At 64.4% G+C, this 113,296-nt stretch carries 99 protein-coding genes, 1 tRNA gene and 3 pseudogenes; 38 read left to right on the top strand and 65 right to left on the bottom strand.

Annotation, left to right across the window (positions count from 1 at the left end; all coding sequences use genetic code 11):
* Positions 1-315: 315 nt before the first annotated feature.
* Together ACERNI_RS00515 and ACERNI_RS00510 are read right to left on the bottom strand one after the other, a co-directional pair.
* On the bottom strand, positions 316-1,419 hold the full coding sequence (locus ACERNI_RS00515; RefSeq protein ID WP_448831322.1) for a glycosyltransferase family 4 protein: 1,104 nt from the start codon (positions 1,417-1,419) through the stop codon (positions 316-318).
* Positions 1,420-1,536: 117 nt separating this feature from the next.
* Positions 1,537-2,379 carry a UDP-2,3-diacylglucosamine diphosphatase gene (locus tag ACERNI_RS00510; RefSeq protein WP_448831321.1) on the bottom strand — a complete coding sequence of 281 codons (843 nt, stop codon included), beginning with the start codon at positions 2,377-2,379 and terminating at the stop codon, positions 1,537-1,539.
* A 316-nt stretch (positions 2,380-2,695) separates the two neighbouring features.
* On the opposite strand from ACERNI_RS00510, the gene ACERNI_RS00505 reads away from it, so the two are divergent.
* From ACERNI_RS00505 to thiD, 3 genes are all read left to right on the top strand, one after another.
* A complete protein-coding gene (locus ACERNI_RS00505; protein WP_448831320.1) occupies positions 2,696-3,472 on the top strand; it encodes an SDR family oxidoreductase in 777 nt (258 codons plus the stop codon).
* Between the two features lie 173 nt (positions 3,473-3,645).
* Positions 3,646-4,119 (top strand): VOC family protein, encoded by a 474-nt coding sequence (locus ACERNI_RS00500; RefSeq protein ID WP_448831319.1) that lies wholly within the window; start codon positions 3,646-3,648, stop codon positions 4,117-4,119.
* Positions 4,120-4,204: 85 nt separating this feature from the next.
* Positions 4,205-5,017, top strand: coding sequence for a bifunctional hydroxymethylpyrimidine kinase/phosphomethylpyrimidine kinase (thiD, locus tag ACERNI_RS00495; RefSeq protein WP_448831318.1), 813 nt, complete (start codon positions 4,205-4,207; stop codon positions 5,015-5,017).
* Positions 5,018-5,095: 78 nt separating this feature from the next.
* Here thiD and ACERNI_RS00490 read toward each other — a convergent pair whose 3' ends face one another.
* The 16 genes from ACERNI_RS00490 to ACERNI_RS00415 form a co-directional block, all read right to left on the bottom strand.
* Complete coding sequence (locus tag ACERNI_RS00490; protein ID WP_448831317.1) at positions 5,096-5,860, bottom strand: cytochrome b/b6 domain-containing protein; 765 nt, start codon at positions 5,858-5,860, stop codon at positions 5,096-5,098.
* A gap of 7 nt (positions 5,861-5,867) precedes the next feature.
* A complete protein-coding gene (locus ACERNI_RS00485; RefSeq protein WP_448831316.1) occupies positions 5,868-6,332 on the bottom strand; it encodes a c-type cytochrome in 465 nt (154 codons plus the stop codon).
* A 177-nt stretch (positions 6,333-6,509) separates the two neighbouring features.
* Entirely contained in the window at positions 6,510-9,695 is a 3,186-nt protein-coding gene (locus tag ACERNI_RS00480; RefSeq protein WP_448831315.1) for an efflux RND transporter permease subunit, read from the bottom strand.
* Positions 9,696-9,702: 7 nt separating this feature from the next.
* Positions 9,703-10,986 (bottom strand): efflux RND transporter periplasmic adaptor subunit, encoded by a 1,284-nt coding sequence (locus tag ACERNI_RS00475; RefSeq protein WP_448831314.1) that lies wholly within the window; start codon positions 10,984-10,986, stop codon positions 9,703-9,705.
* Positions 10,987-11,123: 137 nt separating this feature from the next.
* Positions 11,124-11,456 carry a rhodanese-like domain-containing protein gene (locus ACERNI_RS00470; protein WP_448831313.1) on the bottom strand — a complete coding sequence of 111 codons (333 nt, stop codon included), beginning with the start codon at positions 11,454-11,456 and terminating at the stop codon, positions 11,124-11,126.
* 525 nt (positions 11,457-11,981) lie between these two features.
* Entirely contained in the window at positions 11,982-12,440 is a 459-nt protein-coding gene (gene lysM / locus ACERNI_RS00465; RefSeq protein WP_448831312.1) for a peptidoglycan-binding protein LysM, read from the bottom strand.
* Between the two features lie 574 nt (positions 12,441-13,014).
* A complete protein-coding gene (gene cysN, locus ACERNI_RS00460) occupies positions 13,015-14,952 on the bottom strand; it encodes a sulfate adenylyltransferase subunit CysN (RefSeq protein ID WP_448831311.1) in 1,938 nt (645 codons plus the stop codon).
* Positions 14,952-15,947 (bottom strand): sulfate adenylyltransferase subunit CysD, encoded by a 996-nt coding sequence (gene cysD / locus ACERNI_RS00455; RefSeq protein ID WP_448831310.1) that lies wholly within the window; start codon positions 15,945-15,947, stop codon positions 14,952-14,954. The genes cysN and cysD overlap by 1 nt, the downstream gene beginning before the upstream one ends.
* A 133-nt stretch (positions 15,948-16,080) precedes the next feature.
* Positions 16,081-16,602, bottom strand: coding sequence for a DUF934 domain-containing protein (locus tag ACERNI_RS00450; RefSeq protein ID WP_448831309.1), 522 nt, complete (start codon positions 16,600-16,602; stop codon positions 16,081-16,083).
* Complete coding sequence (locus ACERNI_RS00445; protein ID WP_448831308.1) at positions 16,599-17,387, bottom strand: phosphoadenylyl-sulfate reductase; 789 nt, start codon at positions 17,385-17,387, stop codon at positions 16,599-16,601. The genes ACERNI_RS00450 and ACERNI_RS00445 overlap by 4 nt, the downstream gene beginning before the upstream one ends.
* On the bottom strand, positions 17,371-19,032 hold the full coding sequence (locus tag ACERNI_RS00440) for a nitrite/sulfite reductase (protein ID WP_448831307.1): 1,662 nt from the start codon (positions 19,030-19,032) through the stop codon (positions 17,371-17,373). Before ACERNI_RS00440 ends, ACERNI_RS00445 begins: the two co-directional genes overlap by 17 nt.
* Positions 19,033-19,161: 129 nt before the next feature.
* Positions 19,162-19,512, bottom strand: a complete 351-nt coding sequence (locus ACERNI_RS00435) for a DUF2849 domain-containing protein (protein WP_448831306.1) — start codon at positions 19,510-19,512, stop codon at positions 19,162-19,164.
* A gap of 144 nt (positions 19,513-19,656) precedes the next feature.
* Positions 19,657-20,709, bottom strand: coding sequence for a sulfate/molybdate ABC transporter ATP-binding protein (locus ACERNI_RS00430; protein WP_448831305.1), 1,053 nt, complete (start codon positions 20,707-20,709; stop codon positions 19,657-19,659).
* Between the two features lie 37 nt (positions 20,710-20,746).
* The gene (gene cysW / locus ACERNI_RS00425; RefSeq protein ID WP_448831304.1) at positions 20,747-21,622 is read right to left on the bottom strand and encodes a sulfate ABC transporter permease subunit CysW; all 876 of its coding nucleotides are present in this window, start codon (positions 21,620-21,622) and stop codon (positions 20,747-20,749) included.
* Entirely contained in the window at positions 21,615-22,481 is an 867-nt protein-coding gene (gene cysT, locus ACERNI_RS00420; protein ID WP_448831303.1) for a sulfate ABC transporter permease subunit CysT, read from the bottom strand. The genes cysW and cysT overlap by 8 nt, the downstream gene beginning before the upstream one ends.
* A 173-nt stretch (positions 22,482-22,654) precedes the next feature.
* Positions 22,655-23,662: a sulfate ABC transporter substrate-binding protein gene (locus ACERNI_RS00415; protein ID WP_448831343.1), complete on the bottom strand. Its 1,008-nt coding sequence runs from the start codon at positions 23,660-23,662 to the stop codon at positions 22,655-22,657.
* Between the two features lie 387 nt (positions 23,663-24,049).
* Between ACERNI_RS00415 and ACERNI_RS00410 the strand changes: the two genes are divergently transcribed.
* On the top strand, positions 24,050-25,081 hold the full coding sequence (locus ACERNI_RS00410; RefSeq protein WP_448831302.1) for a cysteine synthase A: 1,032 nt from the start codon (positions 24,050-24,052) through the stop codon (positions 25,079-25,081).
* A 121-nt stretch (positions 25,082-25,202) separates the two neighbouring features.
* Positions 25,203-25,559 (top strand): DUF883 family protein, encoded by a 357-nt coding sequence (locus ACERNI_RS00405; protein WP_448831301.1) that lies wholly within the window; start codon positions 25,203-25,205, stop codon positions 25,557-25,559.
* A 132-nt stretch (positions 25,560-25,691) separates the two neighbouring features.
* Here ACERNI_RS00405 and ACERNI_RS00400 read toward each other — a convergent pair whose 3' ends face one another.
* Positions 25,692-26,489, bottom strand: a complete 798-nt coding sequence (locus ACERNI_RS00400; RefSeq protein WP_448831300.1) for a response regulator — start codon at positions 26,487-26,489, stop codon at positions 25,692-25,694.
* Positions 26,490-26,985: 496 nt separating this feature from the next.
* On the opposite strand from ACERNI_RS00400, the gene ACERNI_RS00395 reads away from it, so the two are divergent.
* From ACERNI_RS00395 to ACERNI_RS00385, 3 genes are all read left to right on the top strand, one after another.
* Positions 26,986-27,228, top strand: a complete 243-nt coding sequence (locus ACERNI_RS00395) for a NepR family anti-sigma factor (protein ID WP_448831299.1) — start codon at positions 26,986-26,988, stop codon at positions 27,226-27,228.
* A complete protein-coding gene (locus ACERNI_RS00390) occupies positions 27,225-27,785 on the top strand; it encodes a sigma-70 family RNA polymerase sigma factor (protein ID WP_448831298.1) in 561 nt (186 codons plus the stop codon). The genes ACERNI_RS00395 and ACERNI_RS00390 overlap by 4 nt, the downstream gene beginning before the upstream one ends.
* 508 nt (positions 27,786-28,293) lie before the next feature.
* Positions 28,294-30,015, top strand: a complete 1,722-nt coding sequence (locus ACERNI_RS00385) for a sensor histidine kinase (RefSeq protein WP_448831297.1) — start codon at positions 28,294-28,296, stop codon at positions 30,013-30,015.
* A 249-nt stretch (positions 30,016-30,264) separates the two neighbouring features.
* Here the strand turns inward: ACERNI_RS00385 and ACERNI_RS00380 are convergent, their stop codons facing one another.
* The 4 genes from ACERNI_RS00380 to ACERNI_RS00365 form a co-directional block, all read right to left on the bottom strand.
* Positions 30,265-30,441, bottom strand: coding sequence for a DUF1328 domain-containing protein (locus ACERNI_RS00380; protein WP_448831296.1), 177 nt, complete (start codon positions 30,439-30,441; stop codon positions 30,265-30,267).
* Between the two features lie 367 nt (positions 30,442-30,808).
* Positions 30,809-34,357: an indolepyruvate ferredoxin oxidoreductase family protein gene (locus ACERNI_RS00375; protein WP_448831295.1), complete on the bottom strand. Its 3,549-nt coding sequence runs from the start codon at positions 34,355-34,357 to the stop codon at positions 30,809-30,811.
* A 197-nt stretch (positions 34,358-34,554) separates the two neighbouring features.
* On the bottom strand, positions 34,555-35,415 hold the full coding sequence (locus ACERNI_RS00370) for a fumarylacetoacetate hydrolase family protein (protein WP_448831294.1): 861 nt from the start codon (positions 35,413-35,415) through the stop codon (positions 34,555-34,557).
* 156 nt (positions 35,416-35,571) lie between these two features.
* Complete coding sequence (locus ACERNI_RS00365; RefSeq protein WP_448831293.1) at positions 35,572-36,603, bottom strand: asparaginase; 1,032 nt, start codon at positions 36,601-36,603, stop codon at positions 35,572-35,574.
* Between the two features lie 265 nt (positions 36,604-36,868).
* Between ACERNI_RS00365 and ACERNI_RS00360 the strand changes: the two genes are divergently transcribed.
* The 4 genes from ACERNI_RS00360 (at position 36,869) to ACERNI_RS00345 (ending at position 41,070) form a co-directional block, all read left to right on the top strand.
* On the top strand, positions 36,869-38,326 hold the full coding sequence (locus ACERNI_RS00360) for a circularly permuted type 2 ATP-grasp protein (protein ID WP_448831292.1): 1,458 nt from the start codon (positions 36,869-36,871) through the stop codon (positions 38,324-38,326).
* Between the two features lie 50 nt (positions 38,327-38,376).
* Positions 38,377-39,318, top strand: a complete 942-nt coding sequence (locus ACERNI_RS00355) for an alpha-E domain-containing protein (RefSeq protein ID WP_448831291.1) — start codon at positions 38,377-38,379, stop codon at positions 39,316-39,318.
* A gap of 20 nt (positions 39,319-39,338) precedes the next feature.
* On the top strand, positions 39,339-40,163 hold the full coding sequence (locus ACERNI_RS00350; protein WP_448831290.1) for a transglutaminase family protein: 825 nt from the start codon (positions 39,339-39,341) through the stop codon (positions 40,161-40,163).
* Positions 40,164-40,323: 160 nt separating this feature from the next.
* A complete protein-coding gene (locus tag ACERNI_RS00345) occupies positions 40,324-41,070 on the top strand; it encodes a peptidase (protein WP_448831342.1) in 747 nt (248 codons plus the stop codon).
* A gap of 372 nt (positions 41,071-41,442) precedes the next feature.
* Here the strand turns inward: ACERNI_RS00345 and ACERNI_RS00340 are convergent, their stop codons facing one another.
* Positions 41,443-42,303, bottom strand: coding sequence for a MaoC/PaaZ C-terminal domain-containing protein (locus ACERNI_RS00340; protein WP_448831289.1), 861 nt, complete (start codon positions 42,301-42,303; stop codon positions 41,443-41,445).
* Positions 42,304-42,525: 222 nt separating this feature from the next.
* Here ACERNI_RS00340 and ACERNI_RS00335 point away from each other — a divergent pair, with 222 nt between their 5' ends.
* Positions 42,526-43,449 carry an IclR family transcriptional regulator gene (locus ACERNI_RS00335; protein WP_448831288.1) on the top strand — a complete coding sequence of 308 codons (924 nt, stop codon included), beginning with the start codon at positions 42,526-42,528 and terminating at the stop codon, positions 43,447-43,449.
* 128 nt (positions 43,450-43,577) lie between these two features.
* Positions 43,578-45,188, top strand: coding sequence for an AMP-binding protein (locus ACERNI_RS00330; protein ID WP_448831287.1), 1,611 nt, complete (start codon positions 43,578-43,580; stop codon positions 45,186-45,188).
* A gap of 167 nt (positions 45,189-45,355) precedes the next feature.
* On the opposite strand, the gene ACERNI_RS00325 is transcribed toward ACERNI_RS00330, so the two are convergent.
* Positions 45,356-46,006, bottom strand: coding sequence for a cysteine peptidase family C39 domain-containing protein (locus tag ACERNI_RS00325; protein WP_448831286.1), 651 nt, complete (start codon positions 46,004-46,006; stop codon positions 45,356-45,358).
* 991 nt (positions 46,007-46,997) lie between these two features.
* Between ACERNI_RS00325 and ACERNI_RS00320 the strand changes: the two genes are divergently transcribed.
* From ACERNI_RS00320 to abc-f, 3 genes are all read left to right on the top strand, one after another.
* Complete coding sequence (locus ACERNI_RS00320; RefSeq protein ID WP_448831285.1) at positions 46,998-47,696, top strand: hypothetical protein; 699 nt, start codon at positions 46,998-47,000, stop codon at positions 47,694-47,696.
* 474 nt (positions 47,697-48,170) lie between these two features.
* Positions 48,171-49,337, top strand: a complete 1,167-nt coding sequence (locus ACERNI_RS00315) for a serine hydrolase domain-containing protein (RefSeq protein ID WP_448831284.1) — start codon at positions 48,171-48,173, stop codon at positions 49,335-49,337.
* A 314-nt stretch (positions 49,338-49,651) separates the two neighbouring features.
* Complete coding sequence (abc-f, locus tag ACERNI_RS00310) at positions 49,652-51,277, top strand: ribosomal protection-like ABC-F family protein (protein WP_448831283.1); 1,626 nt, start codon at positions 49,652-49,654, stop codon at positions 51,275-51,277.
* A 58-nt stretch (positions 51,278-51,335) separates the two neighbouring features.
* Here abc-f and ACERNI_RS00305 read toward each other — a convergent pair whose 3' ends face one another.
* Positions 51,336-52,571, bottom strand: coding sequence for an ABC transporter substrate-binding protein (locus ACERNI_RS00305; protein ID WP_448831282.1), 1,236 nt, complete (start codon positions 52,569-52,571; stop codon positions 51,336-51,338).
* 424 nt (positions 52,572-52,995) lie between these two features.
* Between ACERNI_RS00305 and ACERNI_RS00300 the strand changes: the two genes are divergently transcribed.
* Positions 52,996-53,844 (top strand): MetQ/NlpA family ABC transporter substrate-binding protein, encoded by an 849-nt coding sequence (locus ACERNI_RS00300; RefSeq protein WP_448831341.1) that lies wholly within the window; start codon positions 52,996-52,998, stop codon positions 53,842-53,844.
* Positions 53,845-53,940: 96 nt separating this feature from the next.
* On the opposite strand, the gene ACERNI_RS00295 is transcribed toward ACERNI_RS00300, so the two are convergent.
* From ACERNI_RS00295 to ACERNI_RS00275, 5 genes are all read right to left on the bottom strand, one after another.
* Positions 53,941-55,596, bottom strand: a complete 1,656-nt coding sequence (locus ACERNI_RS00295; RefSeq protein ID WP_448831281.1) for an FAD-dependent monooxygenase — start codon at positions 55,594-55,596, stop codon at positions 53,941-53,943.
* Between the two features lie 206 nt (positions 55,597-55,802).
* Positions 55,803-56,231, bottom strand: coding sequence for a cupin domain-containing protein (locus ACERNI_RS00290; protein WP_448831280.1), 429 nt, complete (start codon positions 56,229-56,231; stop codon positions 55,803-55,805).
* Between the two features lie 211 nt (positions 56,232-56,442).
* A complete protein-coding gene (locus ACERNI_RS00285; protein WP_448831279.1) occupies positions 56,443-57,648 on the bottom strand; it encodes an acetyl-CoA acetyltransferase in 1,206 nt (401 codons plus the stop codon).
* Between the two features lie 2 nt (positions 57,649-57,650).
* Entirely contained in the window at positions 57,651-59,099 is a 1,449-nt protein-coding gene (locus tag ACERNI_RS00280; protein WP_448831278.1) for a hydroxymethylglutaryl-CoA synthase family protein, read from the bottom strand.
* Positions 59,100-59,322: 223 nt separating this feature from the next.
* A complete protein-coding gene (locus ACERNI_RS00275; protein WP_191318689.1) occupies positions 59,323-60,237 on the bottom strand; it encodes an SDR family NAD(P)-dependent oxidoreductase in 915 nt (304 codons plus the stop codon).
* 334 nt (positions 60,238-60,571) lie between these two features.
* Between ACERNI_RS00275 and ACERNI_RS00270 the strand changes: the two genes are divergently transcribed.
* Positions 60,572-61,816 (top strand): NAD(P)/FAD-dependent oxidoreductase, encoded by a 1,245-nt coding sequence (locus ACERNI_RS00270; RefSeq protein ID WP_448831340.1) that lies wholly within the window; start codon positions 60,572-60,574, stop codon positions 61,814-61,816.
* A gap of 205 nt (positions 61,817-62,021) precedes the next feature.
* Here ACERNI_RS00270 and ACERNI_RS00265 read toward each other — a convergent pair whose 3' ends face one another.
* Positions 62,022-62,576: a hypothetical protein gene (locus ACERNI_RS00265; RefSeq protein WP_448831277.1), complete on the bottom strand. Its 555-nt coding sequence runs from the start codon at positions 62,574-62,576 to the stop codon at positions 62,022-62,024.
* A 386-nt stretch (positions 62,577-62,962) separates the two neighbouring features.
* Between ACERNI_RS00265 and ACERNI_RS00260 the strand changes: the two genes are divergently transcribed.
* Complete coding sequence (locus ACERNI_RS00260; protein ID WP_448831276.1) at positions 62,963-64,156, top strand: lytic murein transglycosylase; 1,194 nt, start codon at positions 62,963-62,965, stop codon at positions 64,154-64,156.
* A gap of 70 nt (positions 64,157-64,226) precedes the next feature.
* Here the strand turns inward: ACERNI_RS00260 and ACERNI_RS00255 are convergent, their stop codons facing one another.
* The 3 genes from ACERNI_RS00255 to ACERNI_RS00245 all read right to left on the bottom strand — a co-directional run bounded on the left by ACERNI_RS00255 (position 64,227) and on the right by ACERNI_RS00245 (position 66,809).
* Positions 64,227-64,829, bottom strand: a complete 603-nt coding sequence (locus ACERNI_RS00255; RefSeq protein WP_448831275.1) for a nucleotidyltransferase domain-containing protein — start codon at positions 64,827-64,829, stop codon at positions 64,227-64,229.
* A 15-nt stretch (positions 64,830-64,844) separates the two neighbouring features.
* Positions 64,845-65,207 (bottom strand): DUF4260 domain-containing protein, encoded by a 363-nt coding sequence (locus ACERNI_RS00250; RefSeq protein ID WP_448831274.1) that lies wholly within the window; start codon positions 65,205-65,207, stop codon positions 64,845-64,847.
* A gap of 63 nt (positions 65,208-65,270) precedes the next feature.
* Complete coding sequence (locus ACERNI_RS00245; RefSeq protein ID WP_448831273.1) at positions 65,271-66,809, bottom strand: acyl-CoA synthetase; 1,539 nt, start codon at positions 66,807-66,809, stop codon at positions 65,271-65,273.
* Positions 66,810-67,124: 315 nt separating this feature from the next.
* On the opposite strand from ACERNI_RS00245, the gene ACERNI_RS00240 reads away from it, so the two are divergent.
* The 6 genes from ACERNI_RS00240 (at position 67,125) to ACERNI_RS00215 (ending at position 74,056) form a co-directional block, all read left to right on the top strand.
* Positions 67,125-67,913, top strand: a complete 789-nt coding sequence (locus ACERNI_RS00240) for an enoyl-CoA hydratase/isomerase family protein (protein ID WP_448831272.1) — start codon at positions 67,125-67,127, stop codon at positions 67,911-67,913.
* Between the two features lie 62 nt (positions 67,914-67,975).
* Positions 67,976-69,142 (top strand): acyl-CoA dehydrogenase family protein, encoded by a 1,167-nt coding sequence (locus tag ACERNI_RS00235; protein ID WP_448831271.1) that lies wholly within the window; start codon positions 67,976-67,978, stop codon positions 69,140-69,142.
* A 113-nt stretch (positions 69,143-69,255) separates the two neighbouring features.
* Positions 69,256-69,888, top strand: coding sequence for a glutathione S-transferase family protein (locus tag ACERNI_RS00230; protein WP_448831270.1), 633 nt, complete (start codon positions 69,256-69,258; stop codon positions 69,886-69,888).
* A 156-nt stretch (positions 69,889-70,044) separates the two neighbouring features.
* Positions 70,045-71,328 (top strand): acetyl-CoA hydrolase/transferase family protein, encoded by a 1,284-nt coding sequence (locus ACERNI_RS00225; RefSeq protein WP_448831269.1) that lies wholly within the window; start codon positions 70,045-70,047, stop codon positions 71,326-71,328.
* 114 nt (positions 71,329-71,442) lie between these two features.
* The gene (locus ACERNI_RS00220) at positions 71,443-72,594 is read left to right on the top strand and encodes a CaiB/BaiF CoA transferase family protein (protein WP_448831268.1); all 1,152 of its coding nucleotides are present in this window, start codon (positions 71,443-71,445) and stop codon (positions 72,592-72,594) included.
* 463 nt (positions 72,595-73,057) lie between these two features.
* Positions 73,058-74,056 carry a glycosyltransferase family 2 protein gene (locus ACERNI_RS00215; protein WP_448831267.1) on the top strand — a complete coding sequence of 333 codons (999 nt, stop codon included), beginning with the start codon at positions 73,058-73,060 and terminating at the stop codon, positions 74,054-74,056.
* Positions 74,057-74,058: 2 nt separating this feature from the next.
* Here ACERNI_RS00215 and ACERNI_RS00210 read toward each other — a convergent pair whose 3' ends face one another.
* From ACERNI_RS00210 to ACERNI_RS00185, 6 genes are all read right to left on the bottom strand, one after another.
* On the bottom strand, positions 74,059-74,997 hold the full coding sequence (locus tag ACERNI_RS00210; protein ID WP_448831266.1) for a rhamnosyltransferase: 939 nt from the start codon (positions 74,995-74,997) through the stop codon (positions 74,059-74,061).
* 88 nt (positions 74,998-75,085) lie between these two features.
* Positions 75,086-75,481 carry a (R)-mandelonitrile lyase gene (locus ACERNI_RS00205; RefSeq protein WP_448831265.1) on the bottom strand — a complete coding sequence of 132 codons (396 nt, stop codon included), beginning with the start codon at positions 75,479-75,481 and terminating at the stop codon, positions 75,086-75,088.
* A gap of 656 nt (positions 75,482-76,137) precedes the next feature.
* Positions 76,138-76,437: an ArsR/SmtB family transcription factor gene (locus ACERNI_RS00200; protein ID WP_425486195.1), complete on the bottom strand. Its 300-nt coding sequence runs from the start codon at positions 76,435-76,437 to the stop codon at positions 76,138-76,140.
* Between the two features lie 127 nt (positions 76,438-76,564).
* Positions 76,565-77,206, bottom strand: coding sequence for an SDR family oxidoreductase (locus tag ACERNI_RS00195; RefSeq protein WP_448831264.1), 642 nt, complete (start codon positions 77,204-77,206; stop codon positions 76,565-76,567).
* Positions 77,207-77,295: 89 nt separating this feature from the next.
* Entirely contained in the window at positions 77,296-78,267 is a 972-nt protein-coding gene (locus ACERNI_RS00190) for an LLM class oxidoreductase (protein WP_196108358.1), read from the bottom strand.
* 287 nt (positions 78,268-78,554) lie between these two features.
* Positions 78,555-78,953, bottom strand: a complete 399-nt coding sequence (locus tag ACERNI_RS00185) for a RidA family protein (protein ID WP_058096421.1) — start codon at positions 78,951-78,953, stop codon at positions 78,555-78,557.
* A gap of 186 nt (positions 78,954-79,139) precedes the next feature.
* On the opposite strand from ACERNI_RS00185, the gene ACERNI_RS00180 reads away from it, so the two are divergent.
* A complete protein-coding gene (locus ACERNI_RS00180; protein WP_198427187.1) occupies positions 79,140-79,700 on the top strand; it encodes a TetR/AcrR family transcriptional regulator in 561 nt (186 codons plus the stop codon).
* Positions 79,701-79,729: 29 nt separating this feature from the next.
* Here ACERNI_RS00180 and ACERNI_RS00175 read toward each other — a convergent pair whose 3' ends face one another.
* From ACERNI_RS00175 to ACERNI_RS00145, 7 genes are all read right to left on the bottom strand, one after another.
* Entirely contained in the window at positions 79,730-80,269 is a 540-nt protein-coding gene (locus ACERNI_RS00175) for an RraA family protein (protein ID WP_318283168.1), read from the bottom strand.
* A gap of 142 nt (positions 80,270-80,411) precedes the next feature.
* Positions 80,412-81,365, bottom strand: a complete 954-nt coding sequence (locus tag ACERNI_RS00170) for a YeeE/YedE thiosulfate transporter family protein (protein ID WP_058096420.1) — start codon at positions 81,363-81,365, stop codon at positions 80,412-80,414.
* A gap of 77 nt (positions 81,366-81,442) precedes the next feature.
* The gene (gene acuI, locus ACERNI_RS00165; protein WP_196108356.1) at positions 81,443-82,429 is read right to left on the bottom strand and encodes an acrylyl-CoA reductase (NADPH); all 987 of its coding nucleotides are present in this window, start codon (positions 82,427-82,429) and stop codon (positions 81,443-81,445) included.
* A gap of 363 nt (positions 82,430-82,792) precedes the next feature.
* Complete coding sequence (locus ACERNI_RS00160; RefSeq protein ID WP_318283167.1) at positions 82,793-83,239, bottom strand: hypothetical protein; 447 nt, start codon at positions 83,237-83,239, stop codon at positions 82,793-82,795.
* 73 nt (positions 83,240-83,312) lie between these two features.
* Positions 83,313-83,885 (bottom strand): hypothetical protein, encoded by a 573-nt coding sequence (locus ACERNI_RS00155; protein ID WP_196108355.1) that lies wholly within the window; start codon positions 83,883-83,885, stop codon positions 83,313-83,315.
* Positions 83,886-84,415: 530 nt separating this feature from the next.
* A complete protein-coding gene (locus ACERNI_RS00150) occupies positions 84,416-85,156 on the bottom strand; it encodes a ferredoxin reductase (RefSeq protein WP_448831263.1) in 741 nt (246 codons plus the stop codon).
* Positions 85,149-85,754 carry a molybdopterin-dependent oxidoreductase gene (locus ACERNI_RS00145; protein ID WP_058096408.1) on the bottom strand — a complete coding sequence of 202 codons (606 nt, stop codon included), beginning with the start codon at positions 85,752-85,754 and terminating at the stop codon, positions 85,149-85,151. Before ACERNI_RS00145 ends, ACERNI_RS00150 begins: the two co-directional genes overlap by 8 nt.
* Before the next feature lie 141 nt (positions 85,755-85,895).
* On the opposite strand from ACERNI_RS00145, the gene ACERNI_RS00140 reads away from it, so the two are divergent.
* The 4 genes from ACERNI_RS00140 (at position 85,896) to msrA (ending at position 88,400) form a co-directional block, all read left to right on the top strand.
* Entirely contained in the window at positions 85,896-86,423 is a 528-nt protein-coding gene (locus ACERNI_RS00140) for a MarR family winged helix-turn-helix transcriptional regulator (protein ID WP_082657960.1), read from the top strand.
* Between the two features lie 17 nt (positions 86,424-86,440).
* On the top strand, positions 86,441-87,313 hold the full coding sequence (locus ACERNI_RS00135) for a LysR family transcriptional regulator (RefSeq protein ID WP_036749130.1): 873 nt from the start codon (positions 86,441-86,443) through the stop codon (positions 87,311-87,313).
* Positions 87,314-87,440: 127 nt separating this feature from the next.
* On the top strand, positions 87,441-87,887 hold the full coding sequence (msrB, locus tag ACERNI_RS00130; RefSeq protein ID WP_036749127.1) for a peptide-methionine (R)-S-oxide reductase MsrB: 447 nt from the start codon (positions 87,441-87,443) through the stop codon (positions 87,885-87,887).
* Positions 87,888-88,400 (top strand): peptide-methionine (S)-S-oxide reductase MsrA, encoded by a 513-nt coding sequence (gene msrA, locus ACERNI_RS00125; RefSeq protein WP_036749124.1) that lies wholly within the window; start codon positions 87,888-87,890, stop codon positions 88,398-88,400.
* Positions 88,401-88,628: 228 nt separating this feature from the next.
* Here the strand turns inward: msrA and ACERNI_RS00120 are convergent.
* The 10 genes and pseudogenes from ACERNI_RS00120 to ACERNI_RS00075 all read right to left on the bottom strand — a co-directional run.
* Positions 88,629-88,964: pseudogene (locus tag ACERNI_RS00120) on the bottom strand (conjugal transfer protein TrbE); the annotation flags it as partial.
* A gap of 10 nt (positions 88,965-88,974) precedes the next feature.
* Positions 88,975-89,256: a VirB3 family type IV secretion system protein gene (locus ACERNI_RS00115; protein ID WP_036749093.1), complete on the bottom strand. Its 282-nt coding sequence runs from the start codon at positions 89,254-89,256 to the stop codon at positions 88,975-88,977.
* A complete protein-coding gene (locus ACERNI_RS00110; RefSeq protein WP_196108350.1) occupies positions 89,256-89,585 on the bottom strand; it encodes a TrbC/VirB2 family protein in 330 nt (109 codons plus the stop codon). The genes ACERNI_RS00115 and ACERNI_RS00110 overlap by 1 nt, the downstream gene beginning before the upstream one ends.
* Positions 89,582-90,580, bottom strand: a complete 999-nt coding sequence (trbB, locus tag ACERNI_RS00105) for a P-type conjugative transfer ATPase TrbB (RefSeq protein ID WP_196108349.1) — start codon at positions 90,578-90,580, stop codon at positions 89,582-89,584. The genes ACERNI_RS00110 and trbB overlap by 4 nt, the downstream gene beginning before the upstream one ends.
* Before the next feature lie 429 nt (positions 90,581-91,009).
* The gene (locus ACERNI_RS00100; protein WP_058097340.1) at positions 91,010-92,527 is read right to left on the bottom strand and encodes an ATP-binding domain-containing protein; all 1,518 of its coding nucleotides are present in this window, start codon (positions 92,525-92,527) and stop codon (positions 91,010-91,012) included.
* On the bottom strand, positions 92,527-94,293 hold the full coding sequence (locus ACERNI_RS00095; RefSeq protein WP_058097339.1) for an ATP-dependent nuclease: 1,767 nt from the start codon (positions 94,291-94,293) through the stop codon (positions 92,527-92,529). Before ACERNI_RS00095 ends, ACERNI_RS00100 begins: the two co-directional genes overlap by 1 nt.
* 92 nt (positions 94,294-94,385) lie before the next feature.
* Complete coding sequence (locus ACERNI_RS00090; protein WP_082658052.1) at positions 94,386-95,552, bottom strand: reverse transcriptase family protein; 1,167 nt, start codon at positions 95,550-95,552, stop codon at positions 94,386-94,388.
* Positions 95,553-95,728: 176 nt separating this feature from the next.
* A complete protein-coding gene (locus ACERNI_RS00085) occupies positions 95,729-96,985 on the bottom strand; it encodes a phosphoribosyltransferase-like protein (RefSeq protein WP_058097337.1) in 1,257 nt (418 codons plus the stop codon).
* A gap of 275 nt (positions 96,986-97,260) precedes the next feature.
* Complete coding sequence (locus tag ACERNI_RS00080) at positions 97,261-97,704, bottom strand: hypothetical protein (protein WP_058097336.1); 444 nt, start codon at positions 97,702-97,704, stop codon at positions 97,261-97,263.
* 4 nt (positions 97,705-97,708) lie between these two features.
* Positions 97,709-98,245: pseudogene (locus tag ACERNI_RS00075) on the bottom strand (type IV secretory system conjugative DNA transfer family protein); the annotation flags it as partial.
* Positions 98,246-98,358: 113 nt separating this feature from the next.
* Here ACERNI_RS00075 and istA point away from each other — a divergent pair.
* Positions 98,359-99,891, top strand: a complete 1,533-nt coding sequence (istA, locus tag ACERNI_RS00070) for an IS21 family transposase (protein ID WP_448831262.1) — start codon at positions 98,359-98,361, stop codon at positions 99,889-99,891.
* A complete protein-coding gene (gene istB / locus ACERNI_RS00065) occupies positions 99,881-100,660 on the top strand; it encodes an IS21-like element helper ATPase IstB (RefSeq protein WP_448831261.1) in 780 nt (259 codons plus the stop codon). Before istA ends, istB begins: the two co-directional genes overlap by 11 nt.
* Before the next feature lie 83 nt (positions 100,661-100,743).
* Here the strand turns inward: istB and ACERNI_RS00060 are convergent.
* The 4 genes and pseudogenes from ACERNI_RS00060 to ACERNI_RS00045 form a co-directional block, all read right to left on the bottom strand.
* Positions 100,744-102,204 (bottom strand): annotated as a pseudogene (locus ACERNI_RS00060) (conjugal transfer protein TraG); the annotation flags it as partial.
* Between the two features lie 24 nt (positions 102,205-102,228).
* Positions 102,229-105,780 carry an error-prone DNA polymerase gene (locus ACERNI_RS00055; protein ID WP_448831260.1) on the bottom strand — a complete coding sequence of 1,184 codons (3,552 nt, stop codon included), beginning with the start codon at positions 105,778-105,780 and terminating at the stop codon, positions 102,229-102,231.
* A complete protein-coding gene (locus tag ACERNI_RS00050; RefSeq protein WP_183368547.1) occupies positions 105,777-107,300 on the bottom strand; it encodes a Y-family DNA polymerase in 1,524 nt (507 codons plus the stop codon). Before ACERNI_RS00050 ends, ACERNI_RS00055 begins: the two co-directional genes overlap by 4 nt.
* A complete protein-coding gene (locus ACERNI_RS00045) occupies positions 107,215-107,976 on the bottom strand; it encodes an ImuA family protein (protein WP_183368546.1) in 762 nt (253 codons plus the stop codon). Before ACERNI_RS00045 ends, ACERNI_RS00050 begins: the two co-directional genes overlap by 86 nt.
* A gap of 161 nt (positions 107,977-108,137) precedes the next feature.
* Here ACERNI_RS00045 and ACERNI_RS00040 point away from each other — a divergent pair, with 161 nt between their 5' ends.
* Genes ACERNI_RS00040 through ACERNI_RS00030 form a run of 3 tightly spaced genes read left to right on the top strand, consistent with a single transcriptional unit; the run spans position 108,138 to position 110,086 of the window.
* Positions 108,138-108,806, top strand: coding sequence for an SOS response-associated peptidase (locus tag ACERNI_RS00040; RefSeq protein ID WP_448831259.1), 669 nt, complete (start codon positions 108,138-108,140; stop codon positions 108,804-108,806).
* An 8-nt stretch (positions 108,807-108,814) separates the two neighbouring features.
* Complete coding sequence (gene dinB / locus ACERNI_RS00035; RefSeq protein ID WP_448831339.1) at positions 108,815-109,942, top strand: DNA polymerase IV; 1,128 nt, start codon at positions 108,815-108,817, stop codon at positions 109,940-109,942.
* A 21-nt stretch (positions 109,943-109,963) separates the two neighbouring features.
* Complete coding sequence (locus ACERNI_RS00030) at positions 109,964-110,086, top strand: hypothetical protein (protein WP_448831258.1); 123 nt, start codon at positions 109,964-109,966, stop codon at positions 110,084-110,086.
* A 229-nt stretch (positions 110,087-110,315) separates the two neighbouring features.
* Here the strand turns inward: ACERNI_RS00030 and ACERNI_RS00025 are convergent, their stop codons facing one another.
* Both ACERNI_RS00025 and ACERNI_RS00020 read right to left on the bottom strand, forming a co-directional pair.
* Positions 110,316-110,747 (bottom strand): PIN domain-containing protein, encoded by a 432-nt coding sequence (locus tag ACERNI_RS00025; RefSeq protein WP_448831257.1) that lies wholly within the window; start codon positions 110,745-110,747, stop codon positions 110,316-110,318.
* Complete coding sequence (locus ACERNI_RS00020; RefSeq protein ID WP_448831256.1) at positions 110,744-111,049, bottom strand: hypothetical protein; 306 nt, start codon at positions 111,047-111,049, stop codon at positions 110,744-110,746. The genes ACERNI_RS00025 and ACERNI_RS00020 overlap by 4 nt, the downstream gene beginning before the upstream one ends.
* A gap of 294 nt (positions 111,050-111,343) precedes the next feature.
* Between ACERNI_RS00020 and ACERNI_RS00015 the strand changes: the two genes are divergently transcribed.
* Both ACERNI_RS00015 and ACERNI_RS00010 read left to right on the top strand, forming a co-directional pair.
* Entirely contained in the window at positions 111,344-111,535 is a 192-nt protein-coding gene (locus tag ACERNI_RS00015) for a hypothetical protein (RefSeq protein WP_238986719.1), read from the top strand.
* 19 nt (positions 111,536-111,554) lie between these two features.
* Positions 111,555-113,210 (top strand): recombinase family protein, encoded by a 1,656-nt coding sequence (locus tag ACERNI_RS00010; protein ID WP_448831338.1) that lies wholly within the window; start codon positions 111,555-111,557, stop codon positions 113,208-113,210.
* Here the strand turns inward: ACERNI_RS00010 and ACERNI_RS00005 are convergent.
* Positions 113,167-113,243 (bottom strand) — tRNA-Met (locus ACERNI_RS00005). The two genes, ACERNI_RS00010 and ACERNI_RS00005, sit on opposite strands and share 44 nt — an antisense overlap.
* Positions 113,244-113,296 lie beyond the last annotated feature (53 nt).

Below are 113,296 nucleotides of genomic sequence, written 5' to 3'. Positions count from 1 at the left end.
GCCCGCTGCCAGCCTGATTCAACCCATGCGCTTATGTGGCCGCAGCAGAATCATTTTTTGACTTTGCCGGTTTTGACTTAGCTGGAACCTCTGGTTTCAGACCCGCATTGTAGCGGAGGGACCAGGGACTGGCCCCTCGGGGAAACTGATTCCAGAACCTGATCTATCATATTGATTTTAATAGCTTTACAGCAACCCTTCTCGCGCCAGGACAATGATTCAGGCAATGCCGGCAACGCCCTGGGTCGGCAAGCTTTTCTCAAGTCCACAACCCAACCCGCGCCGGCCAGCCTGGTCCTTCCAGAAACCGCCCGATCACGGCAACAGCGCCCTGCCGTCCTGGTCCGGGGCCATCACTGGCGGGAGCCGCGCCGGCCAGGCCGGAGAGCCTGTTTCAGTCTGGGAAACTGATTCAACGGAGGCGTGGGCGATGATGACATTATTGAAGAACTGGCCGGCGCTGGCGCGCCAGGTGAAGCGCTCGCCGTGGGCGCGGCAGGCGGCCGGATCGACTTCAAGGGCGCGCAGGGCCGCCGCCCGCAGGTCGTCGTCCAGCGCTCCGGCGCCGGAGTCACCGATGACGTCGAGGGGGCCGGTGACGGGAAACGCCGCGACCGGCAGGCCGGACGCCAAAGCTTCCAGCAGGACGATGCCGAAGGTGTCAGTGCGGCTCGGAAAGACGAAGACGTCGCAGGCGGCGTAAACCCTGGCCAGCGCCTCCCCGGTCAGAACGCCAAGGAAGCGGGCGTCTGGCCAGGCCTGCGCCAGTTCCGCCCTTGCCGGACCGTCGCCGACAATCACCTTGGTTCCCGGCAGATCGAGCGACAGGAACGCGGCGAGGTTCTTCTCCACCGCCACCCGGCCAACGTAGAGGAACAGCGGCCCGGTCAGGCCTGGCAGTCCCTTGCGGCGCGGCCGGAACAACGCGCCGTCGACGCCGCGCGACCAGCGCATGACATTGCGGAAGCCCCGCGCCTCCAGATCGCGCGCGAGGCTGGGCGTGCTGACCATGACCCCGGCGCCGGAGTTGTGAAAACGGCGCAACAGGCCGTAGACCAGCCCCTCGGGCGCCGGCATGCGGGCGGCGATATATTCAGGAAAACGCGTGTGGTAGCTGGTGGTGAACGGCCGGCCCGTCGCCAGGCAGGCGGCGCGAACGGCGCGGCCTAGCGGTCCTTCCGTGGCGATATGCACATAGTCCGGCTGCAATGCCGCCAGCCGGCGCGCCATGGCGCGCCCGGTTGTCAGGGCGAGACGAATTTCCGGATAGCCCGGCATCGGCAAGCTGCGGAACTGGTCGGGCGTGATGAAATCCACCCTGGCGCCGAAATCCGCGGCATGGGCCGCCATGTTCTCCAGGGAGCGGACGACGCCGTTGACCTGGGGGCGCCAGGCGTCGCTGGCGATGACAATGCGCATGAATTCCTGCCAGAGAAACAGAAGATGGATATCGCCGGACGCGGCGAGCCCTGGCGCCGCGGACGAAACAGGGAACGAGCGGCGCGCGCATGATCGACCGCCAGGCGCCAGCCGCCGTTACGCCGCCTTGCGCGCGGCGTCGCTGCTCACGGCGACAGCAGCCAGCGACGCGGCGGCGCGGGCTTCGCGCTCGCGCACCACGTCGGCCCAGCGCAGCAGTTCGTAGCGGCCGTCATAGTGCTCCACCAGGGCGGTGCAGCTTTCCACCCAGTCGCCGGTATTCATGTAGCGGACGCCGAAACGGTCGTGCATGGCGGCGTGGTGGATGTGGCCGCAGATGACGCCGTCCACCTCGTGGCGACGCGCCTCGCTGGCCAGCAACTCCTCGAAGCTGCCGATGAAATTGACCGCGTCCTTGACCTTCAGCTTGGCCCAGGCCGACAGCGACCAGTAGGTCAGGCCGAGCTTGCGGCGAGCCATATTGAGCCAGGTGTTGGCGATAAGCGCCGTCGAATAGGCGCCGTCGCCCAAAAAGGCGAGCCAGCGGGCGTGGCGCATGACGATATCGAACTGGTCGCCATGGATCACCAGCATGCGGGTTCCATCGGCGGATTCGTGCACCGCGCGATCGCAGATTTCGATGTCGCCGAAGTTGCTTCCCACATAGTCGCGCAGAAACTCATCGTGGTTGCCAGGCACATAGATCAGCCGCGCGCCCTTGCGCACCTTGCGCAGCAGCTTTTGCACCACGTCATTATGCAATTGCGGCCAGTACCAGCCGGAGCGCAGGCGCCAGCCGTCAATCATGTCGCCGACCAGATAGATCACGTCGGCGTCGTAGTGGCGCAGATAGTCCAGCAGCATGGCGGCCTGGCAGCCGCGCGTACCCAGATGGGCGTCTGAAATGAACATGGCCCGCACCCGGATAACGGCGTCATCGGGCCCTGCTGTCTGGTCCATGGTCAATGCTCTGCCTCCTGTCGCCCCCGGGCGCTTTCCGCATCCGCCAGATCGAAGATGGGCGTCGCGGATGGGATCAATCGCCCTCTGGCCTGTGCAGGGAGACGGGCGGGCCGTCCCGATGAGAGCGCTGGGGCGCCCCGCGCCGGCGGATGCGGCTCCAGAGTGCGCTCCGGCGTCTGGCAAGCCGCAAGCGGCGCCCTGCCGTCATCTGTGACAGGGGCTGTTGTCACTCTGATGACAGAACGGCCATTGACCGGCGGCCGGCCCGGGCGTCTGATCGCGACCAACGCACGGACGAGACCGGGAGAACGCCATGGATCTGGGCATTGCCGGCCGCAAGGCCATTGTTTGCGCCTCCAGCAAGGGGCTGGGGCGCGCCTGCGCCGAGGCGCTGGCGGCGGCGGGCTGCCAAATTGTCATCAACGGCCGCGACGCGGACACGCTGGCCGCAACGGCGGAGGCGATTCGCGGCGCAGGCGGCGCGGTGACGGCGATCGCGGCCGATGTGGCGACGGCGGAAGGCCAGCAGCGCCTGGTGGCCGCCTGCCCTGACGCCGACATTCTGGTCAACAACAACGCCGGGCCGCCGCCCGCCAACTATACGGCGCTGGACCGGGACAGGATCCTGCGCGGCGTCACCCAAAACATGGTGGCGCCCATCGAACTGGTGCAGGCGCTGGCGCCTGGCATGGCGGAGCGCGGCTTCGGGCGCATCGTCAACATTACCTCGGCATCGGTGCTGACGCCGATCGAGGGGCTGGACCTGTCGTCCGGCGCGCGCGCCGGCCTGACCGCCTTCCTGGCTGGCGTGGCCCGGCAACTGGCGCCGCACGGCGTAACGGTCAACCACATCCTGCCCGGCGCCTTCGCCACCGACCGGCTCACCGGCATCATGCGCGGCGCGGCCGAAGCCGCCGGGCGCGACGCCGACGTTGTGGCGCGCGAGCGGGCAACGGCCATTCCCGTCGGCCGCTTTGGCGATCCGGACGAGTTCGGCAAGCTGTGCGCCTTTTTGTGCAGCGCCCACGCCGGCTATATCACTGGCCAGAATTTTCTGATCGACGGCGGCGCCTTCCGGGCGGCGTTCTGAGGGCGTGAGCCGGGCGCGGTTATGGCCCCACCGGTTTTCTGGCAACATGGGAACCAGGGAGGGGGCCGGGACGCGTTCGGCGCCTGAGCCCCTTCCGCCCGTCCCTGCCCTGAGCCGGCGCCGCTCGCCGGGGCCTTGCGCCAGGGCCGCCCTGCTCCGCGAAAGGACACGCCATGAACAAGAACACCATCTGTCTCTGGTATGACAAAGACGCCGAGGCGGCGGCCCGGTTCTACGCCGCGACCTTTCCCGATAGCGCCGTCACCGCCGTGCATCGCGCGCCCGCTGATTTTCCATCCGGCAAGAAGGGCGACGTGCTGACCGTGGAATTCACGGTCGCCGGCATTCCCTGCATCGGCCTGAACGGCGGCCCGGCATTCAAACAGAGCGAAGCCTTCTCCTTCCAGATCGCCACTGACGATCAGGCGGAAACCGACCGCTACTGGAACGCCATTGTCGGCAATGGCGGGGAGGAAAGCGCCTGTGGCTGGTGTCGGGACAGATGGGGCGTGTCTTGGCAGATCACGCCGCGCGCGCTGACCGGGGCGCTGGCGGCGGGCGGCGATGAAGCCCGGCGCGCCTTCGAGGCAATGATGGGCATGACCAAAATCGATGTGGCGGCAATCGAGGCGGCGCGACGAGGTTGATGGCGATGCGATTGCGGTTTCGCCATTCTGCGGGCACAAGCGGAGCGCAGTTTCGCACACGGATTTCTTTTGCCGGGAGCAGGCCTTGACCGCCATCGCCGTCACCATTGCAGGATCGGATTCAGGCGGCGGCGCCGGAATCCAGGCGGATCTGAAGACGTTTTCAGCGCTCGGCGTCTATGGCGCGAGCGTCATCACGGCCCTCACCGCCCAGAACACCCTTGGCGTGCAGGGCGTGTGCGACACGCCGCCGGGCTTCGTCACCGCCCAGATCGACTCGGTATTCAGCGATCTCCCGGTCAATGCGGTGAAAATCGGCATGCTGTCGCACGCCGACACCATTCGCGCCGTGGCTGACGGCCTGCGCCGCCATGCGCCGCAGCACGGCATGCGGCCGGTGGTGCTTGATCCGGTGATGGTGGCGACCAGCGGCGACCGGTTGATCAATGAGGATGCGGTGGCAACGCTGCGGCAGGAGTTGCTGCCGCTCGCCACCCTGCTCACGCCCAACATGCCGGAGGCCGCCGCTTTGCTCGGCGAGGCTGTCGCGACCAGCGACGCGGAGCTGGAGCAGCAGGGCGCGCGCCTGCTGGCGCTTGGGTCACGGGCGGTGCTGGTGAAGGGCGGCCATGGGACCGGGCCGGAAAGCACCGACGTGCTGGTGAGCGCGCGCGGGGTCCAGCGCTTCCGCGCCCCGCGCATCCACACCCGCAATACCCACGGCACCGGCTGCACGCTGTCATCCGCCATCGCCGCCCTGATGGCGAAAGGCGCGAAGCTGGAAGAGGCCGTGGCGGGCGGCAAGGCCTATCTCACCGAGGCGCTGGCGGCTGCCGACCAGTTGCAGATCGGCGGCGGCCACGGGCCGGTGCACCATTTCGCCGGCATCTGGCGCTAAACAAACTGACGCCCGCGATGCGCGCGGATCAGCGCGGACAGGCGTGGATGCTCGCGGCGAGGGCCAGCATGGCGCGCCTCAGAGCTTGCCGCCGCCGAGGAGCAGCCCGCCGAAGACGATGATGATCGCCGCCGCGAGGCAGAGTATGGCGCGCAGCGGCGTGGCCCTGGCCGGTGTTTGCGCAACGGCATGGTCAGCGTATTCGCCGGCGGGTTTGACGCCAGTGACCATGGCCGTCACCAGCCGGTCGCGCCGGACGAACTGGTAGAACAGATTGACCAGGACATGGATGGCGACAAGCGCCAGCAGCAGGTTGGCGCCCGTGTGGTGCCAGCGCTGCAGCCTGGCCTTCCACGCCGGCGATTCCTCCATCATGTCGAAGTGACCGAACGGCCCGCCGAAAATGCCGTTGGAATCAGCCGTGAACAGGCCGGAGACGGCCTGACACGCCAGCGCCAGCAACAGCGCCGACACCATGAGGGCGCCAAGGGGATTGTGCCCCAGAAACTTCGGCGCGCGGCCGCCGGCCATTTGCCCGACATAACGCAGCGCGGCGCGCGGCGATGGCAGAAAATTGACGAAGCGCACGGTGGGGCTGCCGGCGAAGCCCCAGAGCAGCCGGAAAACCAGCAGAACCAGCACGCCATAGCCGCACCAGCGGTGCCAGCGCATGGTGGGATCCGCCGACGGGCTCATCGCCCACTGGGTGTAGTAGGCGCCGGTTACCAGAACCAGCTGCACCCAGTGATAGATCCGTGTCGGCCCATCCCATACGGCGACCTGGGAGGCCTGCGCCGGACGCGCCGCCTCCCCGCCGCCGGCAGGCCATGTCCCCCCCGTCATGAACGCCTCAGGTCGGCTTGCGGTAAATCTTGTGGCAGGCGCCGCAATTGCCCAGCACCTTGGGCATGGCGGCGCGGAAACTGTCCATATCCTTGATGGAGACGATGGCCGCGGCTGCATCCTTGCCCAGCGTGTCGAACCGCCCGGTGAAATCGGCCTTGTCTTCCCAGATCTTCGGCAGGGCTCCCGTGTCCCCTGTCTTCGAGCTTTCAGGGAACAGGCTGCCCAGCTTCGCCGAATTGGCGGCAACAACGGCAAGACCTTCCTTGACCTTGGCCAGATCAAGCGGCGCTTCGCCCTTCAGCATCTGCCCAGGCGCCTTCAGGGCGCCAGCCATCTGCTTGAACAGCGCCTTGCGAGCCGCGATGGGATCCTCCTGGGCGACAACCGCCGAGGCCCCGGCGCCAACCAGCATGGCGAGCGCAAGGCCGCAGAGCATGCGTTTGCCAGACAGGATATGTGTTCTCATCATCTGCTGTCGCCTCCCGTATCAACCGTGATCAAGCCCCGTGGCGCTCACCGGCGCGGCCGCAACCGCCAGACAGCTTGTAATCATTCCAATTCGATACTGGCGATCTGACGTCGTCAAGACAGACGCCGCCGCTTTTAACAGGCGGCGGCGTCAAATTTTCCGGAAACGCGAAGCGTCTCAGTGGGCTGGCGGCGGCGGCGCCGGACGGCGTCTGAACAGGCCAGACAACCCGTCCGACAGCTTGCGGATCACCACGTAAAACACTGGCGTGAGGAACAGGCCGAAGATGGTGACGCCGATCATGCCGAAGAACACCGCCGTGCCAAGCGCCTGACGCATCTCCGCGCCAGGGCCGCGCGCCACCACCAGCGGCGCGACGCCGAGGATGAAGGCGAAGGAGGTCATCAGGATGGGGCGCAGGCGCAGCCGCACGGCTTCCACCACCGCATCGACGATGCCCTTGCCCTCATCCTCAAGCTGGCGCGCGAACTCGACGATCAGGATGGCGTTCTTGGCGGCGAGGCCAATCAGCACCACAAGACCGATCTGGGTCAGGATGTTGTTGTCCATGCCGCGCAACACCACCCCGGTGAGCGCCGCCAGCACCGCCAGCGGCACGATCAGGATGATCGCCAGCGGCAGGGACCAGCTCTCGTACTGCGCCGCCAGCACCAGGAAGACGAACAGCACCGACAGGGCGAAGATGTACACTGCCGTGTTGCCCGCCAGCTTTTCCTGGTAGGCCAGATCCGTCCACTCATAACCAAGGTCCGACGGCAACGCCCGCGCCGCCACCTTCTCCATGGCGTTGAGGCCTGTGCCCGAGGCAATGTTGGGCGGGGTTTCGCCCTGCACCGGGATCGAGGTGTACATATTGTAGCGCTGCACCAGGTCCGGACCAGCCACGTCGCGGATATTCACCAGGGTGCCAAGCGGCACCTGGGCGCCGTCCGCCGTGCGCACGTTCAGACGCAGGATGCGCTCCCGTTCGGCGCGGAACTGCGAGTCGGCCTGGGCGCGCACCTGATAGACGCGCTCAAACGCGTTGAAGTCGTTGACGTAGGCGCCGCCCAGGTTCACCTGCAGGGTCGAGAACACATTCGACAGGGGAACATTGAGCATCCGCGCCCTGGTGCGGTCGATATCCAGATAGATCTGCGGCGTATTGATGCCGAACGTGGTGTAGACGCGGGTGAGGTTGGGGTCCTTGTTGGCTTCCGCGATCAGGCCGCGCGTCGCCGTCAGCAGGGATTCCAGACCGGCGCCGGAGCGGTCCTGCACCATCATCTTGAAACCGCCCGAGGTGCCAAGGCCACGCACGGGCGGCGGTGGCACGGCGATGGTGAACGCTTCCTGGATGGCGCCAAGCCGCTTGATCACCTCGGCGGCGATCTCGAAGTCCTTCATCCCCGGCCCGGTGCGCTCATCGAACGGCTTGAGCGGCGCGAACATGATGCCCTGGCTTGACGAGGGGGTGAAGGTGGAGCCGGAAATGCCAACGATGCCAATGGCGTCAGCAACGCCAGGCGTACCCTTGACGATATCCGAGGCGCGCCGCATCACCTCGTCGGTGCGGGTGAGCGTGGAGCCGTCCGGCAATTGCACGATGGCGATCAGATAGCCCTGGTCCTGACGCGGAATGAAGCCGGTCGGCACCTTGTTACCCAGATAGCCCGCGCCGAACAGCAGGCCGCAATAGACCACAAGCGCGCCGATCAGCGGGATCTTGTGGGCGACGATGCCGCGCACCGTGCGGGCGTAGCCCGCCGACGTGCTGTCGAACCCCCGGTTGAAGCCATTGGCGAAACCACGACCGACCCGGGCAACGATGTTGCGCGGCGGCGCATGGGCGGCTTCATGTCCCTTCAGGAACAGGGCGCACAATGCGGGCGAAAGCGTCAGCGAGTTGAAGGCGGAGATGACCGTCGCCACGGCGATGGTCAACGCAAACTGGCGGTAGAACTGGCCAGTGATGCCGGAGATGAACGCCGTCGGCACGAACACGGCCGACAACACGAGGGCGATGGCGATCAGCGCGCCGCCCACCTCGTCCATGGTGCGGTGCGCCGCCTCGCTGGGCGAATAGCCGTCAGCGATGTTGCGCTCCACGTTCTCCACCACCACGATGGCGTCGTCGACAACAATGCCGATGGCGAGCACCAGGCCAAACAGCGTGAGGTTGTTGAGCGAAAAGCCAAAGGCCGCCATCGCGGCGAATGTGCCGATCAGCGACACCGGGATGGCGATGACCGGAATGATCGCCGTGCGCCAGGATTGCAGGAACACCAGCACGACGATGACGACGAGGATGATCGCCTCGAACAGGGTCTTGTAGACCTCATGCACCGACTCGGAAATGAAGATGGTCGGATTGTAGGCGATGCGATAATCGAGCCCCACCGGGAACGACTTCTTCAGCTCGTCCATCTTGGCCTGCACGGCGGCGGAGGCCTGCAGCGCATTGGTGCCAGGGCGCTGGTAGACGCCAATGCCGATGGCCGGCTTGCCATTCAGGTACGAGTTGCTGGTGTAATCGCGGCCGGCAAGCTCAATGCGCGACACGTCTTTCAGGAACACCAGACGTCCGCCAACGCCTGACTTGATGATGATGTCCTCGAACTGCTTCACGTCCTGGAAGCGGCCCTGGGCCTGCACTGTCAGCTGGAACGCCGAGCCTTCCGGCACTGGCGGCCCGCCAAGGGCGCCGCCAGCGATCTGCACGTTCTGCTCCTGCAGGGCCGACATCACGTCAGTGGTGGTGAGGCCATAGAACGTCAGCCGGTCAGGATTCAGCCAGACGCGCAGCGAATACTCGCGCACGCCGAACAGGGTGATATCGCCAACGCCCTCAAGACGCAGCAACTGGTCGCGCACCCGGATCAGCGAATAATTGGAGATGTACAGGTCGTCGAAGCTGGCGTCCGGCGAGAACATGTGCACGACCATCATCAGGTCGGGCGAGCTCTTGCGCGTGGTGACGCCAAGATTGCGCACCTCCACCGGCAGGCGGGGCAGCGCCACGGCGACGCGGTTCTGCACCAGCACGTTGGCGGTGTCGAGGTCAGTGCCAAGCTTGAAGGTGATCGTCAGCTGCATCGAGCCGTCGCTCGATGAGTTCGAGGTCATGTAAAGCATGTCCTCGACGCCATTGACCTCCTGCTCGAGCGGCGTGGCAACGGTCGCCGCGACGGTCTGCGCGTTGGCGCCCGGGTAGGACGCGCGCACGACGATGGTTGGCGGCGCGATCTCCGGATACTGGGCCACCGGCAGCGCCAGATAGGAAATGTAGCCGACCAGGACCACGACGATCGACAGCACCGATGCGAAGATGGGCCTGTCGACAAAGAAGTGAGCGAACTTCATGATCTGGTCACTTCTTTTCGGGCGTCTTGCCGGCGGGCGCCTTGTCGTCGCCCCCCTTGCCATCGCTGCCCTGGCCCGCTGCCGGCGGTTTTGCGCCAGCCCTGGTCTCATCCGGTTTTGCTGAGGGCGCAGCGGCGGCGGCGCCGGCTGGCGCGGCCTTCGGCGGCAACTCCACCACCTTGGCGGCGAGCTTCAGCCCGGGCCGCACGCGGACCATGCCGTTGATGACGATGGTCTCGTCGCCCTTCAGACCTGAGCGGACCAGCCGGTAGCCGTCGATGCGCGGGCCGGGCCGGACCACCTGGGCGCGCGCGGCGCCCCCCTCATCCACCACCCAGACGAAACGGCGGTTCTGGTCGGTCATGATCGCGACGTCGGGGACCAGAACGCCCTGGTAGGGCGCGGAGCCTGGCACGCGGATCCGCCCAAACATGCCGGCCTTCAGCAGGCCGCCCGGATTGGGCAGCACGGCGCGGGCGCGCAGGGTGCCGGTGCCGGGATCGAGCCTGTTGCTCAAAAAGTCGAGCTTGCCGCGCAGCGACGGCTCGTCCTCGTCGGACAGCGCGACCAGGACCTCCGTGCCGGGCTTTTCGCCGCCGGCCTGGAGCAGGCGCGTATAGGCGAGCAGCGAACGCTCATCAATGTCGAAGTAGAAGTAGATCGGATCGACGGAGACGATGTTGGTGAGCAGGGTGGTGTTGGCGACGACGAGGTTGCCCTCGGTCAGTTCCCTGCGCCCGATGCGGCCGCTGATCGGCGAGCGGATTTCGGTGAAGCTGAGATTAAGCCGGGCGGCCTCCAGATTGGCCTCGGCGGCTGCTACGTCGGCCTGGGCCACTTGCGCAGTCTGGCGGCGCGTTTCAAGAATCTGCTCGGAAATATTGCCCGTTCTGCTGAGATTTCTGGCGCGATCCAGGTCGCCAACCGCGAAGTCAACCCGGGCTTTCGCCGATTTGACGGCGGCCAGGGCCTGATCGACGACCGCCTGATAGGGGCGCCGGTCAATGACAAACAGCAGGTCCCCCTGCTTGACCATACCGCCCTCGCGGAAGAGCACCGATTCCAGCACGCCGGAGACGCGCGCCCGCACCTCGACGGCTTCCACCGCCTCAAACCGGCCGGTGAAATCATCGTGCTCGACCACCTGCCTCACGACGGGCCTGGCGGCGGTGACCTGGGGCGGCGGCGGCGCGGCGGCCTTGCCGCCTGAATTGTCACTGCATCCCGCCAGGGTGAGCGCAGCGCCAAACACGGTCAAAAGGCTGAGAAGCGGGAGACGCTTGCTGTTCATGATCAACGACCGGAATAATACGGGAAGCGACGCGATGGGACCCGGCCTGCCAGGCCAGCGCTCCGCCCTCTGTGTCTGGTTTGTTTGCTGACGCGCGACGACCCTCGCCGCGTCTGGCGCCATGGCGCCGGCAATGGTCAGTCTTTCACGACCGGCTCGCCAGCCCCGATCCAGTCGAGGATGCCGCCCGCATAATGCTCGCGCCACGGCAGGCCGGCCGCGGCGGCGTGCGCGATCGCCGTCTGCGAGCGCTTGCCGGAACGGCAGGAAAACACCAGCCGCCTGCCCTGCGGATCAGGCAGATCGTCGGCGACAAAGGTCGAAAGCGGAAACAGCACGGCGCCGGCAATATGCCCGGCCTCAAACTCATCTGGCTCACGCACGTCGACCAGCAGGATGCTGCCATCGGCCAGACCGCGTTTGACCGTCTCGCGGTCAAGATGAACGACTTCAGGCGTAGTGGCCGACATGACTGAACTCCCCTGCCGCGACAGAACGCGGCGCAACTGGAAATGCGAAACCCGGCCTTGTGGCCGGTTGATGCTTCGCGATATTTTTATGGGCCGACGCGTGGAGGCGACAAATGCGGGCGATATTTCACGTTAAAAAACGTGAATAGCCCCCTGCGTCAGGCGAGGGCCAACTCTGCTATGAGCGGGGGCGGCGCTCAAGCACGAAAACCACGCATTTTACGAAACTGAAGTATGCAGCCCATGCGCCACGCGCAGACGCCGCCGAGCGGGGCGTGCGCGCGATGGCCTTTTTTCAGGCGTATGTCTGAACGCCCGGCCTGTTCGCGCGATCCGCCGCGCAACGGCTGGCCAACCGCGCCATGGGTCGGCGGCGACCGGCGCGACGCTTTGCGGGGGAGCCGGCGTGCGCCGCCGGGGCGCGCTCCGGCCATGAAAGTCTGTGCTTCCGGTAACCGGGCGCTCCTGAAACCGGCCAATTCTGAAACCCGGACGGAGTTGAACGCCCCGTCCGGCCAGATGCGGTCAGGACAGCGGCGGAATGCGCAGCACCCAGCCTGGCTGAATAAGGTCCGGGTTTTTCACCGGCGGCGTGTTGGCCTTGACGATCTCCGGATATTTGTCGCCATGGCCCTTGCCGTAGAACTGCTCGGCGATCTTCCAGAGGGTGTCGCCCTTCTGCACCGTATAGGTCTGGGAATCGCCGGAAGGGGCCGCCACGGCCAGCTTGTTGTCGACCGAGGCCACGCCCTGGCTGTTGCCAACCGTCAGCACGATCTTCTCGGCGTTTTCCGTGGTTGGGGCGTTGCCGGTGATCGTCACCTTGTCGCCGTCAACGGCAAATTCAACGCCGTCGGCGCTGAGGCCCGCGTCTGTCACGTGTTTCTTAAGCACCTCGGGCGTCAGTCCGCCCTCGGCGGCCTGGGCTTCGCCCGAACCGAAGATCTTCGCGCCGGCTTCCTTGATAAAGCTGAACAAACCCATCTGGTGCTCCTGTCGCTGGGATCAGTTGTTGCTGGCCAGGGCCTTTTCCGAACAGAATGGATCGGAAAAGGCCCTGGCATCCTTTGTTTTGAGCGAATACTGGCCGAACAGACGATTCCGTCTGACCCGAAAGCGCTCAGGAGCGTGAACCGCTCCGCCTGAAAATACATCGACACGACAACGTCCGCCGACGGGCCCAGGTTCCACCGGACCTGCGAGCCGCTACCGGGAGTTGAAAACAATAACCGATCTGGCGCAAGCCGGCCATGCACACATTCAAGAGAGGGTAAATTCAGGCCCGACAGGGAAATCCCGGACCAGAGCGAGTAAACTTGGCAAAACGAAACTGGATTTGGGGTTTTTAACCTGTTGGCCAGCGTATTTTTGCGTTGCCCAACGTCATTCGTCCCTGCGCAATATGCTTCCCGCCGCCGGCCAGGCCTGCGCTTCAACGCAAAAAGGACGCCCGCGGGCGCCCTTTCCGGTTTCCTGCAGATTGCAGGGGCCCTGGTCATGAACGAATTCTGGTCGACCGGACGTTTCCGTCTGATCGGAAAGCGCTCTGATCCCCACCTTACAGGGCGGCGGAATCTTCAGACGTCTGGCCGTCGCCGGCGATGCGCGGCTCGATCGCCGCCAGCACCATGTCGGCGAGGCGTTCAGCGCCGCCGTCGCCGGGGCGCAGGGTGATTTCGGCGGCCAGCGGCGCCTCATAGTCCTGGCCGATGCCGGTGAAATCGGAGATGCCGCCGGCCTTCGCCCGGGCGTACAGGCCCTTGGGGTCACGCTCGGCGCACACGTCCACCGGCGTATCGACGAAGACCTCCACGAAAGCCCCGTCGCCGACGGCCTCGCGCAGCCGGTCGCGGTCGGCGCGGAATGGCGAAACGAAGGCGCACAGCACCACCAGGCCCGCCTCCATCATCAACCGCGCCACCTCCCCGGCCCGGCGGATGTTCTCGGCGCGGCTGGCCGCGTCGAAGCCGAGGTCGGAATTCAGGCCGATGCGCAGGCTGTCGCCATCCAGCAGCATGGTGTGGCGGCCGGCGGCGACCAGACGGCGCTCGACCAGATTGGCGATCGTCGATTTGCCCGAGCCCGGCAGGCCGGTGAACCACACCACCAGCGGCCGCTGGTTTTTCTGGGCAGAACGCACGGCGCGGTCCACGTCGAACCCATGCAGATGGACGTTGGGGCCGCCCAGCGGCTCGGTGACCATGCCTGCGGCGACCGTGCCATTGGTGAAGCGGTCGATGAGAATGAAGGCGCCGGTGACGCGGTTTTCCCCGTAAGGGTCGATGGCGACCTGTGCGGAGGTCTGCACCTCCACCAGGCCAATGCCGTTCAGCGGCAGGGCCCCGGCGGCGGCATCCTCGTAACGGTCGACGTCAAGGGCGCTGGCCAGGCGGGTGACCGTGGCCGGAACGGTGCGGGCGCCGGTCTTTAGCAGGAAGCTGCGGCCGGGTTTCAGCGCGTCTTCCGCCATCCACACCAGGCGGGCCATGAAGCGGGTGGAAAGCGCCGGCCGCGCCTTCGGCGGCGCCAGCATCTCGCCGCGCGGCGCGTCGATCTCGTCAGCCAGCACGATGGTCACGGCGTCGCCGGCGGCGGCTTCCGGCAGGTCGCCATCGAAGGTGACGATGCGCGCCACCCGGCTGCCATGGCCGGACGAAGCGACAATCACCTCATCGCCCACGCCGATGCGGCCGCTGGCGATCGTGCCCGACAGCCCGCGGAAGTCCAGATTGGGCCGATTGACCCATTGCACCGGCATGCGGAACGGCGCGGCGGTGCGGTCGGCGTCGACCTCAACGGTTTCGAGGTGCTCAACGAGGGTCGGACCAGAATACCAGGGCATGGCCGGGCTTGGCGCGGCGACATTGTCGCCAAAGCGGGCCGACAGCGGAATCGCCGTGACGTCGACGAAGCCGAGCGGCGCCGCGAAGGCCTGGAAATCGGCGACGATGCTGTCGAAAATGCCCTGGTCGAAACCGACCAGGTCGATTTTGTTCACCGCCAGCGTCACGTGCCGGATGCCGAGCAGCGAGGCGATCACCGCGTGGCGGCGGGTCTGGGTCAGCAGGCCCTTGCGGGCGTCGACCAGCAGGATGGCCAGGTCCGAATTGGAGGCGCCGGTGGCCATGTTGCGGGTGTACTGCTCGTGGCCGGGGGTGTCGGCGACGATGAACGAGCGGCGCGGCGTGGCGAAGAAGCGGTAAGCCACGTCGATGGTGATGCCCTGCTCGCGCTCGGCTTCCAGGCCATCGACCAGCAGCGCCAGATCGAGGTCCTCGCCCGTGGTGCCGTGCCGGCGCGAATCCTTTTGCAGCGCCGAGAGCTGATCCTCCAGGATCGACTTGGTCTCGTGCAGAAGGCGGCCGATCAGCGTGGACTTGCCATCATCGACGGAGCCGCAGGTGAGAAACCGCAGCAGGCCCCGGTCGGCCGGGCGATTTTGCGGGAACGGCGCCAGGCTGGCCAGATTGTCGCCCGGATTGTTGGGAGCGTTCATCAGAAATAGCCCTCGCGCTTCTTGCGCTCCATGGAGGCCTGGTCGTCATGGTCAATGACGCGGCCCTGGCGCTCGGAGGCGCGCGAGGCCATCAGTTCGGCGATGATGTCCTGCAGCGACGTGGCGGCGGACTCCACCGCGCCGGTGAGCGGGTAGCAGCCGAGGGTGCGGAAGCGGACCAGCCGCATCTGCGGCGTCTCGCCGGGGAGCAGCGGCATGCGCTCGTCGTCGACCATGATCAGGGCGCCGTCGCGCTCCACCACCGGCCTCTCCTTGGCGAAGTACAACGGCACCACCGGAATGTCCTCGGCCAGGATGTATTGCCAGACGTCCAGCTCGGTCCAGTTGGAGAGTGGGAACACGCGCATGGACTCGCCTTTGGCGATGCGGGTGTTGAACAGGCTCCACAGCTCCGGCCGCTGGTTGCGCGGCTCCCAGGCGTGGGCGCCGGTGCGGTGCGAGAAAATCCGCTCCTTGGCGCGGCTCTTCTCCTCATCGCGGCGGGCGCCGCCGAAGGCCGCGTCGAATTTCCACTTCTCCAGCGCCTGCTTCAGCCCCTCGGTCTTCATCACCTGGGTGTGCAGGGCCGAGCCGGAGGTGAACGGATCGATCCCCCGCGCCGCCCCTTCCGGGTTGACGTGGGTGAGCAGCTCCAGGCCATAGCGCGCGGCGATGGCGTCGCGGAACGTGATCATCTCACGGAACTTCCAGCGCGTGTCCACGTGCAGCAGCGGGAACGGCAGCGGCCCGGGGAAGAACGCCTTCCGCGCCAGGTGCAGCATCACCGCTGAATCCTTGCCGATGGAATACAGCATCACCGGATTGGCGAACTCGGCCGCGACCTCACGGATGATGTAGATCGATTCCGCCTCCAGGCGGGCCAGATGCGGCGACAGGGCAGGACGCGGAGCGGCGCCGGAGGGCGCGATGCCTTCGAGTGCGGGCGCGACGCCTTGCGCGGCCCCGGATGACACAGCTTGCAACTGAGCGGACATGAGCGAATTCCCGCGGCGGCCCGACAACCGGCCGTCGCCCTTTTCCAACATGCGACGCCGCCACAGGCGGCGTCCTCGATCCTGATGCGCAGCAGTCTGCGCGGGCGCGCCGTTTTTCAGGCGCCAGTCTTCGTTACGCGCCGGGCTCCAGCCGCAGCCATGGACGGGCGCCCGGCGGCTGGATTTCCACGTCATCGCGACCCGCCGGCTGGTAGTGCACCGGCACGTCATGGATGCGGCCCTCGACCAAAGCGTTCAGCACCCGGTCGTCGCGGATAGCGAACTCATCGAAGCCGCAGCGCTTCATCAGCGGAATCTGGTCCCACAGCACGTCGCCTTCGGCGCGCAGATCGCCGGTATAGCCGTGCCGCTCGCGCAGCAGGCGGGCCAGAGAATAGGCGCGCCCGTCGGTGTAAGCGGGGAAATCCAGGGCGATCAGGGCGAAACGGTTCAGGTCGGCTTCCAGCCCATCAAGCGTGTCGCCGGCGCGCAGGCTGAGGCCGAGCGGCGCGTTGCGACCGCGCAGATCGCTGGCGTCGGCGAGAAAGCGGGCCTTCGACACCACCACCGGACCATCGGTCGGCAGCGCCATATCGTCGGCCGGACGGGCCCAGATGTCGGCGATCACCGCACCATTCTTCACGAGACCGCTCATGCCTTGTTCCTTGTTATCGTTCCCGCCGGGCTCACGTGAATGCCGCACTCGGTCTTGTCCTGGCCGCGCCAGCGGCCGGCGCGGGGGTCCTCCCCTTCCGCCACCGGCGAGGTGCAGGGGGCGCAGCCGATGGAGGGGTAGCCCTTGGCGACCAGCGGATGGGCCGGCAGCGCATGGGCGCGCATGTATTGGGCAATGTCGGCCATCGACCAGGAGGCCAGCGGATTGACCTTGATGTGGGTCGCCGTGGCCTCGAAGGCCGGAATGTCGTGGCGGCTGCTGGCCTGGTAGCGCTTGCGGCCGCTGATCCAGGCGCTGAACGGCTTCAGCGCCGCGTCCAGCGGCTCCACCTTGCGGAAACCGCAGCAGGCGTCGGTATCGCGGGCGAACAGCGCGCCGATCGGATCGAGCCGCTGTTCGGTCGTCGCGTCGGGGCCGACGCTGCGCACGTCGGTGAGGCCGAGCATGGCGACGAGGCGGTCGCGATAGGCCAGGGTCTCGGGGAACAGCCGGCCCGTGTCGACGAATATCACTGGAACCGCCGGATCAATCTGCGCCGCCAGATGCAGCAGCGCCGCCGATTCAGCGCCGAAGCTGGAGACCAGCGCCGCCGCCCCGGCGACGCGCTCGCGCAGGGCGAGGCGCAGCAACTCCTCCGCCGTCGCGCCGGCATAACGGGCGTCGAGCGCCGCCGCCGCGCTGGTCAATTCCCCGGCGCGGGCGACTGCGTTGGCGGACGTGGCGGCTGGGGTCGCCGCCACGGCGGGATCAGGCAGCCTCGGCATAGAGCGCCTCGCGGAACGGGGCCTCGCCCACCCGCCGGAATGCTTCTAGGAAGCTTTCGGACGGGCTGACGCGCAAGGCGATATAGGTGTCGACGATCTTCTCGATGGCGTCGACAATCTCGTCAGACGAGAAGCCCTTGCCAACGATGCCGCCGATGGAGCAGTTCTCGTCGCCGGAGCCGCCCAGGGTGATCTGGTAGAATTCCTCGCCCTTGCGGTCGACGCCCAGAATGCCAATGTGGCCGACGTGGTGGTGGCCGCAGGCGTTGATGCAGCCAGAGATCTTCAGCTTGAGATCGCCAATGTCGCGCTGGCGCTTCAGGTCGGCGAAACGCTCGGTGATGCGCTGGGCCACCGGGATCGACCGGGCGTTGGCCAGCGAGCAGTAATCGAGGCCCGGGCAGGAGATGATGTCGGTGATCAGGCCGGCGTGCGGCGAGGCCAGCCCCGCCTGCTGCAGGATGGCGAACACCTGCGGCAGGTCGTCCTTGCGCAGGTGCGGCAGCACCAGGTTCTGCTCGTGGCTGACGCGCACCTCGTCGTGGCCGTAACGCTCGGCGATGTCGGCCACCACGCGCATCTGGTCGGCGGAGATGTCGCCGGGCACCTCGCCCACCGCTTTCAGGGCGATGGTGGCGATGGCGTGGCCGGGCTGGCGATGCGGCGCGACGTTGCGCTCCACCCAGTCGGCGTAGGCGCGATCGCCAGCCAGGGCCTGTTCGTGCGCCTGCGACCGCTCCGGCAGCGCGGCGAAATCCGGCGCTGCGAAATAGGCGGCGATGCGGTCAAGCTCGGCCTTCGGCAGCGTCAGGCGGCTGCCGCGGATCTGTTCGTACTCCTCCTCCACCTGGCGGCGGATTTCATCGACGCCCGCCTCGTGGATCAGGATCTTGATGCGCGCCTTGTACTTGTTATCGCGGCGGCCAAACATGTTGTAGACGCGCAGGATCGCCTCGCAATAGCTCAGCAGCTCCGCCTCGGGCAGGAAGTCGCGCACCTTCTTGCCGATGAACGGGCTGCGGCCGAGCCCGCCGCCGACATAGACGGTGAAGCCGGTTTCGCCAGCTTCGTTGCGGACGATCTGCAGGCCGATGTCATGCACCTGGATGGCGGCGCGGTCATGCGCCGAGCCGCTCACCGCCAGCTTGAACTTGCGCGGCAGGTAGGTGAACTCGGGGTGGAGCGACGACCACTGGCGCAGGATTTCGGCGTAGGGGCGCGGATCGGCGATCTCGTCGACGGCGGCGCCGGCGAAATGATCGGCCGAGACGTTGCGAATGCAATTGCCCGAGGTCTGGATGGCGTGCATCTCGACCTCGGCGAGGTCTGAGAGAATTTGCGGCACGTCCTTCAGTTCGATCCAGTGGAACTGCAGATTCTGGCGCGTGGTGAAGTGCCCGAAGCCGCGGTCATACTTCATGGCGATGTCGGCCAGCTTGCGCAGGCGCGCGGCGTTGAGCCCGCCATAGGGAATGGCGATGCGCAGCATGTAAGCGTGCAACTGAAGATAGACGCCGTTCATCAGCCGCAATGGCTTGAACTGGTCTTCGGTCAGTTCGCCGGACAGGCGGCGCAGCACCTGATCGCGAAACTGGTCGACGCGGCCCGTCACGAAGCGGCGGTCGAATTCGTCATAACGGTACATGGCTTCGTGTCCTGAATGGCTGGCCCCGCTCCCGCCTGAATGCAGGCTTTCAGAGCGCTCCCAGTCCCAAAGTTCCGGTTTCTGGCGTCTGCATCATGCGGAGCGACAGCCGCTCCGCCGGAAGACGCGTCAACAGGCCGCCTTCAACAGGCCGTCCCCAGCGGGCGCCGGCGGCAGCGTGCGGTTCTCGGTGATGGTCGGGCCGCGCAGGGCGCGGATGCGCTCGCGCAACAGCAGCGGGCGCGGCCCCTCCGCGAGGCGCTCGACATCCACCAGATAGGCCTCGACAACCATATCGGCCGCCACGTCCTGCGCGGCGGCTGCCAGCAGGATCTCGCCAGCCTCAGCGGTTTCGGCGATCGCCGCATCCGCAATATCCAGGGACCAGTCGCCCTGCGCCGTCCGGAACACCACCGAGCCGCTCCTGAGCGCATTGGCGGTGACCACCTGCAACGCGTGCCCCTTGGCCGCCCTCTTCATGTCTTCAATCCCCTGACGCTCCGGCGCCTGTCTACACTGGACAGGTTTCAATCTGGACCCGCCAATACCCCATGACAAGGGGGATAGCAAAATATTTTACGCTAGATGATGTAACAATACGTTATTTAACGTAATTATTTTGTATTATCCATCGCCGTCGGGAAAAACCTGCCCGCCGAGAACGGCCAGGGATACCTGTTCGCCGTGCCCGCAGGACAGCCCGGCCGGCGCGTCGGCCTCGACAATCACGTCCAGCCCCTGCAGCCGGACTTCGACGCGGCGGCCATTGGCGGTGCGGCGCACGCCGACGATGGTTCCGTGCAATTCGCCCGCCGCCTCGCCCTGCCCCGTCAGGCGCAGATCGTAAGGCCGCAGCCACAGCCAGCCCTCGCCATCGGCCATTGCCTGCCCAGGCGCCTCCAGCACGGTTTCGCCGAACACCGCCTTGCCGCCCTGCACCCGCACCGGCACGCGGGCCGCATCGCCAACAAACGACGCGACGAAGGCCGAGGCCGGCTGCTCGTGGATTTCGTCAGGCGCGCCGACCTGCTCAATGCGGCCGCGATTGAGAATGGCGACGCGGTCGGCCAGCTCCAGCGCTTCGTCCTGGTCGTGGGTAACAAAGACAGTGGTGTGGCCGGTCTGGGCGTGAATCTGCCGCAACCAGGCGCGCAGGTCCTTGCGCACCTTGGCGTCGAGGGCGCCGAAGGGCTCATCGAGCAGCAGCACGCGCGGATCGACGGCGAGCGCCCGCGCCAGGGCAACGCGCTGCTTCTGGCCGCCGGAAAGCTGGGCCGGATGGCGGCCGCCATAGCCTTCAAGTTGCATCAGGGCCAGCAGTTCCTCGACCCGGGCGCTGATGGCGGCGCGCGACGGACGCTCCGACCGCCGTCGAACGCGCAGACCGTAGGCGATATTGTCCGCCACCGTCATGTGCCGGAACAAAGCGTAGTGCTGGAAGACGAAGCCGACGTGGCGCTGCTGCACCGACAGGCGGGTGGCGTCGGTCTCGCCGAAGAAAACACTGCCGCGCTCGGCGGTCTCCAGGCCGGCGATAATGCGCAGCAGCGTGGTCTTGCCCGAACCCGAGGGGCCAAGCAGCGCCATCAGCTCGCCCGAGCGCACGTGCAGGCTGACGCCGCGCAGGGCGCGCGCGCCGCCGAACTCCTTGGCGAGGTCGGTCACGCGGATGTCCACTGGCCTGCTCCGTTCGTGGCCGGCCGCAGGACCGGCGTTAGCGGCGCCCGTGGGCGATGGCCTCGCCGTAGCGCCACTCGAGGAAGGTCTTTCCAATGAGGGTGACGAGGGCGAGGATCGCAAGAAGCGAGGCGACAGCGAAGGCTGCGACAAAGTTGTACTCATTGTAAAGGATCTCGACGTGCAGGGGCATGGTGTTGGTGAGACCGCGGATATGACCGGAGACCACCGACACGGCGCCGAATTCGCCCATGGCGCGCGCGTTGCAGAGCAGCACGCCGTACAGGAGGGCCCAGCGGATGTTGGGCAAGGTAACGGTGAGGAAGGCGCGCAGGCCGCTGGCCCCGAGGGTCAGCGCCGCCTCCTCATCGGCGGCTCCCTGATCCTGCATCAGCGGGATCAGTTCGCGCGCCACAAAGGGAAAGGTGACGAACACCGTCGCCAGCACGATGCCGGGCAACGCGAAGACGATCTGGATATTCCACGCTTCCAGCCACGGCCCCAGCAGCCCCTGGCCGCCGAACAGCAGCACGTAAACCAGGCCCGCCACCACCGGAGACACCGAGAACGGCAGGTCGACCAGCGTGATCAGGAAGCTCTTGCCGGGAAAATCGAACTTGGCGATCGCCCAGGAGGCGGCGACGCCAAACACCAGATTGAGCGGCACGGCGATGGCCGCCACCAGCAGGGTGAGCTGGATGGCGGAGATGGCGTCCGGATCAACCAGGGCCCGCCAGTAGGCGCCAAAGCCCTTCGCCAGCGCCTCGTGAAAGATCAGCCCGAGCGGCAGCAACAGGAACAGGGCGAGGAAGATGGCGGCGAAGGCAATGATGGCGGCGCGCGCCCATGGCGCTTCCGTCAGCACGCTGTCAGACACATAAACGCGGTCTCGCTGCAGGTCGGGGTCAGACATTGCCCATCCTCCGCCGGCTCCAGGCCTGGATGAGATTGATGACGAGCAGCACCAGGAACGCCATGACCAGCATGATGACCGCGATGACGGTGGCGCCGGTGTAGTCGAACTCCGACAGCTTGATGACGATCAGCAGCGGCGCGATTTCCGAAACGCCCGGCAGGTTGCCGGCGATGAAAATGACCGAGCCGTATTCGCCAAGCGCGCGCGCGAAAGCCAGGGCAAGGCCGGTGAGCGCCGCCGGAAGCAGCGGCGGGGCCAGGATCTGGAACACGGTCTGCCACCGGTTGGCGCCAAGGGTCGCCGCCGCTTCCTCCAGCTCGCTGTCAATCTCGGCGATCAGCGGCTGCACGGTGCGCACCGCATAGGGCAGACCGATGAACACCATGGCGATGAAGATGCCGACAGGATTGTAGACCACCTGCCAGCCCAGCCTGGCCAGCGGCGCGCCCAACAGGCCATCCGGCGCGTACAGCGCCGCAAGGGCGATGCCAGCCACCGCCGTCGGCAGCGCGAACGGCAGGTCGACCATGGCGTCCACCACGCGCCGTCCCGGAAAATGATAGCGCGTCAGCGCCCAGGCGATGATGAGGCCGGCCAGCGTCGCGGCGATGGAGGCGACGGCCGAGACGCCGAAACTGATGAACAGGGCGTGCTGGACGCGCGGATCAGACAGGGTGACGACAAAGCCTTCCACGCCGGAGCTGGACGCGCGCAGCAACAGCGCCGCCAGCGGCAACAGGACAATCAGGCCGAGCCAGGTCAGGGCGTAGCCAAGAGCCAGGCCGAAGCCTGGCAATACGCCGGTCTTGCGGAAAAATGGACGACGCGGCGGCGGCGCCGCTGCTGTTACGCTCATGGCCCAGTTCCCCCGGCGGTTTCTGGAATTGATATTTTACTGGCAAACCCGCCGCCGCCGCGCATCAAAAGCGCGCGGCCTGCATGGAAATGCATCACAACGACAGGAGCTCGCGAACAGGATTGCGCCGCGCCGGCCAGCATCCGGCCAGCCGGAGCCGCGTGGCGCGCAAGTTATTTGCGCGCCGTCAGCTGGTCGAACACGCCGCCATTGTCGAAATATGTCTTCTGGATCACATCCCAGTTGCCCAAAAGATCCTCGATGCGGAACAGCCTGATCTCGGTGGGGCGCTCTTCCGGCTTCAGGGCCGAAACGTCCGACGGGCGATAGTGATGCTTCGCGATGATGCGCTGGGCTTCGGGCGTGTAGAGGAACTTCAGGAACGCCTCGGCTTCCTTGCGCGTGCCCTTGCGATCGACGTTGCCCTCAACGAGGGCCACCGGCGGCTCGGCGAGAATAGAGGTCTTCGGCGTGATGATGTCGAACTTGTCCTTGCCGAACTCGCCAGTGATGAGGTGAGCCTCGTTTTCCCAGGCCGGCAGCACGTCGCCGAAATTGCGCTGGGCGAAGGTGATGGTGGAGCCGCGCGCGCCGGTGTCGAGTGATTTCACGTTCTTGTACAACGCGCCGACGAACTCGCGGATTTTGGCATCGTCCTTGCCGAACTTCTCCGCAGCAAACCCCCAGGCGCCAAGAAAATTCCAGCGGCCGCCAGCGGAGGTCTTGGGGTTGGGCGTGATGACGCCGACATCCTCGCGCACCAGATCGTTCCAGTCATGGATGTTCTTCGGGTTTCCCTTGCGGACGACGAAGACCACGGTGGAGGTATAGGGCAGCGCATTGTTGGGCAGCTTCGTCCGCCAGTCCGCCGGAATCTTGCCGGAGAGCCTGGCGATGGCGTCGATGTCCGACGGAATGCCAAGGGTGACAACATCCGCCGGAGCGCCGTCGATCACCGTACGGGCCTGGGCGCCGGAGCCGCCATGGGAGGTCCGCACCTGCACCGCGCCGCCACCCTTCTTCTCCCAATCCGCCGTGAAGGCGGCGCTCAGATCCCGGTAAAGCTCGCGCGTCGGATCATAGGACACATTGAGAATGGCCTGGGCGGCGAGCGCCTGCCTGGGGAAGCTGCTGACAAAACCCGCAGCGGCGGACAACCCCAGCACGGCGACGCCGGCCAGCGCGGCCAGACGGAGACCGCGGCGCGCCGCCCTGGCCTGCGCCCGTTCAGACGCCGTCCCTGCTTTCGCCGGGGCCGGGCGGGCCAGACCCCTGAGCTTCAACCCAAAAAAATCATCGCCCCGAATGGCCATGTCAGCCTCCTGAAATTTCCACGTATAATCGCGAGCTTTTTCAGAATTGCAACATAGAAAATGTGAATAATTATAATTCACTTGTTGTGTATGTATATTAAACCAACTCCCACGCGCTCCGGCAGTTCGCCGTTGAATCGGAGGCGCGCGGCGCCTAAAGTCGCCTGCATCTGCATCGGCAATCCTCCCGCCTGGGCCAGCTTCCGGCAAAATGCACTTTTCAGGTCAGGCGGCGTCATTTTCAGGAAACGCGTTATGAAGCGCTTTGACAGCGTCTTGCACGCAATCGGCGACACGCCGCTCATCCGGCTGCGTCGCGCATCGGAGCTCACGGGCTGCGACATCTACGGCAAGGCAGAGTTCATGAATCCGGGGCAGTCCGTCAAGGACCGCGCGGCGCTTTATATCATCCGCGACGCCGAGGCCCGGGGCCTGCTGAAGCCCGGCGGCGTCATCGTTGAAGGCACCGCCGGCAACACCGGCATTGGCCTCGCCATGGTCGGCAACGCCCTTGGATACCGCAGCGTCATTGTGATTCCCGAGACCCAGGCGCAGGAGAAAAAGGACGCCCTCACCCTGCTTGGCGCCGAGCTGGTGCAGGTGCCGGCCGTTCCTTATTCAAACCCTAACAATTACGTGAAACTCTCCGGCCGCCTTGCCGAACAGCTGGCCGCCAGCGAACCCAACGGCGCGGTCTGGGCCAACCAGTTCGACAATGTCGCCAACCGCGTCGCCCATATCGAAGGCACCGGCCCGGAGATCTGGGAGCAGACCGGCGGCAAGATCGATGGCTTCACCTGCGCCGTCGGCAGCGGCGGCACGCTGGCCGGCATCGCCATCGCCCTGAAGGAGCGCAACCCCAATGTGCGCATCGCGCTGGCCGACCCGCTCGGCGCGGCGTTGTACGAATATTACGTCCACGGCGAACTGAAGGCGTCCGGCTCCTCCATCACCGAGGGCATCGGCCAGGGCCGCATCACCGCCAATCTGGAAGACGCGCCGATCGACACCGCCTACCAGATCCCGGACGAAGAGGCGCTGCCGATCATTTTCGATCTGCTGGAGCACGAGGGTCTGTGCCTGGGCGGCTCGTCGGGAATCAATATCGCCGGCGCCATTCGCCTGGCGAAGGAAATGGGACCGGGCCACACCATCGTGACCATCCTCGCTGACTATGGAACGCGCTACCAGTCCAAGCTGTTCAACCCGGTTTTCCTGCGGGAAAAGGGCCTGCCGACGCCGCCATGGCTGGAGCGCCCCGCCTCGGTGACGCCGCCGCTGGTCTGAGCCGCCGCCGGAACATTCTGGCCAGACCCACGTTTTTCCCCTGAGGGTGTTCGGGCGTCCCGCCCGAAAACGATGGCTGTCGCGTCACGGCGCGGCGGCGGCAACCGAAGAGGAGAACGTCATGAGTTCCTGGCTGGGAAACAGCAAGCAGAAAGACGTGGCCGACGAACTGGAAGCCATCCGCTCCGAGATCGCCTCAATTGCTCACCGGGTATCCGGCGTCGCCGGCGCAACCGGAGACAGATTGCGCGGCAATGTCGCCCAGTTGCGCGCCAGCCTGCCGGATGGCGACGCTGTTTCCAAAGCGGCGGGTACGGCCATGGACCAGGGCCGCTACTGGATCGGTCAGGCGGGCGGCGGCGTGCGGGAAGCGCGCGCCGTGGTGCAGCAGAACCCCACGACCTCAATCGCCATCGCGGCGGGCGTCGGCTTCCTTGTCGGCCTGATGGTTGGCGCCAACCGGGACAGGGAAGGCTGAGCCGGATCGCCAGATGATGCCAGCGCACAGGCTGCCAGACTGAGGCCGCCAGACTGAGGCGACAAACAGGCGGATACGCAAAACCCCGGGGGGCGCCCCGGGGTTTTGGCTTTCCAGATACAATCCGGGCCGTCAGGCCGCCGGGCGCTGGCCGGCGCGGCGGTCGAAAAACAGCGCCTGCGAAATCGCCGCCCGCACCGTATCGATGTGGAATGGCTTGGTGATGAGAAAAGCCGGCTCTGGACGCTCGCCAGTCAGCAGCCGCTCGGGATAGGCGGTGATGAACACCACCGGCACGGCGAAGCTGGCGATCATCTCGTTGACCGCGTCGAGACCGGAGCTGCCATCGGCCAGCTGGATATCCGCCAGCACAAGGCCTGGCCGGTGTCTGAGCGCCTGCTCGACCGCTTCCCGGTGAGTGCGCGCCACGCCGACGACCCGGTGCCCCATGTCCTCCACCAGGCCTTCCAGGTCCATGGCGATGATCGGCTCATCCTCGATCACCAGCACGTCCGTGGCCACCTGGGCGGCGATCTCCCGGCCGGCCTCTGTCACCAGACCAGCCGCCTCATCCACCGTGACGCCAAGTATTTCAGCGACTTCATCCAGCGCGAAGCCTTCAACGGTCCGCAGCAGAAAGGCCTGGCGCGGGCGCGGCGTCAGCGCCGTGACGCGCTGCTCGGCAACGGTCGCGTTGGCCAGTTCACCCGCGGCTTCCAGATTGGGGCCAATGGACGACCAGATTTTCAGGAACACATGATACAGCGCCGGACGCAGCCGGGCGCTGGCGGGAAGCACCGAGGGATCAGCCACAATCGCTTCGAGAGCCGCCACAACATAAGCATCGCCCGCCGTCTGGGAGCCAGTCAGGGCGCGGGCAAAGCGCCTCAGATACGGCAGGTGGGGCGCAATCTCTTGCGAAAGTGACATCGAGGGCTCCGATGGATGAGGCGCCGCCGGACAGCGCAATGGCGGTTAACGACAGTGGTTGGCTACATGATAACCAGCACCAGCAACATTAGTTCCACACTTTCTCGGGAACCAGAACACCCATTGCGCGTTCAGATTCAGATAGACGTCAGTCTGGATGGCGAGCATTGCAGCAGATCCAGCCGGCGAAAGGCAAGGCGCAACGAACCAATGGGGAGCGACAATTCAATGTGGCCGCGACAGCGCATGCCCCGGCAAGCGGCGGCTCAAGAATTCGGCGGGTATATTTTTCATATACGTGATCCGAAAATTGGCCATTTGCGGTATTGAGAGCTCACGCCATCGGGGAGAATCTTATCAGGTCGATCACCATATCGCGGATATTGAAAATTTGATGATTGCCCCTGATCATCCCCTCACCTGCCCGCGTCAGCGATCGTTCCGGGACGCTCTCCACTCTCACGCCGCTGCATTTTGTTTGTAGAAAGCCGCCAACATGAATCAGCACAAGCCAGCGACTGTCGTAGACGGACTCGCCGCACGCCAGGAAGCCGGGCGAAACGAAAGCGCTCCGGCGCCGGCTGGCGATGACGTGGTGCAACAGGCGATCGGCTCGCAATTGCGCGCCGTCTACGATGAAGTGGTGCGCATGCCGGTGCCTGACCGGTTCCTCTCCCTGCTCTCCAGTCTTGATGGCCCCCAGACCGCCCCGGCCGCAGGCAAGGAACAGGAATCGTGACAGATCCGGACCGTTTCAAGGACGCGCTGCTCGCCGAGCTGCAGAGCCTGCGCGCCTTCGCAATCTCCATTACCGGCAACGTCGAACGCGCCGACGATCTGGTGCAGGACACCGTGGTCAAGGCGTGGACCAACATGAACAGCTATACGGAAGGCACCAATATCCGGGCCTGGCTGTTCACCATCTTGCGCAACACATTCTACTCAGACTTCAGGAAGCGGTCGCGCGAGGTGGAGGACGACGGCGCCCACGCCAGCCGTCTCGCCGTCCATGCGCCGCAGCACGGCCACATGGATCTGGAGGATTTCCGCCGCGCACTCGCCCGATTGCCGGACGACCAGCGCGAGGCGCTGATTCTGGTTGGCGCGTCGGGGTTTTCTTATGAGGAGGCGGCTGAGATCTGCGGTTGCGCCCTCGGAACCATAAAAAGCCGCATCAATCGCGCGCGGGCGCGCCTTGGCGAAATGCTCTCGGTTACATCTGGAGCGGACTACGGACCTGACGCGGATTCGTTTGCCGCTCTGGCCGGAGCTGACGCGGGAGTGAGATCCGATTAGGCGCGTTCCGGACCGGCGGAAGCGTCCGGCCGGCCAGGCTGCGCGCGCACAGGAAAAACGGGAGCCCATGCCGATCCATACCGATCGCCAACGATTTTGACATGGCGCGCACGGCGCGCGCTGCGGCCTCCTTCCTCCTGCCCGGGGGCATTTTGCCTGCCACCCGGGGCGCCGCCCTTCAAAGGGAAGCGTTTTCCCCAAAACATGCTGACGCGGCCTGCCTGCGTCGGACCCACACCCCACAAGGTCAGGAAAACTTCACCATACCGGAGCGGAGTCCCTTCCCAGCGTTTGAACTGGCGTTTTTTCCTGACAGGGTGGCGCCCACCTGACTGGTGGCGACGCGCCGGAGACAGCTTCAGGGAGAATGGAACCACATCTCCGGAAGCGGCCACGGGGCGGTTTCCTGGAAGGATTTCGATCATGGGACCCTGGAGCCCGGTGGCAATCAATTGCTTTCCAGCGAAGCAGCGAGCGCTTCGCCGGGGAATGTTCTGACGGAGACAGGATGCTGCGGGCAGCCAGCATACGTTCCCGATTGTTGACCCTGTTCGGGTTGGCGGTGCTTCCGGCTATCGTGCTTGCCGCTGGCCTGACGTGGCATGTCTATCGCAGCGTCAGTGCGACCGTGGGGGCGTATCAGCGCCAGACCGCGATCAACATCGCCAGCCAGATCCGCAGCGCCCTCAACGGAACCGACATTGTCGCCAGCACCTTGCTCGCCTCCGCCGGGCAGGATGGGGATGAAAGATTCTGCGCCGCGCTCCCGAGTTTCCGTGAGGTCAACAGGCGCATTCTCGCCTACGGCTTCTTCCGCGACGGCCGGCTGGTGTGCGCCGCCGGGGACGCCGCGGCGCTGGCCGGCTTTAACCCGGCGGCAATGGCGAGCGTCGCCAGCAAGGGCCCGCAGCCGGCGCCGGGCGGGAACAACCGTCTGGAAACGATCATCGCCAGCAAGACGGCGCCATTCCATCTCGGCGTGGTGTCGACGCTGGGCGGCGCTGAAACGATGCTTTCCGTCCTCTCCCAGGAGCTCCTGCGCGATCTGCTCGAGCGGACGCCGCAGGGCCGCTCCAGCCCGTTCGCCGTAGTCGACCAGAGGTTTCATATCTTCGCCCACAACGGCGACCAGGAAGACACCGGCTGGCTGCCCGTCAGTGACAAGGTGCTTCTCATCTCGCGAAATGAGCTGGTCGCCGGCCGGGGGCGGAACGGCAACGACTACACCTACACATCTGCCCCCATCGAACCTGGCGTGGCCAAGATTTTCTCCGCAAAGGAGAAACCGGCCTTCGGCCAGGCCGAACAGCAGCTCGTGACCGGTCTTGCCGTGCCCCTGAGCATTTTCGCCATTGTCATGGCCGTGGCCTGGCTGGCCATCGACAGGCTGTTCCTGCAATGGATGCGCCGTCTGGGCAGCGCGGCGCAGCGCCTGTCATACGGCGATCTCAACGTGCGCGCTGAGCTGCCATCCAGCGCGCCGCTGGAGCTTCAGCAATACGCCACTGCGTTTGACCAGATGACAGAGGCGCTTGGCGCCAGAACCCGTGAACTGGCGACGGTGGCCAACCAGCGCAGCGCGCTGCTCATGGAACTGCATCATCGGGTCAAGAACAATTTCCAGGTCATCGCCAGCTTCCTCAATCTGACCAAGCGCCAGAAAAGCGGCGAAACCTATGAAGCGCTGGCCCTGGCCGAGTGCCGGGTGCACGCCATGGCGTCGGCCTACAAGCTCGCGCTGGCCCACGGCGACATCAGGCTCGCCCCCCTGAGGCCGCTGGTGCATGAGGTGTTGATGTACGTCCAGCAGGCGGCCGGGTCGCCTGCTGGCGTCGAGACGAGCTTCGCGCCCGACGCCGAGCACGACGAGCAATATCTGGAACTGGACCGGGCGATCCCGCTGGCCCTGCTGCTTGTGGAGGCGATCTGGCCCCTGCTCGCCGGCGGTTCGCCTGGCGTCAGCCAGGCGCGCCTGCTGTGCGTGCCGGAAGGCCGCAGCGTCCGCCTGGTGATCTTCGCCCTGCGGGACAGCATCGTCACGCCTTCGCGGCAGGGGCTGTCGATGTCACGCCGCCTGCAGCAGGCCTTCATCACCCAGATTGATGCGCGCGAACTGGATGGCGCCGCCCTCGCCGCCATCCGGGGCGATGGCCAGCCTTCCGGTCGCATCACCCTGGCCATCAGCGTGCCCGTGCATGTGCAGGATCACGGGCCGGGAAGTCTGACTTGAGAAATCTGACGGATTTCTGGCCAGCGTTCTTCTGACCCCTGTATTTCTCGCCCTGCTGACTTTTCCGTCAGGCCGGCACAGATGACCAAACGGGCTGGCTCGCCGGCTGTTGCGCCGGCGTAGCCATCCGGCCAGCCCGGAGGCCGATCCGGAGCCCAGCCCCACCTCGGTTCAGCGCCTTTGCCCGATGGATCCTGCCCCGCGGCTTCTGCCCGATAGCCCGGGCAAGTCCATCCGCAGACATCCCGTTCAGAGGCCCGGATTTCGGCCACGCACAATGCCCACAACAGCGGAAATGGCAAAGAGCACCAGCGCTACGAGGAAAATCAGCTTGGCGATGCCGACGGCTGCGCCAGCGATTCCACCGAAACCAAGTACAGCTGCAACGAGAGCAATGATTAAAAAAGTAATGGCCCAGCCAAACATGAATCTATCCTCATAATGGCGCCACGCAATGCCGCGTGACTGGCGTTTTGTATGAAATCAACGCCCCATCTGCCGCAAGGTTCCGAAATGACCACACAGAACAAGGCCGGCGCGAAATGATCGCGCCGGCCTTGTCAGTGAGCCGGGAAATGTGTGGGGTCAGTGCACTCTGGAAAAAAGTCCACGTCACTTCATCGAACGCAGGCGCGCGAACGTGCGCGAATCTGTCAAACCCGGAATGCTTCAGCTCCAAAATGCCCCGGTCTCATGGCGCCAGGCGCAAGCGGCGCACGGGCCAACCCGCGCCGCTCTCCCCCACTGTCGCGCCGGCCGGACGCAAGACCGCGCCGGCGCGCTGAAAAAGCGCCTACTCCGCCGCCTGGGCCAGTGGCGGCGGGTTGGCGAAGGCGGAGCGCAGCATGGCCTCGTTGGTTTTCGCCGCCTTCAGGTTGCGTTCCTTGATATGGCCGAAGCCGCGGATCTGCTCCGGAATGGCCGCCAGGTCCACGGCGATGCGATGGTTGGCCGGCGACAGATCGCGCAGCACCTCGCGCAGCATCGTCTCATAGTCGGTGATGAGCTGACGCTCGGTGCGGCGTTCATGGCTGTAGCCGAAGATATCGAGCGCGCCGCCCCGCACCCCCTTCATGCGCGCCAGCACGCGCAGCACAGGCAGGATCCACGGGCCGAACTCGCGCTTTTTCAGCTCGCCGGTTTCCGGATCGCGCGGAGCAATCAGCGGCGGAGCCAGATGGAAACGCAGCCGGTAGTCGCCGTCGAACTGCTTGCCGAGCTTCTCCTGGAACGTCCCGTCCACGTACAGGCGCGCCACCTCATACTCGTCCTTGTAGGACATCAGCCTGAACAGGTTGCGCGCCACGGCCTCCGTCAGGGTCTGTCGCCCGGGAACGCGGGCCTGTTCGGCGACGCGCGCCTCTTCCACCAAGGCGCGATAGCGGGCCGCCCAGGCGGCGTTCTGGTATGCGGTGAGGAACTGGACGCGCCGGTCGATCACCTCGTCGAGGCCAGGCGCCTCGGGCGCCGGCGCCGTCAGCAGCGGCCGGGCGATGCGCTCCACCGCCTGCGGATCGTGCGCCGCCAGGCGCCCCCAGGCGAAGGCGCGCAGGTTCATGTCGACGGCGGCGCCATTCAGCTCCACCGCCTTTTCGATCGACTCCAGCGACAGGGGCAACAGACCTCGCTGGAAGGCGTAGCCCAGCATGAACAGATTGGTGGCGATGGCGTCGCCCATCAGGGCGGTGGCCAGATCGCTGGCCTTGACCAGGTCAATGCCCTTCTCGCCAATGGCCTGGCGCAGCGCCCGCTTCATCTGGGCATGCTCGAAGTCCACATCCGGATTGATGACGAAGCCGGCGGTGGGCTGGAGATAGTCGTTGATCACGGCGCGCGTGACGCCGGTCTCCATGCGCGACAGGGCGGTGGGGCTGGCCGCCACCACCATGTCGCAGCCCAACACCAGATCGGCGCCGCCAGGGGCGATGCGCACCGCCGCCAGGTCTTCCGGCTTCGGCGCCAGACGCACGTGGCTCATCACCGCGCCGTTCTTCTGCGACAGGCCGGTGAAATCCAGCACCGTGCAGCCCTTGCCCTCCAGATGCGCCGCCATGCCGAGCAGCGCGCCAACGGTGATGACGCCGGTGCCGCCAATGCCGGTGATGAGGATGCCGTAAGGTTCGCCCAGCGGCTTCTGCTGTGGCGGCGGCAGGGCCGTGAACGGATCATCGGCCGCGCTGGCTTTCGCGCCGGTTTTCGTCAGCTTGCGCAACCCGCCGCCGTGCACGGTGACGAAGCTGGGGCAGAAGCCGTTGACGCAGGAATAATCCTTGTTGCAGTTGGACTGGTCGATCTGCCGCTTGCGGCCGAATTCGGTTTCCAGCGGCTTCACCGAGACGCAGTTGGATTTGACCGAGCAGTCGCCGCAGCCCTCGCAAACCAGGTCATTGATAAACACGCGCTTTTGCGGGTCCGGCATCAGGCCGCGTTTGCGGCGGCGGCGCTTCTCGGCGGCGCAGGTCTGGTCGTAGATCAGCACCGTCACGCCTTCCGTCTCGCGCAACTCGCGCTGCACGTGGTCGAGCTGGTCGCGATGGAAGGTTTTCGTCCCGGCCGGGAAGTAGCCGTTGGGCGGATATTTGTCCGGCTCATCCGACACCACGACCAGACGCGCGATCCGCTCCGACGCCACCTGGGCGGCGATCTCGCCGACCGAATAACCGCCCTCCGCATGCTGGCCGCCGGTCATGGCGACCGCGTCGTTGTAGAGGATCTTGTAGGTGATGTTGACGCCGGCGGCGACCGCGGCGCGGATGGCGAGAATGCCGGAGTGGGTGTAGGTGCCGTCGCCGAGGTTCTGGAAGATGTGCGGCTCGCTGGTGAACGGCGCCTGGCCGATCCAGTTGGTTCCCTCCGCACCCATGTGGGTGATGGTGGCGGTGCGCCGGGCCGGAATGTAGGAAGCCATGCCGTGGCAGCCAATGCCGGCCATGGCGCGCGAACCTTCCGGCACATTGGTTGAGGTGTTGTGCGGACAACCTGAGCAGAAGAACGGCGTGCGGGCAATTTTGGTGGCCGGGGTCGCGCCCATCTGCTCGAAAGAGGCCAGACGGGCCAGGCGCTGGTCGAGCGCCGGGTCCTTGTGCCCCATGCGGCGCAGGCGCGAGACGATGGCGCGGGCCACCAGGGTCGGATTGAACTCCCCCTCGCTCGGCAGCAGCATGGCGCCGCTCTCGTCGCGCTTGCCAACCACCATCGGGCGATGCGCGGCGTCCATGTTGTACAGGTAGCGGATCAGCTGGTCTTCGATGAAGCCGCGCTTCTCCTCGATCACCAGCACGTCCTGCAGTCCCTCGGCGAAGCGCAGCGCCCCTTCCCGCTCCAGCGGCCAGGTCAGGCCCACCTTGTAGATGCGGATGCCGAGGGCGCGGGCCTGATCGTCGGAGATGCCGAGATCGGCCAGGGCCTGGCGGGCGTCGAGATGGGCCTTGCCGGTGGTCATCAGGCCAAGCCGCCCCGGCACGCCGGCGTCGCGGCTGTCGAGAACGATCTCATCGAACGGATTGGCGCGGGCAAAGGCAGCCACGGCCTCCATGCGCGGGCCGTGCAGGCGCGCCTCGGCCTCCAGCGGCGGGTCGGGCCAGCGAATGTTCAGGCCGCCGGGCGGCATCTCGAAATCGGCGGGCGTGATGATGCGGATGCGATCGGGATCAACCCAGACCGAAGCCGAGCTTTCCACCGCCTCGGAGATCGCCTTGAAGCCGACCCAGCAGCCGCTGTAGCGCGAGAGCGCATAGCCGCGCAGGCCAAAATCCAGATATTCCTGCACATTGGCCGGATTGAGGATCGGCATCATCGCCGCCATGTAGACCTGCTCGCTCTGGTGGGCGAGCGTCGACGACTGGCAGCCATGGTCGTCGCCGGCAATGGCGAGCACGCCGCCATATTGCGATGTGCCGGCGGAATTGGCGTGCTTCAGCGCGTCCATCGAACGGTCGACGCCCGGGCCCTTGCCGTACCAGATGCCAAACACGCCATCGAATTTGGCGCCAGGAAACAGGCCGACCTGCTGGCTGCCCCAGACCGCCGTGGCGGCGAGGTCCTCATTCAGGCCGGACTGGAAGGTGATGTTCTCGGCCTGAAGGAGCTTCTTCGCCTGCCAGAGGGCGTTGTCGTAGACGCCCAGCGGCGAGCCCCGATAGCCGGAGATGAAGCCGGCGGTGTTCAGACCGTTGGCGAGGTCGCGCTGGCGCTGCATCATGGGCAGGCGCACCAGCGCCTGGATCCCGGACAGATAAATTCGTCCCGAGGGCAGCAGATACTTGTCGTTGAGCGTGACTTTTTCCAGCGAAGCGCCGCTGGCGGCGACAGATGACGTAACGACGGATGCGTCCGTGGCCATAGGCTTCCACCCTGTTTTGGGGCGGCCTGCGCACCGGAATCCTCCTGACCAGACTGTCGCGATTTATCCGGCCCCGGGGAAAGCTCCTGCTCTGGCCGCCATTCGTGGGCGAATCCTAGAAACCCTCCAAATTACTGTCAATGTCGCCATGGGGGGAATAACCGGCCCCACCATGCGGCCAGCGCAATCCGGGTGGGTCAGGCGGCGGCCACGCCGGACGCATCGCGTACATTCAGGTCCTGCACGCCGAGGCCATCAATGCCCAGGGTCATGCGGTCGCCGGCCTTCAGGAACAGCGGCGGCTTGCGGCCCATGCCGACGCCGGGCGGCGTGCCGGTGGCGATGACGTCGCCGGGGCGCAGATCCATGAACTGCGAGATGTAGGAGACGACGAACGGCGTGCGGAAAATCATGTTCCCGGTATTGCCGGTCTGCATGCGTTCGCCATTGAGATCCAGCCACATGGCGCGGTCATTGGCGTCGCCCAGTTCGTCGCGCGTGACCAGCCAGGGGCCAAGCGGGCCGAAGGTCGGCGCGCCCTTGCCCTTCATCCAGGTGCCGCCGCGCTCGTTCTGCCAGGCGCGCTCGGAGATGTCGTTACACAGGCAATAGCCGGCGACGTGGTCGAGGGCTTCCGCCTCGCTGACGCGGGAGCACGGCGAGCCGATCACCACGGCCAGCTCCACCTCCCAGTCGGTTTTGATGGAGCCTGGCGGAATCAACACGTCGTCATGGGGGCCGATAATGCAGGACGGCGCCTTGCTGAACAGGATTGGCTCCGCCGGCGGCGTCAGGCCAGCCTCGGCGGCGTGATCGGCGTAGTTGAGGCCGACGGCGATGAAGTGCCCGACAGCGCCAACGCAGGGGCCGAGGCGAACGCCAGCGGGCGCCCGCGGCAAGGCGTCGGCATCGAGGGCGCGCAGGCGGTCGAGGGTCGCCGGGTCGAGGGCGGGGCCGGCGATATCGGCGATGACGCCGGACAGGTCGCGAATCGCGCCGTCGCTATCCAGCAGACCCGGCCTTTCGGCGCCAGGCTCTCCAAACCGTACAAGTTTCATGGCGTTTCCCGTTCCCGTTTGCCCGCGCGTCATCAAAAGCGCGGCCGGAGCCTGGCAGGGCGCAGGACTGGGAGCAAGGTATTGGAGCCAGGGATCGAGGCAAAGTATCGAGGCATAGTATTGAGGCCAGCGGTCGGGTGTGTTCCCGCGGGGAGCTTATCCGCCGAAGGCGGCAAAGGCCGCCCTGATCTGTCCGGCGTCCGCGCCGGCGGCGAGCAGCAGTTGCAGCAGCAGTCGCGCCTTCAAACCGGAAAGCATGCCGGCGCCGATGGCGCCGCGCTGCAGCAGGTCAATCTCCGAGCCCGGATAGCCATAGGTCTGGCTGAACGCCGGCCCGGCGCTGACCCGCGATGCGAGTATCACCGGCGCGCGGGCGGCGACCCGGGAAACCACGTCAGCCACGGAATCGGGCACATGGCCAGCGCCCGCCCCTTCGATCACCACGCCGGCGAAGCCAAGCTCCGGCGCCGCCGCCAGCAGCCGGCCGTCGTCACCAAGGCCGATGCGCAACAGCGCCACGCCGGGCGTCGCGCCCTCCGTCGCCAGCCCGGCCAGCACATCCTCCGGCCTGCGGCCCAGCAGCGCCGCCAGCGTCGGCGACGGCCCCGGGCGCAGGACGACGCGCGCCCTGCCCTCGGCGACGAGGCCGACCGGCCCGAAGCCAGGGGAAACGAAGGCCGAGGTCAGCGCCGTGTGTCCCTTCTGGACCAGCAAAGCGGCGTGGATTTCATCATTCAGCACCACCAACGGGCCAAGCCCCTGGGCCGCCGGCGCGGCGGCGACGGTGACAGCGGCCAGCAGATTGGCCGGACCATCCGCCCCCGCCATGGCGGGCGAGCGCATGGCGCCGGTCACCACCACGGGCTTGCCGGCCGGCAGCAGCAGGCTGAGCACGAAGGCGGTTTCCTCGATGGTGTCGGTGCCCTGCACAATAACCACGCCATCGACATCGTCCGCCAGGCGGTCGCGCGCCAGCGCCGCCACGGCGGCGAGGTCCGCGATGGTCAGCGATGCCGACGGCTTGCGCGCCACCGCGAGCGGCATGACCTCGGCCACCGCGGCGAGACCGGGAACGGCTGCGGCCAGATCGGCCGCATCAAGCGTCGGCGCGACGCCGGCGCCGTCGGCGCGCGGGGTCATGGCGATGGTGCCGCCCGTGGCGGCCAGCAGGACGGTGGGCCGTTTCATGTGTTGCGCCTCATGACGATGGCGCGTCGCGGAATCACGACGCCCGACGGAAATGGCGCACATATCATCATTCCTGCCCCCGCCTGGCCCAGAAAACAGACAAACGCGCCGCAAGGAGCGCATTTTCGGCCTTCCCAGGCTCAAAACCGCCCGCCATGATGGCAGCACAATCTATCCAGCGGCGCGTTAGCGGTTTCGCATGGAGCCGCCGACGTCCCCGCTCTCGCGGGCCTGGCCAGCCCGCCTGACAAGGGAGGGAGACGCCATGACGGACGTCATTGAAGCCCCGGCCATCTTCGACGAAATGTACGGCTTTCTCCGCCTTGGCGCGGAAAATCCGGCGAACGTGCGCGACGCCTATGTCGCCCTCAACGCCTGGCTGGGCTCCGCGCCGCCGCAACTGCTGGAAACCCGGCGCAGCCAGGCCGAGATCTTTTTCCGCCGCCTCGGCATTACCTTCGCCGTTTATGGCGACGCCCAGGCCAGCGAGCGGCTGATCCCCTTCGACATCATTCCCCGCGTGTTGCAGAAGCAGGAGTGGGAACAGCTCGAACGCGGCCTGCGCCAGCGGGTGCGGGCAATCAACGCCTTCCTCTCCGATATCTATGGGCGGCGGGAGTGTCTGCGCGCCGGGGTGGTGCCAGAAGAACTGATCTGGCGCAATCCCGCCTATGCGCCGGAGATGGCCGGACGCGCCGTGCCGCACGACCTGCGCGTGCAGATCGCCGGCATCGACGTGGTGCGCGTCGACGCCGATTCATTTTATGTGCTGGAAGACAACGTGCGCACGCCCTCCGGCGTCTCCTACATGCTGGAAAACCGGGAGGCGATGATGCGCCTGTTCCCGGACCTGTTCTCGCGCAACGCCATCGCCCCGGTGGAGACCTATCCTGGCCTGCTGCTGGAGACGCTGCGCTCGGTGGCGCCGCCGGGCGCGCGCCATGACCCCACAGTCGCCCTGCTGACCCCCGGGCAGCACAATTCAGCCTTCTACGAGCACTCCTTCCTCGCCGACAAGCTGGGCATCGAGCTGGTGGAAGGCTCGGATCTGATCGTGCGCGACAGCGTGCTCTACATGCGCACCACCGAGGGACCGAAGCGGGTCGACGTGCTGTATCGCCGTCTCGACGACGACTTCATCGATCCGCTGGTGTTCCGCCCCGATTCCATTCTCGGCGTGCCGGGGCTGATGGACGCCTATCTTTCCGGCAATGTCACGCTGACCAATGCGGTGGGCACCGGCATCGCCGACGACAAGGCGATCTACAGCTACATGCCCGAGATCATCCGCTTCTTCACCGGAGAGGAGCCGCTGCTGAAGAATGTGCCGACCTGGCGATGCCGGGAGCCGGACGCCCTGGCCTACGTGCTCGACAATCTGGAAAGCCTGGTGGTGAAAGAGGTGAACGGCTCGGGCGGCTACGGCATGCTGGTGGGTCCGCACGCCAGCGCCAGCGAGATCGACGCCTTCCGGCGCAAGCTGGTCCATGCGCCAAAGGGCTTCATCGCCCAGCCGACGCTCGCCCTCTCCACCTGCCCGACCTATGTGGATTCCGGCGTGGCCCCGCGCCACGTCGATCTGCGGCCATTCGTGCTGTGCGGCTCCGACGAGATCCGCATCGTGCCGGGCGGGCTGACGCGGGTGGCCCTGCGGGAAGGCTCGCTGGTGGTCAACTCCAGCCAGGGCGGCGGCACCAAGGACACCTGGGTGCTGGAGCACTAACCCCCGTTCCCGCCACCACGCGTCCGTTTCTCTCCTGCCTGGAGCACGCCATGCTCTCCCGCACCGCCGACAGCCTGTACTGGTCCTCCCGCTACCTGGAGCGCGCCGACTTTCAGGCCCGCATTCTCGAAACCGGGTTGCGCCTCGCCAGTCTGCCCTCGATCAATGGCCCGCGCAATGAATGGGAAAGCGCCGTCGCCGCCTCCGGCGACATGGAGCTGTTTCACGCCCACTACGATGTCATCAGCGAGGAAACCGCCCGCGACTTCATTCTGTTCAACCGCGACAACCCCTCGTCGATCCGCAATTGCTTCGCCATCGCCCGCGCCAACGCCCGGGCGGTGCGCACCGCCATCACCAGCGAGATGTGGGAAGCGATCAACGAGACCTGGCTGGAGCTGAAAACCGCCAGCGACCGGGACATGGGCCGCGAGGAAACCCTGCGGTATCTGGAGTGGGTCAAGCGGGCGCCGCGCGCCGTTGAAGGCGCCATGCACCGCTCCATGCTGCGCAATGACGCCTTTTGGTTCAGCCGCATCGGCGCGGCGATCGAGCGGGCCGACAACACCGCGCGCATCCTCGACGTGAAGTATCACCTGCTGCTGCCGGCCAATGAACGGATCGGCGGCAGTCTCGACTACTTCCAGTGGACCGCCATCCTGCGCCAGGTGTCGGCGCTCACCGCCTATCACTGGGTCTACCGGGAGAGCGTGCGGCCGTGGCTGGTGGCGGACCTGCTGATCCTCAACCGGCAGATGCCGCGCTCCCTCGCCGCCTGCTACGCCGATCTGGCGCAGAACCTCGACCTGATCGCCGAGGCCTATGGCCAGCACGGCCCCGGCCAGCAGCAGGCCGGCAACACCCTCGCCCGCCTCGAAAGCCTGCGCATCGGCGACATCTTCCAGAGCGGCCTGCACGAGTTCATCACCGATTTCATCAACGACAACAACAGGCTCGGGAGCACGCTGGCCAACCAGTACCTGCTGTCCTGATCCTCAGTGGAGAGGCGCCCATGCGCATCCGCATCAGACACACCACCGCCTATGGCTACGAACTGCCGGCGCGCCGGGTGCATCAGGTGCTGCGGCTGACGCCGCGCTCGAACGACAGCCAGCACGTCATGTCCTGGCGGGTCATCGTCGAGCCGGAGGTCAGATTGCGGCACGACGAGGACATGCTGGGCAACCATCTGCTGCGCCTGTGCGTGGAGGGGCCGACCCAGACGGTCCGCATCAGCGTCGCAGGCGAGGTGCGCACCAGCGACACCCACGGCATCCTGCGCGGCGCGGCGGAGCGGTTTCCCCCCGGCCTGTTCCTGCGCGACACGCCGCTGACCGACGCCAGCGCCGAATTGCGCGCCTTCGCCCATGCGGTCGCCGGCCCTGGCCTCAAACCGCTCGATCTGCTGCATGAGCTGATGGCGGCCGTCCACGCCCGCATCGCCTTTGACACCGACGGCACCCACGCCGCCACCACCGCCAGCGAGGCCTTCGCCCTTGGCAGGGGCGTCTGCCAGGACCTGACGCATGTGTTCATCGCCGCCTGCCGGACCCTGGAAATTCCGGCCCGCTATGTCTCCGGCTATTTCGTCCGGAACGACGGCGTGATGGCGCAGGAGGCGGCGCACGCCTGGGCCGAGGCCCATGTCCACGGGATTGGCTGGATTGGCTTCGATCCGGCCAATTGCATCTGCCCGACCGACGCCCATGTGCGGGTGGCGGTGGGGCTGGATTACCACGGCGCCGCGCCGATCCGCGGCAGTCGCGCCGGCGGCGGCGCGGAAAGTCTTGACGTGGCGCTTCACGTCGCGCAGGCCTCGCGGCAGATCCAGTCCTGAGTCACCTTTTCCGGGGCAACCGCGCTCCGGAAGCGGGCTGGAGCAAAGTCTGTTCAGCCTGAACGGGTTTGCTCCGGTCTTGTGGCCCGGTGTGTTTTCTGAATGCGACGTGACGTCCACTGCGCTGGAAAACGCTGCTGGCGAGCCGGAGAGTTCCCCGATGACCTATTGCGTCGGACTGCTTGTCCAGAGCGGCTTCGTGATAATCGCCGACACGCGCACCAATGCCGGCATCGACAATGTGTCGACCTTCCGCAAGCTGCACCTGTTCGGGGCCAGAGGCGAGCGGGCCATCGCCATCGCCTGCGCCGGCAATCTGTCGATTTCCCAATCGGTGATCGCCATGGTGACCGAGGGCGTGGTCAACCCGGAAACCGGCGAAACTGAACGCATTGACGACATGCCGAGCGTGTTCCGGGCGGCGCAGCTGGTGGGCTTCGCCGTGCGGCAGATGCGCAAGCAACTGGGCGAGGCGCTGGAAGAAGCCGGTCTGCCCTTCGACGTCGCCTTTCTGCTTGGCGGCCAGATCGCCGGCCGCGAAATGCGCCTGTACATGGTCTACGCCGCCGGCAACTTCATTGAATGCGGCCGCGACAGTCCGTTTTTCCAGATCGGCGAGCACAAATACGGCAAACCGATTCTTGACCGCTCGGTGCAGTGGGACACGACGCTCAACGACGCCATCAAGCTCGGCCTGCTGTCGATGGATTCGACCTTGCGCTCCAACCTCGGCGTCGGTCTGCCGCTCGACATCGCCGTCATCCCGCGCGACGCGCTGGAGATTACCATCAGCCGCCGCATCGAGAACGGCGACCCGTATTTTCGCGACCTGAGCGAACGCTGGTCTTCGGCCCTGCGCGCCGCGCACATGGACATCCCGCCGCCGCCGTGGGGCATGGCGGGCTGAAGAGACCCGGGCCCTGACAGAAGACCGGACGACAGGGCGCCGGGGCTGTGAGCGGACGCCGCCATGGGCTGCTGGCGTCGCCGGCGGGGCATTTTTCCGGGGCGATGCGCCCTGTCCAGCCTTATGACGCCGCGCCGTCCGCTATACGCCGCTCACTATCCATTGGCCTGGCCGGACCTGTCCCGGCCATCCACGGAAGCGACGCGGCGGCAGGCGCGCGGGCCGGGTCAACCGCGCAAGGCGTGGATGCCCGGGACGGGCCCGGGCATGACTGCGCTGGGTGATGGGCGCCGTGAGGGCATGGCGGGCGGAGACGCCACGACCAGGCCGCCCTGAAGCGCTGCGGGCGCTTGCGCCCCCCTCGCGAAAGCCTCAGGCCAGTTCAGCGTAGCCGTTGTTGATCACCACCACGTCGCGCTCCTGCACGCGGGCGCGGAACGACACTGAACCGTTTTCGCCCCGCCAGATTTCGGTGACGATGGTTTCGCCCGGATACACCGGCGAGGTGAAGCGCACGTCCATGCGACGCAGGGAATCCGGATTGGAATTGCCCACCGCCTGGAGCAACGCCCGGCCGACCACGCCATAGGTGCACAGGCCGTGCAGGATCGGGGCCCTGAAACCGGCGCCCGTCGCCACCTTCGGATCGGCGTGCAACGGGTTGTAGTCGCCGGAGAGGCGATAGATCAGCGCCGCCTGCGGCAGCGTCGGCAGAGCCAGGGTGATGTCCGGGGCGCGATCGGGGATCTGGTGCGGCGTCGGCGTCGGGCCGGATTTGCCGCCGAAGCCGCCATCGCCGCGCAGGAAGCTGGAGCCGGTCACCCGGCACAGCAGTTCACCCGTGGCCTTGTCGATGATGTCGCGATCAGAATACAGGATCGCGCCCTTGCCCGGCCCCTTGTCGATGATGTCCGTGACGCGGGTGCGGCCAATCACCGTGCCCGAAGCCGGCAGCGGTTTGAACACCTGCAGCCCCTGCTCGCCGTGCAGCACCTTCGTCCAGTCAACGCCGGTGCCCGGGTCCTTGAGCCAGAAACCCGGATAGCCCAGCACCACCGCCATGGTGGGCAGCGCCCGCAAACCATCCTCATAAACAAAGCGGAGCTGGCTCTCGTCCAGCGGGTCGGAGCCGACGCCGAGGCCGAGGGCGTACAGGATCGTATCGCGCTCGGTATAGGTGTGCTCCAGATCCTTGAACGGCCAGTTCAGGAGGTGATCCGCGTCAATGGCCATCTGCGTTTCCTTGTCTCGTTTCTGGTTGGGGCAAGCCCGGAGGCTGTCGCAGGCAACTTGTCATAGGGCTCCGCGTCCCGCAATCTGCGAAAATGGTTTTTGCAGATTTGCGCAGGCGCGGTTAGAGCGTGCTGCAAGCGGGCGACCAGCCCACCCGATATCCCTGTTTTGCGGCGCCGCGCTCCGTTCCGCCTGGCCCGCCCCTGACGCCGGAGCGCTGTCATGTCCGACGCCAACCAGTCCCCCGCGCCCGCCGCCGCTGACGCCACGGAGGCAGATGAGGGAACCGCAGCCACAGGGGCGGCCGCCGGCCGCAAAGCGGCGGCCCGCTCCGCCACCCGCCGGCCGCGCGGCGCCGATGGCGCCGACAGCGGCCGGCTGTTTGTCACCGCCCTTGCCCGCGGCCTTGACGTGCTGTCGGCGTTTCGCGCCCCGGACGGGCCGCTGGGCAATCAGGAACTGGCGGAGCGCACTGGCCTGCCCAAGCCCACGGTATCGCGCATCACCCACACCCTGATGGAGATGGGCTATCTCAGCTACAATCCGCGCCTGGCCAATTACGAACTGGGCGGGCGGACGCTGAAGCTGGCTTTCACCGCGCTGGAGCGTCTCGATATCCGCCGCATCGCCCGGCCGCTGATGCAGGAACTGGCCAACAACGGCGACATGAACATCTCGCTGACCCTGCGCGAACGGCTGTCGGTGATCTGCATCGAAACCTGCGAGGGGTCGGCCCTGATCGGCCTGCGCCTGCCGGTGGGCGCGCGCATGCCCATCGCCACCACCTCCAGCGGCAAGGCCTGGCTGGCCGGAGCGACGCCGGAAGAGCGCGCCGCCGTACTGGATGAGTTGAAACGCCAGAAGCCCGCCGACTACCCGAAGTTGCGGGACGCGGTGGCGGCAGCCGTGGCGGAGGTCCGGGAGAAAGGCTTCTGCACCTCCATCGGCGAGTGGCAGCGCGACATCAACGGCGCCGGCACGCCCATCATCCTGCCCAACGGCCGGGGCGTCTATGCCCTGGGGCTCGGCGGCCCGGCCTACCTGCTGGGCGAGCAGGAGATCAACGACCGCTACGGCCCGATGCTGGCGCGCACCGCCCGGGCCATCGCTGACCAGCTCGGCGGCGTCATTCATCCGCCAGAGTAACCGCCGGGCAATTCCCGGCCAGTCGCCCTTCCTGCTGGCCTTCCCGTCCCCCCTCTTGCCAGAGCCGCGCGGTCGTTGCAGCTTCCCGCCACATTGCACGACATGCGCCAGCAACAGGGGGAGCGCCCATGACCATCTATCCGGACGACCCGGCCCGCTGGATTCTGCCCGAGGTCGCGGCGTTTCAGGCCAGGCAGCGGCCGGAGAAGACTTTCGCGCGCATGGTTGACGGCGACGCCATGAGCTTCGCCGAAGCCCATGCGGCCGGCGAACTGGTGGCGGGGTTCCTGCATCATCTGGGCGTTGATCCCGGCGACCGGGTCGCCGTGCTGGCCCGCAACAGCCTTGACCTGATCCGCGCCTGGTTGGGTCTCGGCCGGCTGGGCGCCGCCTTCGTGGTGCTGAACACCGAGCTGAAAGGCGCCTTTCTCGAACATCAGCTGGTGAATTGCGAAGCCGGCGTCGCCATCGTTGGCGCCGATTTGCTGCCGGTGCTGCTGGAAATCGCGCCACGCCTGCCGCGCCTGAAAACCGTGATCGTCGCCGATCCGGACAGCGCCGGAACGCCTGCCGATCTGGCCGGCGCCGGCTGGCGCGTCATTGATTTCGCCGGCTGGCGCGCGGCCGAACCCTGGCGGGGCCCGACGCCCGGCGCCCACGACATCGCCGCCGTGATGTACACCTCCGGCACCACCGGGCCGGCCAAGGGCGTGCTGATGCCGCACGCCCACTGCTTCCTCTACGGCTATGGCGCCGCCGACAATCTCGCGGTGACGGCGGACGACGTCTATTACATCGTGCTGCCGCTGTTTCACGCCAACGGCCTGCTGATGCAGCTTTACTGCTGCCTGATCACCGGCGCGACCGCCGTGGTGCGCCGCCGGTTCAGCGCCACGGCCTGGCTGGACGACGTGCGCAATCATGGCGCCACCATCACCAATTCGCTGGGCGTGGTCAGCGCCTTCGTCGTCGATACGCCGCCGCGGCCGGAAGACCGCGACCACAAGCTGCGGCTGATCCTGTGCGCGCCCAACCCGGCCGAGCATGTTCCGGTCTGGCATGAGCGTTTCGGCGTGCCCGCCGTCAGCTCCGGCTTCGGCATGACCGAGAACAACATTATTTCCTGGGGCGGCCCGACCGATTCAAAGCCCGGCTCGGCTGGCAAACCCTATGCCCGGTTCTTCGAGGTGACCATCCGCGACCCCGAAACCGATGCGGAGCTGGGCCCGGGCCAGACCGGCGAGATCACCAGCCGGCCGAAGCTGCCGTGGACGATGATGGCCGGCTATCTCGGCCTGCCGGACAAGACCATGGAAGCCTGGCGCAATCTGTGGTTCCACACCGGCGACGCCGGTTACATCGATCATGAAGGCAATCTGTTCTTCGTTGACCGCATCAAGGACTGCATCCGCCGGCGCGGCGAAAACATCTCGTCGTGGGAGGTGGAGCAGGCGGTGCTGCGGCTGGACGGCGTCGCCGAGGTCGCCGCTTACGCGGTCGCGGCGGACATGGCCGGCGGCGAGGATGAGGTGATGCTGGCGGTGGTTCCCGCCCCCGGCGCCCGGCTGACGCCGCAACAGATCGCCGCCCACACCGACGGCGAAGTCCCCCGCTTCGCCCGCCCCCGCTTCATCGACATCGTCGGAACGCTGCCGAAAACGCCGACCGAGAAAGTGCGCAAGGCCGAGTTGCGCAAGACCGGCGTATCGTCGGCAACATGGGACCGGGAGAAAGCCTGAACAGCAATCCTGTCGGTCTGGCTCATCGCGTTTCGCTGAAAGGTCCTGATGCCCCATGGCGACGCAAAATCTGTCCGGCAAGGATGAGCGTTACGCCAATTTGAGCCTGAAATGTCGCGGATGTCAGCGTGTTCGCACCCCGCCATGAGGACACACTGGAGAATGACCTACGGCAACAAAAAACGCTGGCGTCTGGCGCGGCTCTCGCCAAAGAACTGATCATTCACTGGCTGGCCGGATTCTAACACAAGCAATATCCGGCCCGTGTTTTCAGCGCTCCTTTCCGAACGCCAACGTTTCAGAAATTGCGCCCGCACAAGACGCACATTGCCCCACGCTGGATCAACCAGCGCAGAGACCTCGCCGGTGGCATGGACACCACGCAGAACAACAAAATGCCCACCATGTTTTTCGTCCATGAACAGTATTACCGGCGCGCGCAGCCGCCCCAGGGCGCCAACATCAACCGAAAGCGCGGCGCTGCGTTTGCAGCGCGCAACCTTACCCTCCGCAACCCATCTGTCATCTATCGCGGCGACGTAAATACATACATAAAAAAACATAACAAACGACACGACACACCCGCCAATAGCGTAAACCAGAACAAATCTTTGCCAAGGCAGGCCAGAAAACAACGCAGCCGAGAGACAAAAACTAAAGAACCAGCCGCTCCCCACGCTGAGTGCAAATTCAAAACACGCCTTACAAACCTTCATACGGCCGTTGCCAGGCAGGTGGAGGGTTGCACAAACCATAGCCCATTCCAGTTCCCCCGAATTCAGCCCCCAGATGCCAGCAAAGAAGCGCGCCCCATGCATGCCCCAACCGCCCCAACAGCGCCGCCGAGCGCCCTCAAGGCTCGCATTTCGCGGCGAGAGATCGGCACAACTACCGATACGCCGCGAGTCGAATGACAAAGAGGGTGACGCTCGCCAATACGACGACCAAAATCGAAAATAAAATTGAATTGAGCAAATGAATTTTATGTAAAAAAATAGATGTCAACAATTGAGATATAAATAATCCACTCGCGAAAGTTGGAATAAAGTTATTCAATTTATTTACAAAACACTTAATTGGCAAAACAAAAACCTCCCCACAAGAGGAAGCGACATATAATTATATTTTCGATCAATGCCATCCGTGCGACAGGGACATCCTTCCCAGTCCATGGGCAGTTGTCACGAGGCCACCCACACCCGCCACGCCGTCCCGGACATACCCCGCAGTCATGCCACGCACGACCCCCATAGCACCACCGAATCCCGCCCACATTCCGCTGCTAGCCCCAGCGAGCCCAGAGTACAGAATATCTCGCGAGCCCCCACCTGTTTGGTACGACTGCCAGGCAGAACCCACACCACCAAAGCCCCCCCACACACACGGCCATCGGAATAACGATCCCCCCCACACCAGGTTTCCTTCCGCGCACCCTGCCCGCATCCAGCCGCGAGAGCTGCACAACCTTGGCAGGCCCGCCCTTCGCCGAGGCCCTCCCGTCAGAAACTGCAGCAATCTCTTGCCCGGACGACACCGCCCCCGATTGATTGCGCTCGCCCGCCAGGCTCCCTGCCGCAAGCAAGATCAAAGCCATCAGCGCCAGAGCGCCAGAATTAACAAGCTTCATAATCAAACCCATTTCCATGCCCATAAAATACGCCTAGATGCTGAAAAATGTTATGTAAATATATATAACCCAGTTAAATCTGTGGACATTTTCCGATGAAATCTCACAATTTACGCTAAATACTATTGCTGGCGGCATCATAAGCTCCGTGCATTGCTGAGCCTGTCACGAATAGCCTCGTCATGCCGCTATTCGAAATTGGCGGCATGAAGCCCAAGGTCGGCGGCTATAGCCTGCGTATGGGCGCTGATTATCTTTCCGTGGACCGAAGCACCGGCATGGCTGGCGTTGCCTGTGATCCCACCTCGGGCTTCATCCATGTCGCGCGTCTGCCGGGCCGAACAGGCGACCGGCTGGATGGCCTGTCCGCCAATGTCGCCCTGCGAACCCGACTGACATCGGCGATCGGCCTCTCGGCTGAGATTTCCGGCTACGCAGCACGCGAAACCTCCACCTCCCCGGTGGGAGACGCCCGGAGCCGCGTCAGCGTTGGCATGAGTGGCGCGATCATCAGCATCGATTTCAAAAAGCCGTTTGTCGGCAATCGGCTGCTCGGGACGGCCTTCCTGTCCGTTGGCGCTCAGCCTGACGGGCGCGGCCAGCCAAATACTGGCAACTTCACCGCCGCCGGCGTTGGGGCATGGTGGACGAGCGATCCTGTCGCTCTCGGTCTGTCGGCAACCTGGAGCGGCCTGCACGATACGGCAGCAAGCGACCGGGGCGCTTACTTCAGACAAACCATAGCTGTCAGCCCAACAATCGTCTTCTCCGTCAATCCGGATATGACGCTGTTCTGGGGCGCGAGCGCCGAGGCCGACATGACGCCTGCCCGCTGCCATCCCATGCATCAAGCGTCCGGAACACCCGTAATTTCGGATTGAACTACGCCATCAGCGATAACACGGCCCTGAATGTAACGGTCAACGCCGGCGTCGGCGGCCACAATACATCGGGGTTGCGTTTTGCCATGTCACACAGGCTTTAAAGCCCCTCCTCCACGCAACGAGCCCAAAAACGATTGGGCCGGCAAGACCCTGGCGTGTCCCTGGCAGTCAACGCGGCCAGGAACACACGAATGGACGCTTGCCGGCCGCCGTTTGCAGCATGATGCTCTTTGGCTACGCTGCTCCAGGAAAAACATGATGGCGCCGCCTCCCGGCCGGCCTGGTCACTCTCATTCCGGGCATGAGCCGGCAGAAGCTGTTCGGCTGAATTGCGCCTGAAGTCCACACGCTCGCGTTATCACACGCAACGGTGAATGGCGCATTTTACTGACGATATCTACAACCATGTCGCGTAAGTGAAATAATACGCAACCACACAATTGCCGGACGCTACGGCAGTGGGAGGATGACATGGCCAGTGACATTGTGGCGCCAACCCAGGACCAGCTCACGGGTCTGGTCCAGTCGTATCTCACCAGCCAGCCAACGGGCCTTGGCTTCGTCATCGGCTATGCGGCCGAAGGCTTCAGCAATATTTTCTTCGCTGGCAATCTCGCCAATCAGGCGGGGCAGTCGCTGGCGCTGAATGGCGGGACGCCCTTTGAACTGGCTTCCGTCAGCAAGACATTCACCGCCACGCTCTATGCCCTGCAAATGCAGGCGCAGTCGAACCAGAACCTGACGCTCGGCGACTTCGCGCTCGGCATCGGCGCGCAGTTCTCCGACATCCCGATCACCAGCCTGATGACCTACAGCTCCGGCCTGCCCCAGGACAACCAGACCGACGCATATGACAGTCCGTCCTACCTGCCGATGCCCTACGGCGTGCCGGGCATGCTGGGCTATCTGGCCGCCACGTCCATGACGCCAAAGCCGCCGAACGAACGCTACACCTACTCCAATCTCGGCTTTGGCCTCATGGGCGGCGCGCTGTCGCCATTGCTGGCCGGCAACGGCCAGAACTTCCAGCAACTGATGACGGGCAACGTCTTCAGTCCCCTCGATATCTACGCGATCTTCTTTGACAATATCCGCCTGAACAGGCTGCCTCTTGGCTACGAGTATTCGGGCGCCAGTTGCAGCCCCGCCCAGCCGGGCTGGGAGCTGTTTCCCGCCTACAATGGCGCCGGCGGCGTCGTGGCGACGCCCAATGACATGATGCAATGGCTGAAGTTCAACATGGGCCTCATCACCAATGATACGCTGACGCCGTTGCTGCCCAGCTTGCAAAGCCCCGCCACCACCGTGAAAACGCCCTGGGGCGACAACCTGGGCCTCGGCTGGTTCCTGACGCCGTCCGACATCGCCGACTTCCCCACTGTCTGGAAGGACGGGGCGCTACAAGGCTTCAACAGCTACATCGCATTGCTGCCGAGCGACGCGCCAGGGCAGCAGGCCTCAGCCGCCGGTTGCTTCGTCCTGACCAATTCGGGCGGGCTTTATGGCGGCGTCAACAACGACACGGAAATCTGCGCCGCCATCGCCAACGACGTGCTGTACTACATGCAGGGCATGACGCCCCCCGCGGACAAGGTCAGCTATCCGCGCAGCACGCACACCCGGCCGGTCGCCCGTTAAAACGCCCTGGGTGAAGCCTGCGTCAGCCGATGCGCCCTGCCGCTTTGGTCTGGCGTATCCTGACGCTGTTCGCCTGCTTTTCCTCACGAAACGTGCGGCCCATTTTCCAAATGGCGGCTCGCACGCAGTTGGGTTTTGGCGTCCCGCCAGGGCAATGGTGGTTCCGTACAGACGCAACATGCTCTAACACCCGCGCGATGGGCTGAGCGCAATCGGGTCGAACCGGAACCCGCCCAGTCTCCAGATCTGATGCATGTCCGGGCGGCGCGATCTTCCGCCGGGCCTGGACATGCTTTTGCGCGCGCAGGGTTTCCATGATTCGTCTCGACAACATCAGCAAGCAGAACGGCGAGCGGTTGCTCTATGTGGAGGCGTCCGCCGCGCTGAACCGGGGCGAGCGCATCGGGCTGGTTGGCCCCAACGGCGCCGGCAAGACCACGCTGTTCCGCATGATCACCGGCGAGGAGCCGCCGGATGAAGGCGCTGTGGCGGTCGATCGCGGCGTATCCATCGGCTATTTCAACCAGGACGTGGGCGAGATGGCCGGCCGCAGCGCCGTGGCCGAGGTGATGGACGGAGCCGGGCCGGTGAGCGAAGTCGCCGCCGAGATGCGCGATCTGGAAGCCGCCATGGCTGACCCGGACCGGGCCGACGAGATGGACGCCATCATCGAGCGCTATGGCGAGGTTCAGGGCCGTTTTGAGGAACTGGACGGCTACGGCCTCGACGCCCGCGCCCGCGAGGTGCTGGCCGGCCTCAGCTTCACCCAGGAGATGATGGACGGCGACGTCGGCAACCTCTCGGGCGGCTGGAAGATGCGCGTCGCCCTCGCCCGCATCCTGCTGATGAACCCGGACGTGATGCTGCTCGACGAGCCGAGCAACCACCTCGACCTGGAAAGCCTGATCTGGCTGGAAGGCTTTTTGCGGAATTTCGACGGCGCATTGCTGATGACCTCGCACGACCGCGAGTTCATGAACCGCGTCGTCAACAAGATCGTCGAGATCGACGGCGGGGCGCTGACCTCGTTTTCCGGCGATTATGAATTCTACGAGCAGCAGCGGGCGCTGAAGGAAAAGCAGCAGCAGGCGCAGTTTGAGCGTCAGCAGGCCATGCTGGCCAAGGAGATCAAGTTCATCGAGCGCTTCAAGGCCCGGGCCTCCCACGCCGCCCAGGTGCAGAGCCGCGTGAAGAAGCTCGACAAGATCGAGCGCGTCGAGCCGCCGCTGCGCCGCCAGACGGTGCGCTTCGAATTCCCGCCGGCGCCGCGCTCGGGTGAGGAGGTGGCGTCACTGAAGGGCGTCGACAAGGCCTATGGCGCGCGCCGCATTTACGACAAGCTGGACTTCGCCGTGCGCCGCAAGGAGCGCTGGTGCGTGCTCGGCGTTAACGGCGCCGGCAAGTCCACCCTGCTGAAGCTGATCGCCGGCGCCTCCGCGCCTGACGCAGGCCAGGCCGTGATCGGCAGCGCGGTGAAGATGGGCTATTTCGCCCAGCACGCCATGGACGTGCTGGATGGCGAGCGCACGGTGTTCGAGACGCTGGAGGACGCGTTCCCGCATGCTGGCCAGGGCTCGCTGCGCACGCTGGCCGGCTGCTTCGGCTTTTCCGGCGGCGACGTGGAAAAGAAATGCCGCGTGCTGTCCGGCGGCGAGAAGGCGCGCCTCGCCATGGCCCGGATGCTGTATGATCCGCCGAACTTCCTGGTGCTGGACGAACCGACCAACCACCTCGATCTCGCCACCAAGGAAATGCTGATCGAGGCGCTGGCCGACTATGAAGGCGCCATGCTGATCGTCTCGCACGACCGGCGTTTCCTCGCCGCCCTCTCCAACCGGGTGCTGGAGGTGACGCCGGATGGCGTGCACCAATATGGCGGCGGCTACACCGAATATGTCGCCGCCACCGGCCAGGAAGCGCCTGGCCTGCACGCGGGTTAGGCTCAGGCAGGATCAGACCGCCAGGGGCAAGTCTGGTCCTGGACGCTCGGCCACGGGGTCAGAGCTTGCAGCCGCCCTGATCCAGCGGGCGGATGATGTCGGCGGCCTTGAGGCGCGCCTTGATGTCATAGTAGTCCCACGGCCCCCTGCTATCCGCCGGCTTTTTGACCTCGGCGAGGAACAGGTCGTTCATCAGGCGGCCATCCTTGCGGACCGGCGCCCCCTCCGCGAACATGTCATTGACCGGAAGCGACTTGATGGTTGCGGCGACCTTGACGCCGTCATCGGTTCCCGCAGCCTGGACAGCGCGCAGATAGGCCAGAACCGCGCTGTACACGCCCGCGTGGACATGGTCCGCCGGCACGCCGCCCGACAGCTTCCGGAAGCGCCTGTCAAAGGCGCGGGTCTCGTCGTTCCGGTCCCAATAAAAGCCCGTGACGATGCGCAAACCCTGCGCCGCCTGCAAACCAAGACTGTGGACGTTGGGCAGATAGAAGGTCGTGGCCGCGAGGTTCTGACCGCGACCGTGCACATCAAATTCCGCCGCCTGCTTGATGGCGTTGACCGTATCCGGGCCGGCGTTGGCCAGCGCGATGACATTGGCTTTCGACGCCTGCGCCTGCAGCACGAATGACGAGAAATCGGACGCATTGAGCGGGTGCCGGACCGAGCCAACCACCTGCCCGCCCGTATCGGCGACGATCTTCTTGAGCTGGGCTTCCATGGAATGCCCGAAAGCATAGTCAACGGCGAGAATGAACCAGGTCTTGCCGCCGACGGCGACATTGCCCTTCGCCAGGGCCTGGGCGATGGCGTAGGTGTCGTACAGCCACATGAAGCCGGTGGGCGAACAATCCGCCCCGAAGATCCGGTCTGTCGCCGAACCGACGTGCATGACGACCTTGCCGCGTTCGCGGGCCAGGGACTGCACCGCCAGTGACACGGCCGAACTGCCGATGTCGGTGATCATGTCGACCCCGTCGCTGTCATACCATTTACGCGCCACCGCCGAGCCAAGATCGGCCTTGGTCTGGTGATCGCCAACCACCAGCTCGATCTTCGCGCCATGCACCGTTGGGCCAAAGTCCTCGATGGCGAGACGGGCGGCGTAAACAGAACCCGGCCCTGTGACTTCCGCGCCTGGCCCATGCTGGTCGTTCATGACGCCGATCTTCACCACATCGCCGGATACCGACGCGGCGCGGGCAACGCGGGAGACCGTCATTCCCGCCATCGCGATCCCCGCCATCGCAAGACTGGTCGCGGCGAACAGCCGCCCTCTCCACCTGGCCATGCTTCCCCCCTCATTTTTTCTACCGAAAAGATTCTTTATGACCGAACGGCAATATACAGCGCAACCGGTTGTCAATTCGGGGGAAAAATCCCCATGGCCTCCGCGCCGCCAGGCGCGACGCGGGGTGGGCGCGACGGGTCGGGGCGCGACGGGGAAATGAACAGCCCCCTGCAATGAGCGCATTGTGACGAAATCCGGTTCACATGAAGTGGGGCTCCACTTTCCCGGGGAATGCTCCATCCGATGCGCGCCGCCGGCGATTGGACGCTCGCGGCCGGCCATGGACCGTGACTGGAAAGCCTTTGCCCGTCGCTGGCCAAAATCGGAACGCCTTGCGCGGTCAGGCGCGCGCTTTGGAAAAATATCCAGCCAGGCCCCGGTATATTTTTGAAATCGTGCAACAACCCTGGAAATAGACGTGCGCATCAACCAGATACGACGGACGTTTGTCCTTGCCCTGACCCTGGCTGCGTCCACCGCTTTGGCGCCCGGACTGGTGTCCGGACTGGCCGCGGCAACACAACAACCTGACCAGCCGCTCAAGGATCTGAAGCTTGGATTTGTGCCGGGCCCTTATGAGGATACGTTCCGCAAGGGTGTGGAGCCGATCCTGGCCCGGCAGGGCTACCGGGTGAAATACGTCAGCTTCAGCTCCGGGCTGGAGGCCAACAACGCCGTTTTCACCGGCGACATCGACGCCAATATCATGCAGCATTCGGTGTTTCTGGAAGCCTATAACCAGCGCCAGAAAACCGACCTCGCCGGCATCGTTCACGTGCCGACGCCGCCCATGGGCCTTTATTCGCGCACCTACAAGAGCGCCGCCGACGTCAAACCGGGCGCGCGGGTGGCGGTTCCCAATGACCCCGTGAACCTGGAGCGGGCGCTCAAGATCCTGGGCGGGCTCGGGTGGATTGAACTCAAACCGGCGGCCAACCCGATTGATGTCACGGAACTCGACGTCATCCGCAACAGCAAGGGCGTGAAGATCACGCCGCTGGAATCGGCCCAGGCGCCGCGCGCCCTGGAGGATGTGGATCTGGCCGCCGTCCAGGGCAATTTCGCCATCTACAGCGGCCTGAAACTGACGGACGCCCTGGCGCTCGAAAAGATGACCCTGCCTTATGTCAATGTGGTTGCCGTGAAGAAGAAAAACACCGACACGCCCTGGGCGCGGGATATCGCGGCGGCCTACAGATCGCGGGAGTTCCAGAAAACCATCCGCGACGACCGCTTTTACGATGGCTTCCGCCTGCCGGATTATTTCGACTGACGCCCCCAATGCGCATCGCCCATTGGGGATGACAGGACATGCGCCCCGGACTGCGCGCGCATCCGGGGCCCGGGGGGTTGTGACCGGCGTCGCCCTTCACAGGGCGGCGTTGCCCTCCGACGCATACAGATAGCCGGCCAGATGCGCGTCCAGGGCGGTGAGCGCCGCCGCGTCGGCGCCGGCATGAAAGCCGATGTAGCCGTCGGGCCGCACCAGCGCCATGCCATCGCCGGTGAAGCCCGCCAGGCCGCGATCAAGGCCGTGGGCGTCGCCATCAATCACCGCGACCAGCCTGCGCCAGCGCGTCGCAAAATCGCTCAGGCCCGGCGGCTTGCCGAAGCAGACCAGATGGTGCGCTTCGCCCTCCAGCCGGGCGCGCTGCGGAAAACGGTCGCCCGCCGCCACCGGCGGCTCACCGGAGCCTTCCCCGATCAATGTGGACCGTGAAGCGCTGCCGTTTTCCGGGTTTTGAGCGAATTCAGATTGCTCTGACGGCTCCGTCTGACCGGAAAGCGCCCCAGCAACCAGCGGGCTCCCCAGCAACGATATGTCGAGCATCGAACGGCGGCGGGCGACGGCGCGGGCTTCCCCGGCGGTTTCCGGCGGGGCAACCGGCGTCTCCCCGGCCCTGAAGGCGTCCACCAAACCCATGACGGCGCCATGGATTTCGTCGGAAACCGCCAGCACATGGGCGTCGGCCAGGCCCCGCTCCAGCGCGTAGGTGTCCAGCAGGCTTTCTGGCGCATCGCCGCGCCTGACAAGCGCCAGCTTCCAGGCGATGTCGGCGGCGTCCATGAGGGCGGCATTGACGCCCTCCCCGCCCAGCGGACTGGAGAGGTGGCCGGCATCGCCGAGCAGGAAGCGACGCCTGTCCGAGAGCCGGTTCGCCACCCGGCGGTGCATGCGGAAACACGACGCCCAGCGCATGTCGCCGAGGCCCGCATCCAGCCCAAGCCTTGCATCAACCAGCGCGCGCAGCTCCGCTTCAGAGGGCGGCGCCTCCGGTCGCCCGTCGCCCTCAAGGTTGACGAAGATTAGCCAGCGCCCTTCCGGCAAAGGCGAGAGCAGCACGAAGCCCTCCGGCCCCAGCACGATGCCGCCAGTTCCGGCGGGACGCTCCAGATCGAGCCGCACGTCGGCGACCACATAGACGCCGTCATAGGTTTCGCCATCCAGATGCAACTGCATGGAATGGCGGGTGACGCTGCCGGCGCCGCCGGCCCCCAGCACGTGACTGGCGCGGAGCATCTGGCTTTCGCCATCGCGCCTGACGGTAACATCGAGACCATTGTCGGCCGTGACGATGCTTTCCACCTCCGCGCCGAATTCGATCTCCACGCCCAGCTCCGCCAGCCTGGCGCGCAGAATGTCCTCGGTGGCGTATTGCGGCAGGCTGCACTGGAAATTCCAGGCGCAGCCAATGTCATCCAGATGCGATTGGGCGATCACCCGAAAACCACTGCTGGCAATGGCCCCGGGCGGCAGCTCCGCGTCCGGCAGGAAGCGCGCCAGCGCCTGGATGGTGTGGATCTGGACGCCGCGCTCCAGGAATGCCTCCAGCAGACCAGCCCGGTGCAGCATCTCCAGGGTGGCCGGTTGCAAGGCCGTTCCCCGCGCCTCCCGGTGCGGCGCGGCGCGCCGCTCCAGTATGCGCGGCTTCACGCCATGCCGCATCAGCTCACAAGCGGCGAACAGGCCCGCTGGCCCCGCGCCGACGATAAGGACGTTGCCATCCAGGGTGGGTTCAGTCATCGGCTGGGTCCGTTACAGGGCCAAGGTTATAGCGCGCGACACTAGCGCGTTTTTTCGCGAAACGGATACGGTTTCGCAGGGTGTGAAACGCCACGCGGCACCGAAAAGCGCGCCAGTTCCGCGCCGGTTCAATGCCGCGGCGCTGGCAGCCCGCTGGCGTCTCCCGGCGCCGACGCCAGGACAGCGGCCAGAACCTGGAAATGGACTCAGTCGCGGTGCAGCACCGTATTGCCGCCCGCGCCCTCGATCTGGTCGATCACCAGCAGTTTGACCGCGTCCGCGCCAATATTGCGGGCGTGATGCCACTGGTCGATCATCTCGATGACGACATCGCCCGTCCGGTAGGTCGTGCTGGCGCCCGTCGCCGTATTGGTCACCTCCAGCGTTCCGCCCTGCACCACCGCATAGCGGGCGAACGGATGCTTGTGGACCGGCAGCCTGGCCCCTGGCGCGATGTCAAAGGTGGAAACGAGAACGCGGACATCCTTGCGCGGCAGGGTGATTGGCTGGCCGGACGCGGTTTCAGTCTTCTCCGCCAGCGGTTTGACGGTGACGGCCTCCAGCGCGGAGACAGGCGACGACGCCAGCAGGCACGCCGTCGCGGCGCCCGCGAGACACGATTTGAACCCGACCATTCATGCCCCCGGCAAATCAGAGTTCCGGACGATCTCACCGCGCTGTTTCACTGGCAAGATGTTCGAAAATGCAGAAATCCGCCGCCTGATTTTGCAAAAGAAAAGGCGGCCCGGAAGGGGCCGCCTTTCGCGTTCAGTCCTTGAGCGCTTTCCGATCAGCCAGCTCCGGCTGATCGATCAGAATTCGCTCAATAACGCTCCCATGAAAGCCTCAGCCCTCGTAACGGCCGACGATCGAGATCGAGCAGACGTTCTGGTGCGGGAAGCCGCCGAGATTGTGGGTCATGCCGATGCGCGGAACTTCCTGGCGCTGGCGCTCGCCGGCGCGGCCAAGCATCTGCAGATACATCTCGTAGATCATCCTGAGGCCCGAGGCGCCGATGGGATGGCCAAAGCACTTCAGGCCGCCATCGATCTGGCACGGCAACTGGCCGTCGGCGTCATAGAAACCGTCGAGGATGTCGCGGATGGCCCCGCCTTCCGGCGACAGGTACAGGTCTTCCATGGTCACCAGCTCGGTAATCGAGAAGCAGTCGTGCACCTCGACCAGGCTGACCTCGTCGCGCGGCTTCTCGATGCCGGCCTCCGCATAGGCGCGCTTGGCGGCGATGCGGGTGGTGGCGAAGTGGCTGCCGTCCCAAGAATTGTGCTGGGCTTCCGAGCCATTGGACACGGCCAGCTGCAACGCCTTGACGGTGATCAGGTCGGTCTTGCCGAGGCTGCGGGCGATTTCCGGCGTGGTGACGATGGCGCAGGCCGAACCGTCGGACACGCCGCAGCAGTCGTACAGACCCAGCGGCTCCGCGATCATCGGCGCCTTGAGCACGGTGTCGATGTCGATCTTGTTGCGCAGGTGCGCCTTCGGGTTCTTCGCGCCATTGTCATGGCTCTTGACCGAGATGTGCGCCATGGCGCGCTTCAGGTCCTCCGGCGAGGCGCCGTGCTTGGCCCGGTAGGCGGCGGCGAGCTGGGCGAAGGAGCCGGGGGCCGACAGATTCGGCCAGGTCATGTTGTTGACCGTGCCGCGACCACGCTGCGGCAGGCCGCCGTAGCCGGTGTCCTTCAGCTTCTCGACGCCGAGCGCCAGCGCGATGTCCGCCGCTCCGGAGGCCACGGCGTAGACCGCGCCGCGAAACGCCTCGGTGCCCGAGGCGCAGAAGTTCTCAACGCGCGTCACCGGGATGAACGGCAGGCGCAGGGCGACGGCGAGCGGCACCGCCGACTTGCCGACGTGCTGCTCCTCGATGCCGGTGCCGAGCCAGGCGGCGTCGATCTGCTTCGTCTCGATGCCCGCGTCAGCCATTGCCTCGACATAGGCCTCGACCATCAGGTCTTCGGCGTTCATGTCCCAGCGCTCGCCGAACTTCGAGCAACCCATGCCCAGAATGGCGACCTTGTCGCGAATGCCCTTGGCCATGATCAGTTTCCTCCTGCGGCGACGGGCGCCGCTTTCCAGAAGTATCGGCGGAAGCCGCGCTGGTTATCAATGTCTTTTACGCGGAACATCATGCGCATGTTGCGTCCGACCTCGAGATCTTTCTCGTCGACGTCGGTGAAGTCCATCATCCAGCGGCCGCCTTCTTCAAACTGGATCATGCCGTAGCAGGCCGGCGGATCAGGCGAATAGGTCAGGCGGTCGGCGGTGTAGGAGTTGATCCGGCCGGTCTTGTCGGCGAAGGGCTCCGGCTTCTGGGTGTCGACGGCGCCGCAGTTCGGGTTCACGCAGATGCGGCTGATCGGATATTGCAGCGTGCCGCATTTCTCGCATTTGCCGCCAGTGAAGCTGGTGACCGCGCCGCGGTTGCGCCACATGGCCGACAGCGCCGTGAGCTTGTCCGCCTCCGAGCGCATGCCGCGCTCGATCTCGACCACGTCGTTGAAGGCGAGGAACTTGTTGTAGTTGGTTTCCTCGCGGCGACGGGCCAGATGGCCGGAGACGCCGAGGCCGCCGCGCCGCTTCTCATTGGCCGCCGTCACCTCGAACACCATGACGTCGACGCCCTGGCCGAAGCCGACCACCAGGATGCGCTCGCCGGCCTTCGCCTGCTCCAGGGCGTGCACCAGCATCACCAGCGCGTGGGCCGCGCCCGTGTCGCCGCACACGGCCGAGAGGTTGTCGCGCACGGCGGCGTCCGCGACGCCCGCTTTCTTCGCCATGGCGTTGGCCAGCTTGGGCAGCACGGCGGGCATGACGAAATGGTTGACGTCGGCTGGCGTCAGGCCCGCCTTGTCGAGCGCCGCCTTGATGGCCGGCGGCACGATGGTCATGTAGCCGGCGTCGCGCACCCAGCGCTCTTCCCACCCATAGTCCGTGCCAGAATCGATGGTGCGGAAGTGGTCGACGAAGTCGGCGGAGCGGGTGGCGGAGGCCAGCAGCTTCGCCACCGGCTCGCCTTCGCCAATCAGCAGCGCGGCGGCGCCGTCGCCGGTCTGCATCTCCAGCGGGCTGGCGGCGTTGGAATCGCGCTTCTCGGCGGCGGCGACCAGGGTCTGGCCACGGCTGTTCAGCGCCTGCAGCAGCGCCGTGGTGCCGGCGCGCTGGGTGCCCGAGATGTCGTTGGAGGCGGTGCTCTCATCGAGATTGAGGGCGCCCGTCACCACGCCGGCATTGAGGCGATCAAGGAAGGGGAAGGTGGTGGAGGCCAGCGTCACGGCGGTGACGCCGGCGCGGTCGTGGCCAACCAGCGCGTCGCGGGCGGCTTCGACGGCCATGGTCACCGGGTCCTCGTCCCAGTTGGCCATGGCGCGCTCGCCCTTGCCGAGCCCCTTGAGGGCGGCGTTGAACCAGGAGTTGGCGTCCGCGATCACCTTGCGCTGCAGGCGCAGGCGCGGAACGTAAGCTCCGTAAGACAGAATTCCGAATGTCATGACGTCTCCTGCCGGGCCTGACGTTGTCGCCAGGGTCATGGAGCGCGTTCGTTTCAGACGTATCGCAAACGCGCCCTGTCTTTTTGATCCTCCGCCTTTTCATAACGAAAAAGCGGCGTCCGCCGGCTCATGGAAGCCATGGCCCGCGTTATGTGTTGGCGCGCCGGAAAGCTTCCCGGCGCGCGGCGCTCCATGTTGCGGCGTCTGCGCCAGGAGCTGACGCTTACACCGGGTCCCAGCCGAAAATGTCGGCGGAGCGGTCGAGCGGGTAGAACGACGACTTCAGCGCCGGCAGGGCGTGCTCGGCCAGCGACTGGGGGGTCCAGCCTTCCGAACGCTGCATGCCGCGCAGCGGGCGCGACTGGCCCATCAGGAACACTTCGTTCATGCGCACGGCGAAGATCTGGCCGGTGACGTCCTTGGCGAGCTGGTCGCTGGCCAGGAACACGGCGAGCGGCGCGATCTTCTCCGGGCCCATCTGCTTCATGCGCTCGACGCGCTGGCGCTCGGCCTCGGTCTCCGCCGGAATGGTGCCGATCAGTCGGCTCCAGGCGAACGGCGACACGCAGTTGGAGCGCACGTTGTAGCGCGCCATGTCGAGGGCGATCGACTTGGAGAGGCCAACGATGCCGAGCTTGGCGGCGGCGTAGTTGGACTGGCCGAAGTTGCCGATCAGACCCGAGGTCGAGGTGAAGTGAACGAAATTGCCGCTGTTCTGCTGGCGGAAATACTGGGCGGCGGCGCGCGAGGTGTAGAACGAGCCGAGCAGGTGCACCTTGATGACCGACTCAAAATCGTGGACGCTCATCTTGTGGAAGATGCGGTCGCGCAGGATGCCGGCGTTGTTGATCACCGAATCGATGCGGCCCCATTTGTCGACGGCGTCCTGCACCATCTTCTCGGCCTCGCCAGGCTCGGCGACCGAACCGCCGTTGACGATGGCCTCGCCGCCAGCGGAGCGGATGATGTCGACCACCTCATTGGCCGGGCCCGCGTCGGCGCCTTCGCCTTCCGGGTCGCCGCCGAGGTCGTTCACCACAACCTTCGCGCCCTCTTTCGCCGCCAGAATGGCGATCTCACGGCCAATGCCGCGACCGGCGCCGGTAACCAGGACGACCTTACCGTCAAGACAACCCATGAGCGCTTCTCCTCGTGAATGTTGAAGACTTTTACCGCGCACGGGTCGGCAAACCCATGCAGACGTGCGCAGGGGCGCATGTCGCGCCATGCCGGACATTCATTGACATGGGAGAAACCGGCAAGTCAACGCATGCGAAATCGAGTTTCGCAATTACACGACGCATGGCTCCGCCACGGCGCGGCGCGCGCGAAACGGCCACCCCGCCCCGCTTCGGTCCGGGCGCAACATATCCTATACGGAAGCTTGATCTGCCCATGCCGGCGCAAAGGATCCCGTCTTGACCGCTTCCGCTCCGCCTTCGCCCAACAACTCGCCCGCCAACCCGCCCGTCATGGACATCGACGTCCTTGTGATCGGCGCCGGCGCCGCCGGCATGATGTGCGCCATCGAGGCGGCGAAACGCGGCCGCCGCGTGCTGGTCATCGACCATGCGGCCCGGCCCGGCGAAAAAATCCGCATCTCCGGCGGCGGGCGCTGCAATTTCACCAACGTCAACGCCGCGCCCAAAAACTATCTGTCGCGCAATCCGTCATTCTGCATTTCCGCCCTGCGCCGGTATGGCTGGCGCAATATCGTGCGGCTGGTCGACGACGCCGGCATCGCCTGGCATGAGAAGACCCTGGGACAACTGTTTTGTGACGGCTCCGCCACCCAGATCATCGACATGCTGACCGGCCAGTTGCGCCAGCACGGCGCGCGCCTGATGCTGGGCGTCGCCGCCAGCGACATCCGCCGCGCCGGCGACGGCTTCACCGTGCGCCTGTCGCCGGCCGCTGGCAAGCATGGCCGCAACGCCGCCCATGATGGCGCCGCGACAGGCCCGGTTGAGGCAACCTGCGCCGCGCTGGTGATCGCCACCGGCGGCAAATCGATTCCGAAGATGGGCGCCACCGGCTTCGCCTTCGAGGTGGCGGCGCAGTTCGGCCTGAAGGTCATCGAGCCGCGCCCCGGTCTTGTGCCCTTCACGCTCGCGCCGGAGCAACTGGCGGCGCTGGCGCCGCTGGCCGGGGTGGCGGTGGACGCCGTCGTCAGCCACACCGCCGCCGGGGGCCGCAAGACCAGCTTCGCCGAGGCGCTGCTGTTCACGCACCGGGGCCTTAGCGGGCCAGCGATCCTGCAAATCTCGTCATACTGGCGAGAGGGCGACGCCATCACCCTGTCGCTGGCCCCGGGCGTTGATGTGTTCGCCGCATTGAAAACGGCGCGCGCCGCCAATGGCCGCCAGGCGCCGCAGACCGCGCTGGCCGCCATCCTGCCGAAGCGCCTCGCCCAGGCCATTGTCGAGATGACGCCCGGCCCCGAACGGCTGGCCGACTGCAACGACAAACATTTGCGCGCGCTCGACGCGGCGGTGAACGCCTGGGTGATCCGCCCCAATGGCACGGAAGGCTACCGCACGGCGGAAGTGATGCTCGGCGGCGTCGACACCGAGGAACTGGACCAGAAGACCATGGCGGTGAAATCCACGCCTGGCCTGTATGTCATTGGCGAGGCGGTGGACGTCACCGGCTGGCTCGGCGGTTACAATTTCCAGTGGGCCTGGGCCTCCGGCTGGTGCGCCGGCCAGGCCGCGTGAAGGAAAGAGGGCGCAAAGCATGTTCTGCCACGACATGCTTTGCGCCGGTTTGAGCTTTGCAGGTCGCGGATGCGTCAGCATCTTCGCCATTCGACAGACGGGCGCGCGGCCTGCGGGCAATGCTCCTGGACGGCCCGGAACCAGACGCCGCCAGAACGCGCCCTGATTGTCATAACGTCCTGACTGTGGTGCGGAGCACTTCCCGTCACCACCGGACCCCCGTCATCCCCCAGCCGTTCATGAGCCAGTTGGCGTAGCAGGAGACGAAGTTCTCAATCACGCGATCAATCACCGGCTTGACAAAGACGCTTTCGACCGTCGCGCCAATCACTCCGTTGCCAGCTGATGCCTCAACCTGCAGCTCAGGATAAACAGACAGAAGCCGTCCGGTTTTGACGTCAATGATTTCGACATCGGCCATCATGACGTGCCCGCCGCCGACAAACATCCGCTGCAACGCAGCCGACACGTGTATGCGTTTGACGATCAACCTTACCTTGACCGGCCGCGCGCCCGGGAACACGCGCGGCAAGGTGCGCTCAAGTCTCGCTGCGATCTTCGTCCGCAATTGCTCTCTTACATATTGGGCGCCTTCAACGGTCCTGCCCAGGCGTTCCGCGTCGAGAATGCCGGCGCCCTTCTGAATTGCATAGGCGCGTTCACCATCTCCCCACCAGATGCCGGCCCCGTCTGCGACTTCAACCTCGATCCCGGCAAGGCGATACTCGTGAACCGCGGGCGGCCTGTTCGGAGCCCGCATTGTCACACATCCCGCAAGAACAAATGCGACAAGACAACATATAAAATATTTCACAAACCACCTGTAGCCATTAATATTTTACTTAAATGAATACAATCGACAACAAAATAGATTTAACAACAATGAGATACATTCAGATCTGAACAATACGCCGCCCATGGCGGGGCGCCTGATAGCAAACCTCACCATTCCACGCAAGAAACGCCAGCAAAGGCGCCAAATCCCGGCCGTGTAACGCTGTTTCGCGCCCCTCGCCCGGCCGCCAATCCGCCGCTTCGTAACGGGAAGCTGACAGGGCGGTTTCGCATCCATCAACACTCCGGAAACCATGAGCGTTCAGACTGTCGCCAGCGCCTGATTCGCAATCAATGACGACGGAGACCTTTATGAAGCGCGCCGCCGCCCTGCTGGCCACGACCCTCGCCGCCTCCACCCTTGCTGGCGTTGGCGCCGCCTCGGCCAATTACCAGTCGTGCGTGGCGGGTCTCAAAAGCCATCTGGTGTCCGCCGGCATCGACTCCAGCCTGGTCAACGCCGCCCTCAACCAGTCCGCGCCCGAGGAGAAGGTGTTGCGCCTTTCCAAGGTGCAGCCCGAGTTCAAGACGCCGATCTGGGACTATCTGGGCTTCCTCGTCGACGAGCAGCGCGTCGAGGAAGGCCGGGCGATGATGCGCAAATACGCCAACGCTCTTGCCGCCGCCGAGAAGCGCTTCGGCGTCGACCGCTATTACATCGCCGGCGTCTGGGGCGTCGAAACCGATTTCGGCCGCGAAACCGGCTCCAGCTATCTGCCGCACGCTTTGGCCACCCTGGTGTGCGAGGGCGGCAAGCGCACCAATTTCTGGCGCACCGAACTCACCGCCGCCCTCAAGCTGGTGCAGCGCGGCGACCTGAAGCTGGACGAGCTGTATGGCTCCTGGGCCGGCGCCTTCGGCCAGACCCAGTTCATCCCCTCCACCTACCAGCGTCTTGCCGTGGACATGGACGGCGACGGCCGCCGCGATCTGGTGAAATCCGCCGCCGACGCGCTCGGCTCCACCGCCAACTACTTGCATGCCCACAAATGGCGGACGGGCGAGCCGGTGATGGCGGAAGTCATCCTGCCGCCCGGCTATTCCGGCCCCACGGGTCGCACCAATCGCGTGCCGGTCTCGCAATACGCCGCCCTGGGGGTGAAGCGCGCCGATGGCCGCGCCATCAGCGGCAACCTGCCGGCGGGCCTGCTGCTGCCTGCGGGGCGCAATGGCCCGGCCTTCCTCGTCTACCGGAACTTCGACGCTATTTACGCCTACAACCGCGCTGAATCCTACGCGCTGGCGATTTCCTACCTTGCCCAGCGCATGGCGGGCGGCCCGCGCATCGCCGGCGAATGGCCGACCGATGACCCCGGCCTGTCGCGCGCCCAGCGCCTGCACCTGCAGCAGTTGCTCGCCGCCAAGGGCTTCGACATCGGCGGCCCGGCGGACGGCAAGATCGGCCCGGCCTCCCGCGCCGCCATCGCCCAGGTGGAGCGGCAGCTCGGCATGCCGGAAACCGGCCGCGCCGGCACGAAGATCTACCGGGCGCTCGGCGGGCGCTGAGGCTCATGCCGGGCTGATTTTGCCCCGGACAATGAACAGGCTCTGGAGCATTTTCGGTTAAATGCTCCAGCTACAGGGCGTCCCGCCAGGGATGCCCTGGGTGCTCCATGTCCAGCCATGCCCGCAACTGCGCCCGCTCGTCCGGCGCCAGATGAGGCGCGGCCATGGCGAAGTCCGCTTCGTCCTTGTCCCGGCGGTGTTTTGCCTTGAACAGCAAGGCCGCCGTCGGCGCCAGATAGGGAATGCCCGCCGCCGTGGTCCGCACCATGTCGCCGCGCGGCGCGCTGATGGCCGGATTACGCTTGTAAAGCCAGCGTGACGGCGTTCCCCGGTCAATCATCATGTCGACGCGCCAGCAGGCGGCGACCTCATCCAGACACCAGACCTGCCAGACTTGCGCCGGCGGCGCTTCGCCGGCCGGCAACCGGCGCAGTTCGCCAGCGTGCGCGGTCCAGAATCCCATGGGTTCCAGCGCGGCGCGAAAGGCGTCGATCCGCGTCGCCGGCGCGACGAATTCCAGATCGTCATGCGGACGCGTCTGGACGCCGCGCCACAGGTCGAGCGCCCAGCCCCCGGCCACATACCAGCCAGCCGGCGCGCCAGCGAGGCGCAACGCCAGCTCATCCGGCGTCCAGGCGCGCCAGGCGCTTTGCGGAACGGGCGGCGTCTCCATGCGACATGGCTCCTGTCAGCCGATCCGCCCCAGATGGGTGAACTTGAAGCCGGCGTTGGTCTTCAGCCCATAACCCAGCATGCGGTCGAAGCCGGCGTGGGCCAGCAGCAGCGCGCCCACGGCGGCGACCGCTGGCGAAGCAAGCGCCAGTCCCGCCACATACACCACGGCGCCAACCGCGTAGAGATGCGCCAGATTGTAGGCGAAAGCGCCGACCTTCGGTCCCGCGAGGTAAGCGGCGAAGGTGAGATCAGGCGCGAAGAACACCAGCAGGGCCGCCCACCATGGGACGGTTGAACCGGCCAGATAAAACAGCGCCAGCCCCGCGATGAACAGCAGCGCGCCCTCGGCGCGCTGCCACATGATGGTTTCCCGCATCGCTCGCCTCCAGTTCCCGTCCGTTACGCGGGAAGCCTTACAGCAAACCGGGGGAAAATGCGCTCAGACGGCGCGGCCGGCGTTCTGCCAGTAAGGCTCGCGCAGCTTGCGCTTGAAGATCTTGCCGCTGTCCTCGCGCGGCAGGTCCTCGCGGATTTCGATGCGCTTCGGGGCCTTGTAGTCGGCGATATGCTTGCGCAGCTCGGCCCGCAGCGCCTCAGGGTCGAGCGTGCGCCCCTCCAGCGGCTGCACCAGCGCCAGCAGCGCTTCGCCCATCTCCGCGTCCGGCACGCCAAACACGGCGCAGTCGCGCACGCCGTCAAGGGAGGCGAGCACGGATTCGATTTCGGCCGGATAGATGTTGACGCCGCCGGAGATCACCATGTCGCGAATGCGGTCGCAGATATAGAGAAAGCCGTCATTGTCGAAATAGCCGACGTCGCCGCAGGTGATCAGTCCCCTGCGGTCGATCTCGGCCCGCTTCTCCGGCAAATTGTGATAGGTGAAGTCCGGGTAGAAGCCGATGCGCATGAAGATCTCGCCGCGCTCGCCTGCCGGCAGCACGTTGCCATTCTCGTCCTGCACCTCGACAATCGAACCCTCGATCGGCTTGCCGACCGTGCCCTTGTGGGCCAGCCATTCCTGGCTGTCGCAGAACACCACCGGACCGGATTCCGTGCCACCGTAGTATTCGTGGACGATAGGGCCAAACCAGCCGATCACTGCCTCCTTCACGTCCGGCGGGCACGGCGCGCCAGCGTGGATGACGAACTTCAGCGACGAGACGTCATATTTCGCCCGCACCTCAGCCGGCAGCTTCAGCATGCGCACGAACATGGTCGGCACCAGCCACATGTGGGTGAGCTTTTCGCGGTCAATCAGCGCCAGCAACTGCTCGGGATCGAACTTGGGCAGGCAGATGAACAGATCGGCGAGGCGCACGGCGCGCAGCGAAAAGGCATTGGGGGCGCTGTGATACATCGGCGCGGCGACGGCGGTGCGCATGCCCTGTTGCAGGCCATAGACCAGGTCGCGCATCTTCTCGACCTTCGCGCGATCTTCGACGCTGGCCGGGCTGCGACGCACGCCCTTGGGATGACCAGTGGTGCCGGAGGTGTAGATCATGCTGTCGGCGGCCGGGGCCGGCGGGCCGTCCTGCGGCGCGTGCCGGGCCAGCAACTCGTCCCACACCAGGGCGCCCGGCGTCGGCGCCAGCAGGTCGGCTGGCGCGCGGCAGGCGGCGGCGATCTCGGGCGAGGTCGGAACCTGGATCACGGCGACGCCTTCCGGCACAGCGTCATCAAGGCTGCGCAGCAGATCGGCGTGGGCCACCAGCACGCGGGCGCCACAGTCTTCCAGAATGTAGCGCACTTCCTCGGACTTGAAGTGCCAGTTCACCGGCACGGCGTAGGCGCCGAGGCGCTGGGCGCCAAGGCTGGCTTCGAGGAAGGGCGTATCATTGCGCATCAGCACCGCCACGCAGTCGCCGTTGCTGACGCCGAGCGCCGCAAAGGCGCTGGCCGCGCGCCGCAGGCGCTCGTCGAAGGTCGCCGCGTCATAAACAACGCGTCCGCTTGCAATGCCGTTCGTCAGGCCTGTCATGTGTCTTCGTGTCCCGTCGTACAGCGCGCGCCCTGGCCGTCACCACCTGCATCCGGCCGTGCGACCGGACGCATTTGCCTGATGCGGAGCGGTTTCCACTCCGCCTGGACCGCGCCAGGGGCGATCGCTTGCGCTTTCATTCGCAATGCGAAATAAAGTTTCGCAAAGTCGGTCGCGCACTTTAGCCAAACCAGCCTGAATGTGGAGAGGGCTTTTCCAGCCCTGCCATTCCCTCAGGACATGGCGGGCCGGATGCGGCGCGCAACGACGCAGGCAATGCGACACACAGGCCGGCGCGGCCGGATGGAGGACGTCATGGGAGATGCGGTTCAGCAGGATGCGGTGCTGGTCGAACGCCGGGGGCATATCGCCATCGTGCGGCTCAACCGCGAAGAAAGCCGCAACGCCCTGCAACCGGCGATCAAGGCCGGCTTGCAAACCCACATTCCCGTCCTGATGGCGGACCCCACCGTGCGCGCGCTGGTGCTGACCGGCACGGGCAAGGCGTTCTGCGCCGGCGGCGATATCCGCGACATGCAGGAGCGCGGCGGCCCGGCCATTCGCGCCCGCCTGCAACGCTCCCATTCCTGGGCCGAACGCATTCTGGCTGGCGAGAAGCCGGTGATCGCCGCGGTGAATGGCGCGGCGGCGGGCGCCGGCCTGTCGCTGGCGCTGCTGTGCGACATCGTGTTGTCGTCGGACAAGGCGTTCTTCAAGGCCGGCTTCCCCGGCCTTGGCGCGGTGCCTGACCTGGCGCTGGCCATGACCCTGCCGCGCGCCGTCGGCCAGGCCCGGGCGCGCGACCTGCTGCTGACCAACCGCCGGGTCGAGCCCGACGAGGCGATGGCCATGGGGATCGTTTCGCGGGTCATTCCCGATGGCAAGGTGCTGGAAGAGGCCATCAAGCTGGCGGAAGAACTGGCCGAAGGACCCGCCGTGTCGCTCGGCCTGACCAAGTCCATGCTCAACAACGCCTACCGGCAGGTCGACGACTTCCTGGCCTTCGAGGCGATGGCCCAGGCCATCGCCTTCGACAGCAAGGAGTTCGCCGAGGGCGTCGCCGCATTCCTGGAAAAGCGCAAGGCGCGTTTCTCCGAAGTCTGACCAACGCGGGCGCCGGCCGCGCCGGCGCCGCCTGAGGCACAAGGCGGGATCGGGAGGACGGTATGGATTTTGCGCTGACGCCGGAACAGGAAGCGATCCGCGACGCGGTTACGGATATCGCCGGCCGGTTTGACGATGCCTACTGGCTGGAGAAGGACAAGGTCGGCGGCTTCCCGTTCGAGTTGCACAAGGCCTTCGCCGACGAGGGGTTTCTGGGCGTCTGCATCCCGGAGGAATACGGCGGCTCCGGCCTCGGCATCACCGAGGCGGCGATCATGATGCAGGCCATCAGCCAGTCGGGCGCCGGCATGTCCGGCGCCTCGGCGGTGCACATGAACATCTTCGGCCTCAATCCGGTGGTGGTGTTCGGCACGGACGAGCAGAAGCGCCGCATGTTGCCGCCGCTGGTGCGCGGCGAGGAAAAGGCCTGCTTCATGGTGACGGAGCCGGACGCCGGCCTGAACACCACGCGGCTGAAAACCCGCGCCGAACGACGCGGCGACCATTACATTCTCAGCGGCAAGAAAATCTGGATCTCGACGGCCCAGGTGGCCGAGAAGGCGCTGATCCTCGCCCGCACCACGCCAATCGAGGAGGTGCGCCGGCCCACCGACGGGCTCAGCCTGTTCTATACCGACGTCAATCGCGATTACGTCGAGATCCGTGAGATCGACAAGATGGGCCGCAAGGCCATCGACTCCAACCAGGTGTTCCTCGACGGCCTGCCCGTGCCGGCCAGCGACCTGATCGGCGAGGAAGGCAAGGGCTTCAATTACATCCTGCACGGGCTGAACCCGGAGCGCATCCTGATCGCCTCGGAGGCAATCGGCCTCGGCTTCGTCGCCCTGGAGCGCGCCACCGGCTACGCGAAGGAGCGCGTGGTGTTCGACCGGCCGATCGGCCAGAACCAGGCGATCCAGCATCCGCTGGCGGAAAGCTGGATGCAGCTTGAGGCGGCGCGGCTGATGACCATGAACGCCGCCTGGCGCTACGACAACGGCCTCTCCTGCGGGGCCGAGGCCAACAGCGCCAAATATCTGGGCGCCGAAGCCGGCTTCAAGGCCTGCCAGACGGCGGTGATGACCCATGGCGGCTTTGGCTACGCCCGCGACTTCCACGTGGAGCGCTATCTGCGCGAGGTGATGATCCCGCGCATCGCGCCGATCAGCCCGCAACTGATCCTGTGCTTCATCGCCGAGAAGGTGCTGGGGCTGCCCAAATCCTACTGACGACCGGCTGGGATCCCATTTGCGCGGGAATGCCCCAGGAGAGTGTTCCGAGAGAATGTTCCGGGAGAGTGTTCCGAGAGAATGTTCCAGGACATGAAGGACAGGAGACCAGCGTGAGCCAGAAACCTGAAGTCACCCTTTATCACTGGCCCCATTCCCGCTCCGCCACGGCGCTGGAGCTGATTGAGGAGCTGGGCGCGCCCTACCGTCTCGAAGTGATCGACATCACCAAAGGCGTGCAGAACGAGCCGGCATTCCTGGCCATCAACCCCATGGGCAAATTGCCGACGGTGAAAGTGGGCGATGCGGTCGTCACCGAGCAGGTCGCCATCTTCATCTATCTGTCCGACCTGTTCCCGGAAGCCGGGCTAACGCCGGCGATCGACGATCCGCTGCGCGGCCCGTGGCTGCGCTGGCTGGTGTATTACGCCGCAGCATTCGAGCCGGCGATGATGGACAAGGCGCTGAAGCGCGAGGCGCCGCAGAAAATGTCGTCGCCCTATGGCAGCTTCGAACTGGTGATGGAGACGGTGCGGGGACAGATCGGCAAGGGCCGCTATTTCCTCGGCGACCGCATGACCACCGCCGACGTGCTGTGGGCCTCGGCGCTGGGCTGGATGACCTCATTCGGTCTGGTGGAGAAGACGCCGGACATCGCCGCTTATCTGGAGCGTCTGGGCGAGCGTCCCGGCGCGAAGCGCGCCGCCGCCATCAACGAAAAAATCCTCGCCGCGCAAGCCTCCTGAGGCGTGCGCGGCATTGGAGCCTTTTCCCGTCAGATCGGGAAAGGCCCCTGTGTCGTTTATTTTGAGCGCATTCTGGTCGATCAGACGGCTCCGCCTGATCGAAAAGCGCTCTGACCCCACGCCCAGTTCTCACACCCTGCCTCCACGGAATCTTCCATGTCCCTGCCCGCCCCGACCTCCGCCAGCGCCCTTGATCTCAGAGGGCTGATCCGCCCCGGCGATACGGTCGTGGTTGGCCAGGGCACCGGCGAACCAACGGCGCTCACAGAGGCGCTGGTGGCGCAGGCGGGCGACATCGGGCCAGTCAGGGTGTTTCTCGGCGCCCTGTTTTCGCGCACCTTCTCGCCGGACGCTGCGCCGAACCTGTCGTTCACCGGCTATGGCGGCATCCAGCAGGCCGGCGCGCTGGCCCGCGCTGGCCGGCTCGATCCGGTGACCACCCACTACAGCCAGTTGCCCGGCCTGTTCGACAGCGACTTCCAGCGCGCCGACGTGGTGATGATGCAGCTCAGCCCTGGCCCGGACGGCCGGGCGCCGTCGCTGGGCATGATCTCCGACTATCTGGCCGCCGCCGCGCGCAAGGCGCGGGTGGTGATCGCCCAGCTCAATGGCCTGGCGCCATGGACGTTCGGGGCGGAGCTGCCCGCCGATGTGCGCGTCGATGTGTGTGTCCAGGATGACCGCGAGCCGGTGATCCTGGCCGCGGCGAAAGTGGGCCCCACCGAAGAAGCCATCGCCGCGCACGTCGCCGGCCTGGTTCCAGATGGCGCGGTGATCGAGATCGGCATCGGCGCGATGCCGGACGCCATCCTGTCGGCGTTGAAAGGCCACCGCGACCTGGGCTTCCATTCCGGCATGATCAGCGACCGCACGGTCGATCTGATCGAGGCCGGCGTCATCACCAATGCGCTGAAGCCATATGATGCGGGCGCATCGATCGCCGGCTGCCTGTTCGGCGGGCGGCGGCTGTTTGACTTCGCCCACAACAATACGGCATTGCAGATGCGCACGCCGGACTATACCCATGGCTTCGCGGCGCTGGCGCGGTTGCCGAAATTCACCGCCCTGAATTCGGCGGTGGAGGTCGATCTCACCGGCCAGGTCAACGCCGAGGTGGTTGGCGGCGCCTATGTGGGCGCCATCGGCGGCCAGGTGGACTTCGTGCGCGGCGCCATGGCCGCGCCTGGCGGCCGCTCGATCATCGCCCTGCCGGCGACGGCGAAGGGCGGCGCATTGAGCCGCATCGTCCCCACCCTCTCCGGCCCGGTGACGACGGCCCGGGGCGACGCGGACACCTTCGTCACCGAATTCGGCGTGGCTGAACTGCGCGGCCAGTCCCTGGCGGAGCGGGCCCGGCGGATGATCGCCATCGCCCACCCGGATTTCCGGGAAGAGCTGGAGCAGGCGGCGCACGCGTTTTTCCGCTCAGCCAGGGCGTGAAGGCGGACCGCAGTCCGCTCACCCGGATTGCCGCGTCAGCCTTGGGCGGCTTTCATCATCACCCGCAGACGCGCCCGCGCGCTGCATCTGACCTTGAACAACAGGACTGACATCATGAGCGGACCCCTCGCTGGCCTGCGCGTCGTTGAAATGGCCGGCATCGGCCCGGCCCCCATGGCGGCCATGCTGCTGGCCGACCTCGGCGCCACCGTCATTCGCATCGAGCGCCAGGCGCCGAGCGGTCTCGGCGTGCCGCGGCCACCGAAGTTCAATCTGCTGAACCGCAACCGCCACTCCGCCTCCTTCGATCTGAAGAGCGAGGAAGGCATCGAGGCGACGCTGGAACTGATTGAACAGGCCGACGCGCTGATCGAGGGTTTTCGCCCTGGCACGATGGAGCGGCTCGGTCTTGGCCCGGATGTCTGCCTCGCCCGCAACCCAAAGCTGGTTTATGGCCGCATGACGGGTTGGGGCCAGGAAGGCCCGCTGGCCAAGGTCGCTGGCCATGACATGAACTACCTCGGCCTCACCGGCGCCCTGGCCGCCATTGGCCGCAAGGACCAGCTGCCATCGCCGCCTTTGAACCTGGTGGCGGACTATGGCGGCGGCGCTCTGTATCTGGCCTTCGGCCTGGTGTCGGCGGTGCTGTCGGCGCGCCAGACCGGCGAAGGCCAGGTGGTCGACACCGCCATGGTCGACGGCGCAGCCTCGCTCATGCTCTCCGCCTACGGCCTGCACGAAGCCGGCCTGTACAGCGACAAGCGCGGTGACAACATCCTCGATTCCGGCGCCCCCTGGTACGACGTGTATGAATGCGCCGATGGCGGCCTGCTGGCCATCGCGCCGATCGAACAGAAGTTCCGCGACGAGTTCTACCAGATCGTCGGCATTGATCGCGCCAGCCTTGGCAACGACGACGACAAGGCCAATTGGCCGGCGGTGCGCGAGGTTTTGACCGCGAAAATCCGCGAGAAAACCCGCGCCGGGTGGGAGAAGGCCTTCGAAGGCTCCGACGCCTGCGTGTCGCCAGTGCTGAACATGGCCGAAGCCCCGACGCATCCGCACCTGGTCGCCCGCGGCACCTTCATCGACATCGACGGCGTCACCCAGCCCGGCCCGGCCCCGCGCTTCAGCAAGACCGTGCCGGCCAAACCGACCGGCCCCGAATTGCCTGGCGCCGGCACCGAGGCGGCGCTGGCCGAATGGGGTTTCTCGGCTGAACGCATCGCCGACATGAAGGCGCGCGGCGTCGTCGGCAACCGCTGACAGGCGACGCTGCTTCTCCTGAAGGCGCGTCTGCGAAACCGCGCCTGAAGGCCCCGCTGAACGGGAGCCTCGACGTCATGCCCGCGCCTGTTGCGGGCATCCACGTTTTGCCCACCAGGCCGCGCAGGCGGGCGCCGCCTTCATGGATGACCGGCACAAGCCCGGCCCGGGCGGCGGCAGAGCCATGACTGGCGCGGCGGGCCGGAGACCGGGGCCTCGTGGATCATCATGGAGGGTTCGCAGCAAGGCAGATGCGGGCAGGACGGCGTATGGGCCCGGCGCCACGCCGCGCTTTTCAGGGATCGTCCTGGAACGCAAGAACCTTTATCTTGAGCGAATTCTGGTCGACCAGACAATTCCGTTTGATCGGAAAGCGCTCTAATGAAGCAATCCTGAAAATCTCCGCAGCCTGACGTCCGCGCCTGTTGCGGACGTCCAGCGCCGGAGCGCGGCAAAGGCGACCATGACAGAAGCCACTCCTGACATCTCCGCCAGGCTCCGGTCTCCCGCCCGCCTCGACATTGTCATCGTCAACTGGAACGCGGGCGCGCTGCTGGCCGACTGCCTGAAGGCGCTGGCAGGCAGCACAATCGCCGGCGACCTGCATGTCTTCGTGGTCGACAACGCCTCGCACGACGGCTCGTGGCAGGCAGCCGAAGCCGCATATCCCATGCGCGTCACCCTGATGCGCAACCCGGACAATCGCGGCTTTGGCGCGGCCTGCAACCAGGCGGCGTTCGCCGGCGCGGCGCCGCACATCCTGTTTCTCAACCCTGACACCCGGGTGTTGCCCGATACGCTGGAAAAGGCGCTGGGGTTCATCGCCCAGCCCTTCCAGGGCGGCCAGCCGCCTGGCGTCACCGGCGTACAGCTTGTCGATGATGCGGGCGTGGTTCAACGCACCTGCGCCAATGCTCCCTCGGCCGGTCGTCTGCTCGGCCGGGCCCTGGCCATCGACAAGGTCGCGCCCGCGCTGGTGAAACCACTGTTCATGACCGGGTGGGACCATGGCGACACCCGCCCGGTAGCCCAGGTTATGGGCGCCTTCCTGCTCATTGGCCGGCCGCTGTTCACGCAGCTTGGCGGCTTCGACGAGCGGTTCTTCGTCTATTACGAGGACATGGACCTGTGTGTGCGCGCCGCCGCCGCCGGCCGCGCCGTCGTGCATGACGCCGGCGCCCAGGTCTGGCACCAGAGCCAGGGCACCACGGCCCAGGTGAAGGATCGGCGCCAGTTCTACTTCTGGCGCAGCGAGGCGCTGTTCGCGGCGAAGCACTACGGCCTGGCCACCGCCTGGGCCGTGCTGGCGGCGCAATTGCTGGTGCAAACGCCGCTACGGGTGGTGCAGACCCTGGCGCGCCGTCGCCCGGGAGAATGGCGGCAGGTTCTGCGCGGCGCCGGCATGTTATTGCGCGACCTGCCGGCGCTGGCCGGAAAGCTCAGGGACGCGGCGCGGCGCTGAACTCAGTTCTCCGGCGCATCGGGAGGCGGGCCAAGGCGGCCGCGCAGGCCCTCCATGGCCGCTTGCAACAGTCGGCGCGCGACGGCTGGGGCGTAGTGCTGGTCGCGCCAGTACAACAGGCACTGGGCCGGCAGATAGACGATCTGGCGCGCCCGGAAGCCGCGTGGCAAATGTCGCAAACGCAGCCCATAGACATTGTTGCGCACATAAGTCGCCATGCGGAACAGCTTCTGGCGCGGCATGGCCACGGAGCCGGCGCGGATCTGCCCTTCCCCAACCGTGTGGGGCATGGTCTGCTGCGGATCCAGCCAGATCGAGAAACCCGCCGCCCAGGCGCGGAAGCACCACTCCAGATCCACCGCGTCGATGAAATAATCATCACGAAACGGGCCCACGTGGCGAAACACGGCGATGTCGAGCAACGAGCCGGAGGTGGCCAGAAAATCCACCGGCATGGCGCCCACTGTCTCGTCTTCGCCGGATCGGCGGAACACGCGCGGCGCCTTGTAGCTTTCGCCAGCCGGTGAGACCATCAATGGTCCAACGATGGCTGGAAACGCCCCCGCCAGCACCAGTTGCGCCCGCGTGGCGGCCAGGCCGGCGACCATGCCTGGCGCCGGCCGTGAATCCTGATCGAACAGGCAGATCGCCTCGAAGCCGGCCAGGGCAGCGGCAAGCGTCAGCATGTTGAGCGCCGTGGCGATGCCGAAATTAACCGGCGCCTCAATCAACTCCACTCCCGGCGCCAGGGCCAGCAGTTCCTCACGCAGCCCCGCGTCCAGCCGGCCGTTGACGAACAGATAGACCTGGCCAACCTCGGGCGAAACGGCGGCGATCAGCGCCAGCAACCGGGAGCGGTCAGGGCCGAACAGCACCACGCCGGCGGCGATCCCCGTTGCCGCTGGCGGCGTCTGCTCTCCGGTCGGAATGGGTCCGCTCATGCCGGCTTGGGTCCTTGCGCTGGGCAACCTGCCAAGAGCGTTTGCCACGGGCGTTTGCCAGATCGTCCGGTCCGGCCTGACCGGCGCCTCACCCCTCATACTGGGCGTCGGTCACATGTTCCAGCCAGGTCACGGCGCTGCCGTCGATAACTTCCTGAATGGCCATGTGGGTCATCGCCACATCTGGCGCCGCGCCATGCCAGTGTTTCTCGCCAGCGGGAAACCACACAACGTCGCCAGGGCGGATTTCCTCCACCGGCCCGCCCTCCCGCTGTACGCGGCCAACCCCGGCGGTGACGACAAGCGTCTGCCCGGCAGGGTGCGTGTGCCAGGCGGTGCGGGCGCCCGGCTCAAACGTAACGCTGGCGCCAGCGACGCGCCCCGGCGCCTCGGCCGCGAACAGCGGATCAATGCGCACAACCCCGGTAAACCAGTCCTGCGGTCCTTTGGCGGAGACGTTGGCGCCGACGCGGGTGATCCTCATGGCTGTATCCTTCTTGAGCGACAGGGAGCCCCGGTACACTATCCGGACGCTGGCTGCCGGGCCACCAGGCGCCCAACACAAAACGCTGCATACGAAAGCTGCCAGCATGGGACATATATCGGCCCGAAGCCGTGCGGCGGCGAGGGCCATATGGCATTTTTCAGCGAAACAAGACGGCGGAAGCGCTGAACAGCTTGTCGCCCCCTTCCCATGCGCGTAGCCGAGTGCTCCAAAAGGAAAACCCCCGGACGCCAATGCGTTCGGGGGTTATTGTGTTTTGGTTGCGGGGGCAGGATCTAATCTTTACTTGCTACCTGAGCAAGTAAAGATGGTTGCGGGGACCGGCGTCGATCATAACTTGCGATCGACGCCGGTAAAGATGGTTGCGGGAGGGCGCAACCATCTTTACTTGCAAGCCTCTTGCAATGAACCGTCGAAGGTCACCGCTGAGGAAGCTGTAGGTGAAGTTCAAAGCTTTCTCACAAATCTTTTTCAGACAGCAGCTTAGAAGAAGGACGGAGCCGGGTGGTGGGGGGGGCGGCGCTATTCTTCCTTCAATTTCCCTAGTCTTCGAGAATCTGGCAGGTGCAGAGAGAGCACCGCGAACTCAGCGTAGAAGCATCTGGGGGAATCGTGCAGACGAGCTGCTACGGATCTCAAATCAGGTCATGCAACTCTTTTAAGAATGCAGCGATGTTCTCTTCGTTACGCTTATAGTACGTCCAAGGCCCGACCCGGCGCGATGTAACCAGCTTTGCGCGTTGCAAAGCCGTCAAGTATTGCGAAATGGTCGATTGGGATAAGCCAGCGCGCTCCTGGATGATGCTCACGCATACCCCAACTTCGTCGGGATCGACATCCTGTTCGGGGTAGTTCTTTCGTGGCTCCTTGAGCTTGGCCAGGATTGCCAAGCGAGCTGGATTGTCGAGTGCCTTGAGGGCTTCACTGACATCGATAGCCATGATCTTCCGCCGTAGAGATTTTTCACGATATTACGATACCTCGGTATCGTATGCAACGGACCGCCAATCTTCACGACCAGCAGGAATCCAAACCGGTTCCCGCTGGCTGACCGTGAAGGGGCTAGTACCACGAGGGCTTGTCGCCTTCGGTGCCGGGCTTGTTGACACCGACTGACCCGCGCACATAGCGCGTCGGGTCCAGCGACAGTTTCACCACCAGGTCGGCGATACTCTTGCGGGACACTTCCGTGCCCTTAAAGGGTTCGCCCTTCTGGGTAAGCTCATACTCCACCTCGTCGACGTCGGTGAGCCACGCCGGCCGCACGATGGTATAGTCCAGCTTTGAAGCCTCGATAACCTGAGTAGCCGCGCTGTAGGGCTCCAGGTATCCCCCGTCGAGCATCTGGTGATTCCACTTACCGAACTCCCCTGGGACCTCGTCGTAAATGCCCAGGGTCGATATCCAGATCAGGCGATGGACACCCGCCGCTTCCAGTGCCGCGACGACCGACCTTGCCTGGTCTTCAATGTCGTCCCCTCCCAGATTGGCATAGACTATGTCCTTGCCTTCTACGACCTGTCGCAGGTGGTCGGTGTCGGTCACGTCACCCTCAACAATCTCGACGCGATCACCTGCCAGATTTCGCAGGCGCTCGGACCTTCGCAGATAAAGGGTCAGGTCGAGACCTTCCTCATCGACAAAATGACTCACTGCATGGCGCGCTATCTTGCCGGCAGCGCCCAATACCAAGACCTTGGTCATGACGTATCTCCTTCTTTGATGATCTCCACCATTGGAGAACTGCTTTGAGTTGCTGTTTCGGGACTTCGCGCCCCATGACATGTACCGGCTCAGTCAGCCTGGGCGCCAAACCGGGGCACGATGTGCAAACCAAGCTCTTCGACTACTTCGGGAGCTGGTCGACGACCGTATTTGAGATTGAGGATGACGTGATCCACACCGATCCCCTCGAGGGCTTCCAGCAGCTTCACGAGATAGTCTCTCCCAAGCATGAACCCCAAATGGATCGGAGTCGGCGGCGTCGCGGGATGCGTGTCGAGATCGATGTAAAGGGACTGGAGGAATGGTTTGTAGACATCGCCCACTTGCGTCGAGACTGTCTGGCGCCAGCTCTCCACAACTTGCTGCTGCGCCTGGGGTGGGCGTGGATATGTTATCCAACCGCTGCTCTCCCGCGCGATCCACTCAAGGGATTGACGACTGTTGCCGGTTACGAAGAACGGGATCTCATTCGTGGTCGGTTTCGGGATCAGGTCAGCGTTTGCCAGGAGTCCGCGACTCCATTGCAACGGCTCGAAGCTGGTGCGCTGCGCGCGTCGAATGATATCCAGGTTCTCGCGAAAGATTTCCGCCCGTTTATCAGGATCCAACCCGAACGCGGGAAACTCAACAGGTCGATCGCCGGACGCGACGCCTAGAAGCAGCCGACCCTCGCTGAGCTGGTCCACGCTAGCTGCTGCCTTCGCGGTATGGAGGGGATGGCGCAGGGGGATCGCGATTGATGCGGTGCCGAGCGCAATTTTCGACGTCTGTGCGGCGATGAAGCCAAGATAGACCCACGGATCGAAAACCTGCCCTACATCGCCAAAGCTCGGGTCGCGCAAAGGCACATCGCGAAACCAGAGCGTTGAAAATCCCAGCTCCTCAGAGCGCTTTGCCAGCTCAACCTGATTGCGCATGGTCGGCATATCGCCGTCAAACGCTTCGATAGGGAAAAACAAGCCGACGCTGAGCTTTCCACGCCTGAACGTGTGCCGGAATCCGCGATGCTGATCGTAGGAGATTGGACTTGGCTGATACATAGTCTGGATTCCGTTCGCTGTCGTTGGTTTCCTCATCATAATAACTGGATATCGGGATATGTCAATATCCCAAAATCTAGAAATGCGTCGCTCGGCCAGTGTCTCTTGTAGTGCATAAGGAGTTTATGGTGGCGATCCGGCAAATCGGGTTACGTAACTCCACACGCGGATCGCCGACCTCCCGTTATACCGGCCGAGGCGGCCGACCTATCTGCCGACCGCTGCGCAACTTAGGCGAGCCATGGTCCGCCCGAGTACGCTTTGTCGCGGTAGCGGCCTAACCTGCGTCAGGCTCCGGTAGGAATGCGAGCAATAACTTTGATCTCGAAGTCGAAGCCAGCGAGCCAGTTGACGCCGATGGCCGTCCAGTTCGGATACGGAGCTTGCGGGAAGGCTTCGTTCTTCACGGTCATAAATGTTTCGAATTGCCTCTCGGGATCGGTGTGGAAGGTCGTCACGTCGACGATGTCGTCGAACGTGCAGCCCCCGGCGGCGAGAGTGGCGCGCAGGTTGGCGAAGGCGAGGCGAACCTGCTCGGCATAGTCCGGCTCTGGTGAGCCATCAGTTCGGCTACCGACTTGGCCAGACACGAACAGCAGATCGCCAGAACGGATCGCAGCCGAATATCCATGAGCTTCATAGAGTGAGTGGCGGTCAGCAGGGAAAACAGCTTGAGGCTGGGGCATGACATGGTCCTTTCAGGTCTCTTCTCCCGCATAAGGCCGATCGGGCCGCGGGACTTCACAGCAACTGGCACATTTGATATACGGGCCGTATGTGGAAATAATTCATATACGGCCCGTATGTCAACCTGCATACGGACCGTATATGAGAAGAGGTTGGACATGCCCCCCCGAAGCCGCGTCGAAACGATGGAAGAGAATCGTGCCAAGCTAATCGCGGCAGCGCGCAAAGCGTTCGCAGAGAAAGGATTTGCCGCAGCGTCGATGGACGACTTGGCCGCCGATGCAGGGCTGACGCGAGGCGCCCTCTACCATAATTTCGGCGACAAGAAGGGCCTGTTGGCCGCCGTCGTTGCCGAGGTCGATGGAGAGATGGCAACGCGTGCGCGAAAGGCAGCGTTAGGGAAGAAAAGCGGGTGGGAGCAATTGTTGGCGGAAGGCGTTGCCTATATCGAAATGGCACTTGAACCCGAAGTCCAGCGGATCGTTTTACTGGATGGCCCGGCCTTTCTGGGCGACCCATCGCAATGGCCGAGCCAGAATGCGTGTCTCCAAATGACGAAGCAGGCCGTCACCGGGTTGGTCTCAGATGGGACTATCAAGCCGGTAGATGTTGATGCAGCATCTCGACTGCTTTCGGGCGCAGCGTTGACGGCCGCCTTGTGGGTAGCGGCGAGCGAAGAACCGCGAGCGGCTCTTCCCAGAGCCGTTGAGGCGTTTCAATTTATGGCTTCGGGACTTCTGGCGTAGTCAGGCTAGCTGCCCCCTACGCCCACCCGTCATGCCTTGTCGCTTGCCGATCCGCGGTCGCTCGCCGGGAGTTCGCCGCGGATGACGTCAAGATAGTAGCTGTCCTGCGCCTGGACTTCCTGTGCCGCCTTGAGCGCTTGATGCGCAAGCCCGGCCGGAAGGATGACCGTACCGGCACCGTCGGCAAATACGTAGTCGCCGGGGACGACCGTTACGCCCGCGAGATTGACGGGTTCGTTTACTGCGACAGGCATTAAGTCCCCCGTTCCAGCCCTTAGCGTGGTCCCCCGGCAATAGAAGACTGGTTCGTAAGTCGCGAGTTCCTCGAAGTCGCGCAGGCGACCGTCTGTGATCATGCCGGCGAGTTCCAGATTGTGCAGCCGCGAGAGTTTCGTTCCGCCGCCAACCGAAACGTCCGAATGGCCGCTGCTGTCCAACACGAGAACCTTGCCTTTGGGCGCTGCGCCGACGGCCTCGTAAAACAGACGGGAGAAGCTGTTTACATTCTCGTCGAAGAGATCATCGCGCAATGGCAGCATACGCATGGTGACGGCCGGCCCAAAGAGCACCTTCCCAGGCGTCGGAGAGACGAGATCGAGCAGTGGGCTCGGTGGTTGCAGATGCGCCCAAGGGCATCACAAACAGATGCCGATGTCACGGATTTCCAAATGTCGTCGATATCTTCCATCATTCGGTCCTTTCAAACTATGCTCAATCGCCCCACGCCATGGCTTTGGAGCCAAAGCCTGCGATAAGCGCGGCCAATACGCCGACGATGACCACATATGCGAGCAATGCCTGCCAAGCCGCCCCTGGGAATCCGGTCAGCAACAGGGTGTCATTGCCACCTGGAATGAGCACTGCGCCCAGGCCCATAAGAATTCCGCCCGTCAGATGACGTAGCATGCCGCCCCAGGTCGGAAGCTTGAAGCGGAACGCTCTGTTGCGAAGAAGTGAAGAGGCGATGCTCCCCAAAGACATTCCCATCACAGCGACCGCACCGGCAACGGGCACGCTCACCACGGCCTCGATGGAGGCCGTTATCGAGAAAAGCGGCGCTACGCTCGCGAGCGTTGCAAAGCTTACGCCAATCAGGCCCATGGAAACGGTAAGAACACGGAAGTTGGCACGGTCGCGACGGGCGAGAAAAAATCGGATTCCAACGACCACAATGATCAGCCCAACGAACAGCATGGCGCCCCCGAGCAACGGCAAGCTCAGCGGAGGGTGCTCAGGAAGTAGTTTTGCGATCGGTTCGACGAAGGTGACAAGGAAGATGCCCACAAACACCAGGCTGACCTGGATATCACCGTTGCCGATATGGCCAATGGATCCGAAAACGCAGGCGCCATTTACGTAGCTGCCAAGCGCGAAAAGGATTGCACCCGCAAGCAGATATTCTATCGGTAGCCAACCTGCGGGCATGAACGGTGCGACGTCAAGAATGGCGTAGACAACTCCCGCCCATAGAGCACTTTCCAGCAGGGCAATCGATCTGGCAGGCCGCTTACGCAACACCCAGTCGGCCGTAGCGATCACGGTGCATATCGAACCGCGATTGAGCGCAAATCCGAGGATGAACGCGAGCGCCGCAATCAACAATGCGCCCAGCCAGTCTGTTGCGGACATGCTGGAGAACGATAGTTCAGGGAAAATGCTCGTCATTTCATAACCATTGCTTGGGCGTCGCGGCGCGTGTCGCTACGCTGATATCATTGGACAAGTTGCTCGGCAGTCGCCGTTCATTCTATGTCGACGACCACTCGCCCACGTATCTTGCCTTCCAGTATATCGGTTGCGGCCGACTGCACGTCGGCAAGCTGAATGGAACTGGTCATGGCGGCCAGCTTGTCACGGTCGAGGTCACGGGCGATCCGATCCCAAGCTTCCAGTCGCAAAGACTTTCTTGCTCTCACCGAGTCGATGCCGAGTAGTGCCACACTTCGCAGTATGAAAGGAGCGACAGAGGTTGGCAGATCCATGCCACCGGCAAGGCCGCAAGCAGCGACGGCTCCGCCGTATTGAATGCTCGAAAGAAGATTGGCCAAGGTGCTGGAGCCGACCGAGTCGACTCCGACCGCCCAACGCTCTTTTGCCAGCGGGCGGCCCGGACCTGAAAGCTCGGAACGCTCGATAATCTCGGTCGCTCCGAGTTCACTGAGATAATCCGTTTCGCTGACACGTCCCGTCGAGGCAACAACGTGCCAGCCGGCCTTGGCGAGAAAGGCGATGGCCATCGATCCGACACCCCCAGCCGCACCGGTCACGATCGCTGGGCCGTCACCCGGGTTGCACCCGTGCCGTTCCAGCGCAAGTACCGACAGCATTGCTGTGAAGCCCGCCGTACCAACTGCCATGGCCTGAGATGGCGTCAGCCCCTTCGGCAACGGAATAAGCCAGTCGCCCCGGACCCTTGCTTTCTCGGCATATGACCCCAGGTGAGTCTCGCCGGTTCCCCAGCCGTTGAGGATCACACGATCACCCACCTGAAAGTCTGGGTTATCGGAAGCCTCCACGATACCCGCGCAGTCAACCCCGGGAATCATGGGAAACCGACGCACCACCGGGCTCTTGCCGGTCAAGGCCAACCCGTCCTTGTAGTTGAGCGTGGAGTGGGTCACCCGGATTGTGACGTCACCATCCATCAGATCGTCGACCTTGAAATCCTTGAGGGCGACAGTCTGGCCGTCGTCGGTCTTTTCGATAACCACCGCCTTGAAACTACTCATGAAGATTTTCTCCCCAGCAACCGAAAGCCCCGAACGAAGTCGATCACCTTCTCAGTAGACATCTCACAGGGCTTGAGCGAAGTGTTGCCCGACCCCAGACGATACATATTGAAACTGACGATATCGGTTCCCGCCAATTCGCGAGCGAAGAGGCTGTTGCGTCGCGCGTCGTCAGATCGACGGACACTGACGCCATACCGACCGCCCTGGTAGACACCTTCGCTGTACCCCGAAGGCAAAGCGGCTAGTGCAGTTTCGAAGTCGGCATTCCCATCTACGTTCCCGCACGTCGATCGCGCCGCGCATCCGTCATGCCGTCCAGGACCTTTTCGCAGGGCCATTGGATCATCGGAAGTTCGATCGCTAGGCAACATCTTCGACCACCAGCTTCCGCCCCTTGAACTCCACTGTTTCGCCAGCTCGAGCGCCTTCAAGTGCTTCGAAGATCGGGGCCATCGTAGAAATCCCCATCATCTCGCGACCGTCGATCGTGAATCTGCCGGTGGACACGGCTATGACGAACTCGCGACCCGATAGCCGGACGAGAGCGCCAGCGGTTACGGTCGACTTCGGGCCAAAGTCGATCTTGTTTAACGTTTCAAGCTTGTCGCCATAGTCGTGAAGGGTATCGTCGAGCGCCTCGGAAAAATCGCTGGCGGTTTCAGCCTGGGCTTGCTCATCGTTTTCGATCGGCTCACTGCGATCTAGCCGAGCGTCCGCAACATAGTCGAGATATTCTTCCCTGGCGCTCTGAAAGGCGGCAGTTTCAAGCGAAAGCATGGTCTCTTTGATCAGGTTCTTGTCCATCATTGCTCTTCCTTGGGGTCTGATTGTCTGGGTCCTTACGATCGGCCATGGACGCTGCCCGATGGCCAGACAGTGCTCACTCGTCGTCGGCGAGTTCCGTGCCCTGATATGGAATCCGGTTCAGTCGGGAATCTCGCAGAATGCTCGTAACCAGCCACACATACGACTGCTCCGCGGTGTCAAAGCCGAGCACCGAGTACGATTGACCGAACGGGCAGTCAGGAAAGTCCGGGAAACCTATGCGAAGTACGTAGCGCTCGGGGTCGTTATCGAATTCCCGCTTGTAGACTTTGCGAAGGCCGTATCTGCTCGGGACATCGTTGTCCCCAACGACATCCGTGTCACGCTTTGCGAGCAGCCGGTCGGCCAAACCACTGTCGCCGATCTCATCAAATATATCGAAGGCATCCACGAGCAATCCCTTGCTTTTGGATCCTCGATCGGAAATGGCATAGATGTTGGATGCGTCCTCGCCATCCCGGCCGCTCACCAAGCGGAGCGCGGAGTCGACCTGGATGTTGCTCGACTCGAGCTCGGAGCCGAGCACCAGATCAAAAAGTCTGCCATCTTTAATGCGGTATTCACGCTCATAACCTTGGCTCACGAGCTGGTTCACCGCCTCAACAACATCAGATACTCTTAGTCTCATCTGCATCTCCTTTGGTGTTATTCGGCCATCAGGGGCGCTCGGATGTATCAACGAGCACAATGCTTATGATTGCATCCTGACGAACGAATTCCCAATGTGCTGTGACTATAGTTTTGATGCGGAGCAGGCATGTCGCGTCATGCTGGCGCGATCACCTCTCAAGCGTTCCACCCGCCGTCGACGTTGAGGTATTCACCATTGATGAAGGCAGCTTTCGGGCTGCACAGAAAATGCGATCGATGCGGCTATTTCTGCTGTCTTTCCATAGCGTCCGACACTTGTGAGCCCGACTTTTGCGTCATACCCTGGTGTCCCCCGAGGAGGTGCAAGCTCTGTGTCGATGGGCCGGGGCTGGTGTCCGTTGACGGTCACCAGTCGGACCGGGCCCGCGTGAAAGTCCGCGAGTGAAGCCACTCAGGGCGAACTTGCTGGTGATGTAGAGCGTGATTCCTGCGCAGTCGTAGCTATGCTCGAGAGACCGGCTCTTGTGCACCTATTCCGTGCGATCCGCGACGCGGCCGCTGGAGCCCTCACCCCCCATACCGCTCAGTCTTGATCACATCCGGGGCCAGTCCCGAAGCGAGAACGCCATCAGCGGCAATATTGACGAAGCCGTTCGATCCGCAGATGAAGACATGCGCAGGCGTAGAAGGCATGCGGCCAACGACGTCCTTGATCATTGCTTCGTCCACCCGACGCGCAAAATCCGAGGCTCGCCAAGGTGCCTCGCGGGTAATCGCCAGGGTCAGTGCGAAGTTAGGGTCGCCTTCTTCGCTGGAAATGAGTTCCTCGGCGAAGAGGGCGTCGTTTCTCGTACGGGCGGACAGGAGAAGCGCTGTCGGAACGGTAAGCGCGACTGAACGCCTGTGCCGGATCATCGACATGAACGGCGCCACACCGGACCCCGCGCCGATCAAAAGGATCGGGCCGCTTTCTGGCTCCGGCCACAAGAAATGGCCCCCTAAAGGACCGCGCAGTTCAATTTCGTCTCCAGCGACGGCGACTTCGTGGAAGTAGGCAGAGACCTCGCCCTGCAGGTTTTCGATGACGAGCTCAATAGCGTCAGAGCGAGATGGATCGGATGCGATCGAGTAGCTTCGCATCGCCGAGTATCCATCAGGGGCCGTCAGTCGAATGTCGACATGCTGTCCGGCGACATGCGTGAAAGGCTGTGCCAGACGCAGAAAAAAGCTCTTGATGCTCGGCGTGCGTTGGACGATCTCGGAGATCGTTCCGATCTGCCAACCGATCGGCGTGGTACGCTCAATCACCGGAATATCGCTGCTCCTTCCACGGATCGCCGTAGATATGATAGCCGCGCAGTTCCCAAAATCCGGGCTCATCGCGTTCAGTGAACTGGAGCCCGTTCACCCATTTTGCAGACTTCCAGAAGTAAAGGTGTGGAACGAGCAGGCGTGCGGGTCCTCCATGATCGCGCGGGATCGCTTTTCCTTCATACTTCAACGCGACCATCGCCTTGCCGGACGCAAGATCCGCTAGCGGGACATTGGTCGAGTATCCATCGAAGCTGTGGGCGAGAAGGAAGTCGGTGGGATGCTCGACTCCGGCGTCGGCAAGGATATCGTCGATCAGCACACCTTCCCATGCGGTGTTCAGCTTCGACCAAGACGTCACGCAGTGGATATCCCGCGTCATCTTCGTCATCGGCAGGGAGTTGAACTCCGCCCAATTCCAAGCCTTCACGGGCCGTGGGCCGATCTTGAGTGTGAATTTCCAGTCCCCCGGCTCGATGTTCGGCGTCGGCCCTGCGGTGAGGACAGGAAAATAGTCGACAAGATGTTGACCGGGCGGAATCCGTTCCGACTGGTCTCCTCCCGATGGGCGGCCGGTGAACCCTCTGGTAGCCATTCGAAGTCCCCTTGCTTCTAGTGAGTCGACACGCGCGGAGATGTTCCGGCCTGAAAAGGCCGCTTTACACAGACCTCGACCTGTCGCCGCAGATAATATATGACTGACTCATACTTATAACGCTGTGTGGCTGAGAGCGCAATGGATAGAAACGTCTCCGAGCGGCTGGTGAACCTTCTGGGCGCCTTGGCCGTAGGGGTAAACGACCGCATGCACGCCGCGATTGCGCAAACAATGCAGGACGGTGGAGGAACCGTTGCCGCCCTGGTAGCGATCGGTCATGCCCCCGGAATGACGATCGAACAGTTGAGCCGGGTTCTGACCATCACGCATGGTGGAGCTGTCCGGTTGGTCGACCGTTTGCTAGAACGGGGGCTTGTCGAGAAACGCCCTTCACGCACTGATCGCCGAGCCTTCAACCTCGTCTTGACGCCCAGCGCGAAACAACAGCGCGAACAGGTGCTGGAACATCGTCGAGAGGCGCTGACGTGGGCAGTCGGACACGTGCCACACGAGCATCTCGCTGCTTTCGAGAGTGTCGCCGAGACCTTGGTTGCAGCGCTGGCGAGCGACCCACTTTCCGCGCTGACGACATGCCGATATTGCGACGAGAAACGTTGCACCTCATGTCCAATGGAAACGTTCGGCCCCATAGTAATGAAACAATAGACAGAACGGCGGTAGGCATGGAGTTCAATCAGATACGATATTTCCTGAATCTGGCGGATTCTCTGAACTTCACCGAAGCGGCCATGCGCAGCGGTGTTTCGCAACCCACGCTCACACGCGCGATCCAACGACTTGAGGAGGAACTGGGTGGCACCCTGGTTTATCGTGATGGGAAAGACAGCCGTCTCACAGCTCTAGGCCGTGATATCCGTTCAGAGTTTGCTTCGATAGCGGAAGGTGAACAGCGGGTCCGCGCACTCTCCCTCAATCGGGTTCGGGGAAGACGAGAGACGTTAACCGTGGGCGTCGTCAACACGATTGCACCAAGGCTAATCACTGGGTTCATCGCCCATGCCCTGCAACAGTTGCCAATGCTCGAACTGGTTGTCCGGCCGATCACCCGCGAAGAGGCCGTTGAGTGTCTGCTGAGCGGTCGGCTCGATGGCTGCTTCTGTTCCGATCCGATGGCGGGTAACGCCAAGATCGCCACCGCTGAGATGTTCCGCGAGCGGCTGTTATTGGCCATGGCGGAGCAGCACCCTTTAGCCGGTCGGGAAGTGATCTCGCTCGCCGAACTCGCTGAGCAACCTTATCTTGATCGCCTTCATTGTGAATTTCGCTCTCGCGTCAACGAGCATCTTCGCGAACGCGCTATCGTCATGGTCCCGCGGCTAAGATCTGAACGGGAGGATCTAATCCAGCAGGCGGTGGCCGAAGGCGCCGGTGTCTGCATGCTGCCCGAAAACTCGGCCATCGTCGCCGGCCTGACCCTTCGCCCGGTTGAAACGCTCGACCTTACCCGGACGATCGGTTTCCAGTCAGTTTCTGGCTCAGGAACAGCGGCGGTCCTGCGCCAGCTTCGAATGCTGGTCGAACGCCATGGGTGGTAGTGTAGACCATCGCGTTGGCTTGACCGCTGGCAACACTGAGGCGAAGCATTGAAACTATAGCCGTGCCGTATTGGACACCTTCGGATTGAATAGCCACTTTAGCGGCAGACATTCGAAGGAGAAAAACATGGCTACATACAAGAAAACAGACGCCGCGATCGCAAGGCTCTCACCCGAGGAATACCGGGTGACGCAGCAAAGCGGCACCGAGCGGCCGGGCACCGGTGCTCTTCTCCACAATGATGAGGCCGGCATCTACGTCGACATCGTCTCGGGTGAACCTTTGTTCGCATCGTCGGACAAATTCGAGTCCGGTTGTGGCTGGCCCAGCTTCACGAAGCCGATCGAGCCGCTGAACATCAACGAGCTGCGTGACACCAGTCACGGCATGGTCCGCACGGAAGTGCGCTCGACACATGGCGATAGCCACCTTGGCCACGTCTTCCCTGACGGGCCGACCGACCGTGGCGGCTTGCGCTACTGCATCAATTCCGCGTCGCTGCGCTTCATCCCACGCGAGGAGATGGAGGCGCAAGGATACGGTGACTATCTCAACCAGGTAGAGGATATCTAGATGACAACCGAACGTGCTGTACTGGCTGGTGGCTGCTTTTGGGGCATGCAGGATCTCATTCGAAAGAAGTGGGGCGTGATCTCAACGAGAGTCGGTTATACCGGCGGGGACGTGCCCAATGCGACCTATCGCAATCACGGAACGCATGCCGAGGCGATCGAGATCATCTTCGATCCTCAGAAAATCAGCTATCGCCGACTGCTGGAGTTCTTTTTCCAGATCCATGATCCGACCACGCTGGATCAGCAGGGCAATGACTTCGGTAAGAGCTATCGCTCAGCGATCTACTTCACGAGTGACGAACAGAAGAATGTTGCTCTGGATACGATCGCGGACGTCGAAGCTTCCGGCTTGTGGCCCGGCAAGGTGGTCACGGAGGTCGAGCCGGTAGGTGACTTCTGGGAAGCCGAGCCGGAACACCAGGATTACCTGGAGCGCATCCCGCACGGATACTCGTGCCATTTCGCGCGCCCCAACTGGGTTCTGCCGCGCCGAACAGACACGGCGGCCTAACAGGTATGTGGCTCGCGGTGCAATGCCGCGAGCCACCAACGGGAGAACATCATGAAAACTGGAATTGTAGGGTCGCCATCTCCGCCGTTGGAGAATGTTCAGTGGATCGATGGGAATGGCAATCAGCGTGATCCGCTGTCTCTGGAAGAGCTGGGTACGGGCTTCAAGATCCTGTATTTCTTTCAAGACTGGTGCGCCGGCTGTCACACACATGGTTTTCCCACGCTTGCCCTCCTCCTCGAAATCGGCCTTGCGCTCGGCATCGACCAGCGCCGAGGCGGGATCGGGGAAACGGCTGGCCGGATAGGTGGCGGCCTCCGAGCGCTGCGCCTCGACGAAGATGGCCCAGCCTGAGCCGAGGCGGCGGAAGGCGTTGTTCAGCCGTCCGGCCACCGCGACCAGTTCGGCCGCGACGGCGGAATCCAGATCGGGCCCGCGAAACTTCGCGGTCCGCTGGAATGAACCGTCCTTGTTGAGCACGACGCCCGAGCCGATCAGCGCCACCCAGGGGAGATAATCGGCGAGGCGGGATGCGGTGCGGCGGTATTCCGCGAGATTCATCATGGCTCGGACCTCACACCGAGAGAAAAGCCGGGATGCGCAGGTGGCGGCGCGCGACCTCGACGAAGAACGGATCGCGCTTGGCCGCCCAGACGGCAGCGATGTGACCGACCGCCCAGATCAGGATGCCGGCGAGCCAGAGCTGAAGGCCGAGGCCGACCGCACCGGCGAGCGTGCCGTTCAGGATGGCGACGGAGCGCGGCGCCCCGCCGAGCAGGATCGGCTCGGTCAGGGCGCGGTGAACCGGGATCGAGAAACCCGGCACTTCGTCGAGCGCTTCGAACGCGAGCGCCATCAGACGAGCGCCCCGCCGCCGAAGCTGAAAAAGGACAGGAAGAAGCTCGACGCCGCAAAGGCGATGGAGATCCCGAATACGATCTGGATCAGGCGCCTGAAACCGCCGCCGGTGTCGCCGAAGGCCAGCGTCAGGCCTGTGACGATGATGATGATCACGGCGACGATCTTCGCCACTGGCCCTTCTACGGATTCGAGAATGGATTGCAGCGGCGCTTCCCAGGGCATCGAGGAGCCCGAGGCAAGGGCCGGAGACGTCATCAGGCTCGCGCAGGCGACGATGGCAGCGGTTGCGACATGGTGGCGGATACGAAAGGCGCGACGGATCATTCAGTTTCTCCAGTGTTGTAAGCGGTGTCGGGTTCTGAAGTGGCGGGTGAAATCCGGTAGTCGCCGTCCGGCCCAAGCCCGTCGACGCGGGCAAGCTCGGCAAGGCGTCGCGCTGAACCGCGACCAGCGAGAACGGCGACGAGATCGATGGTCTCCGCGATCATGGCGCGGGGGACGGTAACGACAGCTTCTTGGATGAGTTGTTCGAGACGGCGCAGCGCCCCGATCCCGGAGCCGGCATGAATAGTCCCGATGCCGCCAGGGTGTCCGGTGCCCCAGGCTTTGAGGAGATCGAGCGCCTCGGCCCCACGCACCTCGCCGATGGGGATTCGATCGGGGCGCAGGCGCAGGGACGACCGCACCAGTTCGGCCAAGGTGGCGACGCCATCCTTGGTCCGCATGGCGACGAGATTAGGCGCGGCGCATTGCAGCTCGCGGGTATCCTCGATGATGACGACGCGATCCTGCGTCTTCGCCACCTCAGCGAGTAGTGCGTTCGTGAGCGTCGTTTTGCCTGTGCTCGTGCCGCCGGCAACCAGTATATTGGCGCAAGATGCAACGGCCGCGCGCAGCGTCTCGGCCTGATCGGCATCCATGATGCCCGCCGCAACATAGTCGTCCAGGCTGAACACGGCGACGGCGGGCTTGCGAATGGCAAAGGCGGGCGCAGCGACGACGGGCGGCAGCAATCCCTCAAAGCGCTCCCCGGTTTCCGGCAGTTCGGCCGAGACGCGCGGGCTGCGCGTATGCACTTCGACGCCCACATGGTGGGCCACCAGCCGCACGATGCGCTCGCCGTCTGTGGCGGAGAGTATCTCGCCGGTATCTGACAGACCCTCCGACAGCCGGTCCACCCAGATCCGGCCATCGGGGTTCAGCATGACCTCGACAACAGATGGGTCTTGCAGGAGGTTCGAGATGGCAGGCCCGAGCGCCGTCCGGAGCATGCGCGCGCTGCGGTCCACACTTGCCTGTTCGTGGTTGATGCCTGCCATCTCGTCCCCGTTCCACCGGGGAGGCGAGAGAAGATCCCCGGATGGGGATCACTAAAAGAGCCGCAACACGGACCGATTCAACAAGTTTCGGCCGTCGTAGTAGTGTGGGATAAAAATACAGGAGATTGGCGGTTGTGCCTCTCAGCACCAAGATGGAGCTGCATAGTTGAACCGTTTGGCAAGAGCGGAGCGACTCGACGAGTCATACCGCTTCGCGGGACAGAGCTGCCATTCGCTACGGCAGCGACCAGTGTTCGCTTCTGGGTGGATTCCTGCTCGACCGCTTCTGAGCGGCGGAGATGGGAAAGCAGCCATCCAAGTGGCCGCCGCAGTTCGAATGCAAAGCGCTCGATCTCAGCCATCGCGGGTTCCGGAACACTGGAGAGACGTAGTGAAAAAGAACAGACCTCGTCGTCGACGAGCCGCTTCCTACAGGTTGAACAGCGGACTGGGCTTCGCTTTCGAAACGACCAGCATCAGCGAGCGGGTCGCCCGACTGAGCGCGACATATAGCCGGGCGCGCGACGCCTTGGTGTTCGAAAAATTGTCAGCGTCGCACGGTAGGACCATCACATTTTCGAATTCGAGGCCTTTGGCCTTGTGGATCGTGCTGATCGCTTTCATCGGCAGCTGTGGTCGGGCGTGGGTGCGTCGCCGAGCGATTTCGGCAAAGCCGTCATCGGCATCCTCGAACCGGCCGAGCAGGATCGCCTCGGCAAACTCGCGGCCATGATGGATGCGGACGTCAGCAAAGGCCGCTTCATTCGCTGCCAGGCTCCGCAGGTGGTTGAGCGCTCGTGCCACGCCGCGATGATCCGGGCACTCGACGATATGACGAGCCATCGCCTGGAGATGCTGCGGCTTGCCGTTGCAAGGTTTGGCGCATCCCTCCTGCGCCTCGAGCACGAAGCGGTTGCCGAAGGCCGTCGGCGAAAACCCCGAGGCGACCGAGCCCATGAATGTGAGCATGCCGCGCGCCAGTGACTCGGCATTGCCCTGATGGGCCGCACAATGCGCGGCGAGCGTGGACAGCCCTTCGCGAACATGGCCTTCCCAGATCGGCAGGCGCCGGTTGAAGAAGGCACGCAAGGCGGTGACGCGATCATTTTGTCCGGTAAGGACGAGCAAAGACGGCGCGTTGGCGCGTGCGTAGATTGCAGGACTCTCTTGCGCGTCCACTCGGAACCCGGTGCGCTGCGGTGAGCTGTTCTCGGCAACATGGACGGTGAGCCCGGCCGGAAGGTTGCCGGTGAGGTCGATCTTGCCGCCATCACGCAGCGTCGCGCGCGAGGCGAGGATCCAGGCGCCGAGCTCGGGCTGGACGTTTGCCCAGCGATGAGGCTGGTCGAGTTCCTCAAACCGATCGGCTGCGGCCTTGAGATTCTCCCAGCGCTGTTCTGCGGCGGCGGTTTGCGCCTGGGTGCCGGTGAAGATCATTTGCATCGGATCGGCGAACACACGAAGCTGCGCCCCGCCGCGATGCAGCGCCATGACAAGTGTATGCTGGTCGGCGCTTGCGTCCTGATGCTCGTCGCAGACGACGATCGGATAACGCCGGGCCACACAGTCCGCGATCGCAGGATGCCGGGTCAGCAGGCGTGCCACCCTCTCGCCCAGCAGGTCGTACCCTTTTGGGGTGCGCCGTGCCCAAGCGCCGACATCCTCAGGCAGGCCAAGGGGGTGGCGGTAGGCGCCGGCGATCTCGATCACGAGCCCGTCGATCGTGCGAATCTCGACGTGGCGGCTGAGACCGTGCGTCCGGCCGGCAAAGACGTCGCAGGCGGCATTGGTGTGAGTCAAAATGAGCAGTCGTCCGTCGCCGAGGGCGGGCGCGATGTCGCAGGCGTAGCGGGCGCCCTGATAAGTCTTGCCGCAGCCGCCCGGCGCCTCGACGACCACGAGGCGCGCGGCGGAGCGAAGCGCTTGGGCGACCGTCGCGTCTGACATCAGACGACCGCTTGCGCGGCCCCGAGCCCGACGGCCCCTCGGACAGCATTGACGAACGGGAGAAGCTGGGGCGCGACATGCGGCCAGAGCCCAAACGCGAAGAGCTTGTCGGCGAGTTCGGCGCCGCCCGCGACGCTCTTGAACCAGCGCTGGCCGTGCTTCTTCCACGCCTTTTTCTGCGCCTCAGGCGCGTTCGGATCGGCGGGAGCGGTACCGCACGCTGCCGCGATCATCAGCGAGCGGATATCGTCTGTCGCAGCGAGGATCGCCGCAAGCGACTTATCCTCCAGATTCAGTCGATCGGCCAAGGTTCGCAGCCGCTCGCCAACATCACCGTCGGGCTCGGCAATGAAGGCCTCTAGCTGGTGATCCTGAAGGTGCGGGATGAGGTTGGTTTCAAGGCATCCGTCCGGCCAGCGCATGAGGAGATCGCCGAGCTGGTCCTTGGTCTGTTGCCACAGGCCCTGCTGTGTGCCCTCATTGTCCGCGAAGCCGGCAACTTTGAGCCCGCTCGTCGCGAGGCCACGTAGTACAGTCAACGCTTCCGAATTGCTGCCGCCGTCGCTGACCCAGATTCCGTGACGACGGAGGTCCTCCCCGAGCGAACGGTTGAGCAGATTGGTGACGAATCCGACTTCGGTCGCGCCTTCGGCGATCACTGCCACTCGCGCGAGGAAGGTCTCGGGATCGCGCTTCTGCTGCGCCGCGACCGATGCCGGAAGCCTCCCGATCTTGCCGCCGGCGTCCACATACCAAAGCGTGGCCGTGGCGGCGGCGTGGACGGCAGGCGCGCTGTGCGTCGTCACGAACACCTGCGAGGGGCTCGCGAGCAGCTCCTCGATCAGAATGCGCTGGCGGTAGGATTCAAGGCCGCGTTCGATCTCATCGACGACCATGATCGGATGCTCGGCATGATGGGCTGCGGCGACCTCGAGCGCCGCAAGCCGGCGTGTCCCCGCACCCCAGCTCGCCATGGGCAGCATGGTGCCGTCCTTGGTTGCGGTGAGGCCGATCAGCGCATTGAGCGAAAAACCCGGCCCGCCGACCAGACCAAGGCCGAGCTGGCTGGGCAAAGTGCGCTTCTGGAACCGCTCATCGAGATCACCGAGCGCGATCTTCGCACTCTCCTTGAGCTCGCCATGCACGTCTGTTTCCCCGATCTTATCCGCCAGACGTGATCGCAATGTCTTGTCGCTGAGCAGGCGGTCGAGCGCCGATCCCTGGATCAGACGGAGGTCGCGATCGTTGCGATCGTCGCCCCCGAGCCGCACGACGCCGATATTACGGCGGACCGAAACCGGGAAATGATCGACGGTGTCGTCGGGCTGGCAGATTTCGTGTTGCAGTTCAAAATCGGGCGTCCCACAGACGCGCACGCAGAACACAGGATCGAGCGGCTGGCCGTCATTGGCCTCAAGATCGGGAAGCTTCGGGCCATCCACGCTCCATTCCCAGGGCCAGCTCGACTTGCGTTGCTCGACGATGCCACAGTTCAGGGGCAGCGCCATAGCGGCGGCAATCTCGAAGCCGTCCTCGTGCCGGCGTTGCCAATAATCGGCATCTGACAGCATTGCCGCATTGGTTGGGCTGAGAAGAAGCGCGATGGCGTCCAGAATGGTGCTCTTGCCCACGTCGCCGCCGCCCAGGAGCACGTTCATGCCTTTGCCGGGGAACCACGACAGCGCCTCGATCCCCCTGAACCGCTTGATCGACAGGTGGCGAATGTAGGGCGCGAAGTCGGCCGGTTGTTGAGCATTTTCTGCCATTGGCTCAAATTACGGTTTGCGACTGGAACGGTCCAGCATTGAGATTGGTTTTCGGCACTATATTCGAAGATATTGCGCTTGGCGGCGGGAGCTCAGTCATCCCAGCCGCTTTCGATCTGGCGGGGCTGGATAGGCGGCCAGTCGACTGAGGCGAATTGCTCAAGCGCTTGCTGGCCAAAGGCTGGTTCGACCTGCTGGGCCCAGGCGATCAGGCCACGAACATGATGATAGAGACTAGAGACGCCGGTCTTGCGCGCCAGAGCATGCTTGGCAGGCCCATAAGCGGGTGAGGATAGATAATGGAGATGGAGACGGATCATGTCTTTATAGGCGCGCTGTAGGCGAGGCATTGGGCCGTCGACCAGCATGCCCAAAACGATCCGGCGCGTGCCGGGGCCACGGATCACGGTCTTGCGCTGATTGTGCCGGAACCCCGAGTCGTTGAGAATCGCGCACACGTCGCGCTGAAGCCTGCGCATCTCCCCCAGCGAGCGATCGGCGTCGGTGGAAAAGGCCAGATCGTCGGCGTAGCGCGAGTAGCGCAGCCCGCGTTCCTCGGCTAGCCGCGCCAGGAGTGTATCGATACGCAGCATTGCGAGATTGGCGAGCATCGGGCTCGTTGGCGCACCTTGCGGAAGAATGCCTTCATAACCAAGCGCGTAGAAGTCGATCGGGCCTTTGTGTGGCGCAGGGTTCTTTCCGGGCCCTCGATCGAGCCCGATAGTGCAAAGTCGTGCAAATTCGAAGGACAGTAACTTGGGAAAGCCCAGCCAGGCAAAGATCGCCGAGACCGTCCCTTCACTCACCGAGTGAAAGAAATCCTCGATATCAACCTTCAACAGCCATTTGGTGTTGGGGTGCTGTTCAGCGGCCTGGACTGGCGAAGATTCTGGATGGAAGGCGAAGCTTGCCGGATGGACGGGCGCATAGCGAAGGACATGATCGACTAGCCAGCGCTGCGCGATCGCTAGGCTCTTCGGCGGAATCGAGATCATCCGCTTGGCGGATCGGCCTGGGATACGCTTCTTCAGAAGGACGAACCGGTATTTCGTGTGCCCGCGACGCGCGACCGTCCGACGCAGGAATAGATAGGGTAGCTCGGTCAGTACCGAGAAATGGCGCAGAGTCAGCACCGGGGTAATGCGAGGGTCTGTCGCTCGTATGCGGGCGAGCGCCGCTAATGCATTTTCAAGCGTGACTGCATCGATGCCGTGGCGGCGAGCGCCAGATGCGTAGCGTTGAGGGCTCGGTGCGGACATCTACTTCGACCCACTCAGGTGGGTGGGACAGCAAGTCTCGTCCAAGACCCCGCCAGCCGTGACTTGCTGTCTCGCGCAGCGCGAAGGTCCTGCTCCGATGCACGGACCCGGGAAATCCCTGGCCCCAGGTTCCCAAGGAACCTGTCGCCGCTTGCGCGGCGCATTTCTAAACTCCCTCACCGGGCCCTCAACTGGCTAGGATAATAGTAGGGCAAGTCCTCGGTGGGAAGCACAACCGTGCGGGCGCGCCGTAACTGAAGCCGCCGAAGCTCGCGCTGGCCAAGAACGGTCAGGGTGTTACGCAGGCTCGTCCAGCGGGCGATGCGGGTGAACACAAGAATCTGCTCGACATTGGCGAGCGACAGCCGCGTGCGAGCAGAAGCGCTGGCCGCCGTGCGAGATCCATCTTTGAGCGCGGTCAGAACCAGCATCGTTTCGACCCAGCGGCGACGGGTTGGATCGGCGAGGAATCGCTCTGCCGTCCGGATTTGCAGAACTGCCCGAGCGCGGTCGGCGAGGGCATCGGCATTGGCCGCCGGAAAATGCATGTCGGCGCCGAGCGCGCTACGGTTGCGGAAAAGCGGCACCCATCCTTTTCGATCGCTATGTAGGACAGGCGGCGCATTGTTAGGCATGCCATGCGAGAAGGCGATAAGCGCGCCGGCCGAGCCGAAGCCGAACGGATAGCGGCTACGGTGAGGATGGGCGCGGCACAGTGCCAAGACCGCATCGCGGTCCACGCCGACAAATGAGGTGAAGATGGTGGGGCAGGCATGGACCACACGGGCGTTTGGCCCCGAGCGGTGCGATCGGACGTGTTTCAGCCCATCTTCAGTCCCGGAATAGGCGACCACGGCAAATCGGACGAGGCCGTAGGAGTGCCAACTACGGATTGTGGCGACACGCCAGAACGCCTCGAGCATTTCCCACACGCGCTTGCCCGAGCCGATGAAGTCGGTGACGATGACAATGTGACTGACGCGGCCGGTGCGCAGCGCGTCGGGTCCGGGATGGCTCAGCACGCGGTCCCGGTGCAGGCGCTCATATCCGGTAATGAAATTGGCGATCGAGCCTTCGCTGCCGACCTCTTGATCGCTTGGGTCGATGACGATGGGCGGCATGCCGGTGCCTGTGGCGCGCCCCTCATCGGTACCCGGAAAGAAGGGAAGGACTTCGTGGCGGACGAAGCCATATTCGTCATCCTTGGCATCGCGGGTCTCCACGGCGCGCTCAGCGAACAGCGCTATCGGCCGGTCCTGATCGCCCTCGTCGCGGTTTGTGGTGGTCTCGTCGAGCAGTAAGCGCAGCCCCCGGTAAAGAGCATCGTGGCCGACCAACATCACGGCGTCGGCCAACTGTTCGGCCACAAGACGCTCCGCTCCGGAAAACTGCGCCAGCCAATCGCGCGGAAAATCGGTTTGCGACAGGCTCATGGCCAGACCGAACCTCCCCTTTTTGTCCTCTAGGCAGCCTGTCTTTATACTGGGTTCTAAGCAAGCAGATTTAAGTCCAAGACGACGGATTCTCGGGCCGCTTTTGGTCTGAGTCCTTGGTTTTCCGAAATTTCAGCTTTCCGATACTGCTGTTTAAAACCAGACTGTCCGCATATGGGCGACGTGGCAAGCCTCCCGAATGTCGAGAATGAGGTCGCGAGCGGACACGAGATCGCGACCGACCGGCATCTTAGCGGCTCAAACCGGCCGACCAACTAGCTGATCTCTGCCCCGTGATCTGGTCCGCTCATATCCTCCGACACCTCCTGCCGAAGCTTCGGCCCTTGGGCGAGCCGCCTGCCGAGCGCCGCAATGAAGCCCTCATACCGCTCTCCTACCTTGGCTTTGGCCGCGTTTGCGGCGGGTTCCGGTAGAGCTGGCGTCGTGGCTAGCCAGAAGCGGATGAAGACCGCCAGGGTTTCGACAGCAATTCCAACATCCCGCTCCACACGCGTCATACGGCGGTCCATCTGATCGAGGCGCCGCGCGATGATCGCCTCCCGGCGCTCGGCGTCGTCGGGCGACAGAAACGACGCGATCGCGGCCTCGGCGATCATGGACTGCGAGCGATCCCGACGATCGGCAAATTCCACCAGAGCCTTCTCGATGGCCGGGTCCAGATAAACCGTGACCTTTCTCTTTTTCCGGGGATTGGCCATGTCGCTAGAGATCCATGCCGTCGCCGGGATTCATCGAGACCTGACGCGCAACGCCCTGAACATTACGGATCATGCGCCGGTTCTGGGCGGCTTCTTCGTCAACATCATCGGACAGCCCAGCCTCCCATTCGCTTTCGATGGGCTTTTTGTTCTCCGCCGGCTTCACGCGGCCGAGTTCAGGCTGCAGCCTCCGTTCTGATTGGGTCGGGTCTTCATCCTCGGCTGGTTCAGGCGAAGGATCTTCGCTGGAATATTCGGGCCGCGCCGGAATCGGCAACGCGGTCCAGTCGTCCGTCTGCGGCGTCTCGGGCGGCGTCAGCTCCGGTGGCGAGAGCAGGCGTTCGCGAAACCGCTCGTCCTCGAAATACCGCGCCTTCTTCGCCCGAACCGGCGGGATGCCGGCGACCATGACGATCTCGTCGCTCGGGGGAAGCTGCATGATCTCGCCCGGTGTGAGCAACTGGCGTGCGGTCTCCGAGCGGGACACCATGAGATGGCCGAGCCAAGGAGACAAGCGGTGCCCCGCATAGTTCTTCATCGCTGTTGATTTCCGCTGAGAAGTGACCCGGGATTTGGGGAAATTTCCGCTGAGATTTGACCCATGTTTTGACCTCACCCTTGCTGTTTTCAGCGGGGGGCAACGGAGTGATAGACATGGCTTTGTTGAGCGTTCTCCGTCGCTGGTTTCTTCGTGACCAGCTGTCGATCCGGGAGATCTCGCGTCGGACCGGACTTTCCCGCAACACTGTACGCAGATACCTGCGTTCGGATGTGTCCGAACCCACATTCAGGGTTCCCGAACGGCGCAGCAAGCTGGATGAATTTGCTGAAATGCTGTCAGCCTGGCTGAAGGTCGAGGCCGGCCGTTCACGCAAGCAGAAGCGTACAGTCAAGCAGTTGCATGCTGACCTTGTAAGCCTTGGGTATGGGGGCTCCTACAGCCGGGTCGCGGCGTTTGCCCGAGCGTGGAAGCAGGACCGCCAACGTGAGCAGAACACGGTTGGCCGCGGGGCTTTTGTTCCCCTGGCGTTCGGGCCCGGTGAAGCCTTCCAGTTCGACTGGAGCGAAGACTGGGCGATCATCGACGGCGAACGGGTGAAGCTGCAGGTCGCACACGCAAAACTGTGCTGCAGTCGCGCTTTCCTGGTTCGGGCCTACCCGTTACAGACCCACGAGATGCTGTTCGACGCCCACGCCCATGCATTCCGGGTGTTCGGCGGCGTGCCGCGGCGGGGCATCTACGACAACATGAAAACGGCTGTCGACCGTGTATTGCGCGGCAAGGAGCGGCAGGTGAACAGCCGCTTCCAGGCGATGGTCGGCCATTATCTGTTTGAAGCCGAGTTCTGCAATCCGGCGTCTGGCTGGGAAAAGGGGCAGATTGAGAAGAACGTGCAGGATGCCCGCCACCGGCTCTGGCAGCCAACGCCCAGCTTCTCCACGCTGGAAGCACTGAATGACTGGCTGGAGGAGCGCTGCAAGGCATTGTGGCAGGAGATCCCACATGGACGTCTGCCAGGAACCGTAGCTGACGTTTGGGTGGATGAAGCGCCAGCGTTGATGCCGCTGTCCCGACCGTTCGACGGCTTTGTGGAATACAGCAAACGCGTCTCGCCCACCTGCCTCGTGCACCTGGAGCGCAACCGGTACAGCGTGCCGGCGTCTTTCGCCAACCGGCCGGTGAGCCTGCGTGTTTATCCGGACCGGATTGTCGTTGCCGCCGAAGGCCGGATCGTTTGCGAGCACAGCAGGATCGTCCAGCGGTCGCATAACCGGCAGGGCCAGACCGTTTATGACTGGCGACATTACCTGGCCGTTGTCCAGCGCAAGCCCGGAGCCTTGCGCAACGGAGCCCCATTCGCCGAATTGCCCGATGCCTTCAGACATCTGCAGCAGCACCTCCTCCGGCGCCCCGGTGGCGACCGGGAAATGGTGGAGATTCTGGCGCTCGTTTTGCAGCATGATGAGCAGGCGGTGCTGTGCGCTGTGGAAATGGCCCTGGACGCTGGCGTCCCCACCAAGACGCACATCCTCAACCTCTTGCACAGGCTGGTTGACGGCAAGTCACAGACGCCAGCTGCCATCACTGCCCCCCAGGCGCTGATCCTGACGTGTGAACCACGCGCCGATGTCGATCGCTACGACGCACTGCGCCTCGCCGGACAGGAGGGACGCCATGCGTCATGATCCTGCCAGCGCCGCCATCGTCATTATGCTGCGCAGCCTGAAGCTGCCTGGAATGGCCCAGACCGTGAATGATTTGCTCGAGCAGGGATCGCCGGCATTCGAAGCAGCGATGCCTGTCCTCATGCAGCTGCTCAAGGCGGAAACGGCTGAACGGGAGGTGCGCTCCATCGCATACCAGATCAAGGCCGCTCGCTTCCCCGCCTACAAGGACCTTGCCGGCTTCGACTTTTCTTCCAGTGAGACTGACGAGGCTCTGGTCCGCCAGTTGCACCGCTGCGAATTTATCGGGCAGGGAGAAAACATTGTCCTCGTCGGTGGCCCCGGCACTGGCAAAACCCACATTGCCACGGCGCTTGGCGTTCAGGCCATCGAGCACCACCGAAAGAAAGTTCGCTTCTTCTCCACCGTGGAACTGGTCAACGCCCTTGAGCAGGAAAAGGCACAGGGCAAGGCCGGGCAACTTGCTGATCGCCTGTCCCGGCATGATCTCGTGATCCTGGATGAACTCGGCTATCTGCCGTTCAGTCCGTCGGGAGGGGCATTGCTCTTTCACCTTCTGAGCAAGCTGTACGAACGGGCAAGCGTCATCATCACCACCAACCTGAGCTTCAGTGAATGGGCGGACGTCTTTGGAGATCCAAAGATGACAACCGCACTGCTCGATCGCCTGACCCATCACTGCCACATCGTCGAGACCGGCAACGACAGCTTCCGCTTCAGGGCAAGCGCAACTGCCGCGAAAACACAAACGCGAAGGGCGAAAACTTGACCTACCCGATAACTACGGCACAATAAAACGCGTGGGTCACTTCTCGGTGCAAATCCCGGGTCACTTCTCAGCGGAAATCAACACTTCATCGCCTTCATCTCGGTGGCGGTGCCGAGTGCGTCGGAAACCCGCTTGGCGGTACGCTCGTCGTTGGTGGCAAAGCTCACGCGGACATGGCAGTTGTCGAGGATCGAGTTGTTCGGCCCATAGGCTTTCTCGATCTGGTTCAGCGACTGCGCGATCAGGAAGCTCTTGAGGCCATAGCCCGCCATGAAGGCCAACGCAGTCTCGAAGAAGTCCAGTCTCCCAAGCGCGGGAAACTCGTCCAGCATCAGCAGCAAGCGGTGCCGGCCGGCGTTTTCCTGCAAATCCTCGGTGAGGCGACGACCGACCTGATTGAGCAGCAATCGCATCAGGGGCTTGGTGCGGTTGATGTCCGACGGCGGCACGACGAGGTAGAGGGTCGCCGGCCGCTCGCCCCCGACGATATCGCTGATCCGCCAGTCGCAGCGGCGCGTCACCTCCGCGACCACGGGATCGCGATAGAGGCCCAAGAAAGACATGGCCGTCGACAACACGCCGGACATTTCGTTGTCGGATTTGTTGCGCAATTCGCGCGCGGCGCTGGCGACGACGGGATGCGGCCCCGCTTCGCCCAAATGCGGGGTCCGCATCATGGCAAGCAGGGTGGATTCCACCGGGCGCTTAGGGTCGGACAGGAATTTGGCGACGCCCGCCAGCGTCTTGTCCGGCTCGGCATAAAGGACATGCAGGATCGCGCCGACGAGGAGCGAATGGCTGGTCTTTTCCCAGTGATTCCTTTTGTCCAGGGAACCCTCCGGGTCCACCAGAATATCGGCGATGTTCTGGACGTCGCGCACCTCCCACTGACCGCGCCGCACCTCGAGCAGCGGATTGTATGCCGAGGAGTTCGGATTGGTGGGATCGAAGAGCAGCACCCGGCCATGCTGCGCGCGGAAACCGGAGGTGAGCTGCCAGTTCTCGCCCTTAATGTCGTGGACGATGGCCGAGCCCGGCCAAGTCAGGAGCGACGGGATGACCAGACCGACGCCCTTGCCGGATCGGGTCGGCGCAAAGCAGAGCACATGCTCCGGGCCGTCATGGCGAAGATACTCGCGGTCATAACGGCCGAGGACGACGCCATCGGGATCGAGCAGTCCCGCCTTCCTGATCTCCGAGGTCTCTGCCCATCGCGCCGAGCCATAGGTGGCGACGTTCTTGGCCTCGCGCGCCCGCCAGACCGACATGCCGATGGCGACCGCGATGGCGATGAAGCCGCCGGAGGCCGCAATGATGCCCCCCTTCGCAAAGATCGGCGGCGCATAGGCTTCATAGAAATACCACCACCAGAAGATCGCCGGCGGGTAGTAGATCGGCGTCCCGAACAGCTCGAACCAGGGCGGGCCGAGTTGCGGCTGATAGCCGAGGCTCCAGGCGACATACTGCGTCGCGCCCCAGGTGGTGGCGAGGATGATGAGGAAGACGATACTGATCTGTCCCCAGAGGATCTTGGTCGCCGACATTACGATTGTCCTTTCCGGTTGATGTCAGAGGCCGAGGCCGCGCTTGCGGCCGAATTCCCAATCGACGCCGCCATCGTCACGAGCGACGCCTGAGACATGGCGGCCGATCTGCTTTTCGAGGGAGGGTGACCAGGGCACGAGCTGGAAGCCGAGGCCGTCGTCGATCATGGCGAAGCGGCCGGAGGCCAGCGCAAGCCGTTGACGGTAGGCGCCAGCGACATATTCGCCGCTGGCTGCGCGATTGAACGGCAGCCCGGTCTCAAAGGCGAGTTTCTCGCCGAGCGCATCGATCTCGCGCTGGCGCAGGGTGCTGAGGAGGCGACGCGCAAAGACGACGCGGCCGCCCTGGCCTTGCCGCTCGGCCAGACCCTCGCCGATGAGATGCTCGGCACGTTCATCAAGTGCCTGACGGACTTCCGCGCCGAAGCCGCTGTCCGACAGGGCAATGGGTTCGCGTGCAATCGCCTGCCGGTCGAGCCAGGTCGCGCCAGTGGCGCCGACCTGAGCGCCGAGATCGAGATCGGAGCGGACGGCGAGCGCAACACGGCGCTGCCCTTGCGCGTCCTCCCAGGAGCGCAATTCCACGATCGAACCGGGCGGGCTGTCGCCCGTGGCATCGAGGTGCGGCAGCCTGATATGATGGGTGCGGCCGTCGGTACCGTCGACCACGGCATAGGCCGTGCCCTTCAACTCGTCATCGAGGCCGCGTTCGACCAGTCGGCCGACGATGGGAACGTCGAGGCTTTCGCCCGCAAGAACATAGCTGGCCGAGCCGCGTTCGATGCCGCGCTCTGTGAGCGCGCGGTGCATACGCTTGATGATGTCGCCGCGTTCGCCCATCTCGCGCAGCACAGTCTCGGCTTCGGGCCTGATGAACCATTGCGCGTGTCCGATTTGGCCGGCCAATCCGCGGATTTCGAGGGTGCGCAGCCGCCCCACCTTCAGCGCATGGAACTCGTCCGGCTGGCGGTCGGCAGGCGGAGCGAGATCTATAATCCCGGACTTGTGGGCGTCACGGACAAGCTGTCGGTCAAGCTGGGTCCAGCGTTCCGCCTCGACCTGGCGCTCCAGATTGCGGTGGATCTGCAGATCGGTGCGTGGGCCGAGTTCCTGCGTGACGAGATCCTGTGCGCGGGCGCGCATCACCATGCACAGACCGAGGCGGACCGCAAAGCGGGTCTCGTCGTCTGTCGGCTCCAGCGTACAATCCCATCGCGAAGCGTTGACGCAGATCGGACGCACCTCGACACCATGGTCGCGGGCATCCCGGACGATTTGTGCCGGGGCGTAGAAGCCCATGGGTTGGGAGTTCAGAAGAGCGGCGCAGAATGCATCGGGGTGCCAGCATTTCAGCCAGGCGGAGGCATAGGCAACCAAGGCAAAGGAGGCGGCGTGGCTCTCGGGGAAGCCGTAGGAGCCGAAGCCCTCCAGTTGCCGGAAGGTGCGCTCGGCAAATTCCCGATCATAGCCATTGGCCACCATTCCCTCGATCAGCTTGTCGCGGAATTTCGAGACGCCGCCGGTGAATTTGAAAGTGGCCATGCTCTTGCGCAGGAGGTCGGCCTCGCCGGGAGTGAAGCCTGCGCATTCGATGGCCACGCGCATGGCCTGCTCTTGAAAGAGCGGCACGCCGAGGGTTTTGCCGAGCACCTTTTCCAGCTCTGGCGTTGGGTAGTGAACCTCTTCCAGTCCTTCGCGGCGACGGAGATAGGGATGGACCATGTCACCCTGGATCGGCCCCGGTCGAACGATGGCGACCTGCACCACCAGATCGTAATAGGTCCGCGGTTTCAGCCGGGGCAGCATCGACATCTGCGCGCGAGACTCGATCTGAAACGTCCCGAGGGTGTCTGCTTTACGGATCATGGCGTAGGTGCGTGGATCTTCGGCTGGGATGGTCGCCAGATCGACGGCGATCCCCTTGTGTTCGGCGATCAGATCGAGACCCTTGCGCATGCAGGTCAGCATCCCGAGAGCCAAGACATCCACCTTCATGAAGCGCAGGGCGTCAATGTCGTCTTTGTCCCATTCGATGATCTGGCGATCCACCATGGCGGCGGGTTCGATCGGTACGAGATCATCGAGCCGGTCATGGGTCAGGACGAAGCCGCCCGGATGCTGCGACAAATGCCGGGGTGCGCCGCGAAGCTGCGCTGCCAGTTCGAGGGTCAGGCGCAGACGGCGATCCTGCGGATTGAGGTTCAACTCACGGATTTGCTGATCCGATACGCCGGTTTCCGACCAGGCCCAGAGCTGGCCGGAAAGGGTGTGGAGCAGATCCTCAGGAAGGTCCATGGCCTTGCCGACATCGCGCAGCGCGCCCTTGGAACGATAGCGGATGACGGTGGCCGTCAGCGCGGCATGGTCCCGGCCATAATGCTCATAAACCCACTGGATGACCTCTTCGCGGCGTTCATGCTCGAAATCCACATCGATGTCGGGCGGCTCCCTGCGTTCCTCACTGACGAAGCGTTCGAAGAGCAGATCGTTGCGGCCGGGATCGATGGCGGTGATGCCGAGGACATAGCAGACGGCTGAGTTCGCCGCCGAACCGCGTCCCTGACAGAGAATGCCGCGCGAGCGGGCAAACTGGACGATGCTGTTGACGGTCAAAAAATATGGCGCGTAGTCGAGTTTGCCGATCAGGGCCAGTTCGTGGCGCAGCGCCGCCGTCACTTCGTCAGGCACGCCATCGGGATAACGTGTCGCCGCACCCTCCCAGGTTAGTCTGTCCAGTGTCTGTTGCGGCGTCAGGGCCGGATCGTCACGTTCCTCGGGATATTGGTATCGCAGTTCGTCAAGGCTGAAGGTGCAGCGGCGCATGATCTCCACTGTGCGCGCCAGCGCTTCCGGCCAACGCGCGAACAGACGGTGCATCTCGGCGGGCGGTTTCAGGTATCGATCGGCATGGCGTTCCCTCCGATGACCGAGGGCGTCGATCGTAGTGTTGTGGCGGATGGCCGTCACGACGTCCTGTAACATGCGGCGGCCCGGTTCATGGAACAGCACGTCATTGGTCACGACGGTCGGCACTCGCGCCTGTTGCGCCAGCATCAACAGCTCCCACAGCCGCATCTGATCGTTGGGACGGCGGCGCAGCGTGAGCGCCAGATAGGCGCGATCCCCGAAGGTGTCACGCAGTCGTCGCAGCCGCAGGGCGCAGACCGCATCGGCCAGATCGGGCACCAGGACCGCGATCATGCCTTCGCCATAGGCGACCAGATCAGCCCATTCCAGATGGCATCCCCCTTTTCCGGCGCGGCCCTTGCCGAGGGTCAGTAGGCGGCACAGCCGCGACCATGCATCCCGATCGGTGGGATAGACCAGTACCGACATGCCGCAGGCCAAGTCGAGGCGGCAGCCGACGATCAGCCGGACGCCGGTGGCCTTGGCGGCCTCATGGGCGCGGACGATCCCGGCGACCGAATTTCGGTCCACTACGGCGAGCGCCTCGATCCCCATGAGGGCGGCGGTCGCAAACAGCTCGTCGGCCGAGGAGGCGCCGCGCAGGAAGGAATACTGCGACGTCACCTGCAATTCGGCATAGCGCGGCCCATTTCTCGAGGCGTCCGTCATCCGAAGATCCCGTGCATGAACCAGCGATGCGAGCCGGTGGCGGCATCCTCGCCATCGCCGGCGCGAAAGACCCAGAAGCGTTCGCCGGCGTCATCCTCGATGCGGAAGTAGTCGCGCACCGCCGCCAGTTCCGCATCGCGCTTCCACCATTCGCCGAAGACACGTTCAGGTCCGTCAGCCCGGCGCACCCGCCGCCTTACGCCGCGCCAGGAAATCCAGTTTGGCGGATGATCGGGCAGAAGCGCCATGGTCTCGATGGGCTCAGGCTGCATCAGCAGCCGCGATGGGCGGGGCCAATGATCCGGCCAGCCTGCGCCGGTCTCCGCCGCAAGTGCGGGAATGCGGCAGATGGATCGTTCCGGGACGTCGCTGGCGACGGGAGCAAAGCGATAGATTGCCCGCGCGCCGACCCGGTTCGCCAGGACATCGATCAGCCCGGAAAGATCGGGTTCCGGCGTGTCGATAAGTGATGTCGTCGCTTGCCGCGCTTCCAAAGGTTCGACAAGGGTGGCCGCGAGCGACATGATCTCGATGCCGAGGCCGGGATCGATGATTTCTATCTTGTCGCAAAGAAGTCGGGTCAGTCGTTTTGGCTCGCGCACGGGACGGGCAAGCCCGATGCGCACCGTCTCGATGCGGTTGTCGACCCGGTGACAGAGCAGATCGAGGCGCCGCGCCCCAAGGCCACGTTGCTCCAACGTATCGCAGAGGGAGGCGACGAGCTTCCCGATATAGCGCGCGATCGTTTCGACCGCCCCGATGGGTTCAGCAAAGCTGCGCCTGGCTTCGATCATATCCTCGGGACGCACCGGTGTGATCGGCTCGGCGGCCGCGCCGAGCGCCTGATCGAGCCGGCGGCCGAGTTCAGGACCGAACCTGCGCGTGAGTGGCGCGCGAGGCTGGGCGATCAGGTCGGAGATCGCGGCAAAGCCGAGATCACGCAGGCCGGCGGAGATCGAATCCGGGAGGCGAAGTGCCTCAAGGGGCAATGGCGAAATCAGGGCCTCTCCATTGCCGGCACCTCCGATCAGAACCGGATCTGCCCGGTAGCGCGCCAGCGCATGGGCGGCGCCCCAGGTGTCGGCGACGGCGGCTCGGGCGGCCACACCCGAAAGGGTCAGACGCCCGATAAGCGCATCCAGCATGGCGGCTTCGCCGCCGTGGAGATGGTCGGCGCCGGTGGATTCGATGACGATGCCATCGGGTGGATCGACCGCGACGATCGGACTGAAGCGCTGCAAGACCCAGAGGGCGAGACGTTCCAGGCTCTCCGCGTCGGCCTTGGGGTCGGCCGGTTCGATGGCGAGACCCGGCACGAGAGCCTGCGCCTTGGTGACAGGAATCCCGACCCGCAGGCCGAGTGCCTGGGCCGCAGAATCCGCCGCCGTGATAATGCGCCTGTTGCGGTCGCGTCCGACGAGGACCAGAGGCGCTTCAACCGGCAGCGCTGTGTCGCCAGTCTTCCGCCGCAGCCGGTCTGTCGGCCATGTCGGCAGGAAGACCGAGATGACCCGAGCCATCGCACGCCTCCAGTTCTATATTGAGGGATTCCCCGGCGCGGGCGCGGATCAGCTCGATGAGCCAACGTGCGCGTCCGACGCCCGGAACCGGCAAGGGCCGCGACGGCAGCACCGAGACCCGCCACCGCGTCATCGCCGCGCTGGGCTGCCCGAAATCGCTGGCTTCGGCCTGCCGTCGCCAGCGCCGCAGTGCGATGCCTATGGTCCCGCTCTCCTTGGCGGCCAGATGCAGCCGCCGCGAGGCGGTCATCGGCAGACGGGCAATATCGGCGACCACTGCGCCAAGACCGCCATGCCGCAATCCTTCCTCCATGCAGGCCAGAACCGATTTGTCGTCTCCGGCCTCGACATGGATGACGCGATCGGGGGACAGGCCAGCCTGTTCCAGTCCCGGTGCGAACAAATCCTGCTGCGCCACGCACCATAGAACCTTGCCCGGTGTGCGGGCCGCGATCCCGGCTACGAAACAGGCGGCGGCCGCCCCGTCCACGGCGCCATTTCCGCCGCCCGCGACCTCATGCAGGCACCCGAGCGCAAGCCCACCGCCAGGCAATCTCCGATCCAGCGTTGGCACGCCGAAGGGCAGCACCTCCCGCGTGCGCGCGCCATCCCCCTCCAGCTGCGCGATACGCTCACGCAGCGCCAAAAAGGCCGGGTTGACGGGGCGCGTATTCATGCGCGGGGGGTGCTCCGAGGGTTGTCACAGTGGATTCTCGCTGTTATGTTCCTTATTTGTTCTCATTCCAGCCGAGAGTCAATGTGAGTCCGACGAAATGTGAACGACAGGCTCTTCCGGGGCTTTTATTGTAGGCGCACAGTAAAACCGGAGGATCGGGTTTGTGTAACCTCTATAATCTGACGACGAACCAGCAGGCGATCCGGGATTTCGTGGCCGCAACGCATGACAGCCTCGGGAACCTTGAGCCGTTGATCGATGTCTATCCTGATCGTCCGGCGCCGGTTGTGCGCAACCGCGACGGCAGCAGGGAACTGGCCTCCCTGACGTGGGGCATGCCGACACCAGCGGAGCACCTGAAATCACCCGACGCGCCCGACACCGGCGTCACCAATGTCCGCAAGACGTGGATCGGACATTGGCAGCAATGGCTGGGGATCGAGCACCGATGCGTGGTCCCGGCGACGGCCTTTTCGGAATATGGGCAGACGCCTGATCCGGTGACGAAGCGCAAGCCGCTCTGCTGGTTTGCTCTGGACGATAGCGAGCCGCTGTTCTTCTTTGCCGGCATCTGGACGCGGTGGGACGGCGTTCGCGGATCGAACCGAACACCGCGCCCCGGCACACATGATCTGTTCGCCTTCCTGACAACCGATGCGAACGACATTGTTAAGCCGATCCACCCCAAGGCGATGCCAGTGATCCTCACCAGCCCCGAGGAGGTACAGACATGGCTGAACGCTGACTGGAAGGATGCGAAGGCTCTACAGCGCCCGTTGCCGGCCGATTGGTTGAGGATCGTCGAGCGGTCCAGAATGCTCGAGAAGTGACCCGGACGATGGCGGGCGTGGGCGTCCATCAGAGCGACACAGGCGAAGCGGGGGAAAAAATCCGCAAGATCATCCATGTTGATATGGATGCATTTTATGCCTCAGTCGAACAGCGCGATGATCCAAGCTTGCGGGGCAAGCCGGTTGCGGTTGGCGGATCGGCCGCGCGCGGCGTGGTGGCCGCAGCAAGTTATGAAGCGCGCGAATATGGTGTGCGATCGGCGATGCCGTCGGTCACGGCGAAGCGGCGTTGCCCCGATCTGGTTTTCGTGAAGCCCCGCTTCGATGTCTATCGGGCGGTTTCGGCCCAGATCCGGGAGATCTTCGCCGAGCACACCGATCTGATCGAACCGCTGTCCCTCGACGAAGCCTATCTCGACGTAAGCTCCAACAAGCGGGGCATTCCTCTCGCGACCGAAGTGGCGCAGATCATCCGCGACCGCATCAAGGAGGTCACGGGCCTCAACGCTTCGGCGGGCATCAGCTACTGCAAGTTCCTCGCGAAAATGGCGAGCGACCTCAACAAGCCTAATGGCCAGGCGGTCATCACACCCGCGCGCGGCCCGCAATTCGTGGCAGAACTGGCGGTGAACAAGTTTCATGGCGTCGGGCCGGCCACGGCGGCGAAGATGGAGCGCCTCGGCATTCTGACAGGCGCTGATCTCAGGGAGAAATCGCCCGAGTATCTGCGGGAGCATTTCGGGAAGTCGGGCGGATGGTATCACAGCATCTCACGCGGGATCGACCTTCGCCCGGTGGAACCACATCGCGAGCGCAAGTCCATCGGGGCCGAGGATACCTTTACCACGGACATTTTCGATCTCGAACCGGCGAGGAAAGAGATCGACTCGCTATCGGCGAAGGTCTGGCGAAGTTGCGAGGCCAAGGCTCTGACCGGCCGCACCGTGACGCTCAAGGTGAAATACGCTGACTTCCAGCAGATCACCCGCAGCCGGACCATCGAGCGCAGACTGCGCGGAGCGGAGGAACTCACCGCGATCGCGTGGGTGCTTCTGGAGGCGCTGTTCCCGGTCGAAAAGGGGGTGCGGCTTCTTGGCGTTACGCTATCCTCATTGGAGCCGGAAAGAGACGAAGATGTCGTTCGGCAACTTAGCCTCGAACTACCGGGTCTATAGAAACCGAACGGAAGTGGCCGGATGAAGCGGCGCGACGAGGAGAGGATTTCGGCCCAACTCGCCAAGGCGATGGCCATGATCTGCGTACGCATTACCAGGCTAGAGAACATCCATGCGGGGCGCGCGCCGGTAATGAAAGCCTGAGATTTCTCCGATGTTATCGTCGTCGATGCCGACGGCAATCAAATTCCATGACAAGAGCTATCGCGCATTGACGACAACGAGATGCGTGATCTGATGCGGCAAGTAGTAAATCGCCTCTATACGTTCCAGCTTCGCTTCGGAGAGCCCGAGTCTCAGGCATTCGTGGCCCCCTCGCTCGGCGTCGCACGCAAGTGGGACGAACCAGTTCTTGATCCCGGCCTGCCTGGCATCATCTCACCGGACGCAACGGATTGACGAACTCCAGCCCGGCAAAGTCCTTCTCGTTGTCCGTAACCACAATGCAGTCGTTCGCACCTGCGACAGAAGCGATGATCATATCCAAGGCACTGCGCGGACGACCTGCCGCCTTCCCTTCCGCCATCAACCGCGCCCAGATCAGGCCCGCTTTGTCATCGAACGAGAGAATTCGACCGGTGAACAGTTCCTGCGGCCCCTCCGCTCCCGAGAACCAGGCCTCGAGAGCATCGCGTTTTCTCCCGCGCGGTTTCTCCAGAATACCGCGCCGGATCTCGGCGATGGCCAGCGCCGAAATAAACAGGTCTTCGTCGCGCTGCTCCGCCCACCACGCCAACAGCGCTTCCGACGGATGCGGCTTGACGACGTTGCTGATGATGTTGGTATCGAGGAGATAGCGCGTCACAGATCGACCCGGCGCCCTTCCTCGCGCGGGCGCGACAGATCGAGATCGGCGCCGACAAGGGGCGAACGGCGCAGCGCGGACAGGATGCCGCCAGATTTTGGCTGCTCACCCGCGACGAGGGCTGCCTTGACCGCAGCCCGCGCCTGATCCGCTTCCGGTCCCTCCTCCGCCAGTTGGCGGGCGAGCGACCGGATCAACTCGCGGTCGGATTCTAACGCCAGGACTTCAAAGCGCTTGAAGCCCCGCTGCGTCAGGCGCGCCCGGTAATTCTCGATCGCCCTCTTCTGTGCGGCATTGCTCATGGCTGGCCTCCGTGCTATATATCCTGACATATAGCCGATATTGTCCTTGAAAACAAGGGATGTCAGCGATGCCGCGAGACTCGCACCACAAGCCATTCATGCGGAAGAATACTGCGCGTTCCCGCCAGTATTTTCCATATGCTGTGGCACGCCATGCTTCGCCCGAGCGCGACAACGCCGCCGTTATCGCCCCGACCGCCGCCAAATATACGGCTTTGATTTCAGTTGCTTACGTTAGAAACGACGGGAATGCTGCAAGTTATGACCTTGCGAGCCCCCGGAAACAAATCCAAGATGACAGGAAGCGAGCGCGAAGCGCTGCTCGAATCCCTGATGATCGACGAGCCGGAACTGACGTTCACACCGTGCGGCAATCCCGATCCGCGCCTTCTGCGTCTCGTCGAGTTTCTGGCGCGGCAGGCAGCGCGGGAATGCTACGCCGAGGAAGTGAAGATGACGCGTCGAAGGGGGAAGCGCACCTCCTGATGCCGAAAGGAGATGTGCAGTGAAAGTCGCGATCTACGCCCGGTATTCGTCGGACAATCAGCGCGAGGCGTCCATCGCCGACCAGTTCCGCATGTGCCGCCTGCGGGCGGAGAAGGAAGGCTGGTCGGTGGTCGAGGAATATTCCGATCACGCCATCTCCGGCTCCAGCATGATCCAGCGTCCCGGCATCCAGGCGGTGATCATGGATTCCGCGCGCGGCCGGTTCGACATGATCCTGGCCGAGGCGCTGGACCGGATCAGCCGCGACCAGGAGGACATCGCCGGCATCTACAAGCGCATGCGCTATGCGGATGTGAAGATGTTCACCCTGTCCGAAGGTGAGATCAGCGAGTTGCATGTCGGCCTCAAGGGCACGATGAACGCGCTGTTTCTGAAAGATCTGGCCGACAAGACCCGACGCGGGCAACGCGGTCGCGTCGAGGCCGGCAAGTCGGGCGGCGGCAATTCCTACGGCTATGACGTGGTGAAGAAGTTCGATGCCAATGGTGAGCCCGTCCGTGGCGACCGCACCATCAACGAGGCGCAGGCCGAGGTCGTCCGCCGTATCTTCCGCGACTACGCAGCCGGCAAGTCGGCCAAGACCATCGCCTTCGCCCTGAACAGGGACCGTATCCCAGCGCCGTCCGGTGGCGATTGGGGTTTCAGCACAATCAATGGCAACCCGAAGCGTGGCAACGGCATCCTCAACAATGAGATGTATGTCGGCAAGATCGTCTGGAACCGACAGCGATTCGTGAAAGACCCCGATACCGGCAAGCGCCAGGCCCGCCCCAATCCCGAATCCGAATGGGTCATTCAGGAGGCGCCGGAGCTGCGCATCCTAGATGACGACCTCTGGAACGCGGTGAAGGCAAGGCAGGGCGAGAACCGGACCGAGCGGGACGAGAGCGGCGTCGCCGACGTCCGCAAGATGAACTACCGACGCCGGCCGAAATATCTCTTCTCCGGCCTGACAAAATGTGCCTGCTGCGGAGGCGGTTATTCGGCGATCTCAGCCACGCTGATCGGCTGCTCGACAGCACGGAACAAAGGCACTTGCGACAACCGAACCAACATCCGCCGCGACGAGCTGGAGACGCGTGTGCTGAATGCGCTTCGCACAAAGCTCGTCGATCCCGAGTTGTTCGCTCACTTCTGCGCGGTGTTCACGCAGGAGATGAACCGGCTGCGCATGGACGGTCGCGCCGGTATCGCCGCGGCCGAGGCCGAGATAGCGAAGATCGACCGGGAGCTCGACACGCTGCTTAACCTGATCCTTAGGGGCGGCGCGGCTGACGCCATCAACTCCAAGATGGTCCTGCTCGAACACCGCAAGAAGGAGCTGGCTCTGTTCCTGGCCGAGTCCGAGGAACCGCCGCCCCTTCTGCATCCCTCGATGGCGCTGCAATACCGCAAGCGGGTGCAGCAGCTCTATGAAGCCTTGCAGGACGAAGAGGAAGAGAAGCGGATCGAGGCGGCGGACATCCTGCGCTCGCTGGTGGACAAGATCGTTCTGACACCGGTGGAGGGCAAGGTGGAGATCGACGTTCAGGGCGATCTCGCTGGAATCCTTACGATTTCCGCGCAAACGAAAAACCCCGCCGGAGAGCGGGGTGGATCGCAAGTAAAGATGGTTGCGGGGGCTGGATTTGAACCAGCGACCTTCAGGTTATGAGCCTGACGAGCTACCGGGCTGCTCCACCCCGCGTCAACTTTGTCACTTGAGTGTGTCGGGTTTTCCGTCCCTCTGGAGGGAGGGAG

It is taken from the genome of Camelimonas sp. ID_303_24 (assembly GCF_053543495.1).
Note: the sequence above shows the minus strand (reverse complement) of the source record. Positions and strands in the feature narration are given on the sequence as shown.

Excerpts from the sequence above, each read along its gene's own strand:
- ACERNI_RS00095 (WP_058097339.1), bottom strand. The coding sequence starts at position 94,293 with ATGGCAGAAAATGCTCAACAACCGGCCGACTTCGCGCCCTACATTCGC.
- ACERNI_RS00330 (WP_448831287.1), top strand. The coding sequence starts at position 43,578 with ATGACCATCTATCCGGACGACCCGGCCCGCTGGATTCTGCCCGAGGTC.
- ACERNI_RS00435 (WP_448831306.1), bottom strand. The coding sequence starts at position 19,512 with ATGAAGAGGGCGGCCAAGGGGCACGCGTTGCAGGTGGTCACCGCCAAT.
- ACERNI_RS00505 (WP_448831320.1), top strand. The coding sequence starts at position 2,696 with ATGGATCTGGGCATTGCCGGCCGCAAGGCCATTGTTTGCGCCTCCAGC.
- ACERNI_RS00265 (WP_448831277.1), bottom strand. The coding sequence starts at position 62,576 with ATGCGGGCTCCGAACAGGCCGCCCGCGGTTCACGAGTATCGCCTTGCC.
- ACERNI_RS00315 (WP_448831284.1), top strand. The coding sequence starts at position 48,171 with ATGGCCAGTGACATTGTGGCGCCAACCCAGGACCAGCTCACGGGTCTG.
- abc-f (WP_448831283.1), top strand. The coding sequence starts at position 49,652 with ATGATTCGTCTCGACAACATCAGCAAGCAGAACGGCGAGCGGTTGCTC.
- ACERNI_RS00355 (WP_448831291.1), top strand. The coding sequence starts at position 38,377 with ATGCTCTCCCGCACCGCCGACAGCCTGTACTGGTCCTCCCGCTACCTG.
- ACERNI_RS00020 (WP_448831256.1), bottom strand. The coding sequence starts at position 111,049 with ATGAGCAATGCCGCACAGAAGAGGGCGATCGAGAATTACCGGGCGCGC.
- ACERNI_RS00475 (WP_448831314.1), bottom strand. The coding sequence starts at position 10,986 with ATGAACAGCAAGCGTCTCCCGCTTCTCAGCCTTTTGACCGTGTTTGGC.
- ACERNI_RS00400 (WP_448831300.1), bottom strand. The coding sequence starts at position 26,489 with ATGTCACTTTCGCAAGAGATTGCGCCCCACCTGCCGTATCTGAGGCGC.
- ACERNI_RS00305 (WP_448831282.1), bottom strand. The coding sequence starts at position 52,571 with ATGGCCAGGTGGAGAGGGCGGCTGTTCGCCGCGACCAGTCTTGCGATG.
- ACERNI_RS00145 (WP_058096408.1), bottom strand. The coding sequence starts at position 85,754 with ATGGCTACCAGAGGGTTCACCGGCCGCCCATCGGGAGGAGACCAGTCG.
- cysT (WP_448831303.1), bottom strand. The coding sequence starts at position 22,481 with ATGAGCGTAACAGCAGCGGCGCCGCCGCCGCGTCGTCCATTTTTCCGC.
- ACERNI_RS00210 (WP_448831266.1), bottom strand. The coding sequence starts at position 74,997 with ATGAGCGGACCCATTCCGACCGGAGAGCAGACGCCGCCAGCGGCAACG.
- ACERNI_RS00190 (WP_196108358.1), bottom strand. The coding sequence starts at position 78,267 with ATGTATCAGCCAAGTCCAATCTCCTACGATCAGCATCGCGGATTCCGG.
- ACERNI_RS00350 (WP_448831290.1), top strand. The coding sequence starts at position 39,339 with ATGCGCATCCGCATCAGACACACCACCGCCTATGGCTACGAACTGCCG.
- ACERNI_RS00015 (WP_238986719.1), top strand. The coding sequence starts at position 111,344 with ATGACAGGAAGCGAGCGCGAAGCGCTGCTCGAATCCCTGATGATCGAC.
- ACERNI_RS00490 (WP_448831317.1), bottom strand. The coding sequence starts at position 5,860 with ATGACGGGGGGGACATGGCCTGCCGGCGGCGGGGAGGCGGCGCGTCCG.
- cysD (WP_448831310.1), bottom strand. The coding sequence starts at position 15,947 with ATGTCCGCTCAGTTGCAAGCTGTGTCATCCGGGGCCGCGCAAGGCGTC.
- ACERNI_RS00290 (WP_448831280.1), bottom strand. The coding sequence starts at position 56,231 with ATGGTCGGGTTCAAATCGTGTCTCGCGGGCGCCGCGACGGCGTGCCTG.
- ACERNI_RS00255 (WP_448831275.1), bottom strand. The coding sequence starts at position 64,829 with ATGGAGACGCCGCCCGTTCCGCAAAGCGCCTGGCGCGCCTGGACGCCG.
- istB (WP_448831261.1), top strand. The coding sequence starts at position 99,881 with ATGCGTCATGATCCTGCCAGCGCCGCCATCGTCATTATGCTGCGCAGC.
- ACERNI_RS00335 (WP_448831288.1), top strand. The coding sequence starts at position 42,526 with ATGTCCGACGCCAACCAGTCCCCCGCGCCCGCCGCCGCTGACGCCACG.
- ACERNI_RS00360 (WP_448831292.1), top strand. The coding sequence starts at position 36,869 with ATGACGGACGTCATTGAAGCCCCGGCCATCTTCGACGAAATGTACGGC.
- ACERNI_RS00395 (WP_448831299.1), top strand. The coding sequence starts at position 26,986 with ATGAATCAGCACAAGCCAGCGACTGTCGTAGACGGACTCGCCGCACGC.
- ACERNI_RS00170 (WP_058096420.1), bottom strand. The coding sequence starts at position 81,365 with ATGACGAGCATTTTCCCTGAACTATCGTTCTCCAGCATGTCCGCAACA.
- ACERNI_RS00445 (WP_448831308.1), bottom strand. The coding sequence starts at position 17,387 with ATGCCGAGGCTGCCTGATCCCGCCGTGGCGGCGACCCCAGCCGCCACG.
- trbB (WP_196108349.1), bottom strand. The coding sequence starts at position 90,580 with ATGGCAGGCATCAACCACGAACAGGCAAGTGTGGACCGCAGCGCGCGC.
- ACERNI_RS00140 (WP_082657960.1), top strand. The coding sequence starts at position 85,896 with ATGGATAGAAACGTCTCCGAGCGGCTGGTGAACCTTCTGGGCGCCTTG.
- ACERNI_RS00055 (WP_448831260.1), bottom strand. The coding sequence starts at position 105,780 with ATGACGGACGCCTCGAGAAATGGGCCGCGCTATGCCGAATTGCAGGTG.
- ACERNI_RS00485 (WP_448831316.1), bottom strand. The coding sequence starts at position 6,332 with ATGATGAGAACACATATCCTGTCTGGCAAACGCATGCTCTGCGGCCTT.
- ACERNI_RS00100 (WP_058097340.1), bottom strand. The coding sequence starts at position 92,527 with ATGTCAGACGCGACGGTCGCCCAAGCGCTTCGCTCCGCCGCGCGCCTC.
- cysN (WP_448831311.1), bottom strand. The coding sequence starts at position 14,952 with ATGAACGCTCCCAACAATCCGGGCGACAATCTGGCCAGCCTGGCGCCG.
- ACERNI_RS00325 (WP_448831286.1), bottom strand. The coding sequence starts at position 46,006 with ATGCATGGGGCGCGCTTCTTTGCTGGCATCTGGGGGCTGAATTCGGGG.
- ACERNI_RS00340 (WP_448831289.1), bottom strand. The coding sequence starts at position 42,303 with ATGGCCATTGACGCGGATCACCTCCTGAACTGGCCGTTCAAGGATCTG.
- ACERNI_RS00385 (WP_448831297.1), top strand. The coding sequence starts at position 28,294 with ATGCTGCGGGCAGCCAGCATACGTTCCCGATTGTTGACCCTGTTCGGG.
- ACERNI_RS00045 (WP_183368546.1), bottom strand. The coding sequence starts at position 107,976 with ATGAATACGCGCCCCGTCAACCCGGCCTTTTTGGCGCTGCGTGAGCGT.
- ACERNI_RS00115 (WP_036749093.1), bottom strand. The coding sequence starts at position 89,256 with ATGGCGCTCGCGTTCGAAGCGCTCGACGAAGTGCCGGGTTTCTCGATC.
- dinB (WP_448831339.1), top strand. The coding sequence starts at position 108,815 with ATGGCGGGCGTGGGCGTCCATCAGAGCGACACAGGCGAAGCGGGGGAA.
- ACERNI_RS00225 (WP_448831269.1), top strand. The coding sequence starts at position 70,045 with ATGTCCCTGCCCGCCCCGACCTCCGCCAGCGCCCTTGATCTCAGAGGG.
- ACERNI_RS00410 (WP_448831302.1), top strand. The coding sequence starts at position 24,050 with ATGAAGCGCTTTGACAGCGTCTTGCACGCAATCGGCGACACGCCGCTC.
- ACERNI_RS00215 (WP_448831267.1), top strand. The coding sequence starts at position 73,058 with ATGACAGAAGCCACTCCTGACATCTCCGCCAGGCTCCGGTCTCCCGCC.
- ACERNI_RS00450 (WP_448831309.1), bottom strand. The coding sequence starts at position 16,602 with ATGAGCGGTCTCGTGAAGAATGGTGCGGTGATCGCCGACATCTGGGCC.
- ACERNI_RS00510 (WP_448831321.1), bottom strand. The coding sequence starts at position 2,379 with ATGGACCAGACAGCAGGGCCCGATGACGCCGTTATCCGGGTGCGGGCC.
- ACERNI_RS00090 (WP_082658052.1), bottom strand. The coding sequence starts at position 95,552 with ATGTCCGCACCGAGCCCTCAACGCTACGCATCTGGCGCTCGCCGCCAC.
- ACERNI_RS00470 (WP_448831313.1), bottom strand. The coding sequence starts at position 11,456 with ATGTCGGCCACTACGCCTGAAGTCGTTCATCTTGACCGCGAGACGGTC.
- cysW (WP_448831304.1), bottom strand. The coding sequence starts at position 21,622 with ATGTCTGACCCCGACCTGCAGCGAGACCGCGTTTATGTGTCTGACAGC.
- ACERNI_RS00320 (WP_448831285.1), top strand. The coding sequence starts at position 46,998 with ATGCCGCTATTCGAAATTGGCGGCATGAAGCCCAAGGTCGGCGGCTAT.
- ACERNI_RS00515 (WP_448831322.1), bottom strand. The coding sequence starts at position 1,419 with ATGCGCATTGTCATCGCCAGCGACGCCTGGCGCCCCCAGGTCAACGGC.
- istA (WP_448831262.1), top strand. The coding sequence starts at position 98,359 with ATGGCTTTGTTGAGCGTTCTCCGTCGCTGGTTTCTTCGTGACCAGCTG.
- msrA (WP_036749124.1), top strand. The coding sequence starts at position 87,888 with ATGACAACCGAACGTGCTGTACTGGCTGGTGGCTGCTTTTGGGGCATG.
- ACERNI_RS00480 (WP_448831315.1), bottom strand. The coding sequence starts at position 9,695 with ATGAAGTTCGCTCACTTCTTTGTCGACAGGCCCATCTTCGCATCGGTG.
- ACERNI_RS00380 (WP_448831296.1), bottom strand. The coding sequence starts at position 30,441 with ATGTTTGGCTGGGCCATTACTTTTTTAATCATTGCTCTCGTTGCAGCT.
- ACERNI_RS00345 (WP_448831342.1), top strand. The coding sequence starts at position 40,324 with ATGACCTATTGCGTCGGACTGCTTGTCCAGAGCGGCTTCGTGATAATC.
- ACERNI_RS00235 (WP_448831271.1), top strand. The coding sequence starts at position 67,976 with ATGGATTTTGCGCTGACGCCGGAACAGGAAGCGATCCGCGACGCGGTT.
- acuI (WP_196108356.1), bottom strand. The coding sequence starts at position 82,429 with ATGAGTAGTTTCAAGGCGGTGGTTATCGAAAAGACCGACGACGGCCAG.
- ACERNI_RS00365 (WP_448831293.1), bottom strand. The coding sequence starts at position 36,603 with ATGAAACGGCCCACCGTCCTGCTGGCCGCCACGGGCGGCACCATCGCC.
- ACERNI_RS00250 (WP_448831274.1), bottom strand. The coding sequence starts at position 65,207 with ATGCGGGAAACCATCATGTGGCAGCGCGCCGAGGGCGCGCTGCTGTTC.
- ACERNI_RS00280 (WP_448831278.1), bottom strand. The coding sequence starts at position 59,099 with ATGACATTCGGAATTCTGTCTTACGGAGCTTACGTTCCGCGCCTGCGC.
- ACERNI_RS00375 (WP_448831295.1), bottom strand. The coding sequence starts at position 34,357 with ATGGCCACGGACGCATCCGTCGTTACGTCATCTGTCGCCGCCAGCGGC.
- ACERNI_RS00080 (WP_058097336.1), bottom strand. The coding sequence starts at position 97,704 with ATGGCCAATCCCCGGAAAAAGAGAAAGGTCACGGTTTATCTGGACCCG.
- ACERNI_RS00180 (WP_198427187.1), top strand. The coding sequence starts at position 79,140 with ATGGAAGAGAATCGTGCCAAGCTAATCGCGGCAGCGCGCAAAGCGTTC.
- ACERNI_RS00220 (WP_448831268.1), top strand. The coding sequence starts at position 71,443 with ATGAGCGGACCCCTCGCTGGCCTGCGCGTCGTTGAAATGGCCGGCATC.
- ACERNI_RS00110 (WP_196108350.1), bottom strand. The coding sequence starts at position 89,585 with ATGATCCGTCGCGCCTTTCGTATCCGCCACCATGTCGCAACCGCTGCC.
- ACERNI_RS00295 (WP_448831281.1), bottom strand. The coding sequence starts at position 55,596 with ATGACTGAACCCACCCTGGATGGCAACGTCCTTATCGTCGGCGCGGGG.
- ACERNI_RS00245 (WP_448831273.1), bottom strand. The coding sequence starts at position 66,809 with ATGACAGGCCTGACGAACGGCATTGCAAGCGGACGCGTTGTTTATGAC.
- ACERNI_RS00205 (WP_448831265.1), bottom strand. The coding sequence starts at position 75,481 with ATGAGGATCACCCGCGTCGGCGCCAACGTCTCCGCCAAAGGACCGCAG.
- ACERNI_RS00370 (WP_448831294.1), bottom strand. The coding sequence starts at position 35,415 with ATGAAACTTGTACGGTTTGGAGAGCCTGGCGCCGAAAGGCCGGGTCTG.
- ACERNI_RS00155 (WP_196108355.1), bottom strand. The coding sequence starts at position 83,885 with ATGAGACTAAGAGTATCTGATGTTGTTGAGGCGGTGAACCAGCTCGTG.
- lysM (WP_448831312.1), bottom strand. The coding sequence starts at position 12,440 with ATGGGTTTGTTCAGCTTTATCAAGGAAGCCGGCGCGAAGATCTTCGGT.
- ACERNI_RS00195 (WP_448831264.1), bottom strand. The coding sequence starts at position 77,206 with ATGACCAAGGTCTTGGTATTGGGCGCTGCCGGCAAGATAGCGCGCCAT.
- ACERNI_RS00270 (WP_448831340.1), top strand. The coding sequence starts at position 60,572 with ATGGACATCGACGTCCTTGTGATCGGCGCCGGCGCCGCCGGCATGATG.
- ACERNI_RS00275 (WP_191318689.1), bottom strand. The coding sequence starts at position 60,237 with ATGGGTTGTCTTGACGGTAAGGTCGTCCTGGTTACCGGCGCCGGTCGC.
- ACERNI_RS00440 (WP_448831307.1), bottom strand. The coding sequence starts at position 19,032 with ATGTACCGTTATGACGAATTCGACCGCCGCTTCGTGACGGGCCGCGTC.
- ACERNI_RS00260 (WP_448831276.1), top strand. The coding sequence starts at position 62,963 with ATGAAGCGCGCCGCCGCCCTGCTGGCCACGACCCTCGCCGCCTCCACC.
- ACERNI_RS00285 (WP_448831279.1), bottom strand. The coding sequence starts at position 57,648 with ATGGCCAAGGGCATTCGCGACAAGGTCGCCATTCTGGGCATGGGTTGC.
- ACERNI_RS00085 (WP_058097337.1), bottom strand. The coding sequence starts at position 96,985 with ATGAGCCTGTCGCAAACCGATTTTCCGCGCGATTGGCTGGCGCAGTTT.
- msrB (WP_036749127.1), top strand. The coding sequence starts at position 87,441 with ATGGCTACATACAAGAAAACAGACGCCGCGATCGCAAGGCTCTCACCC.
- ACERNI_RS00240 (WP_448831272.1), top strand. The coding sequence starts at position 67,125 with ATGGGAGATGCGGTTCAGCAGGATGCGGTGCTGGTCGAACGCCGGGGG.
- ACERNI_RS00160 (WP_318283167.1), bottom strand. The coding sequence starts at position 83,239 with ATGATGGACAAGAACCTGATCAAAGAGACCATGCTTTCGCTTGAAACT.
- ACERNI_RS00500 (WP_448831319.1), top strand. The coding sequence starts at position 3,646 with ATGAACAAGAACACCATCTGTCTCTGGTATGACAAAGACGCCGAGGCG.
- ACERNI_RS00405 (WP_448831301.1), top strand. The coding sequence starts at position 25,203 with ATGAGTTCCTGGCTGGGAAACAGCAAGCAGAAAGACGTGGCCGACGAA.
- ACERNI_RS00135 (WP_036749130.1), top strand. The coding sequence starts at position 86,441 with ATGGAGTTCAATCAGATACGATATTTCCTGAATCTGGCGGATTCTCTG.
- ACERNI_RS00050 (WP_183368547.1), bottom strand. The coding sequence starts at position 107,300 with ATGGCTCGGGTCATCTCGGTCTTCCTGCCGACATGGCCGACAGACCGG.
- ACERNI_RS00185 (WP_058096421.1), bottom strand. The coding sequence starts at position 78,953 with ATGCCCCAGCCTCAAGCTGTTTTCCCTGCTGACCGCCACTCACTCTAT.
- ACERNI_RS00030 (WP_448831258.1), top strand. The coding sequence starts at position 109,964 with ATGAAGCGGCGCGACGAGGAGAGGATTTCGGCCCAACTCGCCAAGGCG.